The organism is Amycolatopsis thermophila, assembly GCF_030814215.1.
Taxonomy (GTDB): domain Bacteria; phylum Actinomycetota; class Actinomycetes; order Mycobacteriales; family Pseudonocardiaceae; genus Amycolatopsis_E; species Amycolatopsis_E thermophila.
Map to the genome: position 1 here is coordinate 1,010,601 of NZ_JAUSUT010000001.1, position 115,343 is coordinate 1,125,943.

Below are 115,343 nucleotides of genomic sequence, written 5' to 3' on the forward strand. Positions count from 1 at the left end.
TCGGGGATCGGGATGAGGGTGTGCTGACTGGCGAGGGCGTACTCGGCCCAGCCGCCGTCGTAGTCGACGCCGCGTGTGCGGACCTGCAGGCACGGGCCGCGGAAGCGGACGCAGTTCGGGCACTGGCCGCACCGCTCACCCGCCTCGAGGGCGACGCGCTGGCCCTCCTGCCACCGGTCCGGCACGTCGCGCCCGATCGCGTCGATCTCGCCCGCCACCTCGTGACCCAGGGTGACCTCGGGCGCCTCCAGGAAGAGCGGCGTGAGGGTGCCGTCGATCAGGTGGACGTCCGACAGGCACACCCCGGCCGCGCGCACCTTGATCCGGACCTGGCCCGGCCCGGGTTCGGGGACCGGCACCTCCCGGACACCGAACTTGCGCGAGCCGATCTCCAGCCTTCCGGCCAGCATGGTGGCCATGCGGGACCTCCCGTTCGTCGCGGTGGCGTTCGCCCACATGGTGGCCCAGCTACGCGTCTCTCACACGTGACTTCCCCCTTCTTGGCACGATCGGTGGCAGAATCGGAGCACACCCGGCTGGGGGCGCCCATGGTGATTCTGGTGGTCATCGTCAGCCTCATCGGCCTGTTGCTCGTCGGCGCGGGGGTGTACGACGTGCGCACCCGCCGCAAGCGCCCGGTGACCGCCTGGGCGCCGGACGAGCTCATCGAGCACCGCCGCGACCTGCGCGCCGCGGCGGGCGTGAACTTCCGCGTGCGCGACTTCGGTTGGATGGCCGTGCGGCACCGCAGGTGACGGTTCCTCCCGCGGCTTCTCCCGAGCACGTGGAAACGAGGCGGGCGTAGCGCGCACCAGTCACGGCGCAATGACCACGTGGGCGACCGCCACGCCGGCCCGAGCCCAGCAACGGCTCGCACCTGTCAGCGACCCCGGTGGAAGGCCGTGCGGCGCCGCACACCACGGTGACGGTTCACCCGCGGCTTCTTCCGAGCACGTGGATACGAGGCGGGCGGCGCGCGCACCCGCCACGGCCGAATCACCACCTGGGCGAGCCCGCGCCAACCCGAGCCCAGCAACGGCTCGCACCTGTCAGCGACCCCGGTCGAATGCCGAACGGCGCCGCACACCGCGGTGACGGTTCGACCCGCGGCTTCTCCGAGTACGCGGATACCAGGCGGGCGGCGCGCGCACCCGCCACGGCGGAATGACCAAGTGGGCGAGCCCCGCCCCAGTCCGAGCCCCGCAGCAGCTCACGCCGGCCAGCGACCCCGGGGACGCCGTGCAGCGCCGGCACACCACGGTGACGCTTCGACCCGCGGCTTCTTCCGAGCACGTGGATACCAGGCGGGCGGCGCGCGCACCCGCCACGGCCGAATCATCACGCAGGCGACCGCCACGCCAGCCCGATCCCCGCAGCAGCTCGCGCCTGTCAGCGATCCCGGTCTGACGCCGTGCGGCGCCGCACACCACGGTGACGGTTCCTCCGAGCAGGTGGATACGAGGCGGGCGTCGCGCGCACCAGCCACAGCGGAACCCCCCGTGGGCGACCGCCACGCCAGCCCGAGCCCAGCAGCGGCTCGCACCCGTCAGCGACCTCGGTCGAATGCCGAACGCCGCACACCGCGGTGACGCTTCCCCATCGGGGCGGTGAGTGGACACTCGAGGGTGCCCCGATCTTTGCGCGGGTCGCGGGATTCCCGGGCTGTCGGTCTCGGTGGCTGAGGCAATCAGGTGCGCGAGGGGCGGGGTGCGCCGAGCCTAGGGCCAGGGTGGGTTGGCTGCCTGCGCGAGTGTCGCACCAGCACGAGGGCCCAGTACCGGTTGGCGTCCGCCGGGGCCTTGCCAGCCTGGGCGCCACGGCCAGCGTCCACGCGCATCCGCGTGCACGAGTTGTGTGGCGTGGACCCCGGGGCCGTACAGGTCGACCGCGGTGAGCAGGTGCACCGACGGCACCTCCACCGCCACGGCCTCCAGCAGCAGGTTGCCCGGGCCCGGCAGCCGCTCCCCCGGCTCCAGGTCCGGCTCGCCCGTGCGGAGCAGGTGCGCGGCGACGTCGTCGAGCAGGCCGCGCGCCCGATGGGGCTCCATCGCGGTCACCACCAGCTCCGGTCTGCCCCGGCCCGTCAAGCCCGCGGTGTACGCCCACGGCGGGCGGGAACCGTTGCCCTCGAACGAAATCACCGCCCACCCGTGCTCGCCGATGATCTCGCGCAGGTGGCGCAGGTTCCCGGACGGCCGACCGCACTTTCCGCACATCGTCTCCCCCTCGGAGTTCGGGTTGCTGTGCGATCGACTATGCAGGGCGGCACCGACAAAAAGACAGTCCCGCCCGCGCCGTGTTCACCCGATCGTGGCTAATCGGGGAAAGATTCCCGGTGCAGCACCCCGTGGAGCGCGTCGCGGAGGACATCCACGTGCCCGGACGGCACACCGGACACGGTTCGCCAGGCCACGTAACCGTCCGGGCGCACCAGCAGGCACCCGGCCTCGTCGAGGTCCGACACCCGGCGCCAGTCGCCGTAGGCATCCCGGGCGCCCGCGTCGCCGATCCGCACCGCCCGCAACGACAACTCCTCCGCCGCGGAAACCCAGTCACCACCGGCGAGACCGGTCACCACGGTGAACTCTCCGCGCCCGACCAGATCCAAAGTAGACACGCGTTCGCCGTGCTCGTCCACCAGCCACGCGTGCGGCAGCTTCGCACCGGGCCGGGTCGAGGGCTGGTGGAACAGCTCCGGATCCCGCTCCCACACCTCCGGCGGAGCGCCGTCCGGGATCACCGCGCCCGACGAGTACCGCTGGTTCAGCTCGACGCCGTGTGCGTTGAACTCGTAGTTCTTCAGCTCGATCGCCTCGTGCAGGGCCTGCCGCCGCTTGACGCCCTCCGCATCGTCGGCCCGGCACGCGGCCAGCCCGGCCACGATGCCCTCGTCGTCGCCACCACCCGCGATGCCCAGCGCCGCGAAGATCGGCCCGAACTGGTCGCGACTCAGGTTCGCGCGGTCCACGATCTGCTTGCCCACCGGCGCCCGCTCCGCCGTGTACGTGTCGAGCAGACCCGGCCCCGCCTCGCCGCGCAGGACCATCGCCAGCTTCCACGCCAGGTTGTAGGAGTCCTGGATGGAGGTGTTGGAGCCGAGCCCGTTCGACGGCGGGTGCCGGTGCACGGCGTCGCCGGCGCAGAAGACCCGGCCACGGGAATACTCGGTGGCGTAGGAGTGGTTGACCGTCCACAGTGAAGTGGAGGTGATCTCGACGTCGACCGACGGGTCGCCGACCAGGTCGTGCACGATCTCCCGCGCGACCGCTCCGTCGACCTCCGGCGGCGGCTGCGAGATGTCGTAACCCCAGGTCAGCAGCCATTCGTCCCACGGCCGCACCATCCGCACCAGACCCATCCCGATGCCGCCGAGGTGCGCCCCTGGCCGCATCACCCAGTACAGCACGCTCGGCCGGTGCGCGACGTGCCGCGACAGATCGGCCCGGAACACGATGTTCATGCTCCCGGCCTTGCCGCTCTGCCCGGCGATCGGCAGCCCGATCTGTTCGGCCACCAGGCTGCGCCCGCCGTCCGCGCCGATCAGGTACCGCGCGCGGACGGTGAACTCGTCGCCCCGCACCCGGTCGAGCAGCCGCGCCGTCACGCCGTCCGCGTCCTGTTCCAGCGACCGGAACTCGGTGTCGAACCGGACCTTCGCGCCGCGGGCCGCGGCGTTGCTGACCAGGATCGGTTCCAGGTAGGTCTGCGGCAGGTCGATCATGCCGCACGGGCTGGCCGCCGCGTACTCGCTGAGCAACCGCGGCCCGGTCCCCCACGTGCGGATGCGGCCGATCTCGTCCCCGGCCAGCGACGTGCACAGCACGGTGTCGCCCATCAGCTCCTGCGGGGTGCCCGCGGCCAGCGCCTCTTTCTCGACACCGGCGTCCCGCAGCACCTCGAGGGTGCGCTGGTTGGTGATGTGGGCGCGCGGGGTGTTCGCGACCCAGCCGTACTTGCTGACGAGCAGCGTCCGCACCCCGTAGCCGGCCAGCAGCAGGGCCGCCGAGCCGCCCGCGGGGCCGCTGCCGACGACCAGGACGTCGGTGTCGAAGGTCTGCATGGAAACTCCTAGCGCGCGATGCGGAAGGTGAACTCGAGCAACCGCCACTCGCCGTCCACGACCCGCCCGTCCGGGGTGGGACCGTGCTGGGGGACGAAGTCGACGACGAGGGAGTCCTTGACGCCGAAGACGGTGTCGCCGCGCCCGGACGAGGCGTCCAGGTACGGCCCGCCCCGCACGAACAGCTGCGTGATGAGCTGCTGGCGCCCCGGCGCGTTGATCATGAAGTGCACGTGCGGCGCCCGCCACGGGTGCCGTCCGGTGGCCGCGAGCATCTGGCCGACCGGGCCGTCGTCCGGGATCGGGTACTCCTTGGGCAGGATCGACCAGAACCGCACGCGGCCGTCGGCGTCGCTGTGGAAGCGGGCGCGCAGCACCGGTCCGTCGAACTCGGGCAGCTGGACGTCGTAGAAGCCGTCCTCGTTGGCCTGCCAGACGTCGACCACGGCGTCGGGGACCGGGTTGCCGTCGGGGTCGGTGACGCGGACGTCGGCCCACATCGGCGTGCCCGGCAGGCCGCGGGCGATGTCGGTGCCGTGCTCGACGGCCGGCGGGCCCTCGACGTAGAACGGGCCGAGCACCGCCGACGGTGTGGTGTCCGGGGTGCGGGAGTTGGTGAGGACGTCGACCGCGCTGGACACGCCCAGCACGTCGGAGAGCAGCACGAACTCCTGCCGCGTGTCGGTCGTGATGTGGCCGGCGCGGGTCAGGAAGTCGATCGCGTACTGCCATTCGCCCTGGGTGACGTCGTTGGCGGTGACGTAGTGGTGCAGATGCCGGACAAGGTCGGTGACCAGCTGTTTCGCGCGCGGGTCCGGGGCGTCGTCGAAGCTCGCGACGACCTGGCGGGTGAGCCAGCTCAGGTCGGGCACGGCGCGGCCGCCGCCCGGGCGCTCGCCGTGCCACGCCTGCCGCAGCAGCTCCTCGATGCCGTCGCGGGTCAGCTCGCGCGGGTTCGGGTACGGCTTGGCGGTGGCCAGTTCGGCCGCGCGCGGCACGTCGTCGAGGCTCATGCCCAGCTCCTGCAGCGACGTCGGGCCGCCGCAGCGGACGATGAGGTCGTACACCCCGCTGGGCGCGTCGGCGGTGCCGAGCGCCGCCGCGATGCGGGTCATGGCTTCGGACGCGGCCGTGGCGTTGTAGGCCATGGCGTGCGGGAGGATCACCGTGTGGGTCTCGGCGTGCGGCAGGTCGAACGAGCCACCGAGGGTGTGGCAGAGTTTGTGGTGCAGGCTCATCCCGACGGTGGCCAGGCAGGTCCCGGCGAGCCACGCCGCCTGCAACAGGTCCGCCCGCGCGTCCACATCGGACGGTCGTTCGACGAGGGCGGGCAGCGACCGGGCGATGCGCGTGATCGCGTCCAGGGCCATGCCGTCGACAACCGGGTTCGCCTGCGGTGAGTACAGCGCTTCCACCGCGTGGGCCATCGCGTTGATGCCGCTGGTGACCGAGACGGCGACGGGCAGACCGAGCGTGAGGTCGACGTCGTAGATGACCGTCTCGGGCAGGATCGCGGGCGACGACCGGGTGGTCTTGCGGCCGTTCTCCGTCTCGCCGAGGACGGGTGTGACCTCGGAACCGGCGTACGTGGTCGGCAGGATGACCTGCGGCAGGTCGGTGCGCACGGCGAGCGCCTTGGCCAGCCCGGTGGTCGAGCCGCCGCCGATCGCGACCAGGCAGTCCGCCTCGTGCTCGGCCAGCGCCTTGAGGGCCCGCTCGGTGACCTCGACGGGCGTGTGCATGACGGCGCCGTCGAACTCCCCGGCGAGCAGCGACCCCAGCGCGTCACGCACCGGCTGGGCGGCTCGGTGGAGTGGCGGGCTGGACAGCAACAACGCCCGCGTCCCGCCGAGCCGTTCCACCTCCTCGCGCACCTGAGCCACCGTCCCCGAACCGAAAACGACCCGAGCCGGATGAGCCGAGTAGACGAAGCCCCGCATCGCGCTCCACTCCCTTTGCCGCCGATGTGTTGACGAGTATCGGGCGCACCGGAGGACCGGCGCCTGCACGTTCTGAGCGTCCTTCGGCACGAAACGCGCATGCGAGCGAGCGTACGACGCACGCGGCGCGGTGCCGTTGATCGGTAAAACCCGAGCTGGGTGGTCATCGACCACCTGCCCGAGGTGAGCGGACAACGGTTCCCGTCATCCCGGAGCCTGCCCGTCCGGCGAGGACATCTTTTGATCTTTTTCCTGGCCTTCGGCCAGGGGCGCCTACGGCGCCGAACGTACCTTGGGCGGACCTCCCCCGCCCCCTCTTTGAGTGTGTGTTGGTCGCCGAGCAGGCGTGTCAAGGCGGGAAAGAGTACCTTGACACGCCTGGTCTGCGACCAAATGCGGGCTGGGGATCGGGGGCGGGGGAGGTCTGGGGCGTAGTCGGATTCGTCGCGTTGCCGGCTCGCGGTTTGCAGGGGGTGCGGCCGTTTCTCGGGGCGGTCGCTGCGGTGCCGGAACGTAAGCGATCTTCGTGCTAGGCGTGGTCTCTCCGGTATGCGGCCGGGGTGGTGCCGAGCCGGCCGCGCATCACCCGCGTCAGGTGTTCCTGGTGGGAGAATCCGCACCGCACGGCGACCTCCGGGATCGGCAGCGCGCTGCCACGCAGCAGGCGGCACGCGTGCTCGACCCGCAGCCGCATCAGGTACCGGTGCGGCGTCTCGCCCGTCGCGGCCTTGAAGCGGCGGGTGAACTGGCTGACGCTCAGCGCCGCAGCGGCCGCGAGTTCGGCCAGCGGCAGCGGTTCAGCCAGGCGCTGCTCCATGAGTTCGCGCGCCGCGGCGAGCTGTGTCCGGGACAGGCCGCCCGGCTCCGGCTCGACGGCCGTCCCGTAGCGGTGGGCGAGGTGCGCGGCCAGGAGCCCGCCGAGGTGGTCGACGTAGGTCCGGGCCGTCGGCGTCCACTGCCGCAGCACGCCGTCCAGGCTCAGCATCACCTGTTCAGCGAGCGGATCGGCGACGACGACCTCCTCGCCGAGGTCGACCGGGCCGCCGGCGGCCTCGCGCAACACCGAGTCGGGCAGGTAGGCGTGCACGGTCCGCAGCTTCCCGCCCAGTTCCACGGTGAGGTCGTGCCCGGCGGGGTGGAGGAACAGCCCGCCGGCGGGGATGTGCGCCACGTGGTGCCGCCCGCGGCGGACCGTCACCGGGCCGTCGAGGTGCAGGATCACCAGGTGGGTGCCTGCCGCGTCGAAGCTCGCGCGGTACGGCGTTTCAGCCTGGGTGGAGACGTAGAGCCGGTCCCAGCCCAGGCCCGCGCTGGAGCGGGCCGGGTGGATCCACGGCTGGCGCAGGATGCCGTTCGTGTCGGCCAGGCTCAGCTCGGGCACGTTTCCTCCTCGGCGTCGAGGTCGTGCCCAGTCTAGGTCGTCGTCAGGCGCGCGAAAGGTGGTGACGGGTCCGCGGAGCCGCGGCGCTCCGGAACCCCGGGCGTGCGGTCTCCAGCCGGCGGGCGGCCACCTCGCCGCGGATCCGGAGCGCGTCGCGGTCTTCGACGTCGAAACTGCCGGACATCCGCGGCGGCGCCTGGCGGCGGTGGTTGCGGTTGAGGCCCCACACGATCAGGGCGATGAGCAGGAGGAACATCAGCAATCCGGTCATGGCAGAAATTATTCGCTGCACGAGAAGCTGCCAGAAGTGGCAGAACGGACCTTGTGCAGCAAAATCCTGCCAGCTACCGTGTGGGCATGCTCCGCACCGTGGCCTCCGTCCTGGTCGACCGCTCGGCCGTCTTCGAGTTCGGCGTCGTCTGCGAGGTGTTCGGCATCGACCGCACCGACGACGGCGTGCCGTACACCGAGTTCCGCGTGTGCGGTGAGCGCGCGGGGGAGCGCATCCAGGCGAGCGTCGGCGTCGAACTGGTGCCCGAATACGGGCTCGAGGGCCTCGAGGGCGCCGACCTGGTGACCATCCCGGCGGCGGCGGTCCGGGACGAGTACCCGCCTGCGGTGCTGGACGCGATCCGCCAGGCTCACGCGAACGGCGCCACGCTCCTCACCGTCTGCAGCGGCTCGTTCCTGCTCGGCGCCACCGGGCTGTTGAACGGCCGTCCGTGCACCACCCACTGGAAGCACATCGACGAGTTCAAGCAGCGCTTCCCCGAGGCCTTCCTCGACCCGGACGTGCTGTTCGTCGACGACGGGGACATCATCACCAGCGCCGGCACCGCGGCCGGCATCGACGCGTGCCTGCACCTGGTCCGCCGCGAGCTCGGCTCGGCGGCCGCGACGGCGATCGCCCGCCGGATGGTCGTGCCGCCGCAGCGGGACGGCGGCCAGCGGCAGTTCGTCGCGCTGCCCATGCCGGAGTGCACTGGGGACAGTCTGGAACCGGTGCTGTCGTGGATGATCGAGCACCTCGCCGAGGAGCACACGGTCCCCGCGCTGGCCCGGCGCGCCCAGATGTCGGAACGCACCTTCGCCCGCCGGTTCGCGGCCGAAACCGGCACGACGCCCGTCAAGTGGCTCACCACGCAACGGGTCCTGCACGCGCGAACCCTCCTCGAAGAGACCCGCCTGGGCATCGAGGAGATCGCCCGCGAGTGCGGGTTCAGCACCGGCGCCCTGCTCCGACACCACTTCCACCGCGTGGTCGGGGTGTCCCCGCACGACTACCGCCGCACGTTCGCCGCGTCGTGAGGCATGCTGGGCCTCGTGGCCTATGACGTAACCGCAGTACGCAAGCACTTCCCCGCGCTCGAGGAGGGCGCCGCGCACTTCGACGGACCCGGCGGCTCGCAGGTGCCGGACGTGGTGGGCGAGGCCGTCGCCGCGACGCTGTGCGCGGCCATCGCCAACCGCGGCTCGACGACGGCCGCGGAGCGGCGTGCGGACCGCGTCGTCGTCGAGGCCCGGCAGGCCGCCGCCGACCTCCTCGGCGCGCAGCCGGGCGGGATCGTGTTCGGGCGCAGCATGACGCAGCTGACCTACGACTTCTCCCGCGCGCTCGCCAAGACGTGGCGGCCGGGCGACGAGGTCGTGGTGACGCGGCTGGATCACGACGCGAACATCCGGCCCTGGGTGCAGGCCGCCGAGGCGCACGGGGTCACCGTGCGGTGGACCGACTTCGACCCGGCCTCCGGCGAACTCCCCGTCGAGGCGGTCAGCGGCCTGCTCTCGGACCGCACCCGCCTGGTCGCCGTCACGGCCGCGTCCAACCTGCTCGGCACGCGCCCGGACGTCCCCGCGATCGCCGCCGCCGTGCACGAAACCCGCGCCCTGTTGTACGTCGACGGCGTGCACCTGACCCCCCACGCGCCGGTCGACGTCACCGCGCTCGGCGCGGATTTCTACGGCTGCTCCCCGTACAAGTTCCTCGGCCCGCACCTCGGCCTGGTCGCCGCCGCGCCCGGACTGCTCGAGACCCTGCACCCGGACAAGCTCGCGCCGTCCACCGACGCCGTGCCCGAGCGGTTCGAGCTGGGCACCCTCCCCTACGAACTCCTCGCCGGCACCACGGCCGCCATCGACTTCCTGGCGGGACTCGCGCCGGGCGAGGGCACGCGACGGCAACGGCTGCTGCGCTCGCTGACCGCGCTGGAGGAGTACGAGCAGGGCCTGCTCGATCGGCTCGACGCGGGCCTGGCGGAGATCCCGGGCGTGACGCGCTACGGCTCCCCCACGCGCCGCCGCACACCGACGGTCCTGTTCTCGGTCGAGGGCGTGCCCTCGCCCGTGGTCTACGAGCGACTGGCCGCGCGGGGCGTGAACGCGCCGGCGGGCAGCTTCTACGCCCTGGACTGCTCGCGCCACCTGGGCCTCGGCGACACGGGCGCGGTCCGCGCGGGCATCGCGCCGTACACGACCGCCGCCGAGGTCGACCGGCTGCTGGACGGGATCCGCGACCTCTGACCGGGCGAGGTGCACAGGCGGAAGGGCCAGCCTGTGCACCTCGCACAGTGACCGGAGGATTCCCGCTGTTTACGGTGCTGGGAACCGCTTCTTCTCCGGATAAGGAGGTCGGTATGGCCTCGTCGGTCGGTGTCGACGACTACGCCCTGACCAGGGTCCCGGACAGCGCCCGCTACTCCTGGTGGTCGGTCGCGATCCAGCGTTTCGGTCAGGTGTCCGCGCTGTCGCAGTTCCTGCTGGGCGCGACGGTCGGCTTCGGAATGGGCTTCTGGCAGGCGTTCCTCGCGTTCACCCTGGGCTCGGTCATCCTCGAGCTCATCACCATCCTCGTCGGCGTGATCGGCATGCGCGAAGGCCTGTCGACGTCGATGATCGCCCGCTGGACCGGCTTCGGCCGCGGCGGATCGGCGCTGATCGGGCTCGCGATCGGCATCAGCCTCATCGGCTGGTTCGGCATCCAGTCCGCGGTGTCGGCGCAGGGGCTCGTCTCACTCATGGGCGGGCTGCCGGAGTGGGCGTGGGCGCTGGTTTTCGGCCTGGTCGTGACCGCGATCGTGGTGCGCGGTTTCCACTCGATGGCGTGGACGGCCTACCTGATGGTGCCGGCGTTCCTGATCCTGGTCGGCTGGTCGATCATCTCCGAACTGTCGTCCCACGACGTCGGCGCGCTCGTGTCGTCGGCGCCGCCAGGCCCGCAGCTGAGCCTGCTGCAGGGCACCACGCTCGTCGCGGGCGGGTTCATCGTCGGCGCGGTGATCACGCCGGACATGACGCGGTTCAACCGCAGCACCGTTGACGTGGTCAAGCAGACACTGCTCGGCATCACGCTCGGCGAGTACGTCATCGGCATGGCCGGTGTGCTGCTGGCGCACGCGGTGAAGTCGGCGGAGATCACCACGATCGTCACGTCGTCGGTCGGCTGGGTCGGTCTGCTGATCGTCATCGCGGGCACCATGAAGATCAACGACTGGAACCTGTACTCGTCCGGGCTCGGCGTCGTGAACTTCATCGGCACGGTGTCCGGCCGCACGGCCCACCGCGGCCTGACCACCGCGGTCCTCGGCGTGATCGGCAGCGTGCTCGCCGCCGCCGGCATCCTCGGACGGTTCACCGACTTCCTCGCGCTGCTGGGCGTGGCGTTCCCGCCCATCGCCGGGATCATGGTGGCCGAGTACTTCGTGGTGAAGAAGTGGCGTGGCGATCTGGAAGCCGCCCGTGCCAGGGGAACCGTGCCCGAGGAAGCCCCGGTGTGGGTGCCGGCCACGATCGTCGTCTGGGTCGCCGCGGGGCTGGTCGGCGAGTTCGTCGACTGGGGTCTGCCCAGCATCAACTCGCTCGTCGTGGCGTTCGTGCTCTACGCGGTCGCGGGGAAGCTCGGCCTGGTCCGCGGTGTCGGTCGTAGCCGCACCGCCGACGCCGAACCCGCTCCCGCCGTCTAGGAAAGGAAGAACTCTCGTGCGCATCGGCATCGACGTCGGCGGCACCAACACCGACGCGGTCCTGCTGGACGGGCGGCAGGTGCTCGCCTCGGTCAAGACCAGCACCACCGAGGACGTCACCTCGGGCATCGTCGCCGCGATCGACGGTCTGCAGCGGCAACGTGCGTTCGACCCGGCCGCGGTGCAGGCGGTGATGATCGGCACCACGCACTTCATCAACGCACTGGTGGAGGCCCACCGTCTCGCGCCGACCGCCGCGGTGCGGCTCAGCCTGCCCGCCGGCGCGTCACTGCCGCCGATGGTGGACTGGCCGCAGCGGCTGGTGGACGCGGTGTCCGGGCGCAGCTACCTGGTGCACGGCGGGCACGAGTTCGACGGCCGCCACATCGCCGAGCTCGACGAGAGCGAGCTGCGCAAGGCGGCCGACGACATGGGTGCGGCCGGGGTGCGCAGCGTCGCGATCACGTCCGTCTTCTCCCCCGTCAACGCCGAGTTCGAAGCCCGCGCGGCGGAGATCATCTCCGCCCAGCTGCCGGACGTGGCGATCTCGCTGTCGCACGAGATCGGCCGCATCGGCCTGCTGGAGCGGGAGAACGCGACCGTCATCAACGCGGCGCTGCGGGAGCTGGCCGCGCACATCGTGGACGGGCTGGCCGCGTCCGTGTCCGGCGCCGGCATCACCGCGCCGCTGTACCTGAGCCAGAACGACGGCACGCTGATGGACGTCGACTTCGCCCGCCGCTACCCGGTGGCGACGTTCGCCTCGGGTCCGACCAACTCGATGCGCGGCGCCGCCGTGCTGTCCGGTCTGGACACCTGCGCGGTCGTCGACGTCGGTGGCACGACCAGTGACGTCGGCGTGCTGCGGCAGGGCTTCCCGCGCGAGGCGACCACGGACGTCAGCGTCGCCGGTATCCGCACCAACTTCCGCATGCCCGACGTGCTGTCCATCGGCATCGGCGGTGGCAGCCGGGTGCGGGGGAACGCCGGTGACGTGACCGTCGGCCCCGACTCGGTGGGGTACGAGCTGACCTCGAAGGCGCTGGTCTTCGGCGGCGACACGCTCACCGCGACCGACATCGCGGTGGCCACGGGACGCGTCGAGATCGGCGACCCCAGCCTCGTCGCCCACCTCGACCGCGGCCTGGTGCGGGCCGCACTGGACAGGATCGCCGCGGATGTCGCCGACGTGGTCGAGCGGATGCGCACCTCGGCCGAGCCGCTGCCGGTGGTCGCCGTCGGCGGCGGATCGGTGCTGCTGCCGGACGAGCTGTCCGGCGCCGGGACGGTGCACCGGCCGGAGAACTACGCGGTGGCCAACGCGATCGGCGCGGCCATCGCCCAGATCGGGGGCGAGGTCGACCGCGTGTACGCGATCGAGCCGGGCCGCCGCGAGGCCGTCGTCGAGGAGGCCAAGCAGGAAGCGGTGGACCGCGCGGTCGCGGCCGGGGCCAGCCCGGCGTCGGTCGGGATCGTCGACTTCGACGAGGTGCCCATCCCCTACCTGCCCGGCAACGCCACCCGCATCCGCGTCAAGGCGGTCGGCGACCTGCAGCTGGGGGCGTGACGATGCGCGAGATCACGATCGACCACCTCGGCGACATCGCGCGCGGCGCGGCGATCCTCGGCACCGGCGGTGGTGGCGACCCCTACATCGGGCGGCTGCTCGCGTCGTCGGCGGTGCGCACGCACGGGCCGGTCCGGCTGGTACCGCTGGACGAGGTCGGCGACGACGCGGTGGTCCTGCCCGTCGCGATGATGGGCGCGCCGACGGTGATGGTCGAGAAGCTGCCCTCGGCCGAGCAGGTCGGGCTGGCCGCCCGCACCCTGGCGACGTACCTGGGCAAGGAGCTCACGCACATCGCGTGCGCCGAGGCCGGCGGGGTCAACTCGCTGATCCCGGTGGTCGCGGCCGCGCAGCTGGGCCTGCCGCTGGTGGACGCCGACGGCATGGGCCGCGCGTTCCCCGAGCTGCAGATGGTGCTGCCCACGCTGTACGGCATCCGCGCGACCCCGATGTCCATCGCCGACGAGAAGGGCAACCGCGGCGTACTGGACACAGTGGACAACCACTGGGCGGAACGGCTGGCCCGCTCGGCGACGATCGACATGGGTTGCTCGGCCATGATCAGCAACTACGCGATGTCCGGCGCGCAGGCACGCGAGTCGCTGGTGCCCGGCACCCTCAGCCTGTGCGCCGAACTGGGCGCCCGGGTGCGGCAGGCGCGCGCCGAGCACGCCGACCCCGTCGCCCGGGTGGTGGAGCGGCTCGGCGGCCGGAAGCTGTTCAGCGGCAAGGTCGTCGACGTCGCCCGGCGCACGGTGACCGGCTTCGCCCGCGGCGAGGCCAGGCTGTCCGGAATGGACGCCGACACCGGAAGCGAGATGGTGCTGAAGTTCCAGAACGAGCACCTGGTCGCGGAGCGGGACGGAATCACGGAAGCGTCGGTACCCGATCTGATCTGCTGCCTGGACCGCGAGTCCGGCGAAGCGGTGACCACCGAGGGGCTGCGCTACGGGCAGCGGGTCGTGGTCATCGCGGCGCCCGCGGACCCGCGCTGGCACACCCCCGAAGGCATCGAACTGGCCGGGCCGCGGTACTTCGGCTACGACATCGACCCCGTCGGGGTGAGCGCGTGAGCTGGACGCTGACCGAGGACCACCTCGAAGACCTCGCGCGCGGCGCGGCCGTGCTCGGCACCGGCGGCGGTGGCGACCCCTACGTCGGGCGGCTGCTGGTGCGGCAGGCGATCCGCGAGCACGGGCCGATCACCGTCCTCGACCCGTCCGAGGTCGGCGACGACGACCTGGTCGTGCCGACCGCGCAGATGGGCGCACCGACCGTGGTGCACGAGAAGCTGCCCAGCGGTGAGGAACCCGTGCTGGCCCTGCGGACGCTGGAGAAACACCTCGGCACCCGGGCGAGCGCGACCATGCCGATCGAGTGCGGGGGGATCAACTCGATGATCCCGCTGGTCGTGGGCGCGCGGCTCGGGCTGCCGGTGGTCGACGCCGACGGGATGGGCCGCGCGTTCCCCGAGCTGCAGATGGAGACCTTCGGCGTGTACGGCGTGACCGGCTCGCCGATGGCGATCGGCGGGGAACGCGGCGAGACCACGATCATCGACACCGGCGCGGACAACCGGCGGATGGAGTGGCTCGCGCGCGGCGTCACGATCCGGCTCGGCGGCGTGGCGCACATCGCCGAGTACGCGATGAGCGGCGCCGAGGTCAAGCGCACCGCGGTGCCGCGCACGCTGTCGCTCGCGCTGACGGTGGGCCGCACCATCCGCGAGGCCCGGGAACGCAACCTCGACCCCGTCAGCGAGCTGAGCACCGCCCTGGGCGAGACGCTGTACCGGAACCTGCGGGTGCTGTTCCGCGGCAAGGTGTCCGATGTGGAGCGCCGGACGGAGGCGGGCTTCGCGCGCGGCCGGGCGTCGGCGGTGTCGTTCGACGGCGGGCACAAGCTCGAGCTGGTGTTCCAGAACGAGAACCTGCTGGCCCTGGTGGACGGCGAGGTGCGGTGCCTGGTGCCGGACCTGGTGTGCGTGCTGGAGTCCGAGTCGGCGGAACCGATCACGACCGAGACGCTGCGCTACGGCCAGCGGGTCGTGGTCGTCGGGATCTCGACGCCGGAGCTGATGCGCACGCCCGAGGCGCTGGCCACGTTCGGGCCGGCCGCGTTCGGGCTGGCCTACGAGTTCACCCCCGTGGAGGTGCTGGTCTGAGCCGTTCGGCACCACGTTCACGGCGGGCTCGACGCTCTACCCGGACGGCGGCTGCTCGTTCCACTGAACCGTGACGCGGTACTCGCTGTCCCGGCGGTCGGTGATGAACATGTGCCCCGGCGAGTGGGTGATCGCGAACGGCGGCTTGGAAGCCATCAGCGCCGCCTGCGGCGTGACCCCGCACGCCCAGAACACCGGCACGTCACCGGGTTCGGCCCGGACCGGGTCGCCGAAATCGGGCCGGTCCAGGTCGGCGATGCCCAGCTCCGCCGGATCGCCGGTGTGGACCGGCGCGCCGTGCACCGCGGGCATCGCCCCGCTGATCGCGGTCGCCTCGGCGACCCGGTCCGCCGGGATCGGGCGCATCGACACGACCATCGGGCCGTGCAGGCGCCCCGCCGGGCGGCACCGGCGGTTCGTCACGTACATCGACACGTTGCGGCCCTGTTCGATGTGCCGCAGCGGAATGCCGGCGGCGAGCAGGCCGGTCTCGAACGTGAAGCTGCAGCCGATGGAGAACGCGACCAGGTCCTCCTGCCACAGGCCGCTCACGTCGTCGACCTCCCCGGCCAGCTCGCCGTCGCGCCAGACGCGGTAGCGGGGCAGGTCGCGGCTGAGGTCGGCGCCGGGCGCGAGCACCGTCGACGTGCTGCCCGGGTCGGTGACGTCGAGGACGGGGCACGGCCGCGGGTTGCGCTGGCAGAACAGCAGCACGTCGTAGGCCCAGTCGCGGGGGACGGCGATCAGGTTGGTCTGCGTGAACCCGGCCGCCCACCCGGACGTCGGTGCCACGGTCCCGGCGCGGAAGGCCGCGCGCGCTCGCTCCGGGGACACGGTCGCTGGATCGTCTACCCTGGTCATGCTCCCAGCTCAGCACATGAAGGCAAGCATGCGCATCACCTCGGCGGACGTGCCGGCACTCGAGCGGGGCGTCGCGCTGCTCGGATCCGGCGGGGGCGGGGACACGATGACAGCGGCGGTGCTGCTGCGCCGGCTGGTCACCGACGGCCCCGAACCCGAGGTGCTCCCCGTGGACGCGCTGGACCCCGCGGCCGTCGTCCTGCCGGTGGGCATCGTCGGCGCGACGGCCGCCTTCACCGAGAAACTGCCCAGCGGCGCGGAGTTCGCGACAGCGGTGTCGGCGATCGAACGGTGGACCGGTGACCGCGCCGACGTCCTCGTGTCGATCGAGATCGGCGGGCTGAACGGGCTGATGCCGCTGGTCGTCGCCGGGGACCTAGGCCTGCCGTGCGCGGACGCGGACCTGTCCGGGCGCGGGCTGCCGCGGCTGGACCAGCTGTCCATCGCCGCCACCGGACGTGGGCTGGCGCCGGCCGCGATCGCCGAACCGGGCGGCCAGGTGCTGGTGCTGGCGGCCGGTTCGGACGCCTCCGTCGAACGCGGCGCCCGTGCCTTCCTGGCGAGTTCCGGCGGCTGGGCGGCGATGGCGTTCGCCCCGGTGCCCGCCGGTGAGCTGCCGTCGTGCGCGGTGATCGGCAGTGTGAGCGCCGCACTGGAGCTGGGGCGACGCGTGCTCGCGGCCGGGGAGAGCCCGGCCGCGGACCGGCTGGCGGAGGCCTCCGGCGGGCGCGTGCTCGCGCGCGGACGTGTGCTGGAGGTGTCCCGCCACGTCGGGCCGGGCAGCCACGGCAGCGCCGGGTTCGGCCGGGGCAGCGCGACGCTGACCGACCACGCCGGTGGCGCCCTGCTGCGGCTGGAGATGGAGAACGAGTACCTGCTGGCGCTGCGGGACGGGCGGCCGGTGGCGTCCACCCCGGACGTGATCACCGTGGTCGACCACCGCACCGGCGTGCCCGTGCCGTGCGACGCGATCCGCGCCGGCCTCGAGGTCGACGTGCTGCAGCTGGCCGCGGCCCCGTTCTGGACGGATCCGCGCCGTCTGCCCGTGCTGCGGCCCCGCGCGTACGGCATCGACTCCGACCCGGTGCTCGCCCCGTGATCGTGCGCCGCCTGCTGGCCCTGCCGTCGTGGGCCACGGACGTCCGGGTGCTGGCCGGGCAGTCCGGTCTGGACCGTCCACTGGAGACAGTCCGGGCGACCCTCGACGCCGGTGACGAACCCGGCCGCGGGGAGCTGCTGGTCCTGGCGCGCGAGCTGCGCGGCACCGACTGGCAGCTCGACGCCCTCCTGCGGCGCGGCGCGGACAGCGGTGCCGCCGGGCTGCTGCTGCCGGAGCTGGAACCGCTGGCCGCCACCCGGATGCTGGCGGACCGGCTGGCGATGCCGCTGCTGGTGACCGCGGCCCGGCCGCTGGACCTGCTCGTCGAGGCGCGACTCATGCTCGCCGCCCCGGACCTGGACCGCGCGAACCTCGTGCTGGCCACCCACCGCGCCCTCGGCGAACGGCTGCGCTCGCCGGAGGAGGTGGTGGCCGCGTTGCGCGAGCTGTTGCGGTCGCCGGTCGCGTTGCTCGACGACCGGGGCGAGCCGCTGGCCGGGGAGCTCGCGTCGGCGGCGCGGGTTCGCGTGGACGAGCCGGTGCCGCAGCGGGTGGACCTCGACGACCGGGTTCTGCTCGCGCATCCCGCGTTGCTCGGCGGCCCGGTGCTGTGGGTGGCAGCCGAGCTGAGCGGTGCCGACGCGGCCCGGGCGGACGTGGTGCCGCCCGCGCTGGCGGTCGCGGCCGGGGCCGTGCAGCGGTGGCTGCTGGCCAACCGGCTGGAACTGGAGCGGGACGCGCGCTCGCGAACGGCGCTGCTGGGCGATCTGCTGCGCGTGGACGGCGAGCCCGGGGCGGACCTGCGCCGCCGGGCGGCCGACGCGGGATGGCGGCTGGGCGGCTGGCACGTCGGGTTGCGGATCGGGGTCTCACCCACTGTGGACACGGTGGCCCGGACGACCGAGGTGGTCCGGGCGCTGCGGGCCGAGCAGATCGCGGCGGTGGTCGTCGAGCACGGCGACGGCTGGACCGGCTGGGTGACGTTCGACCAGGAACCGACCGCGGAACGCGTGCGCACGCTCGCGGGCCGCCTCCGCGCCGCGCACAAGACGCTGCGGCGCACGCTCGGCGCGCACCTCGGCGTCGGCCGCCCGCACCCGCGCCCGGACGGCCTCGCGGCGACCATCGCGGAGGCCACCGACGCCGCCCGCCTGGCCGCGACCCGCCCCGAGTCGGGCCACTTCCTGCACGTCGACCAGCTCGGGATGGCTCAGCTGCTGCTGGAGTGGACCCGGACGGACACGTTCGAACCCGCCGCCCGCGCACTGGTCGCCCCGCTCCGGGACGCGCCGGGCGACCTCGTCCGGACGCTCGCCGCGTACCTCGACGCGGAGTCCTCGATCGCCGAGACCGCCGCCGTGCTGGGCGTGCACCGCAACACCGTGGCAGCGCGGATCGCCCGGGTCGAGCAGCTGCTCGACGTCGACCTCTCCCGGCCCGACGACCGCCTGGCGCTGCACCTGGCTTCCCGAGCCATCACGCTCGACGACTGAGTCAGCCCGCGCCGTCGAGTTTGGTCAGCAGCCGGCCCAGCTCGGCCAGCTCGTCACCGTCCAGCGCGGCCAGGAACGGCGGCGGCTCGCTCAGCAGCCGGCCGGCCGCGGCCGCCGCCTCGGCGCCCGCGGGGGTCACCGCGACCAGCCGGCGCCGGCGGTCGTCCGGGTGGACGGTCCGGGACACCAGCCCGCGCTGCTCCAGGTCGTCCACCACGATCGTCGTGTAGGGACGGTCGGTGTGCAGCAGCTCCGCGAGCTCGCCCAGCGTCAGCGGCCCGGGCGCGAGCCGCCGCAGCGCCTTGGTCTTGACGAAGCTCAAACCGAGCGCCTCGGTCACCGCCTTGCGCCGGTCGTGCCGGTGCAGCACCAGGTCCTGCATCAGCGCCCAGACGCGTTCCGCCTCGGTCACCGCGCCCCCACCGGCTCCTCGAACTGCGCCGTCGCCCGCTCGGCGGTCCCCCTCGCCCAGCTGCCGGTCGTCACCACGCCGAGCACCATCACCACCACGCCGCATCCGGCCATGATCCACCACGCGATGTGACTCGCGGCGGGGAATCCCTCGGTGAACGGGCCCCGGATGCGCGACGTGACCACCGCGCCCAGCAGGGCCACCCCGAGCGACGCCCCGACCTGACGGCTGGTCGACGCGACCGCCGCCGCCACCCCGGCCTGCGCGCGCGGCATGCCGGACACCGCGGTGTTGGTGATCGGCGGGTTCAGCATCCCGAACCCGGCGCCGAACACCACGTAGGCCAGCACCAGCCAGCCGAACCCGGTGTCCGCGCCGAGCCGGGTGAGCAGCACCCCGCTGACCGCCAGCCCGAGCCCCCCGGCGACGAGCGGGATCCGGGACCCGCGCGAGGCCACGAGCCGCCCGGACCACGGCGCCAGCGCGAAGATCACCAGCGCGCTGGGCAGGGTCAGCAGGCCCGCGTGCAGCGGCGTGTACCCGCGGACGTTCTGCAGGTACAGCGCGTTGAGGAACAGGAACCCGGACAGCCCGGCGAACCCGCACACCGCGATCAGGGTCGCGCCGGAGAACGGCACGCTCGCGAAGAACCTGGGATCCAGCAACGGTTCCGCCCGCCGCCGTTCGTAGGCGACGAGGCCGATGGCGGCGACCACAGCCACCGCGAAGCAGCCGAGGGTCGGGCCGGAGAGCCAGCCGTGGTATGGGGCTTCGATGATCCCGTAGGTCAGGCTCGCCAGCACCACGACCACCAGCAGCTGCCCCACCGGGTCGAGCCGCCGCGCCCGCGGCGCCTTCGACTCCGGCACGAACAGCGCGGTCAGCACGAGCCCGGCCACCCCGACCGGGATGTTGATCCAGAAGATCGACCGCCACCCGACCGCGTCCACCAGGACGCCGCCGAGCAGCGGGCCGAGCGCCATGCTCAGCCCGACCACCGCGCCCCACACGCCGATCGCCCGCGCGCGTTCCCGCGCGTCGGTGAAGGTGTTGGTGATGATCGACATGGCGACCGGGTTGAGCATGCTGCCGCCGACCGCCTGCACCGCCCGGAACGCGATCAGCAGGCCGATGTTCGGCGCGATGCTGCACAGCAGCGAGCCCAGCGTGAACAGCACGAGCCCGGTCTGGAACGTGCGCCGCCGCCCGATCCGGTCCGCCGTCGACCCCGACAGCATCAGCAGGCTGGCCAGCACCAGCGTGTAGGCGTCGATGGTCCACTGCAGGCTCGACACGCTCGCGGAGAAGTCGCGCTCGATGGCGGGCAGCGCGAGGTTGACGATCGTCGTGTCCATCGAGACGACGAACAGACTCAGGCAGCAGATCGCGAGCACGAGGAGGCGACGACGGCGCGTCAGGTCCGGCACAGGTCCCCCGAAACGTTGTGTTCCTATAACAGTTAGCACTGTACAACTTCCTGGCCAGCGGAACCACTGTGATTCACCACGCCCCTGGACTTGAATCATCGAATGATTTAACGTTCGAGCACATCGGACTCGACGGAGAGGAAGCAGCTCGTGACGGGGCAGAGGCGGAGCGCGGCGTGGTTCGGGGCGACCGGCCGGGCGGGGATGATCTACCGGTCCTGGATGCGCAACCAGGGCTTCGGGGCCGAGGTCTTCGACGGCAGGCCGGTCATCGGCATCGCGACCAGCGCGTCGGAACTGGCCCCGTGCAACGCGCACCTGCACCGGGTGGCCGAGGCGGTCAAGCGCGGCGTGTGGCAGGCCGGCGGGTTCCCGCTGGAGTTCCCGACGATGGCGACCGGGGAGACGCTGATGCGCCCGACCGCCATGCTCTACCGCAACCTGATGGCGATGGAGGTCGAGGAGCTGATCCGCGCCAACCCGCTCGACGGCGTGGTGCTGCTTTCCGGCTGCGACAAGACGACCCCGGCGATGCTGATGGCCGCGGCGAGCGTCGACCTGCCCGCGGTGATGGTCACCGGCGGCCCGATGCTCAACGGCAAGTACCGCGGCACCGACGTCGGCTCCGGCACGCACGTGTGGAAGTTCGAGGAGGAGCTCAAGGCCGGGCGCATGACCCAGGAGGAGTGCTTCTTCGCCGAGGGCTGCATGGCGCGGTCGAACGGGCACTGCATGACGATGGGCACCGCCTCGACGATGGCGTGCATGGCCGAGGCGCTGGGCATGCAGCTGCCCGGCTCGGCGACGTGGCCCGCCGTGGACGCGCGGCGGTTCGAGATCGCGCAGTCCGCGGGGCAGCGGATCGTGGCGATGGTCGAGGAGGACCTGCGCCCGTCGCGGATCCTCACGCGGGAGGCGTTCGAGAACGCGATCCGGGTCAACGCCGCGATCGGCGGCTCGACGAACGCGATCATCCACCTGCTCGCGATCGCCGGGCGCGCCGACGTCGACCTGTCGCTCGACGACTTCGACACGCTCATCCGCGAGATCCCGACGCTGGTCAACCTGATGCCGTCGGGCAAGTACCTGATGGAGGACTTCTGCTACGCCGGCGGACTGCCGGTGGTGATGCGGCAGCTCGTGGAAGCGGGGCTGCTGCACGCCGGCAGCGTCAGCGTCACCGGCAAGCCGGTGTCGGACAACGTCGCCGCGGCGGAGAACTTCAACACCGACGTGATCACCACGGTGGACGAGCCGTTACAGCCCGCCGGCAACGGGACGGCCGTGCTGCGCGGCAACCTGTGCCCGGGCGGCGCGGTGATCAAGCAGTCGGCCGCGTCGCCGCACCTGCTCAAGCACCGGGGACGGGCGCTGGTGTTCGACACGGTCGAGGACTACCACGCCGTCGCCGACGACCCGGACCTCGACGTGGACGAGACGAGCATCCTGGTGATCCGCGGTGCCGGGCCGAAGGGCTACCCGGGCATGCCGGAGGTGTCGAACGTCGCGCTGCCGGCGAAGCTGCTCAAGGCGGGCGTGACGGACATGGTGCGGATCTGCGACGGGCGGATGAGCGGGACGGGGTACGGCACGGTGGTCCTGCACGTCACGCCGGAGTCGGCCGCGGGTGGACCGCTCGCGCTGGTGCGCACGGGTGATCTCATCACGCTGGACGTGGCGGCGCGGACGCTGAACGTCGAGGTGTCCGACGAGGAGCTGGCCGCGCGGCGCGCCGCGTGGCAGGCGCCGCCTGCGCCGTACACCAGCGGGTACACGTGGCTCTACACCCAGCACGTGCTGCAGGCCGACGAAGGCGCGGACTTCGACTTCCTGCGGGGCCGGCGCGGGCACGCCGTGCCGCGGGATTCGCACTAGGCGCGTTACCCGTGAGGTAATCGATTCGCCGAGGATCCCGGCCCACGATGGTCATCGACGATCCGATCTTCCCCGGAGGGAAAACGATGACCTACGTGAACGGCGCCGACGGCACGAAGCTCTACGTCGAGGACGCCGGTGACGGCGCGCCGGTCGTGTTCGTGTCCAGCGCCTGGCTCGGCACGCGCATGTGGGAGTTCCAGGTGCCGGCGGTGGTGGCCGCCGGCCACCGCGCCGTCACCTACGACCGGCGCGGGCACGGGCGGTCCGACCGGCCCTGGGACGGCTACGACTACGACACGCTCGCCGACGACCTCGCCGCCATCCTCGGCGAGCTGGACCTCAGCGGGGTCACCCTGGTGAGCCAGTCGATGGGTGCCGGCGAGGTGGTGCGGTACCTGACCCGGCACGGCTCGGCGCGGGTGGCCGGAATCGTGCTGATCGCGCCGCTCACCCCGCTGCCGATGTGGCTGCCCGACAACCCGCAGGGCATCCCGCTGGAGGTGTTCGAGGCGGAGGACCGGCTGCGCGCCGCCGACCGGCCGGGGTGGATGACGGCGTCGGCGACCGGCTTCTTCGGCGACGACCACCCGGAGGTGTCGGTGTCGGACGCGATGCGGCGGTGGATGATCGACCAGTGCCTGGACGTGTCCGCGCGGGCCACCAGCCAGGTCGCGCGGGCGGTTTTCACGACGGACTTCCGCGCCGAACTGCCCACAGTGGACCTTCCCGCGCTGGTCCTGCACGGGGAACGGGACGTGCAGGCGCCGATCGACCTCTGCGGCCGCCGGACCGCGGAACTCCTGCCGGACGCGCGGCTGCGCACCTACCCGGACGCCGCGCACGGCCTGTTCATCACCCACGCCGCGGCCCTGAACGCCGACCTCCTCGGCTTCCTCTCCCGGCGCGTCGCCGCCGGCGCCGCCGAGGGAAGTGTTCGAGCCAGTTGACGCCGCGGGATCCGTTCGCCACGCGGCGGGCGATCTGATCCTCCCGTTCCGGGCTGGTGAACCGGACTCGCCGATCCCGCATCGCCTGGATCGAGCTTGCCACGAGTATCGCCGCGCCGCCTTCGGCGTGGCGATACTCGTCCTCGGACTCAGGTGAGTACCCGGAACCGCAGGCCGGGTTCGTGGTACTCCTCCAGCGCGTGCGCCACCCAGCCGGCCGTGCGGGCGATCGCGAACACCGCCTCGCCCGCATCGGGACGCATGTCGTAGGTGTGCATCATCGCGGCGAGCGCCAGATCGACGTTCGGGAACAGGTCGGGGCGGCCGGACAGCTGGTCGCGCAACAGGCCGACCACCGGGTTCTCCGGCAGCAGCGCGAAAAGCGCGTCCGCCCGCGGGTCGCGCCGCTGGTAGATCCGGTGCCCGAACCCGGGAATGCCGCCCGTGGCGCGCAACCGCTCCGACAACGCCTCCACCGGGTTCTCCCGCGCCTCGGACAGGAACCGGTACGCCAGGGTGCTCGCCCCGCCGTGGTAGTGCCCGTCCATCGCGCCGAGCCCGGCCGACACCACCGCGTACAGGTTGGCCCGCGCGCTCGCCGCCACCCGTGCGGCCACTGTGGACACGGCCAGTCCGTGGTCGGCCAGCAGGACCAGGGCCGCGTCGAGGACCCGCGGCTCGGGCCGCCGCGAGGTCAGTTTCGGCCACAGCCGCTCGCCGAGGGTCCCGTGCGTCGTCCTGCCCGGCAGGGCGTCGGCGAGCACGCCGATCAACCGCTCCGCGGCCGGGCGCACCGCCTCCGGCGCGAGGTCGAACCGCAGCGGATCGGCGGCGCCGAGGACCGCGACGGCGACCCGCAGGTGGTCGGTCAGCCGGGCCGTCCCGGGCAGCGCCGAGGTGGCCGACCGCACCAGCTCGACGTCGTCCGACGACACCGGGAACCCCGGGCGGTCCGCCAGTTCCCCGGTCCACAGGAAGTGCGCCACGGACTCCAGCCCCCACTCGCCGGCCAGGTCGGCCGCGCGCTGCCCGCGGAAGTACACCTCGTCGTCGGTGATCCGGGTCAGCCGCGTCCGGATGCCCTCCACCACACCCGGCTCGCGACCCCGCCCGGCCAGCCGGTCGACCTCCTCCGCCGCGAACAGGCTCCCCCGCCGCCCCGGCCGCCGGACACTCGTCAGCAGTCCCCGGCTCGCGTATGCGTACACGGTTTCGGCCTTGACCCCGAGCCGGCGCGCCACCTCGGCCGTCGTGAGGAAGCCCTCGTCGCCCATCGACCTGCTCTTTCCCGATTTACATTGACCCAATCAATATTGACAATACTCAATCAAGGTTACGACAGTGGACGCATGACCGAACTCATCGACGTCCCGGCGGGCCTGCGCAACGTCGTCGTCACCACCACCGAACTCGGCGACGTGCGCGGGCGCGAGGGCTTCTACCACTACCGCCAGTACTCCGCGATCGACCTGGCCCGCGGCAGGACGTTCGAGGACGTCTGGTTCCTGTTCCTGGAGGGCCGCCTCCCGGAACCCGAGGAGCGGGCCCGCTTCACGAAGGAACTGGCGCCGCTGCGGGTGCTGCCGGACGAGCTGCGCGAGATCCTGCCGCTCATCGCCACCGCCGGCACGCGTCCGGACCCGATCGCCGGGCTGCGCACCGCCCTGTCCGTCCTCGCCGCCGCGCGCGGGCTCGCCCCGCTGTGGGACGCCGATCCCGAGCAGCGCAAGGCCGACGCGATGCTCGTCTGCGCGGTGACCCCGACGATTCTCGCCGCGTTGCACCGCCTCCGGAACGGGCAGGAGCCACTGGAACCCCGGCCGGACCTCGGCGCCACCGCGAACTGGCTGTACCTCGTCAGCGGCGCGGCACCGCGGCCCGAGCACGCACGCGCCATCGAGCAGTACCTGATCGCGACGGCCGACCACGGTTTCAACGCCTCGACGTTCACCGCACGGGTCGTCGCGTCCTGCGGCGCCGATCTCGTGTCGGCCGTCGCGGCCGCGCTCGGCGCGTTCAGCGGTCCCCTGCACGGCGGCGCGCCCGACCGCGCGCTGGCGAGCCTCGACGAGATCGGTACCCCCGACCGCGTCGACGACTGGGTGCGCGCCCGCATCTCCGCCGGCGACCGGATCATGGGGTTCGGGCACGCCGTCTACCGCACCGAGGACCCGCGGTCGGTCCTGCTGCGCGAGATCGCGACCGGTCTCGGCGGCGACCTCGCGGACTTCGCGACCACCGTCGAACGCCGCGTGGTGGAGATCCTGGCCGAGCTCAAGCCGGGGCGCGAGCTGTACGCCAACGTCGAGTTCTACGCCGGGGTCGTGATGGAACTGTGCGGGCTGCCGCGCGCGCTGTTCACGCCGACGTTCGCGGTGAGCCGGGTGGTCGGCTGGTGCGCCAACGTCCTGGAACAGGCCGCCGGGTCGAAGATCATCCGGCCGTCGGCCCGCTACGTGGGTCCGCCCGCGCCTCAGCCCTTGAGCTGAGGCAGCACCTTCGACGACCAGGCGTCGAAGAACTTGTCCTTCTCCGGGCCGATCTGCGAGACGTACACCTCGTCGAACCCGGCGTCGGCGAACTGCCGCACCGCCTGCGCGTGCGCGTCGGCGTCCGGCCCGCACGGGATCTGGCCGGCCACCTGCTCCTGGGTGACCACGGATACAGCCTGCTCGAAGTCGCGCGGCGTGGGCAGGATGCGACCGAGGCTGCCGGGCAGCAGGTCGCTGGCCCACAGCCGGTGCGCGGTCTCGCGGGCGTCCTCGGCCGAGTCGCCCCAGCACACCTTGAACCCGCCCTGGACCGGGCCGCGGCCACCGGCCTCGCGGTAGGAGTGGACGAGCTCGCCGTCCGGCATCACGGTGGCGAAACCGTCGGCGATCCTGGCCAGGCGGCGGGCGGTCTTCGGGCCGAACGCGGACACGTAGATCGGGACCGGCTGCTCGGGCAGCGTGTAGATGCGGGCCTGCTCCACCGTGTAGTGCTTGCCGTAGTGGGTGACCTGCTCGCCGGTGTGCAGCTCGCGGATCACCTCGACGGCCTCCTCGAGCATCTCCAGCCGGCGCGGGCCGGGCGGCCACGGGTCGCCGAAGATGTGCTCGTTGAGGGCCTCGCCGGAGCCCACCCCGAGCACGAACCGGCCCTCGCACTGCACCGCCGCGGTCGCCGCCGCCTGCGCGATGATCGCCGGGTGGATGCGCACGGTCGGGCACGTCACGGCGGTGGTGATCGGCAGCGACACCGCCTGGGACAGGGCGCCGATCACCGACCAGACGAACGGGCTGTTGCCCTGCTCGCGGGTCCAGGGGTGGAAGTGGTCGGAGATCCACAGCCGCTCGAACCCGGCCTGCTCGGCCCGCTTCGCCTGCTCGACCAGCTCGCGGGGCCCGTGCTCCTCGCTGGACAGGAAGTAGCCAACACTCACCATGACCGGGGGCTACCCGCCGCGGTCACCGGTCACGCACCCTGGCGAGCGGCTCGAAGCCGGACATCTCCATCACGCGCCGCACCGGCGAGGCGGGCGCGACCACGAGGTCCAGGTCCATCTGCAGGACCTTCAACCGCCCGGCGAGCGTGAACAGGACCCGCAGGCCCGAGCTGTCCAAATAGGTCACCTCGGTGAGATCGACCGAGACGCGCTCCGCGTCGTTGCCGATGGAGGAGTAGATCTCGTTCTGGACGACGTCGGCGTTGGCGAGATCGATCTCGCCCTTGATCGTCACCCTCACGTGGCCGCCGTCGGCCTCGGCGTCGACGGTCGCCGTGGTCATTCCGCCTGCCCGTCGGCGATCTTGCGGCGAATCACGACCTCCGTCCCCTGTGGGCGGTGGTCGATGCGGACCTCGTCCCCACAGCGGTGCATCAGCAACGTTCCCCGGCCACGGTTCGCACCTCGCGGCGGACGCCAGCGGCCCTCGTCGCACACAGTAGCGATCACGTCGGCACCCTGCAGCACGAGCCTGACCCGGACCACGCCCCCGGCCGGCCCGTAGGCGTGCTCGACGGCGTTCGAGGTGGCCTCGCCGACCGCCACCAGCAGGTCGGACGTCGCCTCCGCGTCGGCGTTGACCAGCGCCAGCCAGCGGCGCATCGCGGAGCGGACCTCCTTCAGCGACTCCGGGATCGCGGGCACGGTGACCTCCATCGGGCCCACGTCGGCGCTGTCCTGGCGGCGCACCGTCAGCAGCGCCACATCGTCCTCGGGGCTGTCCTCGCCGATCAGCGACACCATCACCTCGGCGCACACGGCGGGGGCGGTGTCCGGCCGCACGGCGTCGCAGAGCCGTTCGAGCCCCTCGTCGAGCGGGACACCCCGCCGCTCCACGAGACCGTCGGTGTAGAAGCAGACCACCGACCCGGCCGGCATCTCGACCACGGTCACCCGGCGCCGCGCGTCGCGCATCGCCCCGATCGGCGGGTCGACCGCGACGTCCAGCAGCTTCCCGCGCTCGCCGTGGCGGCCCTGGACGGGCACCAGGTGCCCGGCCGAGGACACGTGCAGCCGTTCGAAGTTGGGCTCCACGAGCGCGTAGAGCACCGTGGCCATCATGCCGGGCTCGAAGTGCTGCATCTTGCGGTCGAGCTTGGTGAGCACCTCGCCGGGGTCCCCGCCCTCCAGCGCGAAGGCCCGCAGCGCGCTGCGCATCCGGCCCATCACGATCGCCGCGGCCAGGCCGTGACCGACCACGTCGCCGATCACCACGCCGAGCCACCCGTTGGGCAGCACGAAGACGTCGTACCAGTCGCCGGCGATGGACCCCTCGTCCCCGGGCACGTAGCGCGCGGCCAGTTCGAGCCCGGGGATGGTGGGCAGCCTGCCGGGCAGCAGGCTGCGCTGGAGCTCCGCCGCCGCGGCGCGCTCGGCCTTGGAGCGCTGCGCGTGCGCGGCGAGCGCCACCCGGTCGCCCGCGAGCTGGAGGAGTTCGACGTCCTCGGCGGTGAACTTCCGCGGCGTCAGCGATCCCACGTGCAGCACACCGGTCGGCTCGCCGCCGACCAGGAGCGGGACGCCGAGCAGGGTCTGGATGCCCTTCTCCCACAGCAGGCGGTTCACGACGGTGGTCGAGTCGACCCGCTCCAGCTGCACCGGCTCGCGCCGCGCCACGACCTGCCCCGCGAACCCCTTGCCGACCGGCACGCGGACGCCCTGCTTCACCTCGGTCTCGATGCCGCGCGCGGCCACCGCGACGAGCTCGCGCCCGCCCGGTTCGAGCAGCAGCACGGCCGCGGTGTCGACGTGCAGGACCTGGCGGACGCGGTCCAGCAGCTCGGGCAGGAGGTCCTCGGTGGTCAGATGGGCCAGTGCGCTGTCGCTGACGAGGCCGATGCGCCGAAGCTTGTGCTCGGCATCCAGGCGCGCGCTGGCCGATGTGGACATGATGCGAGATTAGCCCCTGCTCAGATGAGAGAAACCTACGGTTTACGGCGGAGGCGATCCTTTCCGCCACGGTTGCGCATCGATTCGTGTCGTTGTCGGTTCGACAATACCGCAGGCCAGGCCTCTTCGCCCGGCTCGATCAGCGAACGGGCGCCCGCGTCCGCGGGCGAACGTGGTGCGCCTTCGGATGAATTTCGCGGCGGGGCGGGGAATCCCCGCGGAAGGCGGATGTCGCCGCCCCGCCCCGGGAGCCCCACGCCCGCGCACGCGAGCCGCCGCCGGGTGCGGCGGATCCCACGCGGGCGCGGGGGTCAGCCGCGCTCGATGAGGTGCCCCACCACGTCGGGACCGGGGTGAGCGGCTCCGGAGGCGTCGCGGCGGTCGACCGGCTCGGGCAGTTCCACCGGATCGCCGTTCTTCGACGCCGCGGCCGGACGCGGACCGACCCAGCCGACCGTCAGGCGCGTCTCGCCCTTGAGGAAGCGGTGCGCGCGCACCCCGCCGGTGGCCCGGCCCTTCGCCGGGTACTCGGAGAACGGGGTCATCTTCACGCTCTGCCCGGTGGCCGTGACGACCATCGGCTCGCCGTGCTCGGCGTCGTCGGTGCGGACGACGCCGAAGAACACCACCTCGGCGTCCGCGGCGAGCTTGATGCCCGCCATGCCGCCACCCTTGAGCCCCTGCGGGCGAACCAGCGACGCCGGGAACCGCAGCAGCGACGCGTCGGAGGCCAGGAAAGCGAACGTCTCCTCGCCGTCACCGAGCCACACCGCGCCGACGACCTCGTCGCCGTCCTTCAGGCCGATGATCTCGAACTCGTCGGAACGCACCGGCCAATCCGGCGCCACCACCTTCACCACGCCCTGCCGCGTGCCGAGCGCGAGCCCGGGCGATCCCGCGGCCTGTTCGCCCAGCGGCGCGATTCCGATGACCTTCTCGCCCTTGTCCAGCGGTACCAGCTCACGCGCGGCCATCCCACCACGCAGCGACACGGTGCCGCTCTGCTCGGGCAGCACCGGCAGCGGCAGCACGTCCGTCTTGAACGCCCGTCCGCGGCTGGTGACCAGCAGCACCTGACCGCGTGCGGTGGAGTGCACCATCGCCGCGACCGCGTCGTGCTTCACGCGGCCGTTGCGGCGCCGGCCCTCGGGCGCCTCCTCCGACTCCGCGGCCGTACGGGCGACCAGGCCGGTGGCGGACAGGATCACCTGGCACGGGTCGTCGGCGACCTCCAGCGGCCCGGCCGGCTTGGACGCGGCCAGCACCTCCTTGAGGTCGCCGTCGATCAGCGCGGTGCGCCGCTCGGTCTTGAAATCCTTCGCGATCTTCGCCAGCTCGTTCGAGACGACCTTCTTCAGTTCCCGGTCGTCGTCGAGGATCTTGGTCAGCTCGGCGATCTCGGCGCGCAGCTTCTCCTGCTCGTCCTCGAGCTCGAGCTTGTCGTACTTGGTGAGGCGGCGCAGCGGCGTGTCCAGGATGTAGGTCGCCTGGATCTCCGACAGCTTGAACCGCTTCATCAGGCCGTCCTTGGCCTCGGCGGCGTTCTCGCTGTTGCGGATCAGCCGGATCACCTTGTCGATGTCCAGCAGCGCGATCAGCAGACCCTCGACCAGGTGCAGCCGTTCCTCGCGCTTGCGGCGGCGGTAGCGGGTGCGCCGGGTGACCACCTCGTACCGGTGGTCCAGGAACACCTCGAGCAGCTGCTTGAGCCCGAGCGTCTGCGGCTGGCCGTCGACCAGCACGAGGTTGTTGATGCCGAACGACTGCTCCAGCGGCGTGAGCCGGTAGAGGTCGGCCAGCAGCGGCTGCGGGTTGACGCCCACCTTGCACTCGATCACCAGGCGGGTGCCGTTCTCGCGGTCGGTGAGGTCCTTGACGTCGGCGATCCCGGTGAGCCGCTTGGACTTGTTGACCTCCTCGGTGATCTTCTCGATCACCTTCTCCGGCCCGACGCCGTAGGGCAGCTCGGTGACCGTGATCGCCTGGCGGCCGCGGCTGCCGGCGAGCGGGCCGATCTCGACCTTCGCGCGCATGCGGACCACGCCGCGGCCGGTCTCGTACGCCTTGCGCACCTCGTCCAGGCCCAGCAGCAGGCCGCCGGTGGGCAGGTCCGGGCCCGGCACGAACTCCATGAGCTTGTCCAACGTCGCGCCCGGATGGTTGATCAGCCAGCGCGCGGCCGCGATGACCTCGCCCATGTTGTGCGGGATCATGTTGGTCGCCATCCCGACCGCGATGCCGGACGTGCCGTTGACCAGCAGGTTCGGGTAGGCCGCCGGCAGCACCGACGGTTCGGCCAGCGAACCGTCGTAGTTCGGCCGGAAGTCGACCGTCTCCTCGCCCAGCTCGCCGACCAGCAGCATCGCCTCGGGCGACATGCGCGCCTCGGTGTACCGGCTGGCCGCCGGGCCGTCGTCCGGGCTGCCGAAGTTGCCGTGGCCGTCGATCAGCGGCGCGTTCATCGAGAAGTCCTGCGCCAGGCGGACCATCGCGTCGTAGATCGCGGTGTCGCCGTGCGGGTGGTAGCGGCCCATCACGTCACCGACGACGCGCGAGGACTTGACGTACGCGTGGTTGGGCCGGTATCCGGCCTCGTTCATCGAGAACAGGATGCGGCGGTGCACCGGCTTGAGGCCGTCCCGCGCGTCCGGCAGGGCCCGGGAGTGGATGACCGAGTAGGCGTACTCCAGGTACGAGTCCTCGATCTCGGTCTTGACAGGGTTCTCGAAGACCTGGGCGCCCGCCTGGTCGAACGCGGCCGGATCGACCCGGGTGACGGGTGTCTTGGATCGGCGTGCCATTGCTGTTGTCTCCTAGGGAACTCAGACGTCGATCGCTTCGCGGTCCACGCGGGCGGCGGATTCGACGAGCCAGTTGCGCCGGGGTTCGACCTTCTCCCCCATCAGCAGCTCGAGCGCGGCCTCGGCGGCCTCCGCGTCGTCTAGCGTGATGCGGCGGACCGAGCGGGTGGCCGGGTTCATCGTGGTCTCCCACAGCTCGTCGGCGTCCATCTCGCCCAGGCCCTTGAACCGGGGCACCGGCTTGACGATCTGCCTGCCCGCGGCCTCCAGCTCGGCGACCTTCTGCTCCATCTCCCGCTGGGTGAAGGTGAAGATGGTCTCCGGGTTGCGGCCCTTCGTGACGATCTTGTGCAGCGGCGGCATCGCGGCGAACAGGCGCCCGTCCTCGATGACCGGGCGCATGTACTTGGCGAACAGCGTGATCAGCAGCGTCCGGATGTGCGAGCCGTCGACGTCGGCGTCGGCCATCAGGATGACCCGGCCGTACCGCATCGCCGACAGGTCGAAGGTGCGGCCGGTGCCCGCGCCGAGCACCTGCACGATCGAGGCGATCTCGGCGTTCTTGAGCGTGTCGCCGAGCGAGGCCTTCTGCACGTTGAGGATCTTGCCGCGCAGCGGCAGCAGCGCCTGGTACTCCGACACGCGCGCCATGCGGGCCGAGCCGAGAGCGCTGTCACCCTCGACCAGGAACAGCTCGCTGCGCGAGATCCCGGTGGTGCGGCAGTCGACGAGCTTCGGCGGCATCGCCGCGCCCTCCAGCGCGGTCTTGCGGCGCGCCGCGTCCTTCTGCTGCTTCTGCGTCAGCCGCACGCGGGCGGCGTCGACGATCTTCTGCAGCACGACCTTGGCCTCGGCCTTGGTCTTGCGGTTCTCCGTCCACTCCTTCAGGTGCCGCTCGACGACGCCCTGCACCACGCGCGTGATGCCGGACGTGGACAGCTCGTCCTTGGTCTGCGAGGTGAACTGCGGCTCCGGCAGGCGCACGTGGACGACCGCCGTCATGCCCTCGAGCACGTCGTCGAGCGTCGGCAGGTCCTCCTTGGCCTTCAGCAGGCCGCGCGTGCGGGAAATGGCTTCCTGCAACGCCTTCGTGGCGCCGCGGTCGAACCCGCGGCGGTGCGTGCCGCCGTGCACGTTGCGGATCGTGTTGCTGAAGCACTCGACCGTGCGCTCGTACCCGGTGCCCCAGCGCAGCGCGATCTCGACCTCGGCGTGACGCTCCACATTGGACCGCATGACGCCGTTGGCGTCGGCCGCGTTCTCCTTGTACGTGCCCTCGCCGCGGATGATCAGCGTGCCCGACACCGGCTTCTCGTCCGACGGCGCCAGGAAGTCGACCATGTCGGCCAGCCCGTTGGGGAAGTGGAAGGTCTCCTCGCTGATCGACCCCTCGGTGGCGGTGCGCAGCACGTAGGTGACGCCCGGCACGAGGAACGCGGTGTTGCGCAGCTTCGTGCGCACCTGCTCGACGTCGAGCTCCGCGCCCTTCTCGAAGTACCGCGAGTCGTACCAGTAGCGGATCGACGTGCCGGTGCGCTCGCCGCGCTTCATCTTGCCCGCGATGCGCAACCCCGGCTGCGGCGTGAACTTCGCCTTCGGGCCGGGGCCGTCGAACACGCCCGGCGTGCCGTGCGCGAACGACATCTCGTGCACCTTGCCGCCGCGCTTGACCGTGACGTCGAAGCGGTGCGACAGCGCGTTCACCGCCGACGCACCGACACCGTGCAGGCCGCCCGAGGTCTTGTAGCCCGAGCCGCCGAACTTGCCGCCCGCGTGCAGCCGGGTGAGCACCAGCTCGACGCCGGACAAACCGGACTTGGCGTGCACGTCGGTGGGGATGCCGCGGCCGTCGTCGTCGACCTGGACGCTGCCGTCGGCGTGCAGGGTCACCACGACCTTCGTCGCGTGACCTGCGACACCCTCGTCGGTGGAGTTGTCGACGATCTCGGTGAACAGGTGGTTGATGCCGCGGCTGTCGGTCGACCCGATGTACATGCCGGGGCGCTTCCGGACCGCTTCCAGGCCTTCCAGGTGGGTAAGGTCGTCGGCCCCGTAGAGAGGCTCAGCAGAAGCAGTCACAGGATCTTCTCTCCCAGTAGCGATTGGGGTGGTGTGGCGCCCGTGCCCCACGACTGTGCAGGGTAACGGAGGGCACCGACAACCCCGGGGATTGTCGGCCGCAGCCGACCGTGCGGCGTGGATCGCGCCACGAGCACGTCCGGCTCCGCGTCGAAGACGTCGCCGGCCGTCGCGGCGCGCACGTGCGGTACCGGTGCTTCCAGTGTAGGCGCCGCGGAGCCGCTCCGTACGGCTCTGGAACCGCGCGACCCGCCCGGGGTCGGGCGGTGGCGTTCCCGCTGGTGGTCGTGGCCGGGTCGCTACAGTGGCCGGCGATGAGACGCAAGCCGCCACCGTCCCCGTTGCCGCCGCGCGACGGCGTCAACGCGGCGCGCATCCGCACGCCACCGGACGGCCCGTGGGACACGATCCGGGACTACCTGGTGCGGAAGCTGACGAAGCTGCCCGCCGAGACGATCGACGGGATGCTGGCCGAGGGCGCGATCGTCGGCGTGGACGGGCCCATCGACGCCGGAACACCGTTCACCCCGAGCACTTTCCTGTGGTTCCACCGGGACCGCCACGACGAGGTGCCGGTGCCGTTCGAGCTGACCGTGCGCTACGAGGACGAGGTGCTCCTGGTCGTCGACAAGCCGCACTTCCTGGCGACCACACCGCGCGGCGGGCACGTGCGGGAGACGGCGCTGGTCCGGCTCCGGCACACGCGGGACCTGCCCGAGCTGTCGCCGGCGCACCGCCTGGACCGGCTGACGGCGGGCGTCCTGATGTTCGTCAAGACCGCCGCGCACCGCAGCGCGTACCAGAACCTGTTCCGGGACCGCCTGGTACACAAGGAATACGAGGCGATCGCGCCGTTCGCGCCGGAGCTGGACCTGCCGCGCACGGTGGAGAGCCGGATCGTGAAGAAGCGCGGCGTGCTGACGGCGCGGGAACTGCCCGGCCCGGTGAACGCCTCGACGCAGGTGGAGCTGCTCGAGCACCGCGACGGGCTGGGCCGGTACCGGCTGGTGCCCGAGACCGGCCGTACGCACCAGCTGCGGGTGCACCTGAGCTCGCTGGGAATTCCGATCCTGGGCGACCCGCTGTACCCGGTCGTGCGCGAGGTCCCGCCGTCCGACTTCTCCCGGCCGCTGCAGTTGCTGGCCAAGGTGCTGGCGTTCACCGACCCGGTGACCGGCCGGGAGCACCGCTTCGAAAGCGCACTGCGGCTCGGCGCGTGGGATTCGCCCGCGGAGTGGTCGTCCGTCCACTCCGGACCGTGATCGCCCGCGACGGTCAGGATCGGGCGGTGGGCGGCGCCAGGTCGACCTGCCGGTGCAGCGTCGTGCGGAAGACGTCGCGCGCCGGGTCCCCGCGGCCGGTCGTTTCGACCACGACCACGCGGTCGTAGAGCACGTACGCGGTGCCGAACCGGGCCAGCGGCGCCCCCACCGGCGTGCCGTAGACGATCACGCCGTCCAGCGACAGATCCTTCTCCGCGACCAGCCCCTGAAGCGCCTCCCCCGCGCCGTACGCCCGCACCGCCCCCGCCGGGTCACCCGTCGTCAGCGCGTACAGGCCCACCGTCACATCGCCCTGCACCGCCGTCTTGCGCAGGCCGTCGCTCATCCCGGCGGTGGTGAGCACGTCGACCATGGGTTGCGGCAGTGACACCGTGCTGCGCAGCGCGGCCAGGGTGAACGGCCCGCCCGGGCCGGGCGCGCCGGGCGGTTCGACGAGGGCCAGCGCGCTGTGCTCGGGCGCCGGCTTCGCGTCCGGCGGCTCGGCCAGGCCGGCGTTGCGGGTGAGGAGGTAACCGGTGGCGGACACGGCGAGGCCCAGCATCAGGACGGCGACGATCGCGATCCCGAGGGTCAGTTCCCGGCGCTGCCGGCGGACATCACTGGACACCGTCAGAAAATTCCTCCCCGCCGCAGGTTACCGGGCATCAGTATCACCCCCGCCCGCAGTAGCGGTAGCCTTCCGGCTCATGGCGGGTTCTCGGGGGATCGACTGGACCGGTGAGCGCTGCGTACCCTGGGCCGACGACATCCAGGTGATCTACGAGCACTACCACCGCTACGCACTCGCCGCCCGCTACACCTTCGGCCGCCGCGTGCTCGACCTGGCCAGCGGCGAGGGGTACGGCAGCGCGCTGCTGGCCGCGCACGCCGCCGAGGTGGTCGGCGTGGACATCGACGAGGCCTCCGTGGCGCACGCCCGCGCCCGCTACGGCGACCGCCCCAACCTGCGGTTCACCACCGGTTCGATGACCGATCCCGCGCTGCTCGCCGACGCCGGGAAGTTCGACGTCATCACCTGTTTCGAGGCGCTCGAGCACGTCGCCGAGCAGGACGAGCTGATGCGCCTGGTGCGCGCCCGGCTCGCCCCCGGCGGCATCTTCTTCACCAGCACGCCCGACGTGCTCGTCTACACCCACGAGCACGGCAACGACAACCCGTTCCACGTGAAGGAACTGACCGAACCGCAGTTCCGCGCGCTGCTCGGCGCCTCGTTCGAGCACGTGACGGTGCTGCGGCAGAACGTCGCCGTCGGCTCGGTGCTGACCGGCGACCGCGAGCACGGCCCGGTGCTGGCGCAACAGCTGCGCCGCACGGGCGAGGACGCCTGGTCGGTCGGCACCGGCGCCCCGCACACCTACCTGGTCGGAGTCGCCTCCGACAACCCGGTCGAGGTGCCGGTGGCGGCCACGCTGCTCGACCCGCAGCTGACCCTGCTCGGCCAGGCCGCCGAGCGGGCCGCCGCGCCGCTGCGCGCCGAGATCGACCGGCTCACCGCGGAGCACGGCCCGCGGCCCCGCCGGCTCATCGAGCGCGTCCGGCCCCGGCGCCGCCCGGCGGACGGCCCGGTCGCGGTCACCACGAGCGACGACCCGCTGGTCACCATCGTGATCCCGGTGCACGGCCAGTGGAGCTACACGCGCCGCTGCCTGCAGTCCCTCGAGGAGAGCGGCGCGCGGGTGCCGTTCGAGGTCGTGGTGGTCGACGACGCCTCCCCGGACGACTCGGCCGAGCAGCTCGCCGCCTGTCCCGGCGTCCGCCTCGTGCGCACCCACGCCAACCTCGGGTTCCTCGGGGCCGTGAACCTCGGCGCGTCGCACGCGCGCGGTGAGTTCCTGGTGCTGCTCAACAACGACACCGAGGTCCGGCCCGGCTGGCTGGACGCGCTGACCGGCGTCGTGCGCGCCGAGGAGAGCATCGGCCTCGCCGGGGCGAAGCTGGTCTATCCCGACGGCAGGCTGCAGGAGTGCGGCGGCATCGTGTTCGCCGACGGCAGCGCCGCGAACTACGGACACGGCGGCGACCCGGACGACCCGCGCTACCAGGCCGTGCGCGACGTCGACTACTGCTCCGGCGCGGCGATCCTGGTGCGCCGCGAGCTGTGGGAGCGGCTCGGCGGGTTCGACGAGCGCTACTCCCCCGCCTACTACGAGGACACCGACCTGGCGTTCGCGGTCCGCGACGCCGGGTACCGCACCGTGGTGGTCCCGGACGCGGTCGTCGTCCACCACGAGGGCGTGTCGCACGGCACCGACGTCACGGCGGGTGTCAAGCGGTACCAGGAGATCAACCACGAGGTGTTCGCCGCGAAGTGGGCGGCCGCCCTGGCGGAGCAGGCCGACCCGGGCACCAGCCTGTGGATCGCGCGGCAGCGGGTCCCCGGCCGGGCCCAGCGTGACGGCGACCTCGTGCTGGTGGCCGACGTCACGGTCCCGACGCCGGACCGCGACTCGGGCTCGGTGCGGCTGTCCAGCCTGCTCGACGAGCTGGTCGCGCTCGGTCACCGCGTGGTGTTCTGCCCGATGGGGCCGCCGTCCGACCCGTCCTACCTGGACCGGTTGCACCGCGCCGGCATCACCGTCCTGGTCGATCCCGGTCTGCGCGAACAGTTCCTGCACGAGGCGGGCGCCCACCTCTCCCTGGCGCTGCTGTCGCGGCCGACGGTGGCGTGGCACCTGGCCGACCGGCTGCGCATCTGCGCGCCCCGGGCGCGGATCGTGTTCGACACCGTCGACCTGCACTTCGTCCGGCTGTCGCGCGAGGCCGAGCTGGTGGAGCGGCTGGGCGGCGCGCCGGAGACCTCGGCGATGCTGCACCAGCGGTCCCGGCTCTACCGCGAGCTGGAACTCGCACTGGTGCGCGCCTGCGACCGCACGCTCGTGGTGTCCGAGGCCGAGCGCGACCTGCTGGCCGACCTGGCGCCCGGCGCCCCGGTCCAGGTGCTGTCCAATGTGCACATCCCGGGGCCACCGGCGAGCCCGGCGGGCCGTCCCGGTGTGCTGTTCGTCGGCAGCTTCGAGCACCCGCCCAACCGGGACGCGGCGTACTGGCTGGCCGGCGAGATCTGGCCGCTGGTGCGCCGCCGGCTGCCGGAGGCGGTGCTCGACCTGGTCGGCCACGACCCGACGGACGAGCTGCGCGCGCTGGACGGTCACGGGGTGAGGTTCCGCGGCTGGGTCGCCGACCTCGCCGCGCTGTACGACACGGCGAGGCTGTCGGTCGCGCCGCTGCGGTTCGGGGCCGGGGTCAAGGGCAAGGTCGGTGAGAGCCTCGCCGCCGGTGTCCCGGTCGTCGGCACGACGCTGGCGTTCGAAGGCATGCGGTTGCGCGACGGCGAGGAGGTCCTCGTCGGCGACAAGGCCGAGGAGATCGCCGACGGGATCGTGTCGCTGCTGACCGATGACGCGCTCTGGCTCCGGCTCTCCCGCGCCGGTCAGGCCGCGGTGGCCGCGCAGTTCGGGCCGGACGTCGCGCGCGCCGCACTGACCGAGCTGCTGGCCTGACGTGGTGGCGGGGGACAACGCGGCGGAGCGCACGCAGGAGATGCGCCCGGCGCGCTACGCCAAGTCCGAAACCGGGTTCGCCTGGTTGCGGCTCATCGGCGCGAGCATGGTCGTGGTGGAACACTCGTTCCCGATCGTCAACCCGGAGCGGCTGACGATCCTGCCCGCGAGCTGGGACCTGTCCCCCGGCTACTTCGCGCTCATGGGGTTCTTCACCATGAGCGGCTACCAGATCACCGACAGCTGGGTCCGGGACGCGTCGTGGTGGCGCTACGTCGCCAAGCGGGTGCTGCGGATCTGGCCGCCGCTGCTCGTGGTCGTCATGTTCACCGCGTTCGTGATCGGTCCACTGGTCACGGTGCTCGATGCCGCGGAGTACTGGAAGGACACCGCGACCTGGGGCTACGTGGTGCACAACGCCGCGCTGTACCCGTTGCAGCACCTGCTTCCCGGAGTGTTCGCGGAGAACCCGTACCCGTGGTCGGCGAATGGCTCACTGTGGACACTGCCGATGGAGACCACGGGGTACGCGCTGGTCCTGGTCGCCGGGCTGGCCGGGTTGCTCACCCGCGCGCGCGTGGGCCTGTTCGCGGTGCTGGCCGCGATGGTCGTGCTCGACGGTGTCCTCGGCGCCACTTACACGTTCCAGGGCCGCGGCGGTTCCCTGCTGTCCGTGCCGGTCGGCGCGATGGTCGCGTTCGGAGTGGCGTTCGTGATCGGTATGGTGCTGCACCGCTACCACGAGGTGGTCCCGCTGTCGCGCGGCGCCGCGTACTCGCTGGTGCTGCTGTACCTGGTGGTCAACTTCGTGCCGTTCCTGCAGCCGGCCGCGCGGTTCGTGCTGCCGTTCGCGGCCGGGTACGGCGCGGTGGTGTGGGCGCACCACTGGCCGCGCCGCCTGGCGCGGTACGACAAGTGGGTCTACGGCAGCTACGGCATGTACATCTGGGCGATGCCGGTGCAGCAACTCATCGTGTACGCCGGCGTGCGCAACTCGTACGTGCTGATGGCGATGGCGCTGCCGCTGGCGTACGCGTGCGGGCTGCTGTCCTGGCAGCTGGTGGAGATCCCGACGCAACGGCTGCGTATTTACTTGCGGCCACGAAAGAAACCGGTTCGTAACGTTCGTCCGCGCGATTCCGTCTCCGGAAGGGGGGCACATCGTCGTGAAAGGACGGGCGTATGAGAACTTCCCGAATCCTGCTGACGGCCGCCACTGCTCTCGCGGTGACGCTGGTTCCGCTGAGCGCGGAGGCCGGCGGCACGGTGTCCACAGTGGCCGGCGGCCTGCAGAGCCCACGCGGCCTGGCGTTTTCCCCGGACGGCGCGCTCTACGTCGCGGAGTCCGGACGAGGTGGTGACGCCCCGTGCCTGACGGGGCCCGAGGGTGACGAGGTCTGCTTCGGCACCTCCGGCGGCGTCAGCCGGATCGACCACGGGCGCGCCACGCGCGTGCTGACCGGGCTGCCGTCGATCGCCGGCCGGGACGGCTCGCAGGCGATCGGCCCGTCGGACGTCTCGTTCCTCGGCAAGGGGAACATGTACGTCACCGTGGGTCTGGGGGCGGACCCCGCGATGCGGGCCGCCCTGCCGCCGGCCGGTCAGCTGATGGGCTGGCTGCTGCGCAACGGCAAACCGGTGGCCGACATCGCCGGTTACGAGGCGACCGCGAACCCCGACCGCGGCCAGCCCGACAGCAACCCGAACTCGGTCCTGGCCCTGCCCGGCGGCCGCGTGGTCGTCGACGCCGGCGGCAACTCGCTGCTGTGGGTGCCCGAACACGGCAGGATCCAGACCATCGCGGTCTTCCCGACCCGGACGGCGACCGCGCCGGACGGTTCCCAGGTGCCGATGCAGTCCGTGCCGACCTCGGTCGCGCTCGGCCCGGACGGCGCGCTGTACGTCGGTGAGCTGACCGGGTTCCCGTTCCCGCAGGGCGCGGCGCGGGTGTACCGGGTGGTGCCCGGCAAGGCGCCGCAGGTGTACGCGGAGGGCTTCACCAACGTCATCGACATCGGCTTCACGAACGGGAAGCTGTACGTGCTGGAGATCGCGCACAACGGCCTGCTCAGCGGCAACCCGGCCGGCGCGCTCATCCAGGTCGACCGCAACGGCGGGAAGCGGATCGTCACCCAGCAGCTGACGATGCCCGGTGGCCTCGCCCTGCGGGACGGCAAGGCGTACGTGTCCAACTGCGCCGCGTGCCCGAACCCGCCGAACGGTGGCAGCGGCAGCGTGGTGCGGATCGGTCTGTAGTCGCAGGGGTGCCGGCCGCTCACGCGGTGTGGGCGGCCGGCACCGGCTCTACCTCTTCAACACGCTTCGGATGGCGTCGCGGGCCCGGTCCATGAGTGCGGCCGGCGGGCCGAGCAGCAGGTTCTTCGCGGCGCTCTCCGTTCCCGGGTGCGGGCGGGTCGGGGCGACGGCCTCGGCCGCCCGCACTGTGTCGGCCATGGCCTCCAGGCGCTCGGGGTCGCAGGCCCGGCGCAGCACCGGGAACTCCTCGCGCTCCTCGTGCGTGGCGTGGGCCAGCACGTCGTCCCGGAGCTGGATCAGCAGCGTGTCGAAGCCCTCCGCCTCCGGCCCCATGTCGTCCAGTGTGGACAGCAGTTCCTTGGCGCGGTGCTCCTCGCCGACGCGCGCCTCGACGATCGGTTCGCCGCCCTCGTGGCGCCGCACCTCGGGGTGCACCAGCTCCTCCTCGGCGGTCTCGTGCACCGACAGCAGGCGCACCAGCTCGCGGAAGGCGTCCCGGCGCTCGTCGCCCTTGGCCACTTCGACCACGCCGAACAGTCGGCGGATCTCCTGGTGCTGCTCCTCCAGCAGCGCGATGACGTCCTTGTTGTCCGTCGACACGATGTCCTCCTTCGCTTCGCCAGGAGGGCTACCCGCACCGGCGGGGGTTCACTCGCCCGGTGACGAACGCACTGCTGCGCTCACTCGCCCGGTGACCTGCCGTCCGCCCTTCACCCACCTCAGGGAACCGGGCTTGCGGGCCTCGCGGCGGATCTTCGCCACACCGAGCTTGCACGCCAGCTCCTTGTACGCCGCGCCGAGCCGGCCGCCGACGTGGATGTTGAGCGCGGTGTCGTCCTTGCGGGCGAACTGCCGCACGGCCGCGTGCCTGCCGAGGCTGACGCACGACCCCACCAGCGCCACATCCAGCACCGGCGGTTCGCTCCCGGCGATGCGGCTCAGCACGGTGTCGGCGGCCTGCGCCCCGAGCGGCCCGGCGACCTGGCAGCTCATCCGCAGCGGCAGACCCGACGGCGCGGCGGAGTCGCCGGCCGCCACGATGCGGTCGTCGTCGACGCTGGTCAGCGTCTCGTCGGTGAGCAGACGGCCGAGGTCGTCGGTGCGCAGCCCGCTCGCTGCCGCCAGCTCCGGCGCCGCGAAACCCGCGCTCCAGATGGTCAGCGCGCTCGCCCGCACCGTCCCGTCGGCGAAGACGACCGCGTCCGGCCGGACTTCGGCCACCTTGACGGACTCGAGCACCGCGACCCCGTGCCGGGACAGCCACTTGGTGATGTACCGGCGGCTGCCGGTGCTCAACGCGGGCGCCGCCGGCCCGCCGCACACCAGGGTGACCCGGCGTCCGCGTTCGGCCAGCTCGGCGGCGGTCTCGATGCCGGTCAGCCCGCCGCCGACCACCGTGACCGGCGCTTCGCGAGGCAGCGCGTCGAGCTCGTCACGCAGTCGCCGCGCCGGCTCCAGTTCCGCGATCGGGACGGCGCACTCGGCCGCGCCGGGCACCGACGGCGCCGCCGCGGTACTGCCGACCGCGTAGATCAGGTAGTCGTAGTCCAGCTCGCGGCCCGAGGCCAGCAGCACCGTGCGGGCAGTGGTGTCGATGTGGGTGGCGGTGCCCACGACCAGGTGGACGCCATCGTGCAGCATCGCGCCGAAATCCACTGTGGCCTCACCGGTGCCGGCGACGAACTGGTGCAGCCGGATCCGGTCGACGAACGCCGGACGGGAGTTGACCAACGTGACGTCGATGTCGCCGCGCAGGCGCAGGCGGTTGGCCGCGAGCGTGCCGGCGTACCCGCCGCCGATGACGATCACCTTGTGAGTCGTGTTCATGGTGGGATTCCCTTCTCTCACCGGAACCGACAACCCACCGGCGCCGAACGTCAGACCTGACGTTCCGCCCCGCTGTCTTGTCGGAGTGGTGAAGAGGGCGCGACCGAGGGAGCCGAGCACACCATGACCGAACCGGACGACGGCCTGACCGCGATCATGAGCGAGCGGCGTCAGCTGATCAACCTGGCGTACCGTCTCCTCGGCTCACTCGCCGAGGCCGAGGACGTGGTCCAGGAGACCTACGCCCGCTGGTGCGCCATGCCCCGCGAGGAGCAGGACACCATCGCCTCCCCCGGCGCCTGGCTGACCAGGGTCGCCGGCCGCCTCTGCCTCAACGTGCTGTCCTCGGCTCGCGCCCGGCGCGAAACCTACGTGGGCGAATGGATCCCGGAGCCGGTGCCGGACAGTTCCGAATGGCGCCCGGCCGACCCAGCCGAGCGGGTCACCCTCGACGAGTCGGTCAGCATGGCCTTCCTCGTGGTGCTCGACTCGATGACCCCGGCCGAGCGCGTCGCGTTCATCCTGCACGACGTGTTCCGCTACTCCTTCGCCGAAATCGCCGAGATCGTGGGCCGCACCCCGGCCGCGTGCCGCCAGCTGGCCTCATCCGGGCGCCGCCGCGTCCGCGAGGCGCAGGCTCCCCCCACACCGGTCTCGCGGCAGGCCCGGATCGTCCGCGACTTCAAACGAGCGTGGGAAGCACACGACCTCGATGCCCTCCTCGGCCTGCTGGCCCCCGACGCCACGGCGATCAGCGACGGCGGCGGCCTGGTCAACACGGTGCTCCACCCGGTCGAAGGCGCCGAACGGATCCTGAGCGCCCTGGTTCGCCTCGCCCACCGGTTCCGCGGGTACACGCTGCTGGAGCGCACGGTCAACGGCCAGCCGGGCCTGGTCGCCCAGGAGGACGGTGTCACCGTGTCCGTGTACGCGTTCGGGATCGCGGACGAGAAGATCCAGCGCATCTGGGCGGTGCGCAACCCGGAGAAGTTGCGCGCGTGGACGGCGAGCTGATCAGCGGCTTCGCCGCTCCGGTGTGACGGCCCCGAGATCACACAGCGGTCCCGGCCAGCCACACCTTCGCCGGGCGTGCCAGTGCCGTGATGTCGGTCAGCGGGTCGCCGTCCACGAGCAGCAGGTCGGCATCGAAGCCGGGGCGGATGCGGCCCTTGCGCTCGCCCAGTTCGGTGACGTCCGCGGCCACGGAGGTCGCCGATGCCAGTGCCGCTTCGGTGCTGATGCCGCCGTCGACGAGCCATTCGACGGAACTGGCGACCATGCCGTGCGGCTTGCCCGGTGAGATCCCCGAGTCGGCGCCGGAAACGATCGTGACCCCCGCCCGCGCGAGCCGCGCCACCTGACCGATCCGGTGTCGGATCGTCGAGCCCGTCCGTTCCAGGAACTCCTGGATCGCCGGTGGCGGCGTCATCTCGCCGATCGCGCCGAGCGTCGGGCACACCGTGATCCCGCGGTCCGCGATCTCGGCGGCCAGTTCGTCGCTCATCCGGATGCCGTCGGGCGTGAGGCAGCTGCAGTGCTCGATGCCGTCCACCCCGGCGCGCACGGCCTGCTCGACCGCGGGGAGCCCGTGGGCGTGCGCGGTCACCGGCAGCCCGGCCCGGTGCGACTCGTCGACGATGAGTCGCAGCTCGGCGAGGGTGAACTGGCACCCCATGATGTCGGTGCCGGGTGTCATGCCGCCGCCGCTGGCCATGACCTTCACGACGTCCACGCCGCGCTCGGCCCGCTCCGCGACGGCGGCCCGGATCTCCGCCTCGCCGCGCACCTCGCCGCCCATGTTCCAGCAGTGCCCGCCGGCAGTGGTGATCGGCGGCCCCGCGGCGAGGATCGTGGGCAGACCGGGGCGACCGCGCCAGCGCAGGGTGGCGTAGCGGCGATCGCCGAGGTCGCGGACGGTGGTGACGCCCGCGGCGAGCTGTTTCCGGAGCGCGGTCCCGATGACCCCGTCGAGCTCGTCCTCCGTGTAGCCGGCGAGGCGGTCCAGCGCGCCGAAGGTGCCGTTGCCGCCGAGGTGGGTGTGCATGTCGAACAGCCCGGGCAGCAGCGTGCCGGGGTGCTCCACCACCGGCCGGCCGGCGGGCACCGGGCCGCCGACCGCTTCGATCCGGCCGTCCCGCACGAGCACCGGTGGGTCGCCGAGCGCGCGCTCGCCGTCGAAGACGCGGGCGGCGCGAATCGCGAAGCCGTTCATTCCCACTGAGTCGCTCCCGGGTCGCGGGGCGTGACAAGATCGTCCGGCAACACGACGAAGTGTGCCGAAAGGACGGTCATGGCGCGATCACTGTTCGCCCTGCTGGTTCTCGTGGGCTCGATCCTGGTGCCCACCTCCGCCGCCGCCGCGGACGGGCCACCACTGAGCGTGCCCGAGGCCGCGCTCGAGGCGTCGTTGCACTGTCCGGGTGACCTGGCCGGGGCCGGCCACAACCCGGTCCTGCTGGTGGCCGGCACGACGCTGACGCCGGACGTCTTCGCCTGGAACTACGAACCCGAGCTGACCGCCCTGGGCCGGCCCTTCTGCACGGTCGCCCTGCCGGACAACGGGATGGCCGACATCCAGGTCGCCGCCGAGTACGTCGTGCACGCGATCCGCGCGGTCAGCGCCGCGGCCGGGCGGGACGTGGACATCGTCGGGCACAGCCAGGGCGGCATGATCCCGCGCTGGGCGCTCAAGTACTGGCCGGACACCCGCGCCCGGGTCGGCGACGTGATCGGGCTGGCGCCGTCGAACCACGGGACCGTCGTGGCGCAGGCGGTGTGCCTGCCCGGGTGCGCGCCCGCGTTCTGGCAGCAGCGCGCGGGATCGGCGTTCCTGACGGCGCTGAACAGCGGCGCGGAGACGTGGGCGGGCATCGACTACACGAACGTCTACACCGTCCTGGACGAGGTGGTCGCGCCGAACCTGAACGACCACGGCAGCTCGTCGTTGCACACCGGGCAGGGCCGGATCAGCAACGTCGGCCTGCAGGAGGTGTGCCCCGCGCACGTCGCCGACCACCTGACCACGGGCACCACCGACGGCGTGGCGTTCGCGCTGGTGGTGGACGCGCTCACGCACGACGGCCCGGCCGATCCCGCGCGGCTGCCCGCGGACGTCTGCACGCGCCTGCTGATGCCCGGCGTGGACCCGGTGTTCCTCGCCGTGAACGAAGCTCAGATGGCGAGCGTGGTGGCCACCCAGGTCGCGCTGTACCCCCATGTGGCGGCGGAGCCTCCGCTGGCGGCATACGCCCGCTAGTGGTGGCGGCCGCCAGCCGGCTCCGCGGTCGCAGGCCGGGAGTTGCCGCGCGACCGGGAAGCCTCGGGCTGGTGCACCGCGGGCCGCGAGCCTCGGAGCCGACTGCCCCGGACGGACCGGCCGCACCACCGAATCCGCCCGCGTTTCCCGAACCCCCACCGGCCATCGCCCCGCTCGGGCGACCGCCATGGCCACCCACGACCCGGCCCCGCGAAACCGCTCCCGCGAGCGCGGACCTCACGTCCCCAGGACGAGCTCCAGGTAGCGGCAGACCCTCCGCCGGCCGCGGGCTGCGCCCGCTCCTCGAAGCGGGCACCAGCCCGGCGCCCCGTCGCAGGCCGGGAGTTGCCGCGCCGCCGACGGGCGGGCCGTTCGAACCCGGGGCCCGCGAGCAGGGGTCAGGCGCCAAGGGTGTCGATCTCGGTCGAGAGGATCGCGGCCTGCTCGTCGAGCGCGCGGTCGTCGGGCCGGTCGCCCACCCGCCGGCGCAGCGCATCGCGCTCGATGATCGTCAGCGCGCCCTCGTGGCGGGGCAGGTCCTCGGCGGCCAGCACCGCGAGGCTGCCCTCCTGCAGCACGAGCTGCGCACCGTCGCCGGCCTGCAGCAGCGCCTCCAGATCCGCCGCGGTCACCTTCATCGGGCCTCCCTTCGTCGGCCCCTCGCATACCCGCTCGGCGACCGGATCAAGCGTGCAGCGAGTGCACCCGCAGCGCGAGCTGGATCTCCAGCGCCCGCCCCGGCTCGTGCCAGTCGTCCCCCAGCAACGTCGCCACCCGGTCGAGCCGCTGCACCACCGTGTTGACGTGCACGTGCAACGCCTCCTTCGCGCGCGTCAGGTTGCCGCCCGCCGCGAAGTAGGCCCGTAGCGTGCCCGTCAGGTCCGTGCCGCGCCGCTCGTCGTAGTCCAGCACCGGCCCGAGCGTGCGACGCACGAAACCGGGCAGATCATCGCGGTCGCCGAGCAGCACGCCCAGGAACCCCAGCCCCGCCGCGGAGGCGCCCTCACCCGAGCGGCCCAGCGAAAGCAACGCCCGCAGGCACCGGACCGCCTCGGCGTGCGCCGCGGCGATCCCGGCCGGGCCACGGGCCGGGCCCGCCGCACCGACCGTCACCGGCGTGTCCGTCGCGGCGGTCAGCGCTTCCGCGATCCGCGGAGCCACCGCATCCGGATCGCCGCGGACCAGCAGCACGACCTCCTCCGCGTGGATCCCGGCCAGCACCGCGTGCCGCGCCGCCGCTACCGCCAGCCGCGCGCGGGACACCGATTCAGCGTGCGCCACGAGCACCGCGTGCGGCTCGGCCAGGTCCACGCCCAGCCGTTCGGCCCGCGCGAGCAACGCGCCCGGGTTGCGCTCCGGCGCCGTCAGCAGGTCCGTCAGCAGCTCGCCGCGGACCTCCTCCTCGGCCTTGGCCACCGACCGCCGCAACAACAGCAACAACGCCGTGACCACCGCCGCCCGCTCGAACAGCCGGCGGTCGGCGTCGAGCAACTCGGCCTGCCCGGCCAGGACGATGCTGCCGAGCAGCTCCGGCCCGGCCTGCACCGCGCACACCAGCGACCCGCGGCTGGCCACGGACCGGCCGGTGCCGCGCGACACCGCGACCACCTCGGGGTCCGGGGCGGGCGGTGCCGTGCCGGCGTGCGCCAGCTCCTCGCCCGCCGCGTCGAACACCCCGATCGAGCCGTGCAGGACGTCGGCCACCGCGGCGGCCACCTCCGGCACGTCCCCGCCGCGCAGCACGAGGTCCATGAGCCGGTCATGCGCCTCCTCGGCGCGGTGCATCGCCTCGGAGTGCGAGCTGATCTCGTCGAGCAGGCGGGCGTTGTCGAGCGCGATGACCGCGTGGTCGGCCAGCGACGAGAGCAGCGCGACCTCGTCGGGGGTGAAGTCGCGGGGCGTGCGGTCGGAGGCGTAGAGCACCCCGATCACCGTGCCGCCCAGGGACAGCGGGACACCGAGGATCGCGGCCAGCCCCTCGTCGCGCACCGCGTCGTCGATCGGCCCGGTGTGCAGGAACCGCTCGTCGCGGAAGTAGTCCGGGGTCGCGTACGGGCGCGCGCTCTGCGCCACCAGCCCGCCGAGCCCCTCGCCCATGCCCAGGATGACCTCCTTGAACAGGGCGGACACGCAACCGTCGGTGACGCGCATGTAGGTGCGGCCGGCGGATGCGTCGTTGAGGCTCAGGTAGGACACGTCCGCGCCGAGCAGCGTGCGGGCCCGCCGCACGATCGACCGCAGCACGGCGTCCGGACCGCGCAGGCGGGCCAGGTCGCTGGCCGTGTCGAACAAGGCCGTCAGCTCGGCCTCACGGCGCCGGCGCGCGGTCAGGGTGGCGTGGATGCGCAGCGCCAGCTCGGTGGCCTTGGGGTGCGCGGCGCCGGCGTGCGCCAGCTGCTCGCTGCTCGCCCCGCCGGCGAGCAGGTCGAGCAGCCGGAGCACGTCGTCGTCCACGCCGATCATCGTCTCATCGCGTGGCCGGTTCCGCGGCGGCCGCGGGCTCCTCGTCGCGCAGCGAGGTGCCCGCGGTCTCCTTCGCGCTGCTCACGGCGATCAGCGTGATCACGCACATCGCCACGACGTAGAGCGACACCGCCGACGTCCCGCCGAACTCCTTGAACAGCGCGACCGCGACGATCGGCGCCAGCGCACCGGCGGCGATCGAGGACAGCTGACCGCCGACCGACAGGCCGGTGTAGCGGACGCGTGTGGGGAACTGCTCGGCGAAGAACGCCGCCTGCGGCCCGTACATGGCCCCGTGCAGCACGAGGCCGATCGTCGCGGCCAGCACGATCATCGCGGGCGAGCGGGTGTCCATCAGCGCGAAGAACGCGAACGCCCAGCCGGCCATCGCGACCGTGCCGAACAGGTACACCGGGCGACGGCCGATGCGGTCGGACAGCGCGCCCCACAGCGGGATGGTCACGAAGTGGATCGCCGAGCCGATGAGCACCGCGTTCAGGCCGGCCGACTTGCTCAGCCCGAGCGGCCCGGTGACGTAGACCAGGATGAACGCGGTCAGCACGTAGTAGGACACGTTCTCGGCCATGCGGGCGCCGATCGTGATCAGCACGCGGCGCCACGCATCGCGGAAGACCTCCAGCGCGGGCGCGCGGTGCTGCTCGCCGCGCTGCCGGGCCTTCTCCTGCGCCGCCAGGAACACCGGCGACTCGGTCACCGTGAGCCGGATCCACAGACCGATGACCACCAGCACGCCGGAGAGCAGGAACGGGATGCGCCAGCCCCACGCGGTGAAGGTGGCGTCGGACTGCACCGCGGCGAGCACCGCGAGGACGGCCGTGGCCAGCAGGTTCCCGCCCGGCGCACCGCACTGCGGCCAGGACGCCCAGAACCCGCGGCGCCGGTCGTCGCCGTGCTCGGACACGATGAGCACCGCGCCGCCCCACTCTCCGCCGAGCGCGAACCCCTGGATCAGGCGCAGCGCGGTGAGCAGCAGCGGAGCCGCCACGCCGACCGTGGCGTAGGTGGGCAGCAGGCCCATCGCGCACGTCGAGCCGCCCATCAGCAGCAGGCTGAATACCAGCAGCTTCTTGCGCCCGACGCGGTCGCCGAAGTGACCGAACACCAGTCCGCCCAGCGGCCGGGCGAGGAACCCGATCGCATACGTGGCGAACGACAGCAGGGTGCCGGTCAGGGGATCGCTGCCGGGGAAGAACAGCTTGTTGAAGACCAGTGCCGCGGCCGAGCCGTAGAGGAAGAAGTCGTACCACTCGATGGTCGTGCCGACGAGACTCGCGCCGACCACTTTCGCGATCGAGCGCTTTTCGCTGCGGGGCATGGGCAACACTCCTTTGTGCCGAGGTGGGACGCTCACGCGGCGGTCCAGCCGCCGTCGAGGGGCAGGGAAATCCCGGTGACGTGGCCGGAGCCGGGGCCGCAGAGCCAGCGGACCGCGCCGGCGACCTCGCCCGGGTCGATGAGCCGTTTGATCGCCGCGCGCCGCAGCAGGACCTCGCCGAGGATCTCGTCCTCGGGACGGCCGTGCGCGGCGGCCTGGTCGGCGATCTGGCCGCGGACGAGCGGGGTGTCGACGTAACCCGGGCTGACGCAGTTGCTGGTCACCCCGTGCGGCGCGCCCTCCAGCGCGACCACTTTGGACAGTCCTTCGAGCGCGTGCTTCGCCGACACGTAGGCCGCTTTGAAAGCGCTTGCGCGCAGGCCGTGGACGCTGGAGACGTTGACCACGCGGCCCCAGTTCCGCGCGTACATGTGCGGCAGGACCCGGCGGATCAGCAGGAACGGCGCGGTGACCATCACCTGGTGCATCCGGGCGAAGACCTCGGGCGGGAAGTCCGGGATCGGGGCGACGTGCTGGAAGCCGGCGTTGTTGACGAGGATGTCGACGTCGGCGGGCAACGCGTCGAGGGCTGTGGCGTCGGCGAGGTCGGCGGTGTGCGCCCAGCCTCCGGTCTCGGCGGCGACGCGTTCGGCGGCCGCGCCGTCGATGTCCACCGCGTGCACATTCGCCCCGGCCTCGGCCAGCGCCAGCGCACAGGCCCGCCCGATCCCGCTGCCCGCGCCGGTCACCAGCGCGACGCGGCCGTCCCAGTACCTGCTCATGGCGACCGAAGGTAAGTGGCCGGCAGCGGTAAGCCTATGTGCGCAGCCACCACAAGTCCTGGACAGGACATGGTGACCTCTCCCATCCGGAATAGGCCGTCGACCGGGCTTGTTGCCCCGGACGAGGGGTTATTCGAGGAGGCGCACGTATGGCGACGGTCACCCTGACCAAGGACAACTTCGAAGAGGTCGTCAACTCCGACGGCATGGTGCTCGTCGACTTCTGGGCGGCCTGGTGCGGGCCGTGCCGGATGTTCGCGCCCGTGTTCGAAGGGGCGGCCGGCCGGCACGAGGACATCGTGTTCGGCAAGGTCGACACCGAGGACCAGACCGAGCTCGCGCAGGCGTTCGGCATCCAGTCCATCCCGACCCTGATGGCCGTGCGCGACGGCGTCGTCCTGTACGCGCAGCCCGGCGCGCTGCCGGAGCAGAGCCTGGAAGAGCTGATCGGCAAGCTGCGCGAGGTCGACATGGACCAGGTGCGCGCGGAGATCGCGAAGCAGCAGGCCGAATGACGGTTTGCCGGTGATCGCCGTCGAGCCGATGATGGTGTCATGCCCTCCCGGTTCGACGAGGTCGCCGACGAGCTGTACGCCCTGCCCCGGGACGAGTTCACCGCCGCGCGCACCGAACGCGCGAAGGCCGCCAAGGCCCGCCGGCCGGATCTCGCGAAGCAGATCGGCGGCCTGCGCAAGCCGACCGTGGCCGCGTGGCTGGTGAACCAGGTCAGCCGGCGGCACGCCGACGACGTCGGGCAACTCGCCGACCTCGGCGAGCAGTTGCGGTCGGCGCACCAGAAGCTCGCCGGGAACGACCTGCGCACGCTGTCCCGGCAGCGCAACGAACTGATCCGCAAGCTGAGCGGGTTCGCGAGCACGATCGCCGCCGAGGCCGGCGTGGCCTACAGCGACGCCGCGGAACGCCAGGTCGAGGCCACCTTCGAAGCCGCGGTGTCCACACCGGACGCGGCCGCGGAAGTGCTGGCGGGACGGCTGTCCACGGCGCTCACACCGTCCTCTTCGGAGGATTGGCTGGCGGCCGCGCTCGCCGCGTCTCCACGCACGAAGACGTCCGGGCCGCCACCGAAGAAGCCCGCGCCGAAGAAGCCGCCGGAGAAGCCCGCGGCGACGAAACCGCGTAAGGATCCCGACGCCGAACGCCGCCGCGCCGCGCTCGACGAAGCCCGCGAAAAGCTCGCATCCGCGCGGAACGACCGCGATGAGGCCCGCCAGGCGATGCAGGAGCTCTCCGACCGCGCGGAAAAGGCCGCCGCGGTGGTGACCGACCTGCGGGAGCGCCTGGACGAGGCGGTGAAGGAGGAACGGGCCCTGCGCAAGGAGGCGTTCGGCGCCCGCAAGGCACTCACCGCCGCCGAGAAGGCCGCCGACGAGGCCGGACGACGGCTCGAGGAGATGGAGTCCTTCGGCCGGCGGCGCTAGTGCCTCGTCAGGCAACGTTCGGTAGGTAATCAGGCCTGCGGATCTTGGATTCGGGGGCGAAGCGTCGTTTCGGTCGGGCGTGGCGATTGGCCCAGCGGATGTAGCCGGCGATAGCGGTCTCCTGCGCGGTGTGGGAGGGGTAGTCGCTGCCGTCGAGGGTGAAGTAGCGCAGCGCGGTGAACTCCGACTCGATCCAGTTCAGCCAGGAGGCGTGGGTCGGGGTGAACACCAGCTCGACATCGTGGTTGGTGCACCAGGTGGCGATCTCGGCCTTGCGGTGCGGGGAGAAGTTGTCGCAGACGATGTAGAGCCACCCGGTCGGGAACCGGCGTCGGAGCTGGCGCAGGAAGGCGAGGAACTCCTGCCAGCGCTTGCGGTCGCGCAGTCGGTAGAACAGCTGACCTGAGGCCAAGTCGAGTCCGGCGAGCATGTGCCGGACCCCGCCGTAGCGGTTGTAGGTCGCCCGTAGCCGGGCCGGGCTCCCGGTGGGGAACCAGCCGCGGCCGGGGCGGGGTTGCAGGTTCAGCGGCCCGAACTCGTCCACGCAGATCACCCGGCCGCCATCGGGGATCTGTCCGGTGGCAGAGCGGTCGTAGAGGTCGAGGATGCGGTGCATCTTCTCGCTGAACTGCGGGTCTGGACTGGCCTTCCAGGTCTTGGTGGCCTGCCAGCGCACCCCGGCCGCCCGCAGGATCTGCCGGACCGTCTCGGCGCTGGCTATGATCCGATGCCGGTCGTGGAGATGCTCGGCCAGCTTCGACAGGCTCCACGTGGTGAACGGCAGCCCGGCGTGCTGTGGTGGGGTCCGGGCGACCCGGCAGATCAGTTCGCGGGCGTGGGGGCCGAACTTAGGAGGTCGGCCCCCGCTCCATTTTGGGTCTAGCGCCGCGAACCCCTGGGTGTTGAACGCGTGGATCACCTCCCGCGCGTACTGCGGCTTGGCCGCGAACATCGCCGCCGCCTCGGCCGCGCTGCGGCCCTGCACCGACGCAAGCACGATCCCCGCCCGCCGCAGCCGGACCCGGTCCCGCGCCGTCCTGGTGATCTTGACCAAACGCTCGGCCTCATCCGGAGTGAGCGCCCGAACGAAGACCTCGGGCTGTCGCGGCACGTCCACCACCTCCGGCAGACAGCTTTCAGCACCTGACCGGAACCGATCAAACCGGCCCGTTACGTCCCCGACCTTCCTGGACGAGGCACTAGCTCGCGGCCACCAGCGAGCGCGGTCGCGGTGAGCACTCGGCTCCTCGCCGGCTCGCGCGACGCGGTGTGCCTGCAGGGCGATCTGCGTGAGCCCGACAGCGTCCTGGACCCGGCCGCGCTGCTCGGTTTCCGCGCGGCCACCGGCCACACCCGGACTGCCAGGCGAGCGCAGTGCGGGTCCGCGCGGTGGACGGGTCTCAGAACGCCGGCTCGCGCGACGCAGTGTGCCTGCAGGGCGATCGGCGTGAGCCGGACAGCGTCCCGGACCGGGCCGCGCTGCTCGATTTCGGCGCGCCCGTCGCCACCCCGCCCGACGACGAGCACGCCACGCACTGGCAGCCGTCGCGCGGCCACCGGCCACACCCGGACTGCCAGGCGAGCGCAATGCGGGTCGGCGCGGTGGGACGGCTCTCAGAACGCCGGCTCCGCGCGGGCCGTCCATCGGCCGTCGGTCCGGGTGATGCGCACCGGGTGGTCGAAGCACTTGCTGATGTGGTCCGTGGTCACCACCTCGTCCGCCGCCCCGGCCGCCAGGCATTGGCCTTCCCGCAGGAGCAGCGCGTGCGTGGTGCTCGCGGGCAGCTCCTCGAGGTGGTGCGTCACCAGCACGGTCGCCAGCTCCGGGTGTTCCCGCCGCAGCGCGTCCACGCTGGACAGCAGCTGCTCGCGCGCCGCCACGTCCAGGCCGGTCGCCGGCTCGTCGAGCAGCAGCAACCGCGGCGCGGGCATCAGCGCGCGGGCGATCAGCGCCCGCCCGCGCTCGCCCTGCGACAACGTCGGCCAGCGGGCCTCGCGCTTGCCGTCCAGCCCCAGCATCCCGATCAGCCGCTCGGCGCGCGCCCGCGCGGCCGCCGTCGGCTGCCACCGCGGCACCAGCTCCGTCGTGTTGGTCAGCCCGGTCAGCACGACCTCGAACACCGACAGCGGCGAACGCAACGGGTGGCGCGGGTTGATGTGCCCGAGGAACGACCGCAGCTTCCGCATGTCGACCCGACCCAGCCGGTGCCCCAGTACGTCCACCGTCCCCCGCGTGGGATGTGTGACCGCCCCGAGCAGCCCCAGCAGCGTGCTCTTGCCGGCCCCGTTCGCTCCCAGCAGCGCCCAGTGCTCGCCCTCCCGCACGGTCAGCGAGATCGACCGGAGCAGGTACCGGCCGTCCCGGACGAGATCGACGTCGGACACCTGCAGCACGGTCGTCATGCGCCGCACGCTACCAAGTCCTCAGACGTCCGATGAAAAAGCCCTTCCGATAACCTCCCGGAATGGATCGGGTCGAGACGCGCGAACTCGCCTACTTCGTGGCCGTCGCGGAAACCCTGCACTTCGGGCGCGCGGCGGAAGGGCTGGGGCTGGCCCAGCCCGCCCTCTCGAAGGCCGTCCGCTCTCTGGAGCGGCGGCTGGAAGTGACCCTGTTCGACCGCACCAGCAGGCGCGTCGAGCTCACCCCGGCCGGCGAGGTGCTGCTCGACGAGGCCCGGCGCGCCCTGGCGGCGGTCGCCGCGGCCGCCCGGCGGACCCAGCGCGCCGGGCGCGGCGTGCCCTACCTCGCGCTGGCCGCCAAGCCCGGCGGCGACGCGGGCCTGCTGCCGCGCATCCTGCAGCGCTACGAAGCCGATCCGGCCGCGGTGCCGGTCGAACTGGTCTCCAGCCACGAGGACCGGGTCTCGCTCCTGCACGACGGCCGCGCGGACGTGGCACTGCTGCACACCCCCTTCGACGACGCGGGCGGCCTGGAGACCGCGGAACTGCGCGCCGAACCGCGGGCGGCCCTGCTCCCGCGCGACCACCGCCTCGCGGGACGGTCGATCCTGCAGCTGGCCGACCTGCGCGGGGAGCCCGTCGGCCGCTGGGCGGGGTACCCCGACGACGGTGGCGTCGAGATCACCGACCTCGCCAAGCTGCTCCGCGTCACCTCGCGCGGCCGGGCCACCGCCGTGCTGCCGCAGTCGGTGCTCGACACGCTGGACCACGACCTCGTCACCGTGCCGGTCGTGGACGCCGCACCGGCGCGGCTCCTGCTCGCCTGGCCGCAGGGCACCACCTCACCCGCGGTCGCCGCGCTGGTCCGGGCCGCGCGGGAGGTGGCCGCCGCCTACCGCTCGCTGAACAGCTCCGACAGCTCCTTGCGGCCGGTGGGGATCGCCGAGCGCCCGCGCGGGCGCTGACCCGGCCAGCCCAGGGCCAGGGCGTGGTGCGCCCGCCACGGGTGGCCGTAGCCGGTGAGCGCGGCGGCTTCGACGGCGTTCGCCTCCGGGTACAGCGACACCGGACAGCTGCCCAGGCCCGCGAAGTGCGCGGCGAGGACCAGGGTCTGGCAGACCCGGCCGAGGTCGAACTCGGTGTCGCGGCCGGCTTCGGAGTCGGACAGCAGGACCAGCGCGACCGGCGCGGACGCGAGCGGCGTCGCGTACTGCCCGAGGCGCGCGAGCGCGCGACGAACCCGCGGATCGACGACGGAGACGAACCGCCAGGGCTGGCGGTTGCGAGCCGAACCGGTCCAGCGCGCGGCCTCGACGAGCGACTCGACGAGCCGCCGCGGCACCGGCTGGTCGGTGAAGACGCGAGTGGCCCGGACGGCAGCCAGCTCGCGCACGGGATCGGTGACCATACCTCACCCTGTCACGTGAAAAGGGACCTTCGGCCCTGGACCCGGGCGGACGCATCCGGCACCGTGGGGACAGACCCCGGGGTGCCCGGGCACTACGAGGTCGAGGCCCTACGGTCCCGCCAGCGGCGTCTCCGAAGGCCGCACTCGCCGAATTGGCAAGCCCGGTCCTGGTTCACCTCCCCGTCGGCGAACCAGTCCGGCACCTGTTGTGCACACGCAGTGAAGGGCCCTTCGCGACACCGCGAAGGGCCCTTCAGCGTTCCCGGGTGATCAGGGGATCGCGAGCGCGACGTCCCCGGCGGCGAGCCGGGCCGCGCGGTTGGTCGCCGCCAGCTCCTCGGCCGTCGTCCGCGGCGGGACGCCGTCGGCCAGCCAGGCCGCCAGCAGCAACGCCACCTTCGACCGCATCTCCGTCCGCAGCCGGTGGAACGAGTCGACCGGGTCGGCACCCACCTGGCCCAGCAGCAGCCACCAAGCCCACGCCGCGGCACCGGCGTTCGCCACGAAGTCCGGGACCACCGCGATCCCGCGGGCGGCGAGCAGCGCCTCGGCCTCCGGGGTCGTCGCCGCGTTCGCCGCCTCCACCACGACCTTCGCCGCGACGTCGGCCACGTTGTCCGGCGTCAGCGCGTACGAGATCGCCGCCGGCACGAAGATGTCCGCCTCGATCCCGACCACCGCACCGCGGGGCAGCTGCTGAACGCCCGCGGGCAGCCGCGACCGGTCGACCTCGCCGAACCCGTCGCGCAGGTCCAGCAGCGCGGGGACGTCCAGCCCGGCCGGGTCGTACAGCGTCCCGGCCGCGTCGGCGACCGCGACCACGCGCATCCCGGCCTCGTGCAGGTACCAGGCCGCGCCGCCGCCCATGGTGCCGATGCCCTGGATCGCCACGGTCGTCCCGGCCGGCTCCCAGCCCCACGCGCTCGCCGCGCCCAGACACGCCTGCGCGACGCCGTACCCGCCGACGACGTCGCCGAGCAGCAGCCCGCCCGGCACCGGTGCGTTGAGCCCGGCGTGCACCCGGCGCAGGGTCCGCTCCGGATCGGGCGACCGGCGGATGGCCGCGTGGTAGGACTGCTCCAGGCCCAGCCGCGCGAAGACGTCGTCGATGAGGTGCTGCGGCACCCCGAGGTCCTCGGCGGTCACCCAGTGCGCGTCCAGCCACGGGCGCATCGCCTGGCAGAACCGCTCCAGCACCCCGACCGCCCCCGGGTCCTTCGGGTCGAAGTCGATCCCGCCCTTCGCCCCGCCCACGGGCAGGTCGAACGTCGCGGTCTTGGCGGCCATCCCCCGCGCCAGGTCCTCGACCTCCGACAGCGTGCAGCCGGCGCGCATCCGCGTCCCCCCGGTAGCCAGGCCCGAGACCAGCGTGTGCACCACGAGGTAGCCGTGGGTGCCGGTGACCGGGTCGGTCCACGTCAGCCGCAGCATCGGCTCCTGCGCACGCGGCCGGGCCCGCTCTCCGATGGCCCCGGCCGGGTTCTGCATCGTGGTCAACTGTCCCCTCCAAGCCTGTCGCCGTTTTCCGCGCACAACAGCACCCGCCTCCGCCACGCGAGGTGGCTTCGGCCGAGTCGGTGTGTGGAATCCGGGAGATCCATTCCCGCTGACACCAGGGTGCGGCAGGACCGGCGCAGACGTCCAGTTAGGGATCATGCACGGTTCCGTTCACGTTCCCTGCACAGCGGAAGATCCGCCCCTACCCTGACCACATGGAGCTTTCGCTGCACCGGTTGCGGATGCTTCGGGAGCTGCACCGCCGCGGCACCGTCACCGCGGCCGCGGCTTCCCTGCACTACACGGCTTCGGCGGTCTCGCAGCAGCTCGCGCAGCTGGAACGCGACGTGGGCGCCAAGCTGTTCGAACGGCTCGGCAGGCGGGTGCAGCTGACCGAACTGGGAATGGTGCTGACCGAGCACGCCGAGGAGATCCTCAGGTCGGTCGAACGGGCGACCATGGCGCTCGAGGAGGCGCAGGAGGGCGTCACCGCGCGGTTGACGGCCGGGGTGTGGGCGTCCGTCGCGTCCGGGCTGCTGCCGTTCGCCCTCACCGCGCTGGCGAAGGAACACCCCGGCATCGAGGTCCGGACCAAGGAGCTGGCCCCGGAGGAGACCGCGGGAGCGGTGCGGGACGGCGCGCTCGACTTCTCGTTCGTCATCGACTACTCCGACTACCCGATGCCGTGGGACCCGGCGCTCACGCGCGTCGTGATCGCGGTGGAGCGGCTGCACGCCGCGGTGCCGCGCGGCGCGGTCCCGGCGAGCACGGTGGGGTTGCCGGACCTGGCCGAGCATCCCTGGATCCTCGCCGGGCCGCGGTCGCACTTCGGCCGGGCCGTGCGGCTGGCCTGCCAGCGCTACGGGTTCGAGCCCAAGATCAACCACGAGGTCGGCGAGCAGGCGACGGCGCTGGCGATGGTCGCCGCCGGGCTGGGCGTCACGCTGGTGTCGGACCTGGGCCTGTCGCTGCGGCCACCGGGCGTGGACATCGTGGCACTGACCGAACCGCCGATGCGCACGGTGTCGATCGCCCACCGCACCGCCTCGGCCCGGCCGTCACTGCAGCTGGTGATCGACGCGGTGCGCGCGGCCGCGGCGGAACAGGGCCTGGGCGCGGCGGCCCCGCTGCCGTGAAAGGGCTTTCCGGGCCGGCTTCACCCGCTCAGCGCTTCGGCGCACGTGGGGTACGTCGGGAACTCCTGGTCGAGCCCCACGACCTCCATCGCACGCACCACCACCGGGTCCGCGGCCGCCAGCCGGATCTGCACGTCGTCACCCGCGGCCTGCCGCACCGCGACCAGCGACGCCATGCCGGCCGAACCCAGGAACGTCACGCCCGTCAGGTCGAGCACCAGCAGCGGCGGGTGCTGCCGCAACGCCTCGCCGGCCGCGCTGTCCAGCTTGGGCGTCGTCAGGAGATCGAGTTCGCCGCTGACCTGGACCACGACGGCGTCGCCGTGGCGCTCGACGGCGACCGCCAACCCGTTGACGGGGTCGTCGGCGGGGTGCCGCGGGTTCGATGGCTCGGGTGCCTGCACACGCCCATCTTGCTATCCCGCGTCCCCGGGCGGAACTCCTCCTTCGCGGATCCCGCTCACCACGCCGATCGCACCCGACCGGGTCAGGCGCGCACCTCCGGCAGCCACCGCTGCAGGCACTCCAGCAGCTCCTGCGCGTCGACCGGCTTCGTCAGGTAGTCGGTGGCGCCCGAGGCGAGCGCCTTCTCCCGGTCACCCTGCATGGCCTTCGCGGTGACGGCGATGATCGGCATGTCCGCGAAGCGCGGGATCTCCCGGATCGCGGCGGTGGCCGCGTACCCGTCCATCTCCGGCATCATCACGTCCATCAGGACCAGCTCGATGTCGTCCTCGGCGAGCAGCGCGTCGATGCCCTTGCGCCCGTTCACCGCGTGCCGCACGTCCAGCCCGTAGCTCTCCAGCGCGCCCCGCAGCGCGAACACGTTGCGCGGATCGTCCTCCACGATCAGGACCTTGTGACCGCGCAGCGGTTCGTCCGCGGGCCGCTCGTCGGGCCGGGGCGACGACTGCGTCGACCGCGGCCGGGTCAGCGGGATGACGTCGTCCGGCTGGTCGGCCGACAGGTGCAGTGCGATCCGCTCGCGCAGCTCGTCGAGCGAGGGCAGCAGCTCCAGCGGCTGCATCGCCGCCCGCGTCCGCACCAGGCTCTCCTGGTCCGGCGTGAGCTTGCGGGACGGGTGCGCGAGCACCGGCACCGCACGCAGGTCCGGGTGCTCGGCCAGCGCGTCCAGCACGGCGAACGCCCCGCCCTCGGGCAGGCTGAGGTCCAGCACGACGCAGTGGTGCGGGCGGCTGACCAGCACGTTCGCCGCCTGCTCGGCGGTGCTCACCGTCGCGACCGTCACCGTGCCGTGTGTGTCGGCCAGGTCCGCCGCGGCGCTGCTCGCCAGCAGCGACAGCAGGCCGGTGGGGCCGGCCTCGACCACGAGCACCTGCCGCTTCCCGGTGTCCCGGGACGGCTCGGGCGGTGCCGGCTCGACTCGTTCGCTCGCCTCCGGCGCCGGCGTGCGGTCGCCCGCGGACCGCCCCAGCGGCAGGAACAACGTGAACGTGCTGCCCTCGCCCAGCTCGCTCTCCGCCCGGATCTCCCCGCCGAGCCGGAAGACCACCTCGTTGCTGATCGACAACCCGAGCCCGGTGCCGCCGTACCGGCGGCTGGTCGTGCCGTCGGCCTGCTGGAACGCGGCGAAGATCGCGCTGAGGTTCTCCTTCGCGATCCCGATGCCGGTGTCGGTGACCGCGAACGCCACCACCGGGCCGCGCGTGCCGGGCGGCAGCTCCTCGTCGCGGGCCATCCGCACGCGCAGCTCGACGCGGCCGTGGTCGGTGAACTTCACCGCGTTGGACAGCAGGTTCCGCAGCACCTGCCGCAGCCGCTGCTGGTCGGTCACCAGCTCGCGCGGCACGTCCGGGTCCGCGGCGACGGTGAAGGTCAGCCCCTTCTCCGCGGTCAGCGGCTGGAACGTCGCCTCGACGTAGTCCAGCAGCTGCCGCAGCGCGAACGGCTCCGGGTGGATGTCCATCCGCCCGGCCTCCACCTTGGACAGATCGAGGATGTCGTTGATCATCTGCAGCAGGTCCGAACCGGCCGAATGGATCACCTCGGCGTACTCCACCTGCTTCGCGGTGAGGTTGCGGCCCGGGTTCTGCGCCAGCAGCTTCGCCAGGATCAGCAGGCTGTTCAGCGGTGTGCGCAGCTCGTGCGACATGTTGGCGAGGAACTCGGACTTGTACTTCGAGGCGAGCGCGAGCTGCTCGGCGCGCTCCTCGATCTCGCGGCGCGCCTGCTCGATCTCGGTGTTCTTGACCTCGATGTCGCGGTTCTGGCGGGCCAGCAGCGCGGCTTTCTCGGCGAGTTCGGCGTTCGAGCGCTGCAGTTCCTGCTGCTGCACACGCAGCTCGGCGGCGAGCCGCTGGGACTCCTCCAGCAGCGAATCGGTGCGGGCGGAGGCGACGATCGTGTTGACATTGACACCGATGGTTTCACCCAGCTGGTTGAGCAAGTCCCGCTGCGCCTGGGTGAACCGCTCGAACGAGGCCAGCTCGATCACGCCGAGCGTGCGGTCCTCGTACAACAGCGGCAGCACGACCAGGTTCACCGGCGGCGCCTCGCCCAGGCTGGAAGCGATCCGCAGGTACCCGGGCGGCGTCTGGTCCACGACGATCGGCCGGCGGGTGCGCGCCGCCTGCCCGATCAGGGTCTGCCCGGCCTCGACCTCCTTGCGCAGCTCCTCGGTGGAATGGGCGCCGTAACTGGCGATCAGCCGCAGCCGCTCGCTCCCGTTCTGGCCGGAGGTCAGGAAGAACGTGCCCTGCTGCGCGTTGACCAGCGGCACCAGCTCGTCGAGCACCAGCTCGGCGACGGTGACCAGGTCGCGGTGGCCCTGCATCAGGCCGGCGATGCGCGCCAGGTTGGTCTTGAGCCAGTCCTGTTCCTGGTTGGCGTGGGTGGTCTCGCGCAGCGAGCGCACCATGGAGTTGATGTTGTCCTTGAGCTCGGCGACCTCGCCCTGCGCCTCCACCGAGATCGACCGCGTCAGGTCGCCGGTGGCCACCGCGCTGGCCACCTCGGCGATCGCGCGCACCTGCCGGGTCAGGTTGCCGGCCAGCTCGTTGACGTTCTCGGTGAGCCGCTTCCAGGTGCCGGACACGCCCTCGACCTCGGCCTGACCGCCGAGCCGTCCCTCGCTGCCCACCTCGCGCGCCACCCGCGTCACCTCGGCGGCGAACGACCCGAGGGTGTCGACCATCGTGTTGATGGTCGTCTTGAGCTCGAGGATCTCGCCGCGGGCGTCGACGTCGATCTTCTTCGTCAGGTCGCCGTCCGCGACCGCCGTGGTCACCTGGGCGATGTTGCGCACCTGGTTGGTCAGGTTGTTCGCCATCGAGTTGACGTTGTCGGTGAGGTCCTTCCAGGTGCCCGCGACGTTGGGCACGCGCGCCTGCCCGCCGAGGATGCCCTCGGTGCCCACCTCGCGGGCCACCCTGGTGACCTCGTCGGCGAACGCGCCGAGCGTGTCGACCATCGTGTTGATCGTGTCGGCCAGCGCCGCGACCTCGCCCTTGGCCTCCACGGTGATCTTCTTCGACAGGTCGCCCTGCGCCACCGAACTGGCCACCTGCGCGATCGACCGCACCTGGCTGGTCAGGTTCGACGCCATCCCGTTGACGTTGTCGGTCAGGTCCTTCCAGGTGCCGGACACGCCGCGGACGTTGGCCTGGCCGCCCAGGTTGCCGTGCGTGCCGACCTCGCGGGCCACTCTGGTGACCTCGTCGGCGAACGCGGAGAGCTGGTCGACCATCGTGTTGATGGTCTCCTTCAGCTCCAGGATCTCGCCGCGCGCGTCGACCCGGATCTTCTGCGTCAGGTCGCCCCGCGCCACCGACGTGGTCACCTCGGCGATCGAGCGCACCTGGTCGGTGAGGTTGGCGGCCATGACGTTCACCGACTCGGTGAGCGCCTTCCACGTGCCGGACACGCCCTTGACGTCGGCCTGGCCGCCGAGGCGGCCCTCGGTGCCGACCTCGCGGGCCACTCTGGTTACCTCGTCGGCGAACGCGGAGAGCTGGTCGACCATCGTGTTGATGGTGTTCTTCAGCTCCAGGATCTCGCCGCGCGCGTCCACGGTGATCTTCTGCGACAGGTCACCGTCGGCGACCGCGGTGGCCACCGAGGCGATGGACCGCACCTGATCGGTGAGGTTGCCCGCCATGAAGTTCACCGAATCGGTGAGCGCCCGCCACGTCCCGCCGACGCCGGGCACCTGCGCCTGCCCGCCGAGCCGCCCGTCCGTGCCCACCTCGCGGGCCACGCGCGTCACCTCGTCGGCGAACGACGACAGCTGGTCCACCATCGTGTTGATGGTGTTCTTCAGCTCCAGGATCTCGCCGCGCGCGTCGACCATGATCTTCTGCGACAGGTCACCGCGCGCCACGGCCGTGGTCACCTGCGCGATGTTGCGCACCTGATCGGTGAGGTTGCCCGCCATGAAGTTCACCGAAGTGGTGAGGTTCTTCCAGGTTCCGGACACGCCGGGTACTTCCGCCTGTCCGCCGAGGATCCCTTCGGTGCCGACCTCGCGCGCGACGCGCGTCACCTCGTCGGCGAACGACGACAGCTGGTCGACCATCGTGTTGATGGTCTCCTTCAGCTCGAGGATCTCGCCCTGCACGTCGACCGTGATCTTCTGCGACAGGTCGCCCTTCGCGACCGCGGTCGCGACCTGCGCGATGTCGCGCACCTGCGCGGTCAGGTTGCCCGCCATGGCGTTCACCGAATCGGTGAGGTCCGCCCAGGTCCCGGACACCCCCGGCACGCGGGCCTGGCCGCCGAGCTTGCCCTCGGTGCCCACCTCCGTGGCCACGCGCGTCACCTCGGAGGTGAACACCGACAGCTGGTCGACCATCCCGTTGAAGACGGCGGCGATCTCGTCCATCAGCTCGTCGCCGACCTGCGGCATCCGGGTGCCGAAATCGCCGTCGCGCACGGCGGTCAGCCCGGCCAGCAACTGTTGCAGCCGGGGATCGGCCGGCTCGCGCTCGCCGCCCCGGCCCGGATCCCGCTTGGCCTGGACTGTGCGGCTCTCAGCCATCAGTGCACTCCGATTTCGTGAGGCCTCGCCGATCGCCCTTGCGAACAATCGCTGCAGAAGAGGAATCTACTGGTAGCGCGGGGCCGATCCCAGCGCCACTTCACCAGGATTGTCCGTCCGACGACCGAGGGGCACCCGTGCCGGCCCAGCACCCGCCGCAGACCAGTGGCCTCGACCCTCGGGTCGCCCGGCTCGCCGCGGTCGTCGAACGCCAGCAGCAGGAGATCGAACGGCTGCGGGCCGAACGGGACGGCGGGCTGCTGGTCCCGGTCGCGGAAGGGATTCTGGTCGAACGGCTTGGCTACTCCCCCGCCGAGGCCGCCGCCCACCTGACCGAACTGGCGGGCAAAACCGGCGTCACGGTGCCGGAACTGGCCGCCGACCTGATCGGCGGCGCGGTGCGGCCACCGCGGTCGTTCCCCGCCCGGTCCGACGAGATGCCGGATTTCGCGCGGCTGCCCGGCCGCGACGCGGAGGATGCGGCTCTGCTGGAGGAAGTCCGCCGCACCGCCGGAGCCGCTGCCGTCGCGCTGTGGCAGGTGCAGCCGGACGGCGCGCTCGGGCTCGCCGGGCACACCGGTCTCGACCTCCTGGAGGCCAGCCGGTGGCGGCACCTGCCGGTGCTGATGGACTGCCTGCCGCAGCGGGCCGCCCGCGAACGGCGCCCGCACTGGGTACCGGACGCGGAAACCACACCCGGCCTGCCGCTGCTCGCGGACGATCTGGGCGGGGCCCGCGCGGTCGTCCCGGTGACCACCTCCCGCAGCATCGCCGGGGTGGTCGAGTTCGTCTGGCCCGCCCCGCTGCCCGGCTTCCCGCCGGAACGACGGCGGCAGCTCACCGCGCTCGCGGCCCTGTGCGGGCGGGAGATCGTGCTCAGCGCCCAGCCGGCCGGCACCCTGCCGTCGGTCGTGGGACTGCTGGACGCGGGCCTGTTCGCCCGGCCGCGCACCGACGAGTCCGGCCACGTGGTGGACTTCGAGATCGCCCAGGTCGGCGAGGACTTCGAGGACCCCGGCGGCCGCTCACCGCGGGAACTGGTCGGGCGCGGGATGACCCGGGTGTACCCGCTGCTGTGCGCCTACGGCCTCGGCGAGCGCGCGGTGGAGGTGCTGACCAGCGGCGCGTCCCGGCAGCTCGGCCCCATCCCGATGGTGACGCGCCGGGGCGACGCGGCCACACCGGCGATGGTGGACGTGCGGATCACGCGGTTCCTCGACGGCGTGCGGATCGGACTCACCATCGGGCACGACGAGCACCGGCTCGCGCAGCTGCTGCACAACCTGCAGCACATCGGGCGGCTGGGCAGCTGGGAGCACAGCGTCCTCACCGGCGAGATGACGTGGACCGAGCAGACCTTCGAGCTGTTCGGGCTGCCGCCGTCGGCGGGCCCGGTGTCGTGGGACGAGCTGTGCACCTACGTCCACCCCGACGACCTGCCGATCGTGCGCGCATTCCAGAACGCGCTGACGACCCAGGAGGCCGCGACCGTGTTCCGGCTGATCCGGCCCGACGGCACGCTGCGCCAGATCCGCGCCCACGGCGAGCCGGTCACGTCCGAGACCGGCGAACTGGTCGCGGTGCGCGGGATCTACCAGGACCTGTCCGCCCAGTACCAGAGCCAGGTCGCGCTCACGGCGACGCGCGACCGGCTGGCCGACAGCGAACACGAGGCGCGGCAGCAGAACCGGATCGCGCGCGAGCTGCAGCAGGCGATCCTGCCGTCGTCGCGGCCGGTCGACATGAACGGCCTGTGCGTCGCGGTCCGTTACCGGCCGGCGGCGCAGGAACACAAGGTCGGCGGCGACTGGTACGACGCGACCGTGCTGCCGGACGGGCGGATCCTGCTGGTGATCGGCGACGTGGCCGGGCACGGCATCGAAGCCGCGACCGGGATGGTCGCGTTGCGCAACGCGCTGCGCGGGCTGGCCGTCACCGGCGCCGGGCCCGGGCAGCTGCTGGAATGGCTCAACACCACCACGTTCACGGTGAACCGGGGCGTCACCGGCACCGCGTTGTGCGGTCTGTACGAGCCGGCCGACCGGACGTTGACGTGGGCCCGCGCCGGGCACCTGCCGCCGATGCTGGTGCGCGACGGCGTGGCCGAACAGCTGCCCCTGCCGCGCGGCATCCTGCTCGGAGCGCGGGCGGGCGTCCGGTTCGAGGAGTCGGTGCTGCGGCTGCGGCCGCGGGACACGCTGGTGCTGTTCACCGACGGGCTGATCGAACGGCGCGGGGTCCTGCTGGACGACAGCCTGGACCGGCTGGCCGCGGCCGCCTGCCGGTCGGGGACGGACGTCGAGGGGATCAGCGACAAGCTCCTGGCCGAGGCGACGTCCGACACCGAGGACGATTCGTGCCTGATCGTGATCCGCGTGCCGGATCCCGTCACATCCGCGTGACGGGATGCGTCAGAGCGGTATGAACGACAACGAGTGGCTGGCCGGGCAGTTCGACGCACACCGGGGGCACCTGCGTGCGGTGGCGTACCGGATGCTGGGTTCCCTCGCCGAGGCCGACGACGCCGTGCAGGAGGCGTGGCTGAAGCTGAGCCGCGCCGACGCCGGTGACGTGCGGAACCTGGGCGGGTGGCTGACGACCGTGGTGGGCCGGGTGTGCCTGGACATGCTGCGGTCGCGCACGTCGCGGCGCGAGGAGTTCCCGGAGCGGATGCCGGACCCGATCATCGACGACGGGAGCGGTTCGCACCCCGAGCACCAGGCCCTGATCGCCGACTCGGTCGGGCTCGCGCTGCTCGTCGTGCTCGACACGCTGGACCCCGCCGAGCGGCTGGCGCTCGTGCTGCACGACATGTTCGCCCTGCCGTTCGACGAGATCGCGCCGATCGTGGACCGGACCCCGGCGGCGGCCCGTCAGCTGGCGAGCCGGGCACGGCGCCGGGTGCAGGGCGCGCCGACGGTGCCGGACAGCGACGTGAGCCGTCAGCGGGAGGTCGTGAACGCGTTCTTCGCGGCGGCGCGGGACGGCGATTTCGCGGCGCTGGTGGCGGTGCTCGACCCGGACGTCGTGCTGCGGTCCGAGTCGCCAACCCTGCCGGCCGGAGCAGCGCGAGTGGTGCGCGGCGCGGAGGCCGTGGCCGGTCAGGCGCTCCTGTTCCGCGGGACGGGCGCGGGCGGCGTGCCGGTCCCGGTGCTGGTGAACGGCGTCGCCGGACAACTCGTGACACGCGACGGCAAGCCCCAGACGCTGTTCGCGTTCACGGTCGTGGACAACCGCATCGCGGCGATCGACATCATCTCCGCCCCGGACCGGCTGGCCGACCTGTGGTGAATGCGCCTACGGCGCCGAACGGTCACCTCGGGTGGTTCCGACCAGCGCGGCGACCTCCGCCGCCGTCCAGAATCCCGCCACTCCGCGCAGCCCGGCCAGGTACCGCACCACCTCCCGGGCCGCCCACCCGTGCGCCTCCCGCAAGCCCTCGGCCAGCATCCGCAAGTACACCGCCGCCGGGGGGTTCCACCGCACCTCGTCCGCCGACCAGGGCGCGGTGAACGTCAGCACCGGGAAACCGTCCCGGTCCCCGACGTGCAGCAGCGTCTCGTACCGTCCCGGCCCCAGCTGGTCGCGCCCGGTTTCCAGCACCTTCGTCAGGTCCAGGTCCCCTCGGGGATCGCGGTACATCTCCTGCGCCGCCAGGTCGGAGAACTGCCCCGCGGTCATCAGGTACGCCCGCCCGGCCGTGGTCCCCGGCAGCGCCGGGTCGTAGAACGCTCGTCCGCCGCCCCACGTCGCCGATTCCGTCGCGAAGTACACCGCGCCAGGCATGCAGTGGGGCGCGATCTTCAGCGGTGGACTCGCATCCCGGCAGCCGGGGCACGCGCGCTGCCCACCTGGTGGCGTGCCGCCCTCCAGGTAGTACCGCAGGCGTTCCGCGTGCAGGTTGGAGCCGTACCCGACGTACCAAACCGACCCGACCACCACCCGATTTTGTCGAAGTTTTTCCTACCCCGCAGGGTGTTGTAGCGCCCAGAACCGTCTGCGAGGATTGACCGCCTTCGCGAACGGAGGGAGATCGGAAAATGGCTTCGCGACTCAACCCGTACATCAGTTTCGCGGGCAACGCACGGCAGGCGATCGAGTTCTACCAGCAGGTCTTCGGCGGCCAGATGAACGTCAACAGCTACGGCGACTTCGGCGGCGGCGAAGGCGTGGACCCCAACAAGGTCATGCACGGTCAGCTGGAAACCGACCGCGGTTTCACGCTCATGGTCTCCGACGTCCCACCCGGCATGGACCACCAGCCCGGCAACACCATGTCGGTCAGCCTGTCCGGCGACGACGCCGCCGAACTGCGCGGCTACTGGGACAAGCTGTCCGAGGGCGGCACCGTCACCGTTCCGCTGGAGAAGCAGATGTGGGGCGACGAGTTCGGCGCGTGCCTGGACCGGTTCGGCGTCTCGTGGATGGTCAACATCTCACAGAGCTGATGATCGGGAGCACGCCGCCGGGTTACCGTTCGGTATGACCTCTCTCGATCACCGGACACCGGTCCTCGTCGGTGTCGGGCAGGCGTCCGAGCGCATCGACGAGCCCGGCTATCGCGGGCTGTCCGCGGTCGACCTCGCGGCCGCGGCGGCCCGCGACGCGCTGGCCGACACGGGTGCCGACCCGGCCCGCACCGCGCAGGCCGTGGACACCGTCGCCGCCACCCGCCAGTTCGAGATCTCCACCCCGATCTCGCACTCCCCGCTGGGCCGCTCCGACAACTTCCCCCGCTCCGTCGCGAACCGCCTCGGCGCCGCGCCCGCCCGCGCGATCCTCGAGGTCACCGGTGGCCAGTCGCCCCAGCACCTGGTCACCGAGCTGGCCGCCACGATCGCCGGCGGCGGCGCCGAGGTCGCGCTCGTCTTCGGCGCCGAGGCCATCTCCACCGCCCGCCACCTCGCGCAGGCCGACGACAAGCCGGACTTCACCGAGCACGTCGACGGCGACCTCGAGGACCGCGGGTTCGGACTGCAGGGCCTGGCCAACCGCCAGATGCTGGCCCACGGCCTGATCGAGCCGACCAGCCAGTACGCGCTGTTCGACAACGCCCGCCGCGCCCGCCTCGGCCTGTCCCGCGACGAGTACGCCCTGGCCATGGGTGAGCTGTTCGCGCCGTTCACGAAGGTCGCCGCCGCGAACCCGCACGCCGCCGCGCCGGTCGAGCGGGACGCGCGCGAGCTGGCGACCCCGTCCGAGCGCAACCGCCCGATCGCCGACCCGTACACCCGCTTCCTGGTGGCCCGGGAGCAGGTCAACCAGGGTGCCGCGGTGCTGCTCATGTCGGTCGGCAAGGCCCGCGAGCTGGGCGTGCCCGAAGAGAAGTGGGTGTTCCTGCACGGCCACTGCGACCTGCAGGAACAGCCGCTGCTGGAGCGGACGGACCTCAGCTCCTGTCCCGCCGCGGTGCTGGCCGTCCGGCACGCGCTGGACACCGCCGGCATCGGCGTCGCCGACCTGGCCACCCTCGACCTCTACAGCTGCTTCCCGATCGCCGTCTTCGCAGTGTGCGACGGCCTGGGCCTGGCGCCCGACGACCCGCGCGGCCTCACCGTCACCGGCGGCCTGCCGTTCTTCGGCGGCCCGGGCAACAACTACTCGATGCACGCGATCGCCGAGACCGTCGTGCGGCTGCGCGCCCGGCCGGGCGCGTTCGGCCTGGTCGGCGCCAACGGCGGCACGTTGTCCAAGTACTCCGCCGGGGTCTACTCGACCACTCCCGCCGAGTGGCGAACGAGCCGCGACGCCGAGCTGCAGTCCGAGCTGGACGCCCGCCCGACGGTGCCGAACGCACTGCACCCGGATGGCTGGGCGACCGTGGAGACGTACACGGTGCAGCACGCGGCCGGTACCGGTGTCGTGGTCGGCAGGCTGGACGACGGCCGCCGGTTCCTCGCGTCCACGCAGGACGAGGAGATGCTCGACCGGTTGCTCGAGGGCGAACCGATCGGCGGCAAGGTGTACGTGCGCTCGTTCGGTTTCGGCAACCGGGTCACGGCGACCGCCGAGCGGATGGACGAGCTGTTCCCGCCGCGCGCGCCCGGGTTCCGCGAGGACTACGAGCACGTGCGCGTCCGCCGGGACGGGCACCTGCTGGAGGTCACCATCGACCGCCCGGAGAGCCGCAACAGCCTGCACCCGCCGGCCAACGCCGAGCTCGACGAGATCTTCGACGCCTACTTCGCCGACCCCGACCTGTGGGTCGCGATCATCACCGGCGCCGGGGACAAGGCGTTCTCCGCGGGCAACGACCTGGTGTACTCGGCGAGCGGGAAACCGGTGTGGGTGCCCAAGAACGGGTTCGCCGGGCTCACCAGCCGCGAGTCGCTGCCCAAACCGGTGATCGCCGCGGTGAACGGGTTCGCGCTCGGCGGTGGCTGCGAGATCGCGCTGGCCTGCCACCTCGTGGTCGCCGACGAGACCGCGCAGTTCGGCCTGCCCGAGGTGCGGGTCGGCCTGGTGGCTGCCGCCGGCGGCCTGGTCCGGCTGCCGCGCACGGTGCCGCCGAAGGTCGCCAACGACATGGTCCTCACCGGCCGCAGGCTGAGCGCGGCCGAGGCCGAGTCCTACGGCCTGGTCAGCCGCGTCGTCCCGGCCGGTCAGGCGCTGACGGCCGCGCGCGAGGTGGCGGCCGCGATCCTGGAGGGCTCGCCCACCTCGGTGCGCACGTCCCTGCGGATGATGGCGGAGGCGGACGCGATCGCGGACACCGTCGAGGCCGCCCGGTACCCCTCCCCCGCGCTGGACGACCTCCTCGTCAGCCAGGACGCGTTCGAAGGACCGGCCGCGTTCGCCCAGAAACGGAAACCGGTGTGGCGAAACCGCTGACTCCGGCGCTCCCGCCCCGGACGTGGTGAGCCGCCGCGTTCCGCCGCCGTGACCGGGTGTCCGGCGGCGGGCGCGGCCGGGCACCACGTTCAGGGGTCGTTCGTCCCGGGGAAATGCCCTTCCCGCCCTTTCCGGCCGCCGCGCCCCGGCTCAGAATCGAACACGGCTTTTCCTTTTCCGGAAACCGTTTCGAGAATTCCTTTCGGGAGGCGAGATGGCGGTGCCGTCGACCGTGCGCCCGCGGGAGGGGACCGCGCCGATGCGGGATTTCGCGTCCGGCTGCCACGGCGTGGTGCGCGGAGGGGGTGGGTTGTGATGTCCGAGCCCGCGCTCGTCCGGATCGCCGGCCTGCCGGCTGCCCTGGCCGCCGCGCTCGGCACGCCCGACCTGACCGAGCGGCTGCGTCACCTGATCCGCGCCGAGACCGCCTACCGCGCCTGCGCCGCGACCGTGGCGGAGCAGATCGGCGAGGAGCTCGTCCCGCTGCTGCCCCGCGACCTCCGGCGCCACGCCCTCGACGTGCGGCGCCGGTTGCACCGCGGCGAGCTGGTGCAAGCGTCCGAACTGGACTTCCGGCCGCTGGGGCGGATCACCGAGTGGGCCGCCGCGCTGGCCGCCGACACGGCCGCGCTGCAGGAGGCCGTGCTGGACACCGAAGGCATGCACCACGGCCTCGTGTGGGACCTGATCAGCCGGGACGCGGCGGCCGGTCGGATCGTCGCGGCCACCGCGCCGGACGTCGCCGAGGACATCCGCGCCCGATTGGCCGCGGGCGAGCCGTGGACGAGCAAACCCCTGCGCGAACGCGCCGACCACCTGCTGCGCCTGCTGTTCCGGTCCGCGCTGACGACCGCCCCGCAAGGCTGGCTCACGCACGTCGTCCCCGCCCGCACCGGGCCGGGTCCGCTGCGGATCGGCGACCACGCGGCGCACCGCCGGGTACCGGCCTCCGCACCGGTCCCGCCGGACGCCTGGCTCAACCTCACGCCGTTGCGCTGGACCGAGGACGACCGGCTGTGCTGGCAGGCGGCCGGCCACGACGGCCCCGGGGCGGTGCGTCGCGGGGCCGTCCGCCGGACACCGGTCGTGGACGCGCTCTGCCGGGTGCTGGGTTCGCGGGCGATGCGCACCCGGGACGTGGTGACGCTGCTCGCGCCCGACGCGCACCGCAAGCCCCTGCTGCGCGAGTTCCTGCGCCATCTGGCGGAACTCGGGCTCGTGCAGGTCTCGTCCGCGCCGTCCGGGCGCCTGCACCGGTGGCGGGCCACCGCCGCGACCGGGCCGGGGTCCAGCGACGTCCAGCGCAACGCCGGCGTCCCGGTGCCGGCGCGGCTGCCCGAGCTGATCGACCAGGCGGGCCGTCTCGCCGCGGTGATCGCGGACCGGCGAACGCAGCCGGCGCTCGAGCTGGTCGGCCCCGAACCGCGGCCGCTGCCGGAGATCGTCGCGGAGGCACTGGACTCCCCCGAGCCGCGCCGGCCCGCGATGCCCGCCTCGGCCTGGCCCGAACCGCGGCCGCGCACGATCTACCAGCGGCTGTGCGAGTGGCTGGCCCGGCACGCCGACGAGTCCGAGATCGACGTCGGCCCGGCCGTGCTGGACTACCTCGGCGCGCCCCCGGCGAAGCCGTCGCCGTGGCCGGTCGACTGCCTGCTCCGCCCGCTGCCGGAGGGACGGGCCGTGCTGGAGGCGGTCACCCCGGCCGGCGAAGCCGACGCCCGCTTCGCCGCGGCGTTGCAATGCCGGCACGGTGAGGTGCCGCAGGTCAGCGCCCACCGCGCGTTCCTGGTCGAGACCGCGGCCCGGTGCGGCGCGGAGCTCGTCGAGATCCTGGTACCGCAGGGCGCCGACGCCGTGCCCTGCCCGCGTTACACCCGCACCTGGACCGGCGACGCCGATCCAGCGACCGGTGTGGACGATCCGGCCGGCATGCGCCGGTACCTGCCGCCGGCGGAGATCACGCTGCGCCGCGACGCACGCGGGGTCATCGCCGAGGACAGCGCCGGGCACGTGCTGTGGCCGGTCTACCACGGGACCCGGCGCCCGCCCCCGCCGTGGGATCTGGTGGTCTCGCTGCTCACCGCCGCCTCCCCGGCCCGGCGCCTGGCCGTGGAGCGGACGTTCGGCGATCCCCGGCTCGCCTTCCCCGGCCGGGTCCGCACGCCGCGCCTGCTGCTCGACGGGGACCTGGTGATCGCCCCGGCGACCGTGTTCGCCGGCCGGGATCTGCTCCCCGAGCCGGGCGGCGACAGGTTCGCGCGGGTGCGGGCGCTGGCGAACCTGCGCCTGGCGACCGGCGCTCCGCGCTGGGTGTTCGCCCGCTGCGGTCACCGGTCGCGGCCGGTGGACCTGGACAGCGTCGCCACGCTGCGGGTGTTCGACCGGATGCTGGCCGACCCCGCGGTGCCCGGGCTGGTCCTGGAGGAGATGCTGCCCGCGCCCGACGATCTGGTCGTGTCCGATGTGGACGGCGCGGCGCACGCGGCGCAGGTCCTGGTACGGCTGCCGTTCGCGACCCCGCCGTCCCAGCTGGCCGAGCAGGTCACCGCGGCCTGGCAGCAGGTCACCACACGACGCGCCCGGCAGCTCGCACACCACGGAGCCGGAGAACCCCTCCCGGCGGGTGTGCCGCGGACCTGGTGACGACGTCCGCACGGACGACCGGCCGGCGACGCGGCGGTGTCCATCTGCACCCGTTCACCCCCGGGTTCGACGGTTGTTCACGTGGACGTCAGGCACCACGACCAGCTTTCCGGTGGCCCGGTCCTCCTCCATGTACCGGTGGGCGGCCGCGATGTCCTCCAGCCCGAAGACGCGATGCAGGTTGGGCCGGTGGACACCGGCCTCGACCTCGTCGACGATCCGCTGCAACAGGGCGGCGTCACCTTTGACGGTGTCGCTGTGGAAGGCCGTCAGCCGGGTGCCGGACGGGATCATCGCGATCGGTTCGAGGTCCGGGATCACCCAACCGCTGAGCGATCCCGCCACGCACACCGTCCCGCCACGACGGACCAGCCGCAGCGAGTCCACGGCCGTGCTCGCCCCGACGAGATCCAGCACGTGGTCCGGCCCGTCCGGCCAGATCGCGTGCACGTCGGCCGCCAGCGAACCGGCGTCGACGAGGACGTGATCGGCGGTCAGCGCGCCGGCCTTGGCCGGCCGGCGGGTCGTGGCGGCGGTCCGGACACCGTGGCCGGAGGCGATCGACGCCGCCGCCATCCCCACGGACGAGGTCCCGCCGCGGATCAGCAACCGGCTGCCCGGCGTGACCCCCAGCGCGTCCAGTGCGCCCTGCGCGGTCAGGTAGGTCTCGGGCAACGCGGCGAGGACCTCCCACGGCAAGGTCGTCGTCACCGGCATCAGCAGCGAGTTCGGCAACAACGCGTACTCGGCATAGCCGCCGTCGAACTGCCGTCCCATCTCACCCATCACCGCCGCGACGGTGGTCCCCTCGGGCAGCGCGGGGTCGGTCGAGGCGGTCACCTCGCCGACGCATTCGATCCCCAGCACGCGCGGGAACACCACGCCCGGCGAATGCCCCTGCCGGGTCCGCAGCTCCGACCGGTTCAGTCCCGCGCCCCGCACCCGGACGAGGCTCCAGCCCGGCCGGACGGCCGGCACCGGCACCTCACGGATCTCCAGGACCTCCGGGCCACCGGCCCGAACGCACACCGCCGCTCGCATCGTCGTCATGGGTCCACTGTCGGCCGGACCGGAGGTGGCCGACTACCGGTAAACTGCCATTTCATGCTCGTTGGCCGCCAACCTTCGTCGTCGCGCATCTGGCCGTCCGGTGGTGCGCACGTGTGGCCACCGGGCGGCACGAGTTCGGTGCAGTCGCATCAGCGTGGACACCTGGTGTACGCGGCCCGCGGGGTGCTGTCGGTGCACACCGAGGGCGGCACGTCGATCGTTCCCGCCAATCGCGTCGCCTGGACGCCTGCCGGGTTCACGCACCAGCACCGCGCGCACGGCCACACCGACATGCGGATCGTCTTCCTGCCGGCGTCGCTGGCCCGCCTCGTGCCGGAGCGTCCCGCGGTGTTCCTGGCCTCCGGCCTCGCCCGCGAAGTTCTGCTCGCCCTCACCGGCCCGCGGCGGCGCGACCGCGCGGCGAGCGCCCGCCTTCGCCGGGTGCTCGTCGACGAACTGCGGGAAGCGGACGAGCAGCCGCTCCAACTCCCGGAACCGCGCGACGACCGGTTGCAAGCGATCGCGCGGATCCTGTACGAGCGGCCCGCCGACAACACACCGCTGGCCGAACTCGGGCGCACGATCGGCGCCAGTGCGCGCACCCTGAGCCGGCTGTTCCACGACGAGCTCGGGATGACCTTCCACGAATGGCGCACGCAACTGCGGATCTACCACGCGCTGGTTCTCCTGGCCGACGGCCACACGACGACGCACGTGGCGAACGCCTGCGGCTGGGCGAACCCGAGCAGCTTCATCGCCGCCTTCTCGGCCCTCATCGGCACGACTCCGGGCCGCTACCGGACCGGTTGACACCTCGGCGACGGTGCATTCAGCGCCGCACTCCGCGGCTGGCGGCGCGAAGCACACACCGCCCGATGATGGTCTCGGCCGTGTCAGCTGCCGGTGACTCACGGGTGCCAGGTGGGCATCGCGGGGATGCGGGGCACCAGTGAGCTGGGCGGCGGACCGACCTTGCCGGAGACGAGGCGGAGCACCGCGGTGCCGTCACGCAGCTCGGCGACCTGCATCGCCAGCACCCCGTCGACCGGTTGGGGCTTTTCCGGTTCGCCGCTGCTGCACCGGGAACCGCTGCCGTTCTCGTAGAACGTGGACACGCAGCCTCGCGTCAGGCTGCCGGTCCCGCCGCCGCCGGTGGTGAAGTCGATCCCGTCCGCGGTGACCGCCGCGACGGAAATCCCCGTGAGACCGCCCTGCCCGGTCAGCGGGATGTCGACCGGGCCGCTCACCAGCACCTCGCAGGTGCCGTCGGAGCAAGCCGCGTAGTCGCGCCCGTCGGCAGCCAGGAGAGCCGGCGGCGACACGGACGGGGCCGGCGGCGGATGACCGGCGGTTCGCTCCTCACCCGTGCACGCCGACAGCGACAGGAACAGCACAACAGGAACAAAACCGACCACTCGCCTCACGTCGATCACGGTAGCGCCCGGACGCGCGCCGCGGGGCGAAAACAGCGGGTCACGCTGGCCCACCTCCGCCAGGCACCGCTCAGGCGGACGGTTCGTCGCGGATGGCGAGCCCGGCGTCGGCGAGGTGCTCCATCACCCGGATGGTGTCGTCGACGTCTTGCCCGGCCAGCGCGGCCAGGTCCTCGACGGAGTACGGCCCGCCGCCGTGGCGGACGACGACCGCGAGGATGGCCCCGACGACCTCCAGGTCGCGGGCCTGCTCGGCGTCCGGCGCGGGCCGAGACCTCGGCGGCGAGGCGGCGCCGTCCCGATTCGTGGTCCACGGGTCCAGCCTCCCCCGGGCGCGGCGATCCGACCACGGCCGTTGGACCCGGTGTGTGCCGCGCCCGAACGCGGGTAGCCGGTACGCCGGGAGGGCGTATGTGTCGCTTGTTCGGGCTGTCCGCGGCGCCGCACCGCGTCCACGCGACGTTCTGGCTGCTCGAGGCGCCGGACAGCCTCGCCGAGCAGAGCCGCCGCGAGCCCGACGGCACCGGGTTGGGCACGTTCGACGCCGAGGGCACACCCCACGTGCGCAAACAGCCGCTGGCCGCCTACGCCGACGAGGAGTTCGCGCGGGAGGCGAAGGCGTGCGAGTCCACCACGTTCCTGGCGCACATCCGCTACGCCTCCACGGGCGGGCTCGATCTGGCGAACACGCACCCGTTCGAGCAGCGCGGCCGGCTGTTCGCCCACAACGGGGTGATCACCGGGCTGGACCGCCTGGACCGCGAGCTGGGTGACTACCGCAACCTCGTCGCCGGGGACACCGACTCGGAACGGTTCTTCGCGCTGATCACGAAGGAGGTGGCGGCGCACGGTGGCGATGTCGGCGCCGGGATCACCGCCGCCGCCCGGTGGGTGGCCGCGAACCTGCCGCTGTTCGCGATCAACCTGGTCCTCACCACGCCCGGCGAGCTGTGGGCGCTGCGCTACCCGGAGACGCACGAGTTGTTCGTGCTGGAACGCGCCGCGGGCGGTCCGCACGGCGGGCGGCACCTGGAGCACGCCAGCGCGGCGGGCCGGATCCGCGCGCGATCCGGCCCCCTGGCCGAGCACCGGTCGGTGGTGGTGGCCAGCGAGCGCATGGACGAGGACACCGGGTGGCGCGCTCTTGAACCGGGCCAGCTGGTGCACGTGGGGCCCGATCTGTCCGTCGACTGCCACGTGGTTCTCGACGGACCGCCCCGGCACCAGCTGACCCTGGCCGACCTGGGCGCCCAGGCCGCGCGGTCCCAGGCCCACCACTAGCCGTGCGGCCCTGGCGTACGTCGCCGAGCACTGCGCGAACGTCCCGGCCGCGTTCGCCGTGACGCCCACCAGCAGGCGCGCGACCGCGTCCCGGCCGTACACCGGCCGCGGCCTGGTGGCGGCGCCCTTCCCGCCCCCCGTCCGTCCACAGTGTCACGTCCGGAGCCGGCACCTGGAGCAGCGCTTCGAGGTCACCGCCCATGGCCGCCTCGACGAACCGTTCGTTGACCTCCTGCCGCGCGCCTCGACGCGGTAGCGCGGCCTTGCTCGCGGGCGAGCCGGCGCACCGCTTCGGGGCTGCGACCGAGGATGTCCGCGATCTCCCCGTCCCAGTAGCCGAACACGCCGTACCGCACGCTCGGCCGAGCTGAGGGTTTCCAGCACCACCAGCAACGCCATCGACGACGACTCGGCACGCAGCACGGGATCGGGCGGATCGGTCACGTGCCCAGGCTGCGGGGTCCTCGTCCGGGCATCCCGCGAACTCGGCGTGCACCCCGGTTCACCGTCCCGACGGAGATCGACGCTGAGGTGTCCGCCGCGGTACGGACAGCAGAAAGGCCCTCCCCAGCTTCCTGGGAAGGGCCTCTGCGACTGTGGAGCTAAGGGGACTCGAACCCCTGACCCCCACACTGCCAGTGTGGTGCGCTACCAGCTGCGCCATAGCCCCGGAGCGAAGGTGAACTCCGCATCTCGTCTGCGACTACAGTACATGACCCCGAAATGGCCCGTGCACCGGGGGGTCGGCTCTCGCGGCCGGCCCCCCGGTCGCGCGTCAGCCGGCCTGGGAGATCAGCTTGTCCAGCCAGCCGTCCTGCGTCCAGTTGACCATCTGGCCGTTGTGCAGCACTGTCGGGGTGCCCTGGAAGGACGGGTCCTTCCTGACGCCGGCCAGTGCGGCGTTCAGCTGGTCGTCGTAGGTGCCCGCGTTGACGCACGCGGCGAACTCCGGGGCGGTGATGCCCAGGTCCTGGCCCAGTTTGATCAGCTGCGCCTTGTCGTAGCCGCGCTTGCCCTCTTCGGGCTGGGACGCGAACAGGCTGTCGTGGAAGGGCGTGAACTTGCCCTGGTCGGCCGCGCACAGGGCGGCGTTCGCCGAGTCCAGCGAGTAGCCCGGCGGGTCCGACTTGTCGTTCAGCAGCGGGATCATGTGGTAGGTGACCTGCACGTTCCCGGCCTGGATCTGCTGCTCGATCTGCTGGCCGGACCGCTGCTGGAGCTGCCCGCAGTAGGGGCACAGGAAGTCGGCCCAGATGTCGAGCTTCACCTTGGCGTCGGCCTTGCCCGAGACCACCACCGCGCCCTGGCGCTCGTCGGCGGTGTCCAGCGCGGCGGACGACGTCTGGGGCGCGATGGTCGTGCCCTCGGTCTTGTTCTTCGACGCGTTCGTCCAGATCACACCGCCGATGACCACGGCGGCGAGCACCACCACGGCGATCACCGACACGATCGTCTTCCGGCTGGGGCCACCACCGCCGCGGGCCTGGGTCACCGCCCGGGACGCCGCGGACTGCTGCTGGCGGCGCTTGCGCGCGGTCCGTTCCGCTCCACCCACGTTCTTCAGATCCTCTCTTTCTCCGTCTCGACCTGCGGCGCCCCGCCGCGCAGCCAGCCGTCCAGCGCGGCCCGGGTCGCCGGGCGCACGATCAGCCAGCAGGCCAGGACCAGGAAGCCCACGTCACGGGCGATTTCCTGGGGGTACTGGGTCTGCCCCGCCGCGACCTGGCCACCGCCGCCGAAACACCCGCAGTCGATGGTCAGTCCCCGCGCCCAGGACTGGGCGACCCCGGCGATGAACACCACGAGCAGCGCGGCCGAGACCACCGCCACCCACCGCGTGGCCAGGCCGAGCAGCAGGAAGGCGCCGAGGGCCAGCTCGAGCAGCGGCAGCCCGGTCGCGACCGGGTGCAGGAGCGCGTCGGGCAGGACGTCGTAGGCCTTGACCGCCAGGTACGTCTGCCCGGAGTCGCCGAGCTTCGCGACGCCGGAGACCAGCCACACCGCGGCCAGGCCGAGCCGCACCAGGGTGCCGACGGCGTCGAGCACGGAAGGGGACGGGCGGAACACGGCACCAGGCTAGCGGCCCGCCCTGAGAAACCTGTGAGTTCCGGACGTCGCGGACGAATGCCATTCGACCGGGTGACCAGGCCCTCGGCGACGGCGGACGGGCTACCGTGACGTCTGCCATGAACCTGCCCGATCTCCCCGTCCGCGCGGTCCTCGGCGAGCTCGCCGCCGCCCTGGACGGTCACGGCGCCGCGGTGCTGGTCGCACCGCCCGGCACCGGTAAGACGACGATCGTCCCGCTGGACCTGATGACCCGCACCGAGGGCCGCATCGTGGTCGCCGAGCCGCGTCGGCTCGCCGCTCGCGCGGCGGCCGCCCGCATGGCGGCGCTGCTGGGGGAACCGGTCGGTGAGACCGTCGGATACGCCGTCCGCGGTGATCGGAAGGTGTCCAAGCGCACGCGGGTGGAGGTGGTCACGTCCGGCCTGCTGGTGCGGCGGGTGCAGAACGACCCCGAGCTGCCCGGGGTCTCGACCGTGTTGCTGGACGAGTGCCACGAACGGCACCTGGACGCCGACCTGCTGCTCGCGCTGCTGCTCGACGTCCGCGGCGGCCTGCGGGACGACCTCCGGTTGCTGGCGACCTCGGCCACGGTCGCGTCCGGGCGCCTGGCGGAGCTGCTCGGCGGAGCGCCGGTGGTGACCGCGCGGGCGCGGACCTATCCGGTCGAGGTGACCTACGTCCCGCCGGCGCGCGGCGAGCGGGTCGAGGCGTGTGTGGCGCGGGCGGTGCGCACGGCACTCGCGGACGGTGATGGTGACGTGCTCGCGTTCCTGCCGGGTGCGGGCGAGATCGCCCGGGTCGGCGGCATGCTCGATCTGCCGGGTGTGGATGTCGTGCCCCTGCACGGCCGGCTCGCGCCCGGACGGCAGGACGCGGCGCTGCGGCCGGGCGACCGGCGGCGGGTGGTGCTGGCGACAGCGGTCGCCGAGTCGAGCCTGACGGTGCCGGGCGTGCGGGCGGTGGTCGATTCGGGGCAGGCGCGGGTGCCGCGGGTGGACCACCGGCGCGGCTTGCCCGGGCTGGCCACGGTCCGGGTGTCGGCCGCCGTGGCCGAGCAGCGGGCGGGCCGGGCCGGGCGGGAGGCGCCGGGGCGGGCTTACCGGTGCTGGCCGCAGCACGAGCAGGCGGGCCTGACCGCCTATCCCGAGCCCGAGATCCGCACCGCCGAGCTGGCCCGTCTCGCGCTGGAACTGGCCTGCTGGTCGACGCCGGACGGGGCCGGGTTGTCGTGGTGGGATCCGCCGCCGGCGGGCCCGCTCGCGGCGGGCCAGGACCTGCTCCGGGCGCTGGGCGCCCTGGACGGCGACAGGATCACCGACCGCGGCCGGCGCATGGCCGAGCTCGGCCTGCATCCGCGGCTGGCGCGGGCATTGCTCGACGGAGCGGCCGCGGTCGGCGCACATCACGCGGCCGAGGTGGTGGCGCTGATGGACGCGGGCGCCACCCTGACCGACGTGGACGCCGAGCTGCGCCGCCTCCGCAGTGACCGGAGCTCCCGCTGGCACGCGGACGTACGCCGCCTGGAACGCCTCGTGCCACGCCGCGCGGACCACTCCGACACAGCATGGTCCGACCTCGACCGGCCCGGACCGGCAGCTCGAGGTCTCCCCCACTGGGCCGCTGCCACCACCGACCCGGTGCACCTGTCGCGCTCCGATGCGCCGCCACGCAGCTCCGGACACCCCGCGACGACACCCACAACCGACGCCACCGCCGACCACCCCAACACAGCGCCGTCCAACGTCAACCGGCCCGCGTCAGCAGCCCGGAACCTCCCTCAGCGGACGACCGCCACCACCGACCCGGGACAGCAGTCGCACTCGCCAGCATCCAGCTCAGGGCAGACCGCGACCGGGCGCGCATCCGACGCCACCGCGCACCACTCCGCCACAGCACCGTCCGACCTCAGCCAGCCCGGACCGGCAGCGCGAGACCTCCCTCACGGGGCCGCTGCCACCACCGACCCGCGACAGCAGTCGCACTCCGATTCACCAGCGCACAGGTCAGGACAGGACTCGACCACCCCCACAACCGACGCGACCGCCGATCACTTCGAAACAGCGCAGTCCGACCTCAGCCGGCCCGCGTCAGCAGCCCGGAACCTCCCTCAGCGGACGACCGCCACCACCGGCCCGCGACAACAGTCGCACGCGCCAGCACCCACCTCAGGACAGGCCGAGACTGCGCGCGCATCCGACGTGACCGCGCCCGGAGGCTCGGATGCCGAGGATCCGGCGCTCGTCGTCGCGTTGGCGTACCCGGAGCGGCTGGCTCGCCGACGGGCGCCGGACCAGCCGGTGTATCTCATGGCCGGCGGGACCGCGGCCGAGTTGCCCGCCGGGAGCGGGCTCGGTGACGCCGAGTGGCTCGCCGTCGCCGAGGCGACCCGTGATCCCGGCCGCGCCCACGGCGTCATCCGGCTGGCCGCGCGCGCGGACGAGGACCTTGCTGTGCGCGCCGCGCCGAACCTCGTCACCGAGCGGGACGAGGTCACGTGGTCGGGCGATGTCGTCGCCCGGCGGGTGCGCCGGCTGGGCGCGATCGTCCTGCGGGACCGGCCCCTCCGCGACCCCGACCCCGCTCTCGTGCGCGCGGCCCTGCTCACCGGGCTCCGGGACGGCGACGTCCTGACCTGGACCACGGACGCGGACCGCCTTCGGTCGCGGATCGCGTTCCTGCACGACGTCCTCGGCGATCCGTGGCCCGCGGTCGACGACGAGACCCTGCTGTCCAGAGTGGACGATTGGCTCGAGCCGGAACTGTCCCGCGCCCGCCGCCGCGCGGACCTCGCCCGCATCGACACCGCGTCCGCCCTGCGCCGGCTGCTGCCCTGGCCCGAGGCGGGCCGCCTGGACGAACTCGCCCCGGACCGCATCCAGGTCCCGTCCGGGGCCCGGTTCCGCGTCGACTACACCACCGGGCGGCCGGTGCTGGCGGTGAAGCTGCAGCTGGCCTTCGGCTGGCGGGACACCCCGAAGATCGCCGGCGGGCGCGTGCCCGTCGTGCTGCACCTGCTCTCCCCCGCCGGACGGCCGGCGGCCGTCACCAGCGACCTGGAGTCGTTCTGGGCGAACGGGTACCAGTCGGTGCGGGCCGAGCTGCGCGGCCGTTACCCCAAGCACGCCTGGCCCGCGGACCCTCACGCACCGTAGGACCGCTCCGGCCGCACCGGCAGGCTCCGCTCGAGGTCCTCGTCCTCCACCTCGTGCAGGCCGAGGACGACCGCCTGGCGGATCTGCTCCCGGTTCTCCCGCACCACCTGCGCGAAGAACGCCTCCGTGCGCGGATCCACCAGCACCTCGAGCATCACGCGCATCGTGGTGTCCACAAGGGACCGGAGGACCTCGTCGTGGAACGGCAGCCGGGACAGCCGGCCCGCCTGCCGGTCGCTCTTGATCTTCTCGGTGACGATGGCGCGCAGCACGTCCCGGTTCTCCCCGAGGGAGCGGGCCAGGTTCTCCGGGTAGTTGCCGGTCTCGATGACCTTGACGACCTCGTCGAGCACCGCGATGGTGATCGGCTTCTTGATGGCCAGCACGATCGGCCGGGACATGCGTTCCACCAGGCGCTGGGTGAACAGCTCGCCGAACGCGCGGTCGGCGGTCCGGGCCAGCCGCACGACCACCATGACGATCCGCAGCAGGCGGAAGCTGCGCAGCGCCGGGTGCGCGATCGGGATCATGCCGAGGATCTCGTACCAGTTGCGCAGCGGGAACCGTTTTTCCCAGCCCGCGCGCGACCACCGCCACAGGAACTCGACCAGGAACACCCCGCAGATCGAGGTGTCGATGACGAAGATGCGGTGCGCCGTCCCGGGGGAGTGCGGGAAGAACGTCACGAAGACGACCAGGCCGACGGAGACCACGGCCAGCACCAGCATGGCCACATCGAGCGCGCTCACTCTCCGCCGAGAAGTCATGCGCCGCATTCTGCCCTGCCGAATGTGCAGGTGACCCGACCCCCTTCGGCCGATGTGTCCGCGCGTGTCCGGATCGGGGGTTCGGGCGCATGATCCCGGTACGAGCGCTGACCAAGCGCTTCGGCGCGTGCGCGGTCAGGACTTTGTGGACGGGGGCGGTGGGGGCGGCGTCTTCGCGGAGGACGTCGATGATCTCGCGCAGGCGGTCGGTCGCGGTGGCTGCTGCTTCGCGCCGGGATGCGACTTCCGAGTGGCCCTTGACCTCCAGCGCGGCGGCTCCGGGAGGGCAATCAGACTCAGCGAATCGTGCACGTCGCCCGCGATGCGAGCCCGCTCTCGGAGCCCGGCCTCCTCCGCCACGATCCGCTGCCGCAGCTCCTCCGCCCACTGCCACCCGGCCTCCACCAGGTCCCGCCGCGCGCGCATGTACCGCCCCAGCCACCAGGGCAGCACCCCGGCGAACCGCATCACCCCGGCCGCCGCACCCCAGCCGGCCAGCGCGCAGCGGCCGATCGCCGGCAATATCGGCACGGCGAACCCCGCGACCGCCAGGAACGTGACCAGTGCCGGCCGCACGGAGTCCATGTGCCGCACGGCGAGGCGGGCGAACGGCACCATCACCAACACCGGCCACACCGGGACCCGGCTGCCGAAGCTGACCAGCATCGCCACGCCGCACCCCACCGCGGCGGTCCGCGACAGCCACGGACCGCGCCGCGCGGCGGCGCCCGTGACCACGGTCGCCACCAACCCGCCGATCAGCTCCTACGGCGTTGCCACGCCTTTCGCAGACCAGCAACGCGAGCACCAGCACGCTCGTCAGCAGCTCAACGGCTCTCCCCCATGGTTTCCCCATGGGGAGGACGCTACCGACCGATGTGGACGGCGGGTATCTGTCGAAAGTCAGATTTCGGTGGTGACCCGGACGAACTCCAGCACCTGCGGCCAGGACAACGCGAACGCCTCGGCGTTGACCGGCGTGCCGTGCCGCGTCTTGTTGCTGAAGCCGTGCTCGGCGTCCGGGTAGACGTGGATCAGGCTGGCCCCGGCGCTCCGCCCCTGCAACGCCGCCTGCAGCTCGTCGAACCGCGAGCGCGGCACCAGTTCGTCCGCCGTCGGGTACAGCATCATCACCGGCGCCTTGATGAGCCCGGCGTGCGCGACGGCGTCCATGGTGTGGTTCGGCGGCGTCTCACCGGGAACCGTCGGGTGGTAGGCGACCACGCCGGACAGACGGTGATCTCGGCCACCCAGGATGAGCGCGAACCGGCCGCCCAGGCACCACCCGATCACGCCCGCGCGGGTGCAGCCGAGCTCGCCGAAGAGGTGGTCCAGCAGCTGCGTCTGCTCGTCCATCGCGACCGCGTCGTCGAGTTCGGGCATCTTCGCCAGCAGGTCGGGCATCGAGGTGTCGTCGCTGCTCGGACCGTGCCACGGGTCCCACACCAGCGCCGTGACACCGGTCGCGGCGATCGCGCCGGCCCACTCGCGGACCTGCTCGCCGATGCCGGTGACCATGGGCAGCAACAGCATGCCGGATCGGCTGCCGCCGGCGGGCTGCGCGAGGTAGGCGCCGAGACCGTTGACGGTGAGCCGGGACGTTTCGATGTCCTGTGTCATGCCGCGACATTAGGCATGATGATCGGCATGGCCGAACGCACCCTGGCCGAGCAGCTCGGCGCCGAACCGCCCACGGGCGTCGCCGCGCTGGACCCGGCACACCAGCAGGACCTGGCGGATGCCCTGCGCGCCGCCCGGCGACGTCAGGCGGCGGCCCTGGCCAAGGCGGGCAACGACGCGCTGAAGTTCGTGCCCGCGCTGTTGCGGCCCGCCGTCCGGAAGGCCGTCGGGCTGTGACGCCCGCGGAGGCCGAGATCCGCAAGCTGGCCCGCGTGCTGGGCGTGGCGCCCGGACGACTGGCCTACCTCGCGGAGGTCCCCGTCGAAGACCTGCGTGAGCTGCGGGAACGGACGACGACCGTGCTCTTCGACGCGCACCTGGGCGTGCTGGAGCGGATGGCCGGGGCGAGCAAGCTGCTGCCCACGCCGGTGCTCGCCAAGATGGCCGAGCGCGTGTTCGGGCCGCTGCTCGCCGCGCGCATCGCCGGGCTGGTCGAGGCCTCCCGGGGCGCGGAGATCGCCGGCCGCCTGTCGCCGGTGTTCCTCGCCGACGTCGCAGCCGAGCTGGACCCGCGGCGGGCCCGCGGCATCATCGCGAAGCTGCCGGCGCCGGTGGTGGTGGCCGTGGCGCGGGAGCTGGCCCGGCGCGAGGACTGGATCACGATCGCCCGGTTCGTCGACCACCTGCCGGACTCGACGATCGTGACCAGCCTGGAGTTCATCCCGGACGAAGCGCTGCCCGAGGTCGCCGCACTGCTCGACGACCCGTCGAAGATCACGAAGGTGCGGGACCTGCTGCCGCCCGAACGGCTCGCCCGGCTGCCGGAACACCTCCGCTGAGCCGGAGTTCCCGTTTCTCCAAGCCGGCGGCCGCCGGGCCGCGGGACCATCGGCTGGTGATCAGACGAATCGTTCCCTACGCCGACGGCACCGAGCTCGCCCGGTCCCGGGCCTTCTACGTCGAGGTCCTCGGGCTCGAGGTGGCGATGGAAGACCCCGTCCTCGGCCTGCGCTCCCCCGGCAACCCGACCGCGCAGATCGTCATCCCGTCACCCGGCGCGGACGAACCCGCGCCACGGTTCGGGATCGACGTCGGTGAACCGGAGGCGGTCGACGCGGCGCACGAAGAGGTCCTGCGCCGCGGGTTGCGAGTCGTCTACCCGTTGCGGGACGAGCCGTGGGGCGTGCGCCGCTTCTTCCTGGAAGACCCCGGCGGCACGGTGGTCAACGTCCTCGCGCACCTGCCGCTCAGGCCGCCACGATGAGGTAGATGCCGTACAGGACGACGGCGGCGCACGCCGCGAAGCACACGCCCGCGGTGACAGCGCCCGCCGTGCCCGTGCCGCCGCTCTCCCGCGCGTCGGCGCGGGCGGCGACCCCGCGCACGCCGACCGCGAACAGCCCGGTCACGACGGCCACAGCGGCGAGGGCGACCACGAACACGGTGCCCAGTGCGGTCCAGTCGATGTGCATGCGGTGCCTCCTCAGGCCGCCACGGGAACGGGTTGCTCGGCTTCGGGCGCCACCGAGTGGGGCGTGACCGGGTTGCGCCGCGACCACAGCCAGATGCCCAGTGCCGCGGCGATCAGCACCAGGCCGACTACGACCGTGCCGACGGTGCCCAGGGTCGCGACCTTCGCCGCGACCGCGCCCACCGCGGCGGCCGCGGGCAGGGTCAGCAGCCAGGCCAGCGCCATGCGGCCGGCGACGCTCCACCGGACCTCGGCCAGCCGCCGCCCGACGCCGGAGCCGATCACGCCGCCCGAGCAGACGTGCGTGGTGGACAGCGCGAACCCGAGATGCGAGGACGCCAGGATCGTGGCGGCCGCGCTGGCCTCGGCGGCGAAACCCTGCGGTGTCTGCACGTCGGTGATCTTGCGGCCCATCGTGTGGATGATCCGCCAGCCGCCCATGTAGGTGCCGAAGGCGATGGCCAGGCCCGCGCTGAGCACGACCCACAGGGGTGGCCCGGAGCCGGCGGCGAGCGTGCCGGACGAGATGAGGACCAGCGTGATCACACCCATGGTCTTCTGCGCGTCGTTGGTCCCGTGCGCGAGCGAGACCAGCGACGCGGACAGCACCTGCGCGCGCTTGAACGACTTGCCCACCACGTCCTGGCGCACCTTCGCGGTGATCCGGTAGACGAGGAAGGTGCCGACCACGGCGACCAGCCCGGCCACGAGCGGCGAGGCGACGGCGGGGATCAGGACCTTCCGCACGACCTGCGCGAAGTGCACCGCGTCGGACCCGGAGGCGACCCAGGTGGCGCCGATCAGGCCGCCGAACAGGGCGTGCGAGGAGCTGGACGGCAGGCCGACCAGCCAGGTCACGAGGTTCCACAGGATCGCCCCGACCAGTCCGGCGAAGACGACGACCGGGGTGACCTTCGTGTCGTCGACGATCCCGCCGGAGATGGTCTTGGCCACCTCGACGGACAGGAACGCGCCGACGAGGTTCAGCACGGCGGAGATCGCGACGGCGACCTTCGGTCTGAGGGCGCCGGTGGCGATGGAGGTGGCCATGGCGTTGGCGGTGTCGTGGAAACCGTTGGTGAAGTCGAAGGCCAGCGCGGCGATGATCACCACGAGGACGATCAGGGAGAGGTCCACACCTCCAACGGTACCTTTCGGGTGACGGCACGGGGACCGGAACCGGTGAACTGTCGGTGAATGCGGCCTTCCTCACGCCACCGGTGTGCCCGCGCGCCACACCCGCCACGTCAGGGGCACCCCCGGCCGGTAGGCGAGGTGGGTCCGGGAGGGCGCGTCGAGCACGTGCAGGTCGGCTCGGGCGCCCGGCCGGAGCACGCCGACGTCCTCGCGGCGCAGGGCCCGCGCCCCGCCGAGGGTCGCCGCCCGCACCGCCTCCTCGACGGACAGGCCCATCTGCAGCACGGCCGTCGCGACGCAGAAGCTCATCGACGTGGTGTAGGAGCTGCCGGGGTTGGCGTTGGTGGCCAGCGCCACGGTCGCGCCCGCGTCGAGCAGGCGGCGCGCCGGGGCCAGCGGTTGCCGCGTGGACAGGTCGCAGGCCGGGAGCAGGGTCGCCACGGTGTTCGAGCCGGCCAGCGCCTCGACGTCGGCGTCGGACAGGTGGGAGCAGTGGTCGACGCTCGCCGCGCCCACCCGGACCGCGAGCCGGACCCCGGGGCCCGGTCCGAGCTGGTTGCCGTGCACCCGCAGACCGAGGCCGTGACGCGCGGCCGCGCGCAGGACCCGCTCCGACTGGGCCTCGTCGAACGCGCCGGTCTCGCAGAACACGTCCGCCCACCGCACCGATCCGGCGACCGCGTCGAGCATGCCGCCGCACACGAGATCCACATAGGACTCGGCGTCGGCGCCGGGCGGCACCAGGTGGGCGCCCAGGAAGGTGACCTCGTCGGCCACTTCGGCGGCGATCCGCGCGGAGCGGACCTCGTCGGCGACCGTCAGCCCGTAGCCGGTCTTGGTCTCCAGGCACGTCGTCCCCTGGCGAGCCGCCTCGGCCACGTGCCGGCGCAGGTTCGCGGTCAGCTCCGCGTCGCCGGCCGCGCGGGTCGCCGCCACGGTGACGGCGATGCCGCCCGCGGAGTAGGGCTGCCCGGCCATCCTGGCCTCGAACTCGGCGGTGCGGTCGCCGGCGAACACCAGGTGCGTGTGGCTGTCCACCCAGCCGGGCAGGGCGGCGCGGCCCTCCACGTCCACCCGTTCGTCGGCGTCCGGCGCGGCCGCCGCGGGGCCGACCCAGGCGACCTCGGGGCCCTCGACGACGATCGCCGCGTCGTGCAGGGTGCCCAGCGCGTCGTCGTTCGTGGTCAGCTCGCCGATGCCGGTGATCAGGACCGCCACAGCGCCTCCACCTCGTCCGCCAGCGCCGCCGCCGGACGGTCCACCAGCCGGTGCTCCCGGTCCCGCACGATCCACCGGCCGCCGACCAGCACGTCCGTGACGTCGGCAGCGGAGGCGGCGAACACCGCCCCACCGGGTTCGGTGCCCGCCGTCCGGACCGAATCGAGGGCGACCACGACCAGGTCCGCGGGCGCGCCGGGGGTCAGGCGCCCGGCCGGTTGCCCGATCGCCGCGTGGTCGGTCGCCGCGGCCACCAGTTCGCCGGCGGTGAAGCACCCGCGTTGCCCGGCCGCGAGCCGTTCGTGCAGTTCGAGGGCCTGCAGTTCGGCGAACGGGTCGATCACGGCGTGACTGTCGCTGCCCAGGCACAGAGCGGCGCCGGAGCGGGACAGCCGCCGCGCCTCCCCGATGCCGTCGCCGAGGTCGCGTTCGGTCGTCGGGCAGAAACAGACCCGCGACAGCAAGCGGATGTCCGAATCCGTGAGGTGCGTGCCGTGCACGGCCACGGTGCGCGGGCCGAGGACACCGGCGTCGTGCAGCAGCTCGGCGGGCGTGCACCCCCGGTGGGCCCGGCAGTCGTCGTTCTCGGCCCGCTGCTCGGACAGGTGGACGTGCAGCGGGCCGTCCCACCCGGCGAAGAACGGCAGCTGGTCGGCGGGCACCGCGCGGACCGAGTGCACGGCCGCGCCGACCACCGCCGCGCCGGGCTCGAGCCGGGCGACGCGCGCGGCCCAGCCGTCGACGTCCCCGTCACCGAAGCGGAGTTGCGCACCGGACAGCTCGCGGCCGAAACCGCCGGTCAGGTAGCACGTGTCGAGCAGGGTCAGCCGGATGCCGGCGTCCTCGGCGGCCTGGGCGAGGGCGTGGCCCATCGCGTTCGGGTCGGCGTAGGGCCGTCCGCCCGGCGCGCGGTGCAGGTAGTGGAACTCGCCGACGGCGGTGTACCCCGCCAGCACCATTTCGGCGTACACGCCGCGGGCCAGGCGGTGGTAGGAGTCGGGGTCGAGCTTCGCGGCCACCTCGTACATCCGCTCGCGCCAGGTCCAGAACGTGCCGCGGTCGTGGTGGGTGCGGCCGCGCAGCGCGCGGTGGAAGGCGTGCGAATGCCCGTTGGCGAAGCCGGGCAGCACGAGCCCGCGCAACACCGTGCCGTCCCGCGGCGCGTCCGGGTTGACGACCGTGAACACGCCGTCCGTCACCTCGATCCGCACCCCGGACGCGACTCCGCCCGGCAGCCACGCGTGCTCCGCCCAGAAGATCGTCATGTCGACAACGACTCCAGGGCACGGGCGAGCGCCACCACGCCCTCCTCGACGTCGACGTCCTCGGCGAACTCCTCCGGAGCGTGGCTGATGCCGGTCGGATTGCGCACGTAGAGCATCGCCGCCGGGGCGTGCGCGGCCAGGATCGCGGCGTCGTGGCCGGCGCCGGTCGCCAGCTCGGGTGCGTCCAGCAGGCCGGTGAGGCGCTCGCGCAGCGCGGGGTCGAAGGTGACCGTGCCGCCGTAGGACTCCTGGGTGACGGTGACCGTGCAGCCCTCGGCCGCCGCGGCCCGTTCGGCGGCTGCGGTCACCTCCGCCACGACGTCACGGCTCCGCCCGCGCGCGTCCAGCCACAGGTCGACGCCGGAGGGGATGACGTTCGTGCCGCCGGGCCGCGGCACCAGCCGGCCCACCGTGGCCCGAGAGTCCACAGTAGACGCGACGCGGCGGGCGGCGAGGACCGTTCCGGCGGCGGGCACCATCGGGTCCCGGCGATCGCGCAGGATTGTCGTACCCGCGTGGTTCCCTTGGCCGGTGAAGGAAAACCGCCACCGTCCGTGTTCGAGCACCGTGCTGCCGACCGCGACCGGCACGTCCAGCCCCCGCCCCTGCTCGATGTGCAGCTCGACGAACGTCCCGATCCGATCGAGCGCGACGTCGTCCCGGCCGAAGCGCGCCGGATCCACCCCGGCCCGCTCGGCGGCCTCGGCGAGCGTCACGCCGTCCGGATCGCGCAGGGCCCGCGCCCGGTCCGCGTCGAGCGCGCCGGTGAGCAGCCGGGATCCCAGGCACGGCACGCCGAACCGCCCGCCCTCCTCCTCGGCGAACACGACCACCGCGAACGGTCGCGCGGGAGTGAACCCCCGTCCCCGCAGCCGGGACACCGCCGCCAGCGCGCCGGCGACACCGAGCGGCCCGTCGAACGCGCCGCCGCCGGGCACCGAGTCGAGGTGGCTGCCGGTCACCAGCGCGTCCCGGCCGGGCTCGCCCCACCACGCCCACAGGTTCCCGTTGCGGTCGGTCTCCACGTCCAGACCGCTTCGTCCGGCCTGCTCGCGGAACCACTCGCGCAGCTCGGCTTCGGCCCGGTCGAAACCGTGGCGCGCGTATCCACCGCCCGCGGCGCGGCCGACGTCGGCGAGGTCGTCGAGCAGGCTCACCTCGGCACCCGCAGGCCGTGCCCGGCTGCCACCTCGGCGGCGCGTTCGTACCCGGCGTCCACGTGGCGGAGCACGCCCATCGCCGGGTCGTTGGTCAGGACCCGTTCCAGCTTCTGCGCGGCGAGCGGTGTCCCGTCCGCGACACACACCTGCCCGGCGTGGATCGACCGGCCCATGCCGACGCCCCCGCCGTGGTGCAGCGACACCCAGCTCGCCCCGGACGCGGTGTTGACCAGTGCGTTGAGCAGCGGCCAGTCCGCGATCGCGTCGGAGCCGTCGGCCATCGCCTCGGTCTCCCGGTAGGGCGAGGCGACGCTGCCCGCGTCCAGGTGGTCGCGGCCGATCACCACCGGCGCGCTGAGCTCGCCAGTGGCGACCATCTCGTTGAACCGCAGCCCGGCCAGATGCCGTTCGCCGTACCCGAGCCAGCAGATGCGCGCGGGAAGGCCCTGGAACGCCACGCGTTCGCCGGCGAGCCGGATCCACCGGGTGAGGGTCTCGTTGTCCTCGAACAGATCGAGGATGGCGCGGTCGGTCGCGGCGATGTCGGCGGGATCGCCGGAGAGTGCGGCCCAGCGGAACGGTCCCTTGCCCTCGCAGAACAGCGGGCGGATGTAGGCGGGCACGAAACCGGGGTAGTCGAAGGCGCGCTCGCAGCCGCCGAGCTTCGCCTCGCCGCGCAGCGAGTTGCCGTAGTCGAACACCTCGGCACCGGCGTCCAGGAAGCCGAGCATCGCGCCGACGTGCTCGGCCATCGACGCGCGCGAGCGGTCGGTGAACTCGTCCGGCTTCGCGGCCGCGTAGTCGTGCCAGTCGCCGATCCCGACGCCGATCGGCAGGTAGGCGAGCGGGTCGTGGGCGGAGGTCTGGTCGGTGACGACGTCCGCCTCGAGCCCGCGGCGCAACAGCTCCGGCAGCACCTCGGCGGCGTTGCCGATCAGGCCGACCGACACCGCCTCCCCGGCCTTCTTCGCCGCGGTGACCCGGCGGATCGCGGAGTCCACATCGGACGCCAGCTCGTCGAGGTAGCGGGTCTCGAGCCGGCGACGGGCCCGTGCCGGATCGCACTCGACGACGAGCGCGGTGCCACCGTTCATGGTGATCGCGAGCGGCTGCGCACCACCCATCCCACCCAGTCCGGCGGTCACCGTGAGCGTCCCCTTCAGCGATCCCCCGAACCGCTTCTCCGCGACGGCGGCGAACGTCTCGTAGGTGCCCTGCAGGATGCCCTGGGTGCCGATGTAGATCCAGGACCCGGCGGTCATCTGCCCGTACATCGTGAGGCCGAGCTTCTCCAGCCGCCGGAACTCCGGCCAGGTCGCCCAGTCGCCGACGAGGTTGGAGTTGGCGATCAGCACCCGCGGCGCCCACTCGTGCGTGCGCAGGACGCCCACCGGTTTGCCCGACTGCACCAGCAGCGTCTCGTCCTCGCGCAGGTAGGTGAGACAGCGGGTGATGGCGTCGAAGCTGGCCCAGTCGCGGGCGGCCTTGCCGGTGCCGCCGTAGACGACCAGGTCCTGCGGCCGCTCGGCGACCTCGGGGTCGAGGTTGTTGTGCAGCATCCGCAACGCGGCTTCGGTCTGCCAGGTCTTCGCCGTCAGCGTGGTTCCACGGGCGGCCCGGACGGTGCGGCTCATGCTTCCTCCAGGGCGGTCAGGACGGCTCCCGAACGGACGAGCTCCTCGGCGGCCGCGATCTCCGGCGCGAGGTGGCGGTCCGGGCCTGGCGCGGCGACGCGTTCCCGCAGCAGGTCGCGCACCGCGGCGGTGACGGGCGCGGGCCGCAGCGGCGCGCGGAAGTCCAGCGCACGGGCGGCGGTCAGCAGCTCGATCGCCAGCACCGACGTCAGCCCGTCGATGGCGCGACGCAGTTTGCGCGCCGCCGACCAGCCCATCGACACGTGGTCCTCCTGCATCGCGCTGCTGGGGATCGAGTCGACCGAGGCGGGCACGGCCAGCCGCTTGAGGTCGCTGACGATCGCCGCCTGCGTGTACTGGGCGATCATGTGCCCGGAGTCGACGCCGGGGTCGTCGGCGAGGAACGCGGGCAGCCCGTGCGAGCGGGACACGTCGAGCATCCGGTCGGTGCGGCGTTCGGCGATGCTCGCCACGTCGGCGAGCGGGATGGCCAGGAAGTCCAGCACGTAGGCCAGCGGCGCGCCGTGGAAGTTGCCGTTCGACTCGACCCGCCCGTCGCCGAGGACGACGGGGTTGTCGATGGCCGCGGCGAGTTCCCGGTCGGCGACCAGCTCGGCGTGGGCGACCGTGTCGCGGGCCGCGCCGTGCACCTGGGGCGCGCACCGCAGCGAGTAGGCGTCCTGGACGCGTGTGCACTCCGGGCCGCGGTGGCTCGCGACGATCTCGGAACCGGCGAGCGCGGCGAACATCCGGCGCGCCGATACGGCCTGACCGGGGTGCGGCCGCAGCGCCTGCAGGTCCGCGGCGAACACCCGGTCGGTGCCGAGCAGGGCCTCCACGCTCATGGCCGCGGTCAGGTCGGCGGTGTCGAGGAGGCGGCGGAGGTCGTCCAGGGCGAGGACGAGCATGCCGAGCATCCCGTCGGTGCCGTTGGTCAGCGCCAGCCCCTCCTTCTCGGCGAGGGTCACCGGTTCGAGCCCGGCCTCGGCGAGGGCTTCGGCGGCGGGACGCCCGTCGAGCACCTCGCCCTCGCCCATCAGCGCGAGCGCGACCGCCGCGAGCGGCGCGAGATCCCCGGAGCAGCCGAGCGAGCCGTACTCGTGGACCACCGGCACGATGCCCGCGTTGAGCATCCCGGCCAGCGCTTCGGCCGTCGCCGGGCGCACGCCGGTGTGCCCGGAGGCGAGCGTGCGCAGCCGCAGCAGCATCAGGGCGCGCACGACCTCCGCCTCGACGGCCGGGCCGGTGCCCGCGGCGTGGGAGCGGATGAGGGAGCGCTGCAGGGCGGTGCGGCGGTCGGCGGGGATGTGCCGGATCGCGAGCGCGCCGAAGCCGGTCGAGATGCCGTAGGTGGGCTGGCCGGCCCCGGCGAGCGCGTCGATGTGGCGGCGGTTCTCGGCGAGGGTCTTGCGCACCTCGTCGGTCAGTTCCACCTGCGCGCCGCCGCGCGCGACCGCGACGACCTGCTGCCGATCGAGGGGCCCCGCGCCCAACCGCACTGTCATGTGCCCATTGGAACCCCGCCCGCGCGCCGGAGGAGGTCCCCGGCGGGTGGTTGTGTCTGGTATCCCAGACACATGAGCGACGTGCCCGCCCTTCGCCGTGGACTGGCGGTGCTGCGCGTGCTGGCGACGCGTCCGGGGCCGATCTCGGCCGCGGCGATCGCCCGCGAGCTCGAGCTCCCCCGCTCGACGACCTACCACCTGCTGGCGGAGCTGGAGGCGGCCGGTTTCGTCGTGCACCTGGAAGCCGAGCGCCGGTACGGGCTGGGCATCGCCGCGTTCGAGCTGGGCTCGGCCTACCTGCGGCACGACCCGCTGGAACGGCTGGCCGCGCCGTTGCTGCGCAAGCTCGCCGACCGGGTCGGGCACACCGCGCAGCTGGGGGTCCTGCACGGCAACGAGCTGATGTACCTGCTCAAGGAACGGCCGCCCGCCCCGGAGACGCTGGTGACCGACGTCGGGGTCCGGCTGCCCGCGCACCTCCCGGCCAGCGGGCAGGCGCTGCTGGCGCACCTGCCGCACCCGCACGTGCGAGCACTGTTCCCCCGCTCGTTCGTGACCCGCACCGGCCGGGGGCCGTCCAACCTGGCGTCGTTGCGGCGTGCGCTCGCCGAGGTGCGGACGCGGGGCTGGGCGGTCGAGGACGGGCACGTGACGCCGGACTTCGCCTCGGTGGCGCTGGCGGTGTTCGACCACAACGGCAGCCCGCTGGCGTCGGTGAGCGTCACGTTCCGCCACGTGTGCCCGTCGGGGTGCGGCGAAACGTGGCCCGGGCTGGCCCGGGATGTGCGCACCACCGCGGCTTCCCTCACCCGCCAGATCGGCGGCCGGGCGCCCGGCCGGGCTTGACCATCGCGGGCACGACCGTGCGGACCGGGGACCCCGGACGGAGTCCGGCCCGGGGAGACCCAAAAGACCGGAGCCGACCTAACGTGGCACAACCCGAACTCTCAAGCCGAAGCAACCACAGCCGGGGGTCCGGGGGCGGAGCCCGCCGGGCGGGTCTGGGGGTCGCACCCCCAGAAAACACGACGGGCGAGGTGTGTTCGCGCCTTCCGCGAACACACCTCGCCCGCTCGCGAGTGGAGGTGCCGGGAATTGAACCCGGGTCCTCTGGCGTCTTGCCCAGGCTTCTCCGTGCGCAGTCCGCTCTGCCTCTACTCGGCCCCACCGGTCACGCGAACAAGCCGGTGTGACGGGCCCAGCCGCTGTGGGTTTCCCATCCGGACCCCGCGGCCAGGTCCGGACGGTGAGCCTCCTAGCTGATGCCGGCTACCGGGACGGAGGCGCTCCCGGGCCGACAGACTCGCACTCGCTCAGGCGGCGAGGGCGAAGTCGCGCTGACTATTAGTCTTGGCGCTTAATTGGTTACGACGACGCTTACGGTGGTCTCTCGCCTGCACCGGCACGCTTCCCTTGACTCAACGTCCAGAGTCGAAACCGTTCACCCCCTTGTCGATGTTCTGCAATCAGCATAACGCCTGCGGCAACCCGGTTTGTTCCTCACCGGGGTGGGGCTGTCCCCACCAGCGTGACGCCCGCGCGCCCCATGTTCCACCAGCGCGAACCCGGCGATGCTGGTCCCGTGCTGCCGAGAGAGGAACAGATCATGGGGCCGACCTTCGCCGAGGTGGACGGCACCCGCCCGCGCCCGGGGGTACTCGGGTCGCTCGGGTACCTGCTCACCAACCTGCCGCTGGGCGTCGCCGGGTTCAGCGCGATGGTGACGCTGTTCACCGCCGGGCTGAGCACCGCGATCGTGTGGGTGGGCCTGCCGGTCCTCGCCGCCGCGGTGCTGATCGCGCGCGCCGCGGGCCGGTTCGAGCGCGACCGCGTGCACCGCCTGCTGGGCACCTACGTCGCGACGCCGTACAAGCCGCTCCCGCCGGGCGGGCTCAAGGGCCGCTGGAAGGCCCGGATCAGCGACGGCGCGACCTGGCGGGACGCCCTCTACCTGGTCCTGCTGCTGCCGATCGGGATCGCCGAGTTCGTCACCGTGGTCACGTTCTGGTCGGTCGGGCTCGCGCTGGTCACGCTGCCGTTCTACTGCACCTACCTGCCCGGCGGTGCCTACTTCTTCCCCGGGTACGACCTGCGCTGGATCGTGGTGGACTCGCCGGTCGACGCCCTGCCGTGGGCCGCGCTGGGCCTGCTCGTCCTGGCGCTGGCCGTCACCGTGACCCGCGCACTCGGCTCGGCGCACGCCCGCTTCGTCCGCGCGATGCTCGGCCCCGGCCCGCGTGCCCGCCGCCTCGCCGAAGCGCCCACCGAGCACCCCGGTCTGGTGGCATGATGAGCGCCGTGGCCGGTGAGCAGGGGCCGATCGAACAGGCCCGCCCGGGGGCCGCGAAGACGATCACCTTCATGGTTTCCTCCTTCGCGCTGCGCCTGGTCCAGTTCGTGCTGGTGGTCGTGCTCTCGCTGGTCGGGATCGCGACGACGGTGATCTGGGTGGGCATCCCGATCCTGCTGTGGACGACGAGCATGGTCCGCGGCTTCGGGAACCTGGAGCGCCGGTGGGTGCGCAGGATGCTCGGCACTCCCCTGCCGGCCGCCGACCGCGCCCCGGTCGACGGCGGGGTGCTGCGGCGGTGGCGGATGCGCCTGGTGGACGGCACGACCTGGCGGGACCTGGCCTACCTGCTGGTGGCGTTCCCGCTGGGCATCGTCGAGTTCGCGGTCGGTCTCGCGTCGATCCTGCTGGTGCCGATGGCGATCTGGGTAGCCCCGTGGATCGGCTGGATGCACGGTTCGCTGGCGATCGCGCTGCTCGGCCCGAACCGGACCGAGCGGCTGCGGGTCAAGGCGCAGCAGCTGCAGGCGTCGCGGGCCCGCGGCGTGGACGCGGCCGAGGCCGAGCGGCGCCGCATCGAGCGGGACCTGCACGACGGCGCGCAACAGCGGCTGGTGGCCGTCGCCCTGAACCTGGGCCGGGTGAAGAACAAGCTGGACGCGGGACCGGAGGCGGTCCGCGCCCTCATCGACGAGGCCCACACCGACGCGAAGCTCGCGGTGTCGGAACTGCGGGACCTCGCCCGCGGCATCTACCCGGCGGTGCTCGGTGACCGCGGCCTGGACGCGGCCCTGTCCGCGCTGGCGGCGAAGACGCCGATCCCGGTCGAGGTCACGGTGGACATCGAACCGCGCCCGCCGGCGGCCGTGGAGACCACCGCCTACTTCATCGCCGGTGAGACGCTGACCAACGTCGCCAAGCACTCCGGCGCGACGGAAGCGCAGGTCAAGGCGTGGCGCACGGACGACAAGGTGGTCATCGAGATCACCGACAACGGGCACGGCGGGGCCGAGGTCCGGCCCGGGGGCGGGCTGGCCGGCCTGGCCGACCGCGCGGCGACGATCGACGGCGTGATGACCGTGGTGAGCCCGCAGGGCGGCCCGACCGTGGTGCGGGCCGACCTGCCGTGTACGTGGTGACCCGGTTCGTGAGTGAATAGGGCGGATTCACTCACGGACTGGGGGTTGCGGGATGCGGGTGGTGATCGCGGAGGACGCGGTCCTGTTGCGGGCCGGGGTCGAGCGGCTGCTCGCCGACGAGGGCATCGAGACGGTCGCCGCGGTGGACAACGGCGACGCGCTCGTCGGCGCGGTCACCGAGCACAAGCCGGACCTGGCGATCGTCGACGTTCGGATGCCGCCGACGTTCACCGACGAGGGCCTGCGGGCCGCGCTGGCCGCCCGCGAGGCGGTGCCGGGCCTGCCGGTGCTGGTCCTGTCGCAGTACGTGGAGGAGAGCTACGCGGTCGAACTGCTGTCCGGCGGGGCCGGCGGGGTCGGCTACCTGCTGAAGGAACGCGTGGCCGACGTCGCCGACTTCCTCGACGCGGTCCGCCGTGTCGCGCGGGGCGGGACGGCCATCGATCCGGAGGTGATCGCGCAGGTCATGGCCAGGGGACGGAAGAACCCGCTGGACGCGCTGACCGCGCGCGAATCGGAGGTGCTCGGGCTGATGGCGCAGGGCCTGTCGAACTCGGCGATCGCCGCGCGGCTGGTCGTCTCGCACGGCGCCGTCGAGAAGCACATCGGCAACATCTTCGCCAAGCTCGGGCTGGAAACCAGCGCCGAGGAGCACCGCCGGGTCCGTGCCGTGCTCACCTACCTCGGCCGCCCCTAGACGAGTAGTCTGCGGGCCGCGTTGCCGCTGGTCAAGCACGCCATCTCGCACGACCGCACCACCGGCCAGCCGCCACCCGATCCCTGACTAATAACCGAGTTACGCCTTGCTCATCTAGCGGGTCCACGGCGGCACGATCGTGGCGCCACCCACGGTGCCGACCATCCCGGCCGACGTGCACACCGTCGCGCGCGCCGGTTCCGCGCCCGGGTTGTCCAGCCGGAACGGGGTGTCCGGCGGGACGATCATGGCGTCTCCGGAGGTGAGCCGGTACACCTCACCGCCGAGAGTCAGTTCGAGCACGCCCGACTGGAGCACGAACACCTCCTCGCGGCTCACCGAGTGCTCCTCGCCGACCAGTCCCGGCTCGAGTTCCAGCAGCCAGACGGCCAGCTCCGCCGATCCGCGGCTGGGTACGGCGAGCGGGCGGAACACCCTCCACGCACGCCTCGCCGAGGAGGGGTTCGGCGACGTCCGCCCCGCGCACGGCTTCGCCTTCCACCTGCTGTCCCACCGCGCCGCCACGGCCGTCGAACTCGGCGAGCACCTCGGCATCACCAATCCTAGAGCTCGCGGGCCTCGTCGACCTCGGTGGCGGGCAAGCCGCACAGCCGGTACTCCCAGCCGGCCTCCGGGGTGAAACCCAGCTGGTAGAAGGTCTCGATCTTGGGACCCTCGTGCAGGTGAACGTGGCGCATGACCGTGCCCGACACCGGGTCGTCCAGCGTCTGGACCCGGCCGTCGAGGGGGCCGCCGAAGAACCGGACGTTCTCTTCGGTCATGGAGCCCTCCTCGGGTCGGGGAACGATATCGACGTCCGCCCATGGTAGGTGAGTGGCAGACCGGGCGCCGCCGTCAGAACGGGTGAGGAGCGGTTCACCACACCGGGCGCACGGTCACCCTCCGGTGTCGCGCCATATCGGCGGCGAACGCCGACAACCCGTGGTGCATCCGGGCGAAATCCTCGGTACCGATCAGCTCCACCCACCGCGCCTCCGCCTCCTGGGAGATCGCCACCACCCGGTCGACGCACTGCCGGCCGCGCGCGGTCAGGACGACCAGCCTGCTGCGCCGGTCGGTCGGGTGCGGGCGGCGTTCCACGTAACCGCGAGCGGCCAGTTCGTCGACGAGCTGCACGGCCGCCTGTAGGGCCTGCCCCACCACGGTCCTGCACCTGGCCCCCGCGCGAAGACGGCGGTCTGCCTCGCTGTGCCGGAAACCCGTTCCGACCAGGCTTCACCCATGCGACAAAGCCTGCGGCCGGCCCCGGCGGGAGCCCGCGACACCTTCCTCGACGTGGTCCGCGCGATCGCGATCCTCGCGGTCATCGGACAGCACTGGCTGATGCCGGTGCTCAGCTACGACCACGGCACCCTGGCGACCGGCAACGCCCTGACCACGCCGGGCTGGTGGGCGCTGACCTGGCTGTCCCAGGTCATGCCGATGGTCTTCTTCGCCGGTGGTGCGGCGAACCTGCTGTCCCTGCGGCGCGCGGCCTCGACCCGCGACTGGCTGTCCACGCGGCTCAAGCGGCTGCTGATCCCGGTCCTGCCGCTGTTCGCGGTGTGGCTGCTGGCGCCCGACCTGCTGCGCGACCTGGGCGCGCCGGAGCAGCCGGTGCAGATCGCCGGCGCGATCGCCGGCCAGCTGCTGTGGTTCCTCGCCGTGTACCTGCTCACCGTCGCCGTGACACCGCTGATGCTGGCCGCGCACCGGCGTTGGGGTCTGGGCGTTCCGCTGGTGCTCACCGGGCTGGCCGTGGTGGTCGACGTCGGCCGGTTCGAGGTGTTCGGCCCGCTCGGGTACGTCAACGCCGTGTTCGTGTGGCTCGCGGTGCACCAGCTCGGCTTCCACTACGTCGAGGGCCGTCTCGCGACGCTGAGCCGGCGTGGCGCAGCGGGCCTGGCGATGGCCGGGTTCGGGGTGACCGCGCTGGCCGTCGCCTTCGGTCCGTACCCGGCGAGCATGATCGGCATGCCGGGCGCGCCCGTGTCGAACATGAGCCCGCCGACCGCCGTGCTGATGAGCCTCGCCGTCGGGCAGGCCGGCTTCTGGCTGGCGCTCAAGCCCGCTCTGGCCACGCTCGCGGAACGTCCCGCCGTCGCCGCCGTCCTGCGCTGGAGCGGACCGCGCTTCATGAGCCTGTACCTGTGGCACATGCCGGCTCTGGTCGTCGTCGCGGGCGTCGCGGTGCTGGGCTTCGGCTACGCGACGCCGGAGCCGGGCAGTGCGGACTGGTTCGCCGTGGCACCGATGTGGGCCGGCGCCGCCGCGGTGGTGCTCGCCGGGCTGCTGCGGGCGTTCGGCCGGTTCGAGACGCGGCCGGGCACGGGCAGTGCGGTCCCGGCGCGACAGCTGGCCCTGGCGACCGTGCTGGCCTCGGGCGGCCTGCTCGGTCTGGCCGCACACGGGTTCACCACGCCGCCGCACGGCGGCCCGTTCTCCGGTCCGCTGCCCTGGGTCGCGCTGGTGCTGACCGCGCTGGTGCTGGTGACGAAGCCGGTGCGGGTGGCCGTCAGAGGTTGAGCAGCTTCGCGGGGGTGTCGTGCAGGACGGCGCGCAGGAAGTCGTCCCCGAGCCGGTCGTCGGCGGCCCAGCCGGCGACCGCCCGCAGCTGGGTGGCGTAGGAGTACGGGATGTTCGGGAAGTCGGTGCCGAGCACGACCCGGTCGGCGATGCCGGCCAGCCGGTCCGTCCAGTTCGGCGGCAGCGGCATCAGGGCCTCGGTGAAGGGGACCCCGACCATCGTCGTGTCCAGGTGCACCCGCGGGTACCGCTCGACCAGCGCGATCGCCTCGTCGTACTCGGGCATCCCGGCGTGCGCGAGCACCGCGGTCAGCCGCGGGTGCTTCTTGAGCACTTCGCCGAACACGTCGAGCCCGGTGTGCGGACCCCGCTCCGGGCCGTGCCCGGCGTGCACGACGACCGGCACCCCGGCCTCCGCGAGCGCGCCCCACGCCGGGTCGAGCAGCTCGTCGCGCGGGTCGTACGCGCCGACCTGGACGTGTGCCTTGAAGCAGCGGGCACCGGCCTGCAGGGCCCGCACGACGTAGGTGGCGGCCGAGGGCTCGGGGTACAGCGTGGCGGTGGGCACCGCGGCCGGCACGCGCTCGGCGAACTCGCGCAGCCAGCCGTTGAGCCATTCGGCCATCCCGGGCTTGTGCGGGTAGGCCAGCGGCGCGTACCGCAGCACGCCGAACGACTCCAGCAACGCGACCCGCTCGTCCTCGGGCACGCGGTACTGGATGGGCCAGTCGTAACCGGTGCGTTCGCCGATCCGGTCGAAGTAGGCCCAGACCTTGACCAGCATCCGCTCCGGCAGGAAGTGCAGGTGCAGGTCCACCAAGCCGTCGAGGCCCAGGCTCCGCACCCAGGCCGCGATGTCCTCGTCGCGCTCCGGGCCCACTTAGCGGCGGCCCTTCAACGCCCTGCCGAACGCCCTGCTCATCTCGCGCTGGGCGTCGCGCTTGGCGAGGTCCTGGCGCTTGTCGTAGGCCTTCTTGCCCTTGGCGAGCGCGAGTTCGACCTTGACCTTGCCGTCCTTGAAGTACAGCGACAGCGGGACGAGCGACAGCCCGCCCTCCTTGGTCTTGCCGATCAGCTTCTCGATCTCGCCCTTGTGCAGCAGCAGCTTCCGCTTGCGGCGCGACTCGTGGTTGGTCCACGTGCCGTGCTCGTACTCGGGGATGTGGACGTTGCGCAGCCACACCTCACCGTCGTCGACGGTCGCGAACGCGTCGACCAGCGAGGCGCGGCCCGCGCGCAGGCTCTTCACCTCGGTGCCCACCAGCGCGATACCGGCCTCGTAGGTGTCCAGCACGGCGTAGTCGTGCCGCGCGCGGCGGTTCGACGCGATCACCTTGGAGCCTCGTTCCTTGGGCATAAGTCCAGGTTATCCCACACGTCCCGGCTGGAGCACGGCGTTAATGCCGCACGTAGAGCCGCAGCGTCGCATACCCGGTCGAGGCCGAGATGATGATCGACGCCAGCAGCAGCCACGGCGCCACGACGACCACGTCGAGCACCTGGATGTTCGGGATGATCCCGCCGGTGACGGACAGGATGCGGTCGACGAAGGCGAACTTGGCCCCGATCAGGCCGGCGACCGCGATCGCCCAGCCGACGACACCGGTGACCACCGCCTCGAGGAGGAACGGCAGCTGCGTGTACCAGCGCGTGGCGCCGACCAGCCGCATGATGCCGACCTCCTTGCGTCGCGTGAACGCCGAGATCTGCACCGTGTTGGAGATCAGCAGCAGGGCCGCGAGCGCCTGGATCAGCGCGATGACGAACACGCCGTCGCGGACCCCGCCGAGCACGCCGAAGAAGCGGTCGAGGAACTGCTTCTGGTCGTCCACCCGGGACACGCCGGGACGGGTGCCGTACTCCTGGGTGATCACGTCGCTGCGGCTCGGGTCCTTCAGCTTGACCTGCAGCGACGCCGGCAGCGCCTCGGGGCGGGCGGACTGGACCAGGATCGGGTTGTCCTGGAAGAGCTTCTTGAACCGCTCGTAGGCCTGGTCGCGGTTCTCGAACACGACGGTGTCGACGGCCGGGTTGCTGTTCAGGTCGGCCAGCAGTCCGCGGCACGGGTCCTGGACGCAGGTCTTGTCGTTGGCGCTGACGTCCTGCGTGAGGTACAGGGATACCTCGACGTCGGCCATGTAGTTGACCTGCATCTTGTCGATGGTCCGCACGATCAGCAACCCGCCGCCGAGCATGCCGAGCGAGATGGCCGTGGTGATGATCATCGCGATGGTCATCGTGATGTTGCGGCGCAGGCCGGTGAAGACCTCGCTGAACACGAAACTGGCGCGCATCGGGGGGTTGGTTCCTCAGGTCGGGGGCAGGCGGGGGGTTGGGGTGACTAGCGGCCGACGCCGTACACGCCCCGGGCGTCGTCGCGGATCACCTTGCCGAGCTGGAGCTCGACGACGCGGCGCCGCATGGAGTCCACGATGGAGTGGTCGTGGGTGGCCATCAGGACGGTGGTGCCGGTGCGGTTGATCCGCTCCAGCAGCAGCATGATGTCCTGGCTGGTGTCGGGGTCGAGGTTCCCGGTGGGCTCGTCGGCGAGCAGCACGAGCGGGCGGTTGACGAACGCGCGGGCGATCGCCACCCGCTGCTGCTCACCACCGGACAGCTCGTTCGGCATCCGGTCGGCCTTCCCTTCCAGCCCGACCAGCTCGAGGACCTCCGGCACCACCTTCTTGATGGTGTGCTTCGGCTTGCCGATGACCTCGAGCGCGAACGCGACGTTCTCCGCCACGGTCTTGTTGCCGAGCAGCCGGAAGTCCTGGAAGACGCACCCGATGGTCTGCCGCAGGCGGGGGATCCGGCGGCGGGCCATCTTGGCCACGTCGAAGTTGGACACGAAGACCCGGCCCTTGGTGGGGACCTCCTCGCGCAGCAACAGGCGCAGGAACGTCGACTTGCCGGACCCGGAGGGTCCGATCAGGAAGACGAACTCGCCCTTGTCCACGTCGACCGACACGTTCTCGAGTGCGGGACGCGTCGACGTCTTGTAGACCTTGGAGACACTGTCGAGCCGAATCACGGTGGGCCATCCTACCGATGGCCCTCGTTAAGCCCGGGTTGGCCTATTGCCTGGGCCACCCTGGTTACGCAGCGTTGACCTGTTTGCGCCAGCGAATGCCGGCTTCGAGGAAGTCGTCGATCTCGCCGTCGAGCACGGAGCTGGGGTTACCCACCTCGTGATCGGTGCGCAGGTCCTTCACCATCTGGTACGGGTGCAGAACGTAGTTGCGCATCTGGTTGCCCCAGCTCGAGCCGGAGTCCTTGAGGGCGTCGAGCTCGGCGCGCTCCTCCTCCTTCTTCTTCAGGAGGAGTTTGGCCTGGAGGACCTTGAGCGCGGCCGCCTTGTTCTGCAGCTGCGACTTCTCGTTCTGGCAGGAGACGACGATGCCGGTGGGCAGGTGCGTGATGCGCACCGCGGAGTCGGTGGTGTTGACGCTCTGCCCGCCGGGGCCGGAGGAGCGGAACACGTCGACCCGGATGTCCTTCTCCGGGATCTCGACGTGGTCGACCTCCTCGACCTCGGGCAGCACCTCGACGTGGGCGAACGACGTCTGGCGGCGGCCCTGGTTGTCGAACGGCGAGATCCGGACGAGCCGGTGGGTGCCCTGCTCGACGGAGAGGGTGCCGTAGATGTAGGGGGCGGAGACCTTGAAGGTGGCCGACTTGATGCCGGCCTCTTCGGCGTAGGAGATGTCGTACACCTCGGTCGGGTAGCCGTGGCGCTCGGCCCAGCGCAGGTACATGCGCAGGAGCATCTCCGCCCAGTCGGCCGCGTCCACGCCGCCCGCTTCCGCGCGAATGGTGACCACCGCGTTGCGGTCGTCGTACTCGCCGGAGAGCAGGGTGCGCACCTCGAGGGCGTCCACCTCGCGGCCCAGGCGGGTCAACTCGGACTCGGCTTCGGCCTTGCTGGCGCTGTCACCCTCGGCCTCGGCGAGCTCGTGGAGCACCTCGAGGTCGTCGAGGCGCTGGCGCAGGTCGGTGACGCGGCGCAGCTCGGCCTGCCGGTGGGACAGCTGGCTGGTGACCTTCTGCGCGGCCTCCGGGTCGTCCCACAGGTTGGGGTTGGACGCCTGCTGTTCCAGGTCAGCCACCTGCGCGCGCAGGCCGTCGAGGTCCATGACGGACTCGACCTGCGTCAGCTTGCCGGCGAGGTCCTTCAGGTCGGCTGCGAAGTCACCACTCACAACCTTCAAGGTTACGGCACGAGGTGCGGCCGGTTACGGGAACCGGCCGCTAGCGACCTCGCAGCCGTGCCCGGGGCCCCTCAGGCCTGCGGGATCGCGTCGATCAGCTTCAGCGCCGCGCGAGCGTGCGCCTGGCCGAACTCGGCGATGGCCTTGCTGTAGGGGTCCCCGGCTGCCTTGACGGCGGCCCTGGCCTCGTCCAGGTCCTCCTGGTAGCTGCCCCGGGCGGCCTCGATGAGGGCGGCGCGCTGTTTCGCGGTGAGCGAACCGGCGTGCACGAGGCGCAGGATGAGGGGGCTGCGGAGGTGGTCGGGGCCGGCGTCGGAGGTCAGCCAGGCCTTGAAGGCCTTCTTCCCGGCCGCGGTGATCACGTACTGCTGGCTGGAGCGCGGGCCTTGCTTGCCGAGCCGGACGAGCCCTTCCTTGGCGAGGGCGGGCAGTTCACGGTAAACCTGGCTGCGGGTGACGCTGAAGAACGTCCCGAACCGCTCCTCCGCCGCCGCAACCAGCTGCCCCCCGGTGGCCGGGCCGTCCTGGAGCAGGCCGAGCAATGCCGCTGCTGTTGCATTGAGTTCAGACACCCCTACACCGTGCCACTTTTCCGGGGATCTGTCCACTGTGGTCACGCTCATTGTCCACAAAGGTCATTACCTTCCCCCGTCCGGCCCAATCGGGGGTGCACCATGCGCACGAAAAAGGCCCGGTTCTGATCGAACCGGGCCTTCTCCCTGTGGTAGCGGGGACAGGATTTGAACCTGCGACCTCTGGGTTATGAGCCCAGCGAGCTACCGAGCTGCTCCACCCCGCGTTGTAACCACCACTATACACACCCGAGACGTACCGCGTTCCCGCCCCCCTCGTGGGCCCGGTCCCGTGTGGACACGCCGCCCCAGCGGCCGGCACGGCGCGAACGGCGCAGGCAGTCCCACCCCCACGACTTCCATTGCCCCAGCGCCCGCCAGGGCGCGAAGGGCACAACCAACCCCACCCCACCAACCGCACCCACGCACCCCACCCGCACCGGGCGGGGGTGCAGGGGGCCCGCCCCCTGCCGGGGGCCTGGGGGTTCGACCCCCAGAACAACGCGAAAGAGACCCCCACGTCCGCGCTTTCGGCGGACATGAGGGCCCCTGACTCTGTAGCGGGGACAGGATTTGAACCTGCGACCTCTGGGTTATGAGCCCAGCGAGCTACCGAGCTGCTCCACCCCGCGTTGCGAGTACTACCTTACGCCTCGGTTGCGGGGGCGTGCACACCGGGTGCCGGATGGCCCGGCACCCGGTGGTGCGCGTCATCCGCCCGGCTGGGGCGGCGCCGACGTCGTCGTCTGGGCCTTGGCGTTCTCGTAGGCCTGGGCGGCCTGCTGGAGCGCGGCGAGCGCCTGGCCCTGTGCGGCGAAGTCGCCGCTCTGCTGGGCCTGCCGGAGCTGGTCGAGCGCCGTCTGGATGGCGGCGACGGCCTGGTCGAGGGCCGGGCTGCTGCCGGTGCCGCCCGGTGCCGGGGTGTTCGTGGCCGGCGATGTCGGTGTGGTGGGCGGGGCCGGTGTGGTGGTGGGTTGTTGCTGGGTCGGCGAGGTCGCCGCCTGGCCCGCCTGGTCGCCGAAGACCTGTTTCAGCGCGTCGGAGAGGGTGGAGGCGAACCCGACCTTGGACCCGTACGACACGAGCACGCGGGCCAGCTGGGGGTAGCTGTTCTGGTTGCGTTGCTGGATGTAGACGGGTTCGACGTAGAGGAACCCGCCGCCCAGCGGGAGGGTGATCAGGTTGCCGAAGATCACCGTGACGCTCTGGTTGCTGAACAGCGTCCGTTCCTGGGCGAACCGGGAGTCGCTCTGGAACCGGTTCTGGACCTGGACGGGGCCGTCCACCTGGCTGTTGCCGGCGGCGGTGGTCGGTAGCCGCAGGACCTTGATCGCGCCGTAGTCCTTCGGATCCGACGACACCGTCATCCAGGCCGCCAGGTACTGCCGTTGCAGCGCCGTGAGCGGGCTGGTCAGCTGGAACGTGGTGCCGCTCTGCCCCGGCGCCTCGGCCAGGACGTAGTAGCCGGGCTGGTTGGCCAGACCGGAGGCGTCCAGGTTGGTGCCGCCCTCCTGGGTCGGGTCCTGCGGGACGTTCCAGAAGGTGTTGGTCGTGTAGAACTCCTGCGGGTCGGTGACGTGGTACCTGGTCAGGAGTTCGCGCTGGACCTTGAACAGGTCCTCGGGGTACCGGAAGTGCGACCTGAGCTCGGGCGTGACCGCGCTGCTCGGCTTCACCAGCCCGGGGAAGACCTGTTCCCAGGCCTTGAGGACCGGGTCCTTGTCGTCGACCGAGTAGAGGGTGACGGTGCCGTTGAACGCGTCGACGGTCGCCTTCACCGAGTTGCGGATGTAGTTGATGTTGTTGTTGGCCTGCCGGGCGACGCCGGCGAGCGTGTCCTCGGTGGCCGCGCCGAGCTGTGTCTGCTCCGAGTACGGGTAGTTGTTGAGCGTGGTGTAGCCGTCGACGATCCAGACGATCTTGCCGTCCACGACCGCGGGGTACGGGTCACCGTCGACGGTGAGCCACGGCGCGACCTTGCTGACGCGCTGACGCGGGTCGCGGTTGTACATGATCTTCGAACCGTCGCTGATGGCGTCGGAGAAGAGGATGTTGCGCTCGCCGTACTTGGCCGCGAACGCCAGGCGGTTGAACCAGTTGCCGAGGTTCACGCCGCCGGTGCCGTCGTAGCGGTAGTCGCTGCTGCTGGCGCTGTCGTACTCGCCGGGCGCCCGGCCCGCCTGGCCGCCGACGATGGCGTAGTCGTTGGTCAGCTCGCCGTAGTAGATCCGCGGCTCCTGCACCGCGATGCCCGGCGCGGACGGGTTGGCCGGGTTGATGCCCGCACCGGTCGGGTTCTGCGTGTCGCTGGTGACCGCGATCGGGTAACCGCCATCACTGTTGGCGCTGCTCACCGCGCGGTCGATCGTGTTGGCCGGAGCCGCCACGAACCCGTTGCCGTGCGTGTAGACCATGTGCTTGTTGATCCAGTTGGTCTGGTTGCCGGTGAGGTTGGCGGTGTTGATCTCACGCGCGGCGACCACGTAGTCCTGGGTCTTGCCGTCGATGTCGTAGCGGTCGATGTCGAGCTTCTGCGGGAAGCCGTAGAAGTTCTCCCTGCCGACGCGCTGGGTGAAGGTCGGGGCCAGCACGTTGGGGTCGAGCAGGCGGATGTTCGGCACGGTGGTGCTGTCCGTGCTGACCTGGGCCGCGGTCGCCTGCCCGGTGCCCGTGTAGTCCTCGTACTGGACGTTGCCGAGCCCGAACGCCGCCTTCGTGGCGTCCATGTTGCGGCTGATGGAAAGCGCTTCCTTCTGGTTGGCGTTCGGCTTCACCGAGAACTGCTCGAGGATCGCCGGCCACGCCACGCCGACCAGCACGCCGGACAGGATCAGCAGCACCAGCGCGATGGCGGGCAGCTGGATGTTGCGCAGGAACGCGCCGGCGAAGAACGCGACCGCGCAGATCGCCGAGATGCACAGCAGGATCAGCTTCGCCGGCAGCACGGCGTTCAGGTCGGTGTAGGTGGCGCCGTTGAACAGCGGGTTGCGGTCGGAGAAGAGCAGGTTGTAGCGGTCGAAGAAGTACTCGACCGCCTTCAGCAGGACGAACAGGCCCGCGGTGACGGCGAGCTGGACGCGGGCCGAACCGGCGAGCTGGCCGCCGCGGCCGGCGAGCCGGATGCCGCCGAAGAGGTACTGCGCGATCAGCGCGCCGATGAACGAGATCGTCACCGCGACGAACAGCCAGCCGAGCAGCCACTGGTAGAAGGGCAGCGTGAAGGCGTAGAAGCCGATGTCGTTGCCGAACTCGGGGTCGGTCTGGCCGAAGCTCGTGCCGTGCAGGAAGAGCTGGATGCGCTGCCAGTCGCCCTCGCCGGTGGCGCCCGCGATCAGGCCGGTGACCACCGGGATGCCGATGCCGATCAGCCGGATGCGGCCGACCACGGCCGAGCGGTACCGGGAGAGCGGGTCGTCGGCCCCGGACACCGGGACGAACACGGGGCGCGTGCGGTAGGCGATCCACAGGCTGAGCGCGAGGGAACCACCGACGAGCAGTCCGATCGCGAAGAACAGCACGATGCGGGTCAGCACCATCGTGTTGAACACCTGGCGGGCCTGGACCTCGCCGAACCACAACCAGTCGACGTAGGTGTCCAGCAGGCGTGCGCCGAGTAGCAGCGCCAGCACGATCACCGCGGCGATGATCAGCAGTACCCGGCTGCGTCGGGACAGCTTCGGCAGGCTCACTGGGGGCCGACTGGCCACTGCGCACGCTCCTGTTGTCGTGGTCCGCTGGCAGGGGTGCCGGTAACCCATGACACCCCCTGAACCCCTAACTGTAGGAGGGCCGCTCCGGGTTCCCCGATCGGCCCGAATCGGACACCCCCGGCGGGGACCTGACACGATGAAGAGATGTCATCGGAAGTCAACCCCGCGGCCGGGCCGGCCATCGCCGCGCTGGCCCGCGAGGTCGAGGAGTTCGTGTCCGCCGCCGGGTGGGACCAGGCGCCCCAGCTGTTCGCGCTCGTGCCGACCGACGCGCTGCTGCGCGAGCAGCCGGAGCTGGCCGGGCAGCTCGACCCGTCGAGCGCCCTGACGCCGGTGGCGCAGGAGCCGCTGCCCGAGGGCGACCTGGCCGAGGCACTGGGACGGATCGCCTGGCCGGACACGGTCGTCGGCTGCGCGCTGGCCCAGGAGATCATCGTGCTGCCGCCCAGCGCTGAGGAGGAACTGTCCTCGTCGGACGTCGACCGGATGCGCCAGGCCGCGGCGGACCACCCCGACCGCACGGAGGCGCGCCTGGTCGCGGCCGTCCTGCGGGACGGACCGGGCGCGTGCGTGATGCGGCTGCGCGACTACACCGCGACGGAGGACGCCGAGCCCGTCGACGAGATCGTCGAGCACCCCGACCTGGCTCCGAACCTGGTCGAGGCCCTCCGCGCGACCCTCGCGCCCTGACCTCCACGCGCCCCGCCACCGGGTTCGTGCTGCCGGGGCGCGTAAAGCAGCTGTGAGTTCCGTCCGGTCGCGACCGCGGGCCGCTCCGCTCAGCAGGACGGCGTCGGCTGTCCCGCCTCGAGCGCGTCCAATGCGGACAGCGCGCTGTCGAGGCTGTTCACCTTGACCAGCTTGAGCCCGTCCGGGTCGGCCGCCGCCGCCTCGGCGCAGTTGGCCTCCGGCGTGAGGAACACCGTGGCGCCGGCCTCGCGCGCGGCGACGAGCTTGAACGAGATGCCGCCGATCGGCCCGACCGCGCCCTTCTCGGTGATCTCCCCGGTGCCGGCCACGTGCTCGCCCGCCACCATCTCGCCGGGGGTGAGCCGGTCGACGATGGCCAGGGCGAACATCAGACCCGCGGAGGGGCCGCCGACGTCCTGCAGCGAGATCTTCACGTCGAAGGGCACGTCCGCCCGGTCGATCGGCTGCAGGCCCATGAAGCCCTGCTTCTTGGCCGGGTCCGGGTTGGCGGCGAGGGTGAGCTGCTCGGTGCGGGCCGGGTCGGTGCCGTGCTGGAAGGTGATCGGGATGGTCTGGCCGGGGGTGGTGTCGGCGACCGCGGCGGTGACGTCGTCCTCGTTGGTGATGGCCCGGCCGTTGACCGACAGCAGCCGGTCGCCCGCGGCGAGGACCTTGCTGGCCGGACTGTTCTCGACGATCGTCTGGGCGAGCACCTTGATCGGGAACCCGAGGTGGCGCAGGGCGGCGACCTCGGCGTTGCTCTGCGAGTCCTGGAACTGCTGGACGTTCTGCTGCTGGACCTGCTCGTCGGTCTCGCCGGGCCGGAAGTACTCCTCGCGCGGCGCGAGCGCGTAACGGCCGCTGACCCACAGCCCGAGCGCGCCGAAGAGGCTGATCTGGTCGTTGAGCGAGACCGTCGTCATGCGCAGCTCACCCGCGGTCGGGTAGGTCTGCTGCCCGTCGACCTGGACGACCGGGACGCCGTTGACCTGACCCAGCGTGTCGTAGGTGGGGCCAGGGCCGATCGCGACGTAGGGCACGCGGACGAACGCGCCGATGAGCCCGAAGACCACGATGAGCACGCCGCTGCACAGGACGGTCCACCCGCGCCGGGTCATGCCGGTGCGCGGGCGGGGCCGTGTCGCGCGGTGGCCGTTGCGGACCTCGTCGCCGTCCCCGGGCTTGGTGCCCGTCGCGGCGCCGGGAGCAGTGCTTTCGTCGCGGGACTCGCTCACGGCCCACAGCGTACGGTGACCGGCCCCCGGGCCCGATCACCAGGCCTTGATCGCGTCGAGCGAAATCGGACACCTCTGGCGCGGTCGGGGCAGCTGGGGCCGCGTACGGTGGTGTTATGAGCAATCTCCCGTTCGGCTTCGGGCCCCCGGATCCCGACAAGCCCGGTGACGACGGGCCGTCGGAGGGCGGCCCGCAGTCCGGTGCGGACGCGTTCAACCAGCTCGGACAGATGCTGAGCCAGCTCGGGCAGATGCTGAGCCAGGCCGGCAGCTCCTCCGGCCCGGTGAACTACGACCTCGCGAAGCAGATCGCGCTGCAGAAGCTCAGTGGGAGCGGTGGCGGCAAGATCGGGTTCGCCTCGAGCGGCGACGCCGACAGCGCCGTGCGCGACGCCGGCCACCTCGCGGAGCTGTGGCTGGACGCGGCGACGATCCTGCCTGCCGGTGCGAGCGTCACCGCGGCGTGGTCGCCGCGCGACTGGGTGCAGAAGACGTTGCCGACCTGGCAGCGCCTGTGCGATCCGGTCGCCCAGCAGGTGTCCGGCGCGTGGGTCGAGGCGCTGCCGGCCGAGGCCAAGCAGGCCGCCGGGCCGCTGCTGTCGATGGTCGGCCAGATGGGCGGCATGGCGTTCGGCTCGCAGCTGGGCAACGCGCTGGCGCAGCTCGCGTCGGAGGTGCTGACCTCGACCGAGGTGGGTCTGCCGCTCGGGCCCGAGGGCACGTCGGCGCTGCTGCCCGCGAACGTCGAGAAGTTCACCGAAGGCCTGGAGCTGCCGAGCAGCGAGGTGCTGGTGTTCCTGGCCGCCCGCGAGGCCGCGCACCAGCGGCTGTTCTCGCACGTGCCGTGGTTGCGGCAGCGGCTGCTGGGGACGGTCGAGGAGTTCGCGCACGGCATCAAGGTCGACACGTCGGCGTTGGAGCAGCTGGCCGGCCAGGTGGACCCGTCGAACCCGGCGAGCATCGAGGAGGCGTTGTCGTCGGGGCTGCTCGAGCCGCAGACGACGCCCGAGCAGCAGGCGGCGCTGAACCGGTTGGAGACGCTGCTGGCCCTGGTGGAGGGCTGGGTGGACGTGGTGGTCGCCGAGGCGGTCGGTGACCGTCTCCCGGGGGCCGACGCCCTGCGCGAAACGCTGCGCCGCCGCCGCGCGACGGGCGGCCCGGCCGAGCAGACGTTCGCGACGCTGGTCGGGCTGGAGTTGCGCCCGCGGCGGATGCGGGCGGCGTCGGCGTTGTGGAAGCTCGTGGGCGACCAGCACGGGGTCGACAAGCGGGACGGCCTGTGGTCGCACCCGGACCTGATGCCGTCCGCGGAGGACCTGGACGACCCCATGGAGTTCTCGGAGCGCCTCGGCAAGCCCGGCGAGCTCGACGACATGGACCCCATGGCGGAACTGGAGCGCACCGAGCCGGAGGAAAAGCCCGAGGACGACTCCAAGGAGTGAGGAGTCCTGGGACCGGCGACGGTCCCCGTGGTGACCATCCCTGGTGGCGGTGCCCGGTGACGGTTCCCATGGGTGGCGCCCTCGGCGGCGGTCCCCTTTGGTGGCGGTCCCCTTTGGTGGCGGCCCCCGGCGTCGGTCCCCTGGTGGCGTCCCCGGCGGCCCCCTTGGTGGCGGCCCCCGGCGTCGGTCCCCTGGTGGCGTCCCCGGCGGCCCCCTTGGTGGCGGCCCCTGGCGGCGCCCCTGGCGAAAGTCCCCTGATGGCGTCCCCGGCGGCGGTCCCCTGGCGACGGTCGCCTGGTGGCGCCCCCAGGCGGCGGTCCCCCTGGTGACCGTCCCCGGTGAGGGTTCCCGTGGTGACGGTCCGCCGGATGGCGGTCCCTGCTGGTGTACTCCTGGTTGGCGCGAGGGCCCTTCGATCAGCTGATCGAAGGGCCTTTGTTGCTGTTCACCGACCCGTGTTGCTGTTCGCAGGCGCCACCGGTGCACACCTCGCAACTGGGCTCACCGAGCGTTCACCCGTGCCCACTGAAACGCTGCCCTCGGTACCGGCGGAACCGCGGACCTCCGCCCCGCCGGATCACAGACCTCGCTGCGGTCGGAACGCCGACCTCGCTTTCGCCCGCACACAGACCTCGGCCGCGCCCGAGCGCCAACCCCAATCGCACGGCGCCCGCGCCCCGGTCCGCCCGCGCCCACGCCCCAATCGGACAGGGCCCGCACCCCAGTCGACCAGCGCCCGCGCCCGGTCCGACCGTCGCCGCACCCCACGCCCACCGCCGGCCCATCCGGAACACGTGCCCTCCTGCCAGAGCGCCACAGCCCAGCCTGCCCAAGCACACGACTCAGCCCCATCCGAGCCACGCCACCCACTCGACAGGGCCTACACGCACCCGGACCTCCTGGGACTGCCGACACGCGCACCCGGAACACCCACCAGTCCCGGCGAAACGTGCCGCCGGTGGGCGTGCCCGGCCCCGGCCGCCCGACACAGCGCGGGGGGACCTCACCCGACAAGCGAGGTCCCCCGGCTCGTTCCCGCTGCTCAGTCGTCGTCCAGCTCGCTGATCCCCCATCCGGCCGCCGCGGACAGGCCTTCCAGGTAACCGATGGCCCGCTCCGTCTTCGGGTATCGCCGGACCAGCTCCCAGAACTCCGCGTTGTGCGCCGTGACCCGCAGGTGCGCCAGCTCGTGCACCAGCACGTAGTCCAGCACCCATGCGGGCACGTTCTGCAGCCGGTCACTCACCCGGATGGTCCGGTCGACCGGCGTGCAGGACGCCCATCGCGTCCTCATCGGCGGCACCCAGCGGACGCTCGCGGGCAGCGCCTGCCGGTCCAGGTAGCGCGCAGACAACTGCGCACAGCGCGCGAGCAGGGCGGCGTCGGACTCGCGCGCCGGAGATGCCCGCTTGGTCTCCGTGCGTTGGAGCTTGCGCTCCATCTCGGCTACCCAGTGTTTCTCCTCGGCTCGGCTCATGCTCGCCGGGATGAGCACCACGAGGGTGTCGCCGTCCCGGTACGCGCTGACCGTCCGCCTTCGTCGTGCACTACGTCGTACTTCGACCTTGAGCTGCGGGTTCGTTGACTGCCCGGTGTTGTCCCGGTTCCTCAGAGAGGGCACCCGTGCGTTCGCCACCCATCCACGGTAAAGCCAGGGACCGACAACTCGGGAGAGTCGGCTTCCAGAAGGCCCGAGTTGTCCACAAGTCCACAGACCTGTGGATAACTCGCGATCTCGTTTAGCGTTTACTTAGCGACCTTCCGTCACGCTGTGCCTCATGACGGATACCGCGATCACCCAGCGCCCGATCTTCCTGCCCGAACGCCCCTGGTTGAGGCCAGGACTCGAGGTCTTCGACCGCGGCCCGGGCGAGGTCCAGATCGGGCTCGATCCGCGCCACGCGATGGTGGCCCTGGACGTGCCCCCGGACTTGGTGCGGGTCTTGCACCGCCTGGACGGCAGCCTCCGCCTGGAGAGCCTGTTCGCGCTCGCCGAGAGCGAACACGTCGAGATCCTGCGCGACCTGCTCACCAGGCTGACGCGCCTCGGCCTGGTCGAGGAGGCGTGGCCGCCCTCCGCGTACAACCGCCCGGCCAGCGAAGCGGGGCTGTGGTCGTTGTCGGCGAGACAGAGCCACGGCGAGACCGTCGCGCGTCGACGCCACAGCGCGATCGTGCTGTACGGGTCGGGGCGGTTGACGGTCGCGATGGCCGTGCTGCTCGCGTCGGCCGGGGTCGGGCACGTGCGGGTCGAGGCCGAGGGCAAGGTTGCCGACCACGACACGGGCAGTGGCTACACGGACGCGGACATCGGCCGGCCGCGTGCCGCCGCGGCCGTCGACGCGATCAAACGGGCGAACCCGTCGACAGTCACCCGTCGGCTCCGCGACGGGCGGCTTCCGGAGCTGGCCGTGCTTGCCGACGCCGTCGTGCCGGCACCTGAGGTGGTGCGGCAGCTGATGCACGAGAAGGTGCCCCACCTGGCGGTACGCGTCCGGGAGGGCATCGGCATCGTCGGGCCGCTGGTCCATCCGGGGCGGAGCAGTTGCCTGGGGTGCGCGGACCTGATCCGCCGTTCGATGGACGATCGGTGGCCCACCGTCGCCGGTCAGCTCGCCGGACGTAGCCAGCAGGCGGACCTGGCGACCGTGCAGGCCACCGCGGCACTGGCCACGGGTCAGGTGCTGAGGGCGCTGGGGCCGGTCGACGGGGTGCCGCCCGCGTGGAACATGACGCTCGAGATCGACCCGTACGAGAGCACGATCTACCACCGCCCCTGGCCGCCGAGCCCGGCGTGCTCCTGCGGGGCCCGTCCAGAGCCGCTGGTCAGCGGCGCGGCTGGGCAGACGGCTGCGGAACCCATGGTCGACAAGGCAGAATCCCAGGAGTGACCGACTTTCCCGAAGAGACCGACGACCGTGCCGATCCCGGGATCCCCCGCCGCACCGCCGCCCGCGCCGCGAAACTGGCGAGCCTGCCGCTCGGCATCGCCGGCCGCGCCGTGGGCGGCTGGGGGCGGCGTCTGACCGGTCAGAGCGCGGAAGAGGTCAACGCGAACCTCTCGGCGAAGGCGGCGGAGCAGCTGTTCGAGGTGCTGGGCACGCTCAAGGGCGGCGCGATGAAGTTCGGGCAGACCTTGAGCGTGTTCGAGGCGGCGGTGCCGGACGAGATGGCAGCGCCGTACCGGGACGCGCTGACCCGCCTGCAAGCGGCCGCGCCGCCGATGCCGGTCAAGCAGACGCGACGCGTACTGGCCGAACAGCTGGGCCGGTCGTGGGAGAAGCGGTTCACCGATTTCGACGATGCGCCCACCGCCGCGGCCAGCATCGGCCAGGTGCACCGCGCGGTGTGGCACGACGGGCGCGAGGTGGCGGTCAAGGTCCAGTACCCCGGCGCCGACGAGGCGTTGCGAAGCGACCTGCGGCAACTGCAGCGGTTCAGCCGACTGTTCCAGGCGCTCTTGCCGGGCACGGAGGTCAAGCCCCTGCTGGCCGAGCTGTCCGCCCGGATGGACGAGGAGCTGGACTACCGCGGCGAGGCCGACAGCCAGCGCGAGTTCGCGAAGGCCTT

At 72.4% G+C, this 115,343-nt stretch carries 98 protein-coding genes, 3 tRNA genes and 1 other RNA gene (2 of these 102 cut by a window edge); 42 read left to right on the forward strand and 60 right to left on the reverse strand.

Going from position 1 to position 115,343, the window contains the following annotated elements; translation table 11 throughout:
- Positions 1-419 carry the 5' portion of a zinc-binding dehydrogenase gene (locus FB470_RS05090; protein ID WP_306989145.1) on the reverse strand. The gene continues 631 nt to the left of window position 1, outside the view, so the window shows 419 of its 1,050 coding nt (coding positions 1-419); the start codon lies at positions 417-419; the stop codon falls past the left edge of the window.
- A gap of 141 nt (positions 420-560) precedes the next feature.
- Here FB470_RS05090 and FB470_RS05095 point away from each other — a divergent pair, with 141 nt between their 5' ends.
- The gene (locus FB470_RS05095) at positions 561-755 is read left to right on the forward strand and encodes a hypothetical protein (protein WP_306989146.1); all 195 of its coding nucleotides are present in this window, start codon (positions 561-563) and stop codon (positions 753-755) included.
- A 963-nt stretch (positions 756-1,718) separates the two neighbouring features.
- Here FB470_RS05095 and FB470_RS05100 read toward each other — a convergent pair.
- The 5 genes from FB470_RS05100 to FB470_RS05120 form a co-directional block, all read right to left on the reverse strand.
- Entirely contained in the window at positions 1,719-2,216 is a 498-nt protein-coding gene (locus tag FB470_RS05100) for a DUF4262 domain-containing protein (RefSeq protein ID WP_306989148.1), read from the reverse strand.
- Between the two features lie 98 nt (positions 2,217-2,314).
- Positions 2,315-4,060 (reverse strand): FAD-dependent oxidoreductase, encoded by a 1,746-nt coding sequence (locus tag FB470_RS05105; protein WP_306989150.1) that lies wholly within the window; start codon positions 4,058-4,060, stop codon positions 2,315-2,317.
- 8 nt (positions 4,061-4,068) lie between these two features.
- Complete coding sequence (locus tag FB470_RS05110) at positions 4,069-6,000, reverse strand: maleylacetate reductase and hydroxyquinol 1,2-dioxygenase domain-containing protein (RefSeq protein WP_306989152.1); 1,932 nt, start codon at positions 5,998-6,000, stop codon at positions 4,069-4,071.
- A gap of 529 nt (positions 6,001-6,529) precedes the next feature.
- A complete protein-coding gene (locus FB470_RS05115; RefSeq protein WP_306989153.1) occupies positions 6,530-7,381 on the reverse strand; it encodes an AraC family transcriptional regulator in 852 nt (283 codons plus the stop codon).
- Positions 7,382-7,424: 43 nt separating this feature from the next.
- Positions 7,425-7,652, reverse strand: a complete 228-nt coding sequence (locus FB470_RS05120; RefSeq protein WP_306989155.1) for a hypothetical protein — start codon at positions 7,650-7,652, stop codon at positions 7,425-7,427.
- 86 nt (positions 7,653-7,738) lie between these two features.
- On the opposite strand from FB470_RS05120, the gene FB470_RS05125 reads away from it, so the two are divergent.
- The 6 genes from FB470_RS05125 (at position 7,739) to FB470_RS05150 (ending at position 15,071) form a co-directional block, all read left to right on the forward strand.
- Positions 7,739-8,689 carry a helix-turn-helix domain-containing protein gene (locus FB470_RS05125; RefSeq protein WP_306989157.1) on the forward strand — a complete coding sequence of 317 codons (951 nt, stop codon included), beginning with the start codon at positions 7,739-7,741 and terminating at the stop codon, positions 8,687-8,689.
- Positions 8,690-8,704: 15 nt separating this feature from the next.
- The gene (locus tag FB470_RS05130; RefSeq protein ID WP_306989159.1) at positions 8,705-9,901 is read left to right on the forward strand and encodes a cysteine desulfurase-like protein; all 1,197 of its coding nucleotides are present in this window, start codon (positions 8,705-8,707) and stop codon (positions 9,899-9,901) included.
- A gap of 113 nt (positions 9,902-10,014) precedes the next feature.
- A complete protein-coding gene (locus FB470_RS05135) occupies positions 10,015-11,340 on the forward strand; it encodes a purine-cytosine permease family protein (protein ID WP_306989160.1) in 1,326 nt (441 codons plus the stop codon).
- A 16-nt stretch (positions 11,341-11,356) separates the two neighbouring features.
- Positions 11,357-12,907, forward strand: a complete 1,551-nt coding sequence (locus tag FB470_RS05140; protein ID WP_306989162.1) for a hydantoinase/oxoprolinase family protein — start codon at positions 11,357-11,359, stop codon at positions 12,905-12,907.
- Positions 12,904-13,980 (forward strand): DUF917 domain-containing protein, encoded by a 1,077-nt coding sequence (locus tag FB470_RS05145; RefSeq protein ID WP_306989163.1) that lies wholly within the window; start codon positions 12,904-12,906, stop codon positions 13,978-13,980. Before FB470_RS05140 ends, FB470_RS05145 begins: the two co-directional genes overlap by 4 nt.
- On the forward strand, positions 13,977-15,071 hold the full coding sequence (locus FB470_RS05150; RefSeq protein WP_306989164.1) for a DUF917 domain-containing protein: 1,095 nt from the start codon (positions 13,977-13,979) through the stop codon (positions 15,069-15,071). The genes FB470_RS05145 and FB470_RS05150 overlap by 4 nt, the downstream gene beginning before the upstream one ends.
- Positions 15,072-15,107: 36 nt before the next feature.
- Here FB470_RS05150 and FB470_RS05155 read toward each other — a convergent pair whose 3' ends face one another.
- A complete protein-coding gene (locus FB470_RS05155) occupies positions 15,108-15,905 on the reverse strand; it encodes a putative hydro-lyase (RefSeq protein WP_306999059.1) in 798 nt (265 codons plus the stop codon).
- A 55-nt stretch (positions 15,906-15,960) separates the two neighbouring features.
- Between FB470_RS05155 and FB470_RS05160 the strand changes: the two genes are divergently transcribed.
- Both FB470_RS05160 and FB470_RS05165 read left to right on the forward strand, forming a co-directional pair.
- A complete protein-coding gene (locus FB470_RS05160) occupies positions 15,961-17,031 on the forward strand; it encodes a DUF917 domain-containing protein (RefSeq protein WP_306989165.1) in 1,071 nt (356 codons plus the stop codon).
- Entirely contained in the window at positions 17,028-18,524 is a 1,497-nt protein-coding gene (locus FB470_RS05165) for a helix-turn-helix domain-containing protein (RefSeq protein WP_306989167.1), read from the forward strand. Before FB470_RS05160 ends, FB470_RS05165 begins: the two co-directional genes overlap by 4 nt.
- Position 18,525: 1 nt before the next feature.
- Here FB470_RS05165 and FB470_RS05170 read toward each other — a convergent pair whose 3' ends face one another.
- Positions 18,526-18,936: a MarR family winged helix-turn-helix transcriptional regulator gene (locus FB470_RS05170; RefSeq protein WP_306989168.1), complete on the reverse strand. Its 411-nt coding sequence runs from the start codon at positions 18,934-18,936 to the stop codon at positions 18,526-18,528.
- Positions 18,933-20,363: an MFS transporter gene (locus tag FB470_RS05175; protein ID WP_306989169.1), complete on the reverse strand. Its 1,431-nt coding sequence runs from the start codon at positions 20,361-20,363 to the stop codon at positions 18,933-18,935. Before FB470_RS05175 ends, FB470_RS05170 begins: the two co-directional genes overlap by 4 nt.
- Positions 20,364-20,513: 150 nt before the next feature.
- On the opposite strand from FB470_RS05175, the gene FB470_RS05180 reads away from it, so the two are divergent.
- A complete protein-coding gene (locus FB470_RS05180) occupies positions 20,514-22,238 on the forward strand; it encodes an IlvD/Edd family dehydratase (protein WP_306989170.1) in 1,725 nt (574 codons plus the stop codon).
- 47 nt (positions 22,239-22,285) lie between these two features.
- Positions 22,286-23,188 carry an alpha/beta fold hydrolase gene (locus FB470_RS05185; RefSeq protein WP_306989171.1) on the forward strand — a complete coding sequence of 301 codons (903 nt, stop codon included), beginning with the start codon at positions 22,286-22,288 and terminating at the stop codon, positions 23,186-23,188.
- 149 nt (positions 23,189-23,337) lie between these two features.
- On the opposite strand, the gene FB470_RS05190 is transcribed toward FB470_RS05185, so the two are convergent.
- Positions 23,338-24,462, reverse strand: coding sequence for a citrate/2-methylcitrate synthase (locus tag FB470_RS05190; protein WP_306989173.1), 1,125 nt, complete (start codon positions 24,460-24,462; stop codon positions 23,338-23,340).
- Between the two features lie 75 nt (positions 24,463-24,537).
- Between FB470_RS05190 and FB470_RS05195 the strand changes: the two genes are divergently transcribed.
- On the forward strand, positions 24,538-25,677 hold the full coding sequence (locus tag FB470_RS05195; protein ID WP_306989175.1) for a citrate/2-methylcitrate synthase: 1,140 nt from the start codon (positions 24,538-24,540) through the stop codon (positions 25,675-25,677).
- On the opposite strand, the gene FB470_RS05200 is transcribed toward FB470_RS05195, so the two are convergent.
- The 5 genes from FB470_RS05200 to FB470_RS05220 form a co-directional block, all read right to left on the reverse strand.
- Positions 25,662-26,615 carry a TIGR03557 family F420-dependent LLM class oxidoreductase gene (locus FB470_RS05200; protein ID WP_306989176.1) on the reverse strand — a complete coding sequence of 318 codons (954 nt, stop codon included), beginning with the start codon at positions 26,613-26,615 and terminating at the stop codon, positions 25,662-25,664. The two genes, FB470_RS05195 and FB470_RS05200, sit on opposite strands and share 16 nt — an antisense overlap.
- 22 nt (positions 26,616-26,637) lie before the next feature.
- Positions 26,638-26,958: an STAS domain-containing protein gene (locus FB470_RS05205; RefSeq protein ID WP_306989177.1), complete on the reverse strand. Its 321-nt coding sequence runs from the start codon at positions 26,956-26,958 to the stop codon at positions 26,638-26,640.
- Entirely contained in the window at positions 26,955-28,565 is a 1,611-nt protein-coding gene (locus tag FB470_RS05210; RefSeq protein WP_306989178.1) for an ATP-binding SpoIIE family protein phosphatase, read from the reverse strand. Before FB470_RS05210 ends, FB470_RS05205 begins: the two co-directional genes overlap by 4 nt.
- Before the next feature lie 311 nt (positions 28,566-28,876).
- Entirely contained in the window at positions 28,877-31,366 is a 2,490-nt protein-coding gene (locus FB470_RS05215; RefSeq protein ID WP_306989180.1) for a DNA gyrase/topoisomerase IV subunit A, read from the reverse strand.
- A gap of 21 nt (positions 31,367-31,387) precedes the next feature.
- Positions 31,388-33,445, reverse strand: coding sequence for a DNA gyrase/topoisomerase IV subunit B (locus FB470_RS05220; RefSeq protein ID WP_306989181.1), 2,058 nt, complete (start codon positions 33,443-33,445; stop codon positions 31,388-31,390).
- A gap of 314 nt (positions 33,446-33,759) precedes the next feature.
- Between FB470_RS05220 and FB470_RS05225 the strand changes: the two genes are divergently transcribed.
- Complete coding sequence (locus tag FB470_RS05225; RefSeq protein WP_306989182.1) at positions 33,760-34,707, forward strand: pseudouridine synthase; 948 nt, start codon at positions 33,760-33,762, stop codon at positions 34,705-34,707.
- Between the two features lie 13 nt (positions 34,708-34,720).
- On the opposite strand, the gene FB470_RS05230 is transcribed toward FB470_RS05225, so the two are convergent.
- Entirely contained in the window at positions 34,721-35,335 is a 615-nt protein-coding gene (locus FB470_RS05230) for a hypothetical protein (protein ID WP_306989183.1), read from the reverse strand.
- Between the two features lie 79 nt (positions 35,336-35,414).
- Between FB470_RS05230 and FB470_RS05235 the strand changes: the two genes are divergently transcribed.
- Genes FB470_RS05235 through FB470_RS05245 form a run of 3 tightly spaced genes read left to right on the forward strand, consistent with a single transcriptional unit; the run spans position 35,415 to position 40,484 of the window.
- Positions 35,415-38,228: a glycosyltransferase gene (locus tag FB470_RS05235; protein ID WP_306989184.1), complete on the forward strand. Its 2,814-nt coding sequence runs from the start codon at positions 35,415-35,417 to the stop codon at positions 38,226-38,228.
- 4 nt (positions 38,229-38,232) lie between these two features.
- Positions 38,233-39,414: an acyltransferase family protein gene (locus tag FB470_RS05240; protein WP_306989186.1), complete on the forward strand. Its 1,182-nt coding sequence runs from the start codon at positions 38,233-38,235 to the stop codon at positions 39,412-39,414.
- A complete protein-coding gene (locus tag FB470_RS05245; protein ID WP_306989187.1) occupies positions 39,411-40,484 on the forward strand; it encodes a ScyD/ScyE family protein in 1,074 nt (357 codons plus the stop codon). The genes FB470_RS05240 and FB470_RS05245 overlap by 4 nt, the downstream gene beginning before the upstream one ends.
- Before the next feature lie 48 nt (positions 40,485-40,532).
- On the opposite strand, the gene FB470_RS05250 is transcribed toward FB470_RS05245, so the two are convergent.
- Positions 40,533-41,084, reverse strand: a complete 552-nt coding sequence (locus FB470_RS05250) for a hemerythrin domain-containing protein (RefSeq protein ID WP_306989188.1) — start codon at positions 41,082-41,084, stop codon at positions 40,533-40,535.
- Between the two features lie 48 nt (positions 41,085-41,132).
- Positions 41,133-42,311 (reverse strand): NAD(P)/FAD-dependent oxidoreductase, encoded by a 1,179-nt coding sequence (locus FB470_RS05255; RefSeq protein WP_306989190.1) that lies wholly within the window; start codon positions 42,309-42,311, stop codon positions 41,133-41,135.
- Positions 42,312-42,434: 123 nt separating this feature from the next.
- On the opposite strand from FB470_RS05255, the gene sigJ reads away from it, so the two are divergent.
- Positions 42,435-43,325, forward strand: a complete 891-nt coding sequence (sigJ, locus tag FB470_RS05260; protein WP_306989192.1) for an RNA polymerase sigma factor SigJ — start codon at positions 42,435-42,437, stop codon at positions 43,323-43,325.
- Between the two features lie 37 nt (positions 43,326-43,362).
- On the opposite strand, the gene FB470_RS05265 is transcribed toward sigJ, so the two are convergent.
- Positions 43,363-44,523: a metal-dependent hydrolase family protein gene (locus FB470_RS05265; protein WP_306989193.1), complete on the reverse strand. Its 1,161-nt coding sequence runs from the start codon at positions 44,521-44,523 to the stop codon at positions 43,363-43,365.
- 78 nt (positions 44,524-44,601) lie between these two features.
- On the opposite strand from FB470_RS05265, the gene FB470_RS05270 reads away from it, so the two are divergent.
- Positions 44,602-45,567 carry a lipase family alpha/beta hydrolase gene (locus FB470_RS05270; protein ID WP_306989194.1) on the forward strand — a complete coding sequence of 322 codons (966 nt, stop codon included), beginning with the start codon at positions 44,602-44,604 and terminating at the stop codon, positions 45,565-45,567.
- Positions 45,568-45,965: 398 nt separating this feature from the next.
- Here FB470_RS05270 and FB470_RS05275 read toward each other — a convergent pair whose 3' ends face one another.
- Genes FB470_RS05275 through FB470_RS05290 form a run of 4 tightly spaced genes read right to left on the reverse strand, consistent with a single transcriptional unit; the run spans position 45,966 to position 50,148 of the window.
- Complete coding sequence (locus FB470_RS05275) at positions 45,966-46,205, reverse strand: hypothetical protein (protein WP_306989195.1); 240 nt, start codon at positions 46,203-46,205, stop codon at positions 45,966-45,968.
- A 46-nt stretch (positions 46,206-46,251) separates the two neighbouring features.
- Positions 46,252-48,030, reverse strand: a complete 1,779-nt coding sequence (locus tag FB470_RS05280) for a helix-turn-helix domain-containing protein (RefSeq protein WP_306989197.1) — start codon at positions 48,028-48,030, stop codon at positions 46,252-46,254.
- Between the two features lie 4 nt (positions 48,031-48,034).
- Positions 48,035-49,366, reverse strand: coding sequence for an MFS transporter (locus FB470_RS05285; RefSeq protein WP_306989198.1), 1,332 nt, complete (start codon positions 49,364-49,366; stop codon positions 48,035-48,037).
- 32 nt (positions 49,367-49,398) lie between these two features.
- On the reverse strand, positions 49,399-50,148 hold the full coding sequence (locus FB470_RS05290) for a 3-hydroxybutyrate dehydrogenase (RefSeq protein ID WP_306989199.1): 750 nt from the start codon (positions 50,146-50,148) through the stop codon (positions 49,399-49,401).
- Between the two features lie 149 nt (positions 50,149-50,297).
- Here FB470_RS05290 and trxA point away from each other — a divergent pair, with 149 nt between their 5' ends.
- Together trxA and FB470_RS05300 are read left to right on the forward strand one after the other, a co-directional pair.
- Complete coding sequence (gene trxA, locus FB470_RS05295) at positions 50,298-50,663, forward strand: thioredoxin (protein ID WP_306989200.1); 366 nt, start codon at positions 50,298-50,300, stop codon at positions 50,661-50,663.
- Between the two features lie 39 nt (positions 50,664-50,702).
- Complete coding sequence (locus tag FB470_RS05300; RefSeq protein ID WP_306989201.1) at positions 50,703-51,587, forward strand: hypothetical protein; 885 nt, start codon at positions 50,703-50,705, stop codon at positions 51,585-51,587.
- Positions 51,588-51,594: 7 nt separating this feature from the next.
- Here the strand turns inward: FB470_RS05300 and FB470_RS05305 are convergent, their stop codons facing one another.
- Positions 51,595-52,707: an IS630 family transposase gene (locus FB470_RS05305; RefSeq protein ID WP_306987986.1), complete on the reverse strand. Its 1,113-nt coding sequence runs from the start codon at positions 52,705-52,707 to the stop codon at positions 51,595-51,597.
- A gap of 494 nt (positions 52,708-53,201) precedes the next feature.
- Entirely contained in the window at positions 53,202-53,990 is a 789-nt protein-coding gene (locus FB470_RS05310) for an ABC transporter ATP-binding protein (RefSeq protein WP_306989202.1), read from the reverse strand.
- Positions 53,991-54,052: 62 nt separating this feature from the next.
- Here FB470_RS05310 and FB470_RS05315 point away from each other — a divergent pair, with 62 nt between their 5' ends.
- Positions 54,053-54,955: a LysR family transcriptional regulator gene (locus tag FB470_RS05315; RefSeq protein WP_306989204.1), complete on the forward strand. Its 903-nt coding sequence runs from the start codon at positions 54,053-54,055 to the stop codon at positions 54,953-54,955.
- Here the strand turns inward: FB470_RS05315 and FB470_RS05320 are convergent.
- Positions 54,883-55,398 (reverse strand): nitroreductase family protein, encoded by a 516-nt coding sequence (locus FB470_RS05320; RefSeq protein WP_306989206.1) that lies wholly within the window; start codon positions 55,396-55,398, stop codon positions 54,883-54,885. The two genes, FB470_RS05315 and FB470_RS05320, sit on opposite strands and share 73 nt — an antisense overlap.
- A 270-nt stretch (positions 55,399-55,668) precedes the next feature.
- Positions 55,669-56,886, reverse strand: a complete 1,218-nt coding sequence (locus FB470_RS05325) for a Glu/Leu/Phe/Val dehydrogenase dimerization domain-containing protein (RefSeq protein WP_306999061.1) — start codon at positions 56,884-56,886, stop codon at positions 55,669-55,671.
- Positions 56,887-57,110: 224 nt separating this feature from the next.
- Here FB470_RS05325 and FB470_RS05330 point away from each other — a divergent pair, with 224 nt between their 5' ends.
- The gene (locus FB470_RS05330; protein ID WP_306989207.1) at positions 57,111-58,031 is read left to right on the forward strand and encodes a LysR family transcriptional regulator; all 921 of its coding nucleotides are present in this window, start codon (positions 57,111-57,113) and stop codon (positions 58,029-58,031) included.
- A gap of 20 nt (positions 58,032-58,051) precedes the next feature.
- Here FB470_RS05330 and FB470_RS05335 read toward each other — a convergent pair whose 3' ends face one another.
- Both FB470_RS05335 and FB470_RS05340 read right to left on the reverse strand, forming a co-directional pair.
- Positions 58,052-58,435 carry an STAS domain-containing protein gene (locus FB470_RS05335; protein ID WP_306989208.1) on the reverse strand — a complete coding sequence of 128 codons (384 nt, stop codon included), beginning with the start codon at positions 58,433-58,435 and terminating at the stop codon, positions 58,052-58,054.
- 83 nt (positions 58,436-58,518) lie between these two features.
- Positions 58,519-63,027 (reverse strand): HAMP domain-containing protein, encoded by a 4,509-nt coding sequence (locus FB470_RS05340; RefSeq protein ID WP_306989210.1) that lies wholly within the window; start codon positions 63,025-63,027, stop codon positions 58,519-58,521.
- Positions 63,028-63,164: 137 nt separating this feature from the next.
- Between FB470_RS05340 and FB470_RS05345 the strand changes: the two genes are divergently transcribed.
- Positions 63,165-65,429 carry a SpoIIE family protein phosphatase gene (locus FB470_RS05345; protein WP_306989211.1) on the forward strand — a complete coding sequence of 755 codons (2,265 nt, stop codon included), beginning with the start codon at positions 63,165-63,167 and terminating at the stop codon, positions 65,427-65,429.
- Between the two features lie 19 nt (positions 65,430-65,448).
- A complete protein-coding gene (locus FB470_RS05350) occupies positions 65,449-66,318 on the forward strand; it encodes a sigma-70 family RNA polymerase sigma factor (RefSeq protein ID WP_306989212.1) in 870 nt (289 codons plus the stop codon).
- 6 nt (positions 66,319-66,324) lie between these two features.
- On the opposite strand, the gene FB470_RS05355 is transcribed toward FB470_RS05350, so the two are convergent.
- Positions 66,325-66,966 carry a histone deacetylase gene (locus FB470_RS05355; RefSeq protein WP_306989214.1) on the reverse strand — a complete coding sequence of 214 codons (642 nt, stop codon included), beginning with the start codon at positions 66,964-66,966 and terminating at the stop codon, positions 66,325-66,327.
- Between the two features lie 101 nt (positions 66,967-67,067).
- Between FB470_RS05355 and FB470_RS05360 the strand changes: the two genes are divergently transcribed.
- From FB470_RS05360 to FB470_RS05370, 3 genes are all read left to right on the forward strand, one after another.
- Entirely contained in the window at positions 67,068-67,475 is a 408-nt protein-coding gene (locus FB470_RS05360) for a VOC family protein (RefSeq protein ID WP_306989215.1), read from the forward strand.
- 34 nt (positions 67,476-67,509) lie between these two features.
- Complete coding sequence (locus FB470_RS05365; RefSeq protein WP_306989217.1) at positions 67,510-69,858, forward strand: acetyl-CoA acetyltransferase; 2,349 nt, start codon at positions 67,510-67,512, stop codon at positions 69,856-69,858.
- A gap of 315 nt (positions 69,859-70,173) precedes the next feature.
- On the forward strand, positions 70,174-72,501 hold the full coding sequence (locus tag FB470_RS05370) for a hypothetical protein (RefSeq protein ID WP_306989218.1): 2,328 nt from the start codon (positions 70,174-70,176) through the stop codon (positions 72,499-72,501).
- A 54-nt stretch (positions 72,502-72,555) separates the two neighbouring features.
- On the opposite strand, the gene FB470_RS05375 is transcribed toward FB470_RS05370, so the two are convergent.
- Complete coding sequence (locus FB470_RS05375) at positions 72,556-73,551, reverse strand: zinc-binding dehydrogenase (protein ID WP_306989220.1); 996 nt, start codon at positions 73,549-73,551, stop codon at positions 72,556-72,558.
- A gap of 54 nt (positions 73,552-73,605) precedes the next feature.
- On the opposite strand from FB470_RS05375, the gene FB470_RS05380 reads away from it, so the two are divergent.
- The gene (locus tag FB470_RS05380; protein ID WP_306989222.1) at positions 73,606-74,361 is read left to right on the forward strand and encodes a helix-turn-helix transcriptional regulator; all 756 of its coding nucleotides are present in this window, start codon (positions 73,606-73,608) and stop codon (positions 74,359-74,361) included.
- A gap of 98 nt (positions 74,362-74,459) precedes the next feature.
- Here FB470_RS05380 and FB470_RS05385 read toward each other — a convergent pair whose 3' ends face one another.
- Complete coding sequence (locus FB470_RS05385; protein WP_306989224.1) at positions 74,460-74,975, reverse strand: hypothetical protein; 516 nt, start codon at positions 74,973-74,975, stop codon at positions 74,460-74,462.
- A gap of 420 nt (positions 74,976-75,395) precedes the next feature.
- Here FB470_RS05385 and FB470_RS05390 point away from each other — a divergent pair, with 420 nt between their 5' ends.
- Positions 75,396-76,265: a class II glutamine amidotransferase gene (locus FB470_RS05390; RefSeq protein WP_306989226.1), complete on the forward strand. Its 870-nt coding sequence runs from the start codon at positions 75,396-75,398 to the stop codon at positions 76,263-76,265.
- A 597-nt stretch (positions 76,266-76,862) separates the two neighbouring features.
- Here FB470_RS05390 and FB470_RS05395 read toward each other — a convergent pair.
- From FB470_RS05395 to FB470_RS05405, 3 genes are all read right to left on the reverse strand, one after another.
- Positions 76,863-76,935 (reverse strand) — tRNA-Ala (locus tag FB470_RS05395).
- A gap of 105 nt (positions 76,936-77,040) precedes the next feature.
- Positions 77,041-77,820: a DsbA family protein gene (locus tag FB470_RS05400; protein WP_306989228.1), complete on the reverse strand. Its 780-nt coding sequence runs from the start codon at positions 77,818-77,820 to the stop codon at positions 77,041-77,043.
- Between the two features lie 5 nt (positions 77,821-77,825).
- Entirely contained in the window at positions 77,826-78,332 is a 507-nt protein-coding gene (locus tag FB470_RS05405; protein ID WP_306989229.1) for a MauE/DoxX family redox-associated membrane protein, read from the reverse strand.
- A gap of 119 nt (positions 78,333-78,451) precedes the next feature.
- Here FB470_RS05405 and FB470_RS05410 point away from each other — a divergent pair, with 119 nt between their 5' ends.
- The gene (locus tag FB470_RS05410; protein WP_306989230.1) at positions 78,452-81,487 is read left to right on the forward strand and encodes an ATP-dependent helicase C-terminal domain-containing protein; all 3,036 of its coding nucleotides are present in this window, start codon (positions 78,452-78,454) and stop codon (positions 81,485-81,487) included.
- Here the strand turns inward: FB470_RS05410 and FB470_RS05415 are convergent.
- The 3 genes from FB470_RS05415 to FB470_RS05425 all read right to left on the reverse strand — a co-directional run bounded on the left by FB470_RS05415 (position 81,475) and on the right by FB470_RS05425 (position 83,874).
- Positions 81,475-82,254: an ion transporter gene (locus FB470_RS05415; protein ID WP_306989232.1), complete on the reverse strand. Its 780-nt coding sequence runs from the start codon at positions 82,252-82,254 to the stop codon at positions 81,475-81,477. The two genes, FB470_RS05410 and FB470_RS05415, sit on opposite strands and share 13 nt — an antisense overlap.
- 135 nt (positions 82,255-82,389) lie before the next feature.
- Positions 82,390-82,992 (reverse strand): hypothetical protein, encoded by a 603-nt coding sequence (locus tag FB470_RS05420; protein ID WP_306989233.1) that lies wholly within the window; start codon positions 82,990-82,992, stop codon positions 82,390-82,392.
- Between the two features lie 165 nt (positions 82,993-83,157).
- On the reverse strand, positions 83,158-83,874 hold the full coding sequence (locus FB470_RS05425; protein WP_306989235.1) for a dienelactone hydrolase family protein: 717 nt from the start codon (positions 83,872-83,874) through the stop codon (positions 83,158-83,160).
- Positions 83,875-83,901: 27 nt separating this feature from the next.
- Between FB470_RS05425 and FB470_RS05430 the strand changes: the two genes are divergently transcribed.
- From FB470_RS05430 to FB470_RS05440, 3 genes are read left to right on the forward strand one after another with little or no spacing between them, the layout of a single operon-like run.
- On the forward strand, positions 83,902-84,111 hold the full coding sequence (locus tag FB470_RS05430; RefSeq protein WP_306989237.1) for a hypothetical protein: 210 nt from the start codon (positions 83,902-83,904) through the stop codon (positions 84,109-84,111).
- Positions 84,108-84,713 carry a hypothetical protein gene (locus FB470_RS05435; protein WP_306989239.1) on the forward strand — a complete coding sequence of 202 codons (606 nt, stop codon included), beginning with the start codon at positions 84,108-84,110 and terminating at the stop codon, positions 84,711-84,713. Before FB470_RS05430 ends, FB470_RS05435 begins: the two co-directional genes overlap by 4 nt.
- A gap of 56 nt (positions 84,714-84,769) precedes the next feature.
- Positions 84,770-85,138 (forward strand): VOC family protein, encoded by a 369-nt coding sequence (locus FB470_RS05440; protein ID WP_442320125.1) that lies wholly within the window; start codon positions 84,770-84,772, stop codon positions 85,136-85,138.
- On the opposite strand, the gene FB470_RS05445 is transcribed toward FB470_RS05440, so the two are convergent.
- The 7 genes from FB470_RS05445 to hutH form a co-directional block, all read right to left on the reverse strand.
- Positions 85,122-85,346, reverse strand: a complete 225-nt coding sequence (locus FB470_RS05445) for a hypothetical protein (protein WP_306989241.1) — start codon at positions 85,344-85,346, stop codon at positions 85,122-85,124. The two genes, FB470_RS05440 and FB470_RS05445, sit on opposite strands and share 17 nt — an antisense overlap.
- Before the next feature lie 11 nt (positions 85,347-85,357).
- Complete coding sequence (locus tag FB470_RS05450; RefSeq protein WP_306989242.1) at positions 85,358-86,482, reverse strand: inorganic phosphate transporter; 1,125 nt, start codon at positions 86,480-86,482, stop codon at positions 85,358-85,360.
- A 72-nt stretch (positions 86,483-86,554) separates the two neighbouring features.
- Entirely contained in the window at positions 86,555-87,700 is a 1,146-nt protein-coding gene (hutI, locus tag FB470_RS05455; protein ID WP_306989244.1) for an imidazolonepropionase, read from the reverse strand.
- Positions 87,688-88,965, reverse strand: a complete 1,278-nt coding sequence (locus FB470_RS05460; RefSeq protein ID WP_306989246.1) for a formimidoylglutamate deiminase — start codon at positions 88,963-88,965, stop codon at positions 87,688-87,690. The genes hutI and FB470_RS05460 overlap by 13 nt, the downstream gene beginning before the upstream one ends.
- Positions 88,962-90,122, reverse strand: a complete 1,161-nt coding sequence (locus FB470_RS05465) for an allantoate amidohydrolase (RefSeq protein WP_306989248.1) — start codon at positions 90,120-90,122, stop codon at positions 88,962-88,964. The genes FB470_RS05460 and FB470_RS05465 overlap by 4 nt, the downstream gene beginning before the upstream one ends.
- On the reverse strand, positions 90,119-91,759 hold the full coding sequence (gene hutU / locus FB470_RS05470) for a urocanate hydratase (RefSeq protein WP_306989249.1): 1,641 nt from the start codon (positions 91,757-91,759) through the stop codon (positions 90,119-90,121). Before hutU ends, FB470_RS05465 begins: the two co-directional genes overlap by 4 nt.
- Positions 91,756-93,264: a histidine ammonia-lyase gene (gene hutH, locus FB470_RS05475; RefSeq protein WP_306989251.1), complete on the reverse strand. Its 1,509-nt coding sequence runs from the start codon at positions 93,262-93,264 to the stop codon at positions 91,756-91,758. Before hutH ends, hutU begins: the two co-directional genes overlap by 4 nt.
- 72 nt (positions 93,265-93,336) lie before the next feature.
- Here hutH and FB470_RS05480 point away from each other — a divergent pair, with 72 nt between their 5' ends.
- Positions 93,337-94,110 (forward strand): IclR family transcriptional regulator, encoded by a 774-nt coding sequence (locus FB470_RS05480; protein WP_306989252.1) that lies wholly within the window; start codon positions 93,337-93,339, stop codon positions 94,108-94,110.
- 231 nt (positions 94,111-94,341) lie between these two features.
- On the opposite strand, the gene ssrA is transcribed toward FB470_RS05480, so the two are convergent.
- Positions 94,342-94,713: a transfer-messenger RNA gene (ssrA, locus tag FB470_RS05485) on the reverse strand.
- A gap of 157 nt (positions 94,714-94,870) precedes the next feature.
- Between ssrA and FB470_RS05490 the strand changes: the two genes are divergently transcribed.
- The 3 genes from FB470_RS05490 to FB470_RS05500 are packed head-to-tail and all read left to right on the forward strand — an operon-like array spanning position 94,871 to position 97,390.
- Complete coding sequence (locus FB470_RS05490) at positions 94,871-95,554, forward strand: sensor domain-containing protein (RefSeq protein WP_306989254.1); 684 nt, start codon at positions 94,871-94,873, stop codon at positions 95,552-95,554.
- The gene (locus FB470_RS05495) at positions 95,554-96,693 is read left to right on the forward strand and encodes a sensor histidine kinase (protein ID WP_306989256.1); all 1,140 of its coding nucleotides are present in this window, start codon (positions 95,554-95,556) and stop codon (positions 96,691-96,693) included. The genes FB470_RS05490 and FB470_RS05495 overlap by 1 nt, the downstream gene beginning before the upstream one ends.
- Before the next feature lie 52 nt (positions 96,694-96,745).
- Entirely contained in the window at positions 96,746-97,390 is a 645-nt protein-coding gene (locus tag FB470_RS05500) for a response regulator transcription factor (RefSeq protein WP_306989257.1), read from the forward strand.
- Positions 97,391-97,504: 114 nt separating this feature from the next.
- Here FB470_RS05500 and FB470_RS05505 read toward each other — a convergent pair whose 3' ends face one another.
- From FB470_RS05505 to FB470_RS05515, 3 genes are all read right to left on the reverse strand, one after another.
- On the reverse strand, positions 97,505-97,825 hold the full coding sequence (locus FB470_RS05505; protein ID WP_306989258.1) for a cupin domain-containing protein: 321 nt from the start codon (positions 97,823-97,825) through the stop codon (positions 97,505-97,507).
- 128 nt (positions 97,826-97,953) lie between these two features.
- On the reverse strand, positions 97,954-98,172 hold the full coding sequence (locus FB470_RS05510) for a hypothetical protein (RefSeq protein ID WP_306989259.1): 219 nt from the start codon (positions 98,170-98,172) through the stop codon (positions 97,954-97,956).
- A 94-nt stretch (positions 98,173-98,266) separates the two neighbouring features.
- Positions 98,267-98,551 (reverse strand): MarR family winged helix-turn-helix transcriptional regulator, encoded by a 285-nt coding sequence (locus FB470_RS05515; protein ID WP_306989260.1) that lies wholly within the window; start codon positions 98,549-98,551, stop codon positions 98,267-98,269.
- A gap of 81 nt (positions 98,552-98,632) precedes the next feature.
- Here FB470_RS05515 and FB470_RS05520 point away from each other — a divergent pair, with 81 nt between their 5' ends.
- Positions 98,633-99,916 (forward strand): acyltransferase family protein, encoded by a 1,284-nt coding sequence (locus FB470_RS05520; protein WP_306989262.1) that lies wholly within the window; start codon positions 98,633-98,635, stop codon positions 99,914-99,916.
- Here FB470_RS05520 and FB470_RS05525 read toward each other — a convergent pair.
- The 9 genes from FB470_RS05525 to FB470_RS05565 all read right to left on the reverse strand — a co-directional run bounded on the left by FB470_RS05525 (position 99,906) and on the right by FB470_RS05565 (position 108,385).
- Positions 99,906-100,796 (reverse strand): amidohydrolase family protein, encoded by an 891-nt coding sequence (locus FB470_RS05525; protein ID WP_306989264.1) that lies wholly within the window; start codon positions 100,794-100,796, stop codon positions 99,906-99,908. The two genes, FB470_RS05520 and FB470_RS05525, sit on opposite strands and share 11 nt — an antisense overlap.
- A complete protein-coding gene (smpB, locus tag FB470_RS05530; protein ID WP_306989265.1) occupies positions 100,797-101,273 on the reverse strand; it encodes an SsrA-binding protein SmpB in 477 nt (158 codons plus the stop codon). It lies immediately after the preceding gene.
- A gap of 40 nt (positions 101,274-101,313) precedes the next feature.
- Positions 101,314-102,210 (reverse strand): permease-like cell division protein FtsX, encoded by an 897-nt coding sequence (ftsX, locus tag FB470_RS05535; RefSeq protein ID WP_306989267.1) that lies wholly within the window; start codon positions 102,208-102,210, stop codon positions 101,314-101,316.
- A 47-nt stretch (positions 102,211-102,257) separates the two neighbouring features.
- Entirely contained in the window at positions 102,258-102,947 is a 690-nt protein-coding gene (ftsE, locus tag FB470_RS05540) for a cell division ATP-binding protein FtsE (protein ID WP_306989269.1), read from the reverse strand.
- Between the two features lie 64 nt (positions 102,948-103,011).
- On the reverse strand, positions 103,012-104,115 hold the full coding sequence (gene prfB / locus FB470_RS05545; protein WP_306989272.1) for a peptide chain release factor 2: 1,104 nt from the start codon (positions 104,113-104,115) through the stop codon (positions 103,012-103,014).
- Between the two features lie 80 nt (positions 104,116-104,195).
- On the reverse strand, positions 104,196-104,696 hold the full coding sequence (locus tag FB470_RS05550) for a PadR family transcriptional regulator (protein WP_306989274.1): 501 nt from the start codon (positions 104,694-104,696) through the stop codon (positions 104,196-104,198).
- A 150-nt stretch (positions 104,697-104,846) separates the two neighbouring features.
- Positions 104,847-104,923, reverse strand: a tRNA-Met gene (locus FB470_RS05555).
- A gap of 331 nt (positions 104,924-105,254) precedes the next feature.
- A tRNA-Met gene (locus FB470_RS05560) sits at positions 105,255-105,328 on the reverse strand.
- Between the two features lie 78 nt (positions 105,329-105,406).
- The gene (locus tag FB470_RS05565; RefSeq protein ID WP_306989275.1) at positions 105,407-108,385 is read right to left on the reverse strand and encodes a UPF0182 family protein; all 2,979 of its coding nucleotides are present in this window, start codon (positions 108,383-108,385) and stop codon (positions 105,407-105,409) included.
- 165 nt (positions 108,386-108,550) lie between these two features.
- Here FB470_RS05565 and FB470_RS05570 point away from each other — a divergent pair, with 165 nt between their 5' ends.
- Positions 108,551-109,096: a PPA1309 family protein gene (locus tag FB470_RS05570; RefSeq protein ID WP_306989277.1), complete on the forward strand. Its 546-nt coding sequence runs from the start codon at positions 108,551-108,553 to the stop codon at positions 109,094-109,096.
- 89 nt (positions 109,097-109,185) lie between these two features.
- Here the strand turns inward: FB470_RS05570 and FB470_RS05575 are convergent, their stop codons facing one another.
- Positions 109,186-110,331, reverse strand: a complete 1,146-nt coding sequence (locus FB470_RS05575) for a YlbL family protein (protein WP_306989279.1) — start codon at positions 110,329-110,331, stop codon at positions 109,186-109,188.
- Positions 110,332-110,447: 116 nt separating this feature from the next.
- On the opposite strand from FB470_RS05575, the gene FB470_RS05580 reads away from it, so the two are divergent.
- Positions 110,448-111,773: a zinc-dependent metalloprotease gene (locus FB470_RS05580; RefSeq protein ID WP_306989280.1), complete on the forward strand. Its 1,326-nt coding sequence runs from the start codon at positions 110,448-110,450 to the stop codon at positions 111,771-111,773.
- A 1,042-nt stretch (positions 111,774-112,815) separates the two neighbouring features.
- Here the strand turns inward: FB470_RS05580 and FB470_RS05585 are convergent.
- Entirely contained in the window at positions 112,816-113,385 is a 570-nt protein-coding gene (locus tag FB470_RS05585) for a M48 metallopeptidase family protein (RefSeq protein ID WP_306999065.1), read from the reverse strand.
- Between the two features lie 166 nt (positions 113,386-113,551).
- On the opposite strand from FB470_RS05585, the gene FB470_RS05590 reads away from it, so the two are divergent.
- Positions 113,552-114,664, forward strand: coding sequence for a ThiF family adenylyltransferase (locus FB470_RS05590; protein WP_306989281.1), 1,113 nt, complete (start codon positions 113,552-113,554; stop codon positions 114,662-114,664).
- A protein-coding gene (locus FB470_RS05595) for an ABC1 kinase family protein (RefSeq protein WP_306989283.1) crosses the window boundary here: on the forward strand, positions 114,661-115,343 show its 5' portion. The gene runs 664 nt beyond the window's last position; 683 of the gene's 1,347 nt are visible here — the first part of the coding sequence; its start codon is at positions 114,661-114,663; its stop codon lies off the right edge, out of view. Before FB470_RS05590 ends, FB470_RS05595 begins: the two co-directional genes overlap by 4 nt.

Excerpts from the sequence above, each read along its gene's own strand:
- FB470_RS05490 (WP_306989254.1), top strand. The coding sequence starts at position 94,871 with ATGGGGCCGACCTTCGCCGAGGTGGACGGCACCCGCCCGCGCCCGGGG.
- FB470_RS05255 (WP_306989190.1), bottom strand. The coding sequence starts at position 42,311 with ATGAACACGACTCACAAGGTGATCGTCATCGGCGGCGGGTACGCCGGC.
- FB470_RS05135 (WP_306989160.1), top strand. The coding sequence starts at position 10,015 with ATGGCCTCGTCGGTCGGTGTCGACGACTACGCCCTGACCAGGGTCCCG.
- FB470_RS05245 (WP_306989187.1), top strand. The coding sequence starts at position 39,411 with ATGAGAACTTCCCGAATCCTGCTGACGGCCGCCACTGCTCTCGCGGTG.
- FB470_RS05390 (WP_306989226.1), top strand. The coding sequence starts at position 75,396 with ATGTGTCGCTTGTTCGGGCTGTCCGCGGCGCCGCACCGCGTCCACGCG.
- FB470_RS05365 (WP_306989217.1), top strand. The coding sequence starts at position 67,510 with ATGACCTCTCTCGATCACCGGACACCGGTCCTCGTCGGTGTCGGGCAG.
- FB470_RS05410 (WP_306989230.1), top strand. The coding sequence starts at position 78,452 with ATGAACCTGCCCGATCTCCCCGTCCGCGCGGTCCTCGGCGAGCTCGCC.
- FB470_RS05430 (WP_306989237.1), top strand. The coding sequence starts at position 83,902 with ATGGCCGAACGCACCCTGGCCGAGCAGCTCGGCGCCGAACCGCCCACG.
- FB470_RS05210 (WP_306989178.1), bottom strand. The coding sequence starts at position 28,565 with ATGTCCACATCGGCCAGCGCGCGCCTGGATGCCGAGCACAAGCTTCGG.
- FB470_RS05105 (WP_306989150.1), bottom strand. The coding sequence starts at position 4,060 with ATGCAGACCTTCGACACCGACGTCCTGGTCGTCGGCAGCGGCCCCGCG.
- FB470_RS05310 (WP_306989202.1), bottom strand. The coding sequence starts at position 53,990 with ATGACGACCGTGCTGCAGGTGTCCGACGTCGATCTCGTCCGGGACGGC.
- hutH (WP_306989251.1), bottom strand. The coding sequence starts at position 93,264 with ATGACAGTGCGGTTGGGCGCGGGGCCCCTCGATCGGCAGCAGGTCGTC.
- FB470_RS05415 (WP_306989232.1), bottom strand. The coding sequence starts at position 82,254 with ATGACTTCTCGGCGGAGAGTGAGCGCGCTCGATGTGGCCATGCTGGTG.
- smpB (WP_306989265.1), bottom strand. The coding sequence starts at position 101,273 with ATGCCCAAGGAACGAGGCTCCAAGGTGATCGCGTCGAACCGCCGCGCG.
- FB470_RS05225 (WP_306989182.1), top strand. The coding sequence starts at position 33,760 with ATGAGACGCAAGCCGCCACCGTCCCCGTTGCCGCCGCGCGACGGCGTC.
- FB470_RS05330 (WP_306989207.1), top strand. The coding sequence starts at position 57,111 with ATGGAGCTTTCGCTGCACCGGTTGCGGATGCTTCGGGAGCTGCACCGC.
- FB470_RS05500 (WP_306989257.1), top strand. The coding sequence starts at position 96,746 with ATGCGGGTGGTGATCGCGGAGGACGCGGTCCTGTTGCGGGCCGGGGTC.
- FB470_RS05280 (WP_306989197.1), bottom strand. The coding sequence starts at position 48,030 with ATGATCGGCGTGGACGACGACGTGCTCCGGCTGCTCGACCTGCTCGCC.
- FB470_RS05195 (WP_306989175.1), top strand. The coding sequence starts at position 24,538 with ATGACCGAACTCATCGACGTCCCGGCGGGCCTGCGCAACGTCGTCGTC.
- FB470_RS05325 (WP_306999061.1), bottom strand. The coding sequence starts at position 56,886 with ATGCAGAACCCGGCCGGGGCCATCGGAGAGCGGGCCCGGCCGCGTGCG.
- FB470_RS05275 (WP_306989195.1), bottom strand. The coding sequence starts at position 46,205 with ATGAAGGTGACCGCGGCGGATCTGGAGGCGCTGCTGCAGGCCGGCGAC.
- FB470_RS05590 (WP_306989281.1), top strand. The coding sequence starts at position 113,552 with ATGACGGATACCGCGATCACCCAGCGCCCGATCTTCCTGCCCGAACGC.
- FB470_RS05190 (WP_306989173.1), bottom strand. The coding sequence starts at position 24,462 with ATGGGCGACGAGGGCTTCCTCACGACGGCCGAGGTGGCGCGCCGGCTC.
- FB470_RS05315 (WP_306989204.1), top strand. The coding sequence starts at position 54,053 with ATGGATCGGGTCGAGACGCGCGAACTCGCCTACTTCGTGGCCGTCGCG.
- FB470_RS05480 (WP_306989252.1), top strand. The coding sequence starts at position 93,337 with ATGAGCGACGTGCCCGCCCTTCGCCGTGGACTGGCGGTGCTGCGCGTG.
- FB470_RS05340 (WP_306989210.1), bottom strand. The coding sequence starts at position 63,027 with ATGGCTGAGAGCCGCACAGTCCAGGCCAAGCGGGATCCGGGCCGGGGC.
- FB470_RS05235 (WP_306989184.1), top strand. The coding sequence starts at position 35,415 with ATGGCGGGTTCTCGGGGGATCGACTGGACCGGTGAGCGCTGCGTACCC.
- FB470_RS05160 (WP_306989165.1), top strand. The coding sequence starts at position 15,961 with ATGCGCATCACCTCGGCGGACGTGCCGGCACTCGAGCGGGGCGTCGCG.
- FB470_RS05570 (WP_306989277.1), top strand. The coding sequence starts at position 108,551 with ATGTCATCGGAAGTCAACCCCGCGGCCGGGCCGGCCATCGCCGCGCTG.
- hutU (WP_306989249.1), bottom strand. The coding sequence starts at position 91,759 with ATGAGCCGCACCGTCCGGGCCGCCCGTGGAACCACGCTGACGGCGAAG.
- FB470_RS05380 (WP_306989222.1), top strand. The coding sequence starts at position 73,606 with ATGCTCGTTGGCCGCCAACCTTCGTCGTCGCGCATCTGGCCGTCCGGT.
- FB470_RS05100 (WP_306989148.1), bottom strand. The coding sequence starts at position 2,216 with ATGTGCGGAAAGTGCGGTCGGCCGTCCGGGAACCTGCGCCACCTGCGC.
- FB470_RS05360 (WP_306989215.1), top strand. The coding sequence starts at position 67,068 with ATGGCTTCGCGACTCAACCCGTACATCAGTTTCGCGGGCAACGCACGG.
- FB470_RS05510 (WP_306989259.1), bottom strand. The coding sequence starts at position 98,172 with ATGACCGAAGAGAACGTCCGGTTCTTCGGCGGCCCCCTCGACGGCCGG.
- FB470_RS05520 (WP_306989262.1), top strand. The coding sequence starts at position 98,633 with ATGCGACAAAGCCTGCGGCCGGCCCCGGCGGGAGCCCGCGACACCTTC.
- FB470_RS05125 (WP_306989157.1), top strand. The coding sequence starts at position 7,739 with ATGCTCCGCACCGTGGCCTCCGTCCTGGTCGACCGCTCGGCCGTCTTC.
- FB470_RS05290 (WP_306989199.1), bottom strand. The coding sequence starts at position 50,148 with ATGAGCAGGTACTGGGACGGCCGCGTCGCGCTGGTGACCGGCGCGGGC.
- FB470_RS05285 (WP_306989198.1), bottom strand. The coding sequence starts at position 49,366 with ATGCCCCGCAGCGAAAAGCGCTCGATCGCGAAAGTGGTCGGCGCGAGT.
- trxA (WP_306989200.1), top strand. The coding sequence starts at position 50,298 with ATGGCGACGGTCACCCTGACCAAGGACAACTTCGAAGAGGTCGTCAAC.
- FB470_RS05370 (WP_306989218.1), top strand. The coding sequence starts at position 70,174 with ATGTCCGAGCCCGCGCTCGTCCGGATCGCCGGCCTGCCGGCTGCCCTG.
- FB470_RS05265 (WP_306989193.1), bottom strand. The coding sequence starts at position 44,523 with ATGAACGGCTTCGCGATTCGCGCCGCCCGCGTCTTCGACGGCGAGCGC.
- FB470_RS05185 (WP_306989171.1), top strand. The coding sequence starts at position 22,286 with ATGGTCATCGACGATCCGATCTTCCCCGGAGGGAAAACGATGACCTAC.
- FB470_RS05580 (WP_306989280.1), top strand. The coding sequence starts at position 110,448 with ATGAGCAATCTCCCGTTCGGCTTCGGGCCCCCGGATCCCGACAAGCCC.
- FB470_RS05110 (WP_306989152.1), bottom strand. The coding sequence starts at position 6,000 with ATGCGGGGCTTCGTCTACTCGGCTCATCCGGCTCGGGTCGTTTTCGGT.
- FB470_RS05445 (WP_306989241.1), bottom strand. The coding sequence starts at position 85,346 with ATGCACATCGACTGGACCGCACTGGGCACCGTGTTCGTGGTCGCCCTC.
- FB470_RS05120 (WP_306989155.1), bottom strand. The coding sequence starts at position 7,652 with ATGACCGGATTGCTGATGTTCCTCCTGCTCATCGCCCTGATCGTGTGG.
- ftsX (WP_306989267.1), bottom strand. The coding sequence starts at position 102,210 with ATGCGCGCCAGTTTCGTGTTCAGCGAGGTCTTCACCGGCCTGCGCCGC.
- FB470_RS05200 (WP_306989176.1), bottom strand. The coding sequence starts at position 26,615 with ATGGTGAGTGTTGGCTACTTCCTGTCCAGCGAGGAGCACGGGCCCCGC.
- FB470_RS05320 (WP_306989206.1), bottom strand. The coding sequence starts at position 55,398 with ATGGTCACCGATCCCGTGCGCGAGCTGGCTGCCGTCCGGGCCACTCGC.
- sigJ (WP_306989192.1), top strand. The coding sequence starts at position 42,435 with ATGACCGAACCGGACGACGGCCTGACCGCGATCATGAGCGAGCGGCGT.
- FB470_RS05460 (WP_306989246.1), bottom strand. The coding sequence starts at position 88,965 with ATGACGATCTTCTGGGCGGAGCACGCGTGGCTGCCGGGCGGAGTCGCG.
- FB470_RS05495 (WP_306989256.1), top strand. The coding sequence starts at position 95,554 with ATGAGCGCCGTGGCCGGTGAGCAGGGGCCGATCGAACAGGCCCGCCCG.
- FB470_RS05300 (WP_306989201.1), top strand. The coding sequence starts at position 50,703 with ATGCCCTCCCGGTTCGACGAGGTCGCCGACGAGCTGTACGCCCTGCCC.
- FB470_RS05375 (WP_306989220.1), bottom strand. The coding sequence starts at position 73,551 with ATGACGACGATGCGAGCGGCGGTGTGCGTTCGGGCCGGTGGCCCGGAG.
- FB470_RS05270 (WP_306989194.1), top strand. The coding sequence starts at position 44,602 with ATGGCGCGATCACTGTTCGCCCTGCTGGTTCTCGTGGGCTCGATCCTG.
- FB470_RS05350 (WP_306989212.1), top strand. The coding sequence starts at position 65,449 with ATGAACGACAACGAGTGGCTGGCCGGGCAGTTCGACGCACACCGGGGG.
- FB470_RS05425 (WP_306989235.1), bottom strand. The coding sequence starts at position 83,874 with ATGACACAGGACATCGAAACGTCCCGGCTCACCGTCAACGGTCTCGGC.
- FB470_RS05215 (WP_306989180.1), bottom strand. The coding sequence starts at position 31,366 with ATGGCACGCCGATCCAAGACACCCGTCACCCGGGTCGATCCGGCCGCG.
- FB470_RS05205 (WP_306989177.1), bottom strand. The coding sequence starts at position 26,958 with ATGACCACGGCGACCGTCGACGCCGAGGCCGACGGCGGCCACGTGAGG.